103 protein-coding genes, 2 tRNA genes and 1 pseudogene (1 of these 106 running past the window's edge) are annotated in these 113,312 nt (G+C 74.7%); 64 read left to right on the top strand and 42 right to left on the bottom strand.

All coding sequences use genetic code 11. The annotated features are described in order from the left end of the window. The 7 genes in view from ACFPK1_RS24995 to ACFPK1_RS24965 are tightly spaced (at most 27 nt apart) and all read right to left on the bottom strand, a layout consistent with a single transcriptional unit that may run on beyond the window. On the bottom strand, positions 1 to 15 hold the 5' end (the start) of the coding sequence (locus ACFPK1_RS24995) for an MbtH family protein (RefSeq protein WP_378023660.1). Its footprint begins 240 nt before the window's first position; the window shows 15 of its 255 coding nt (coding positions 1-15); the start codon lies at positions 13 to 15; its stop codon lies beyond the left edge, outside the window. A 4-nt stretch (positions 16 to 19) separates the two neighbouring features. Next, on the bottom strand, positions 20 to 256 hold the full coding sequence (locus tag ACFPK1_RS24990; RefSeq protein WP_274282539.1) for a phosphopantetheine-binding protein: 237 nt from the start codon (positions 254 to 256) through the stop codon (positions 20 to 22). Between the two features lie 25 nt (positions 257 to 281). Beyond that, positions 282 to 1,124: an ABC transporter ATP-binding protein gene (locus tag ACFPK1_RS24985; RefSeq protein WP_378023659.1), complete on the bottom strand. Its 843-nt coding sequence runs from the start codon at positions 1,122 to 1,124 to the stop codon at positions 282 to 284. 3 nt (positions 1,125 to 1,127) lie between these two features. Continuing rightward, on the bottom strand, positions 1,128 to 2,189 hold the full coding sequence (locus ACFPK1_RS24980; RefSeq protein ID WP_378023658.1) for a FecCD family ABC transporter permease: 1,062 nt from the start codon (positions 2,187 to 2,189) through the stop codon (positions 1,128 to 1,130). Continuing rightward, complete coding sequence (locus ACFPK1_RS24975; RefSeq protein WP_378023657.1) at positions 2,186 to 3,235, bottom strand: FecCD family ABC transporter permease; 1,050 nt, start codon at positions 3,233 to 3,235, stop codon at positions 2,186 to 2,188. Before ACFPK1_RS24975 ends, ACFPK1_RS24980 begins: the two co-directional genes overlap by 4 nt. Continuing rightward, positions 3,232 to 4,170 carry a methionyl-tRNA formyltransferase gene (locus ACFPK1_RS24970; RefSeq protein WP_378023656.1) on the bottom strand — a complete coding sequence of 313 codons (939 nt, stop codon included), beginning with the start codon at positions 4,168 to 4,170 and terminating at the stop codon, positions 3,232 to 3,234. The genes ACFPK1_RS24975 and ACFPK1_RS24970 overlap by 4 nt, the downstream gene beginning before the upstream one ends. A 27-nt stretch (positions 4,171 to 4,197) precedes the next feature. Next, positions 4,198 to 5,175: an ABC transporter substrate-binding protein gene (locus ACFPK1_RS24965; RefSeq protein WP_378023655.1), complete on the bottom strand. Its 978-nt coding sequence runs from the start codon at positions 5,173 to 5,175 to the stop codon at positions 4,198 to 4,200. 278 nt (positions 5,176 to 5,453) lie between these two features. On the opposite strand from ACFPK1_RS24965, the gene ACFPK1_RS24960 reads away from it, so the two are divergent. Continuing rightward, positions 5,454 to 12,473 carry an amino acid adenylation domain-containing protein gene (locus tag ACFPK1_RS24960; RefSeq protein ID WP_465252229.1) on the top strand — a complete coding sequence of 2,340 codons (7,020 nt, stop codon included), beginning with the start codon at positions 5,454 to 5,456 and terminating at the stop codon, positions 12,471 to 12,473. A gap of 4 nt (positions 12,474 to 12,477) precedes the next feature. Here the strand turns inward: ACFPK1_RS24960 and ACFPK1_RS24955 are convergent, their stop codons facing one another. Further along, positions 12,478 to 13,389 carry a siderophore-interacting protein gene (locus tag ACFPK1_RS24955; protein WP_378023654.1) on the bottom strand — a complete coding sequence of 304 codons (912 nt, stop codon included), beginning with the start codon at positions 13,387 to 13,389 and terminating at the stop codon, positions 12,478 to 12,480. Positions 13,390 to 13,446: 57 nt separating this feature from the next. Here ACFPK1_RS24955 and ACFPK1_RS24950 point away from each other — a divergent pair, with 57 nt between their 5' ends. After that, entirely contained in the window at positions 13,447 to 14,883 is a 1,437-nt protein-coding gene (locus tag ACFPK1_RS24950) for a DHA2 family efflux MFS transporter permease subunit (RefSeq protein ID WP_378023653.1), read from the top strand. Here the strand turns inward: ACFPK1_RS24950 and ACFPK1_RS24945 are convergent, their stop codons facing one another. Continuing rightward, positions 14,884 to 15,051 carry a hypothetical protein gene (locus tag ACFPK1_RS24945; protein WP_337700702.1) on the bottom strand — a complete coding sequence of 56 codons (168 nt, stop codon included), beginning with the start codon at positions 15,049 to 15,051 and terminating at the stop codon, positions 14,884 to 14,886. Positions 15,052 to 15,311: 260 nt separating this feature from the next. Here ACFPK1_RS24945 and ACFPK1_RS24940 point away from each other — a divergent pair, with 260 nt between their 5' ends. Beyond that, positions 15,312 to 16,094, top strand: a complete 783-nt coding sequence (locus ACFPK1_RS24940; protein WP_378023652.1) for an electron transfer flavoprotein subunit beta/FixA family protein — start codon at positions 15,312 to 15,314, stop codon at positions 16,092 to 16,094. Positions 16,095 to 16,121: 27 nt separating this feature from the next. Next, a complete protein-coding gene (locus ACFPK1_RS24935; protein ID WP_378023651.1) occupies positions 16,122 to 17,081 on the top strand; it encodes an electron transfer flavoprotein subunit alpha/FixB family protein in 960 nt (319 codons plus the stop codon). Positions 17,082 to 17,154: 73 nt separating this feature from the next. Here ACFPK1_RS24935 and ACFPK1_RS24930 read toward each other — a convergent pair whose 3' ends face one another. Beyond that, positions 17,155 to 18,402, bottom strand: a complete 1,248-nt coding sequence (locus tag ACFPK1_RS24930) for a cytochrome P450 (RefSeq protein ID WP_378023650.1) — start codon at positions 18,400 to 18,402, stop codon at positions 17,155 to 17,157. 144 nt (positions 18,403 to 18,546) lie between these two features. Between ACFPK1_RS24930 and ACFPK1_RS24925 the strand changes: the two genes are divergently transcribed. From ACFPK1_RS24925 to ACFPK1_RS24910, 4 genes are all read left to right on the top strand, one after another. Beyond that, positions 18,547 to 19,734, top strand: coding sequence for a cysteine desulfurase family protein (locus ACFPK1_RS24925; protein ID WP_378023649.1), 1,188 nt, complete (start codon positions 18,547 to 18,549; stop codon positions 19,732 to 19,734). A 73-nt stretch (positions 19,735 to 19,807) separates the two neighbouring features. Further along, positions 19,808 to 20,875: a tRNA 2-thiouridine(34) synthase MnmA gene (mnmA, locus tag ACFPK1_RS24920; RefSeq protein ID WP_378023648.1), complete on the top strand. Its 1,068-nt coding sequence runs from the start codon at positions 19,808 to 19,810 to the stop codon at positions 20,873 to 20,875. 54 nt (positions 20,876 to 20,929) lie between these two features. Continuing rightward, complete coding sequence (locus ACFPK1_RS24915) at positions 20,930 to 21,385, top strand: hypothetical protein (RefSeq protein WP_378023647.1); 456 nt, start codon at positions 20,930 to 20,932, stop codon at positions 21,383 to 21,385. A 10-nt stretch (positions 21,386 to 21,395) separates the two neighbouring features. Next, a complete protein-coding gene (locus ACFPK1_RS24910; RefSeq protein WP_378023646.1) occupies positions 21,396 to 21,752 on the top strand; it encodes a PRC-barrel domain-containing protein in 357 nt (118 codons plus the stop codon). Between the two features lies 1 nt (position 21,753). On the opposite strand, the gene ACFPK1_RS24905 is transcribed toward ACFPK1_RS24910, so the two are convergent. From ACFPK1_RS24905 to ACFPK1_RS24890, 4 genes are read right to left on the bottom strand one after another with little or no spacing between them, the layout of a single operon-like run. Next, positions 21,754 to 22,647 (bottom strand): cyclase family protein, encoded by an 894-nt coding sequence (locus ACFPK1_RS24905; protein ID WP_378023645.1) that lies wholly within the window; start codon positions 22,645 to 22,647, stop codon positions 21,754 to 21,756. Beyond that, positions 22,644 to 25,067, bottom strand: a complete 2,424-nt coding sequence (locus ACFPK1_RS24900; RefSeq protein ID WP_378023644.1) for a xanthine dehydrogenase family protein molybdopterin-binding subunit — start codon at positions 25,065 to 25,067, stop codon at positions 22,644 to 22,646. The genes ACFPK1_RS24905 and ACFPK1_RS24900 overlap by 4 nt, the downstream gene beginning before the upstream one ends. Then, on the bottom strand, positions 25,064 to 25,573 hold the full coding sequence (locus tag ACFPK1_RS24895) for a (2Fe-2S)-binding protein (protein WP_378023643.1): 510 nt from the start codon (positions 25,571 to 25,573) through the stop codon (positions 25,064 to 25,066). Before ACFPK1_RS24895 ends, ACFPK1_RS24900 begins: the two co-directional genes overlap by 4 nt. Beyond that, positions 25,563 to 26,465: an FAD binding domain-containing protein gene (locus tag ACFPK1_RS24890; protein WP_378023642.1), complete on the bottom strand. Its 903-nt coding sequence runs from the start codon at positions 26,463 to 26,465 to the stop codon at positions 25,563 to 25,565. Before ACFPK1_RS24890 ends, ACFPK1_RS24895 begins: the two co-directional genes overlap by 11 nt. A 292-nt stretch (positions 26,466 to 26,757) precedes the next feature. Here ACFPK1_RS24890 and kce point away from each other — a divergent pair, with 292 nt between their 5' ends. Both kce and ACFPK1_RS24880 read left to right on the top strand, forming a co-directional pair. Next, the gene (gene kce, locus ACFPK1_RS24885) at positions 26,758 to 27,690 is read left to right on the top strand and encodes a 3,5-dioxohexanoate:acetyl-CoA acetone transferase (protein WP_378023641.1); all 933 of its coding nucleotides are present in this window, start codon (positions 26,758 to 26,760) and stop codon (positions 27,688 to 27,690) included. A gap of 16 nt (positions 27,691 to 27,706) precedes the next feature. After that, entirely contained in the window at positions 27,707 to 28,795 is a 1,089-nt protein-coding gene (locus tag ACFPK1_RS24880) for a LacI family DNA-binding transcriptional regulator (RefSeq protein WP_378023640.1), read from the top strand. Here the strand turns inward: ACFPK1_RS24880 and ACFPK1_RS24875 are convergent. Continuing rightward, complete coding sequence (locus ACFPK1_RS24875) at positions 28,755 to 30,413, bottom strand: helix-turn-helix domain-containing protein (RefSeq protein ID WP_378023639.1); 1,659 nt, start codon at positions 30,411 to 30,413, stop codon at positions 28,755 to 28,757. The genes ACFPK1_RS24880 and ACFPK1_RS24875 overlap by 41 nt on opposite strands. A gap of 123 nt (positions 30,414 to 30,536) precedes the next feature. Here ACFPK1_RS24875 and ACFPK1_RS24870 point away from each other — a divergent pair, with 123 nt between their 5' ends. From ACFPK1_RS24870 to ACFPK1_RS24855, 4 genes are read left to right on the top strand one after another with little or no spacing between them, the layout of a single operon-like run. Continuing rightward, positions 30,537 to 32,573 carry a hydantoinase/oxoprolinase family protein gene (locus ACFPK1_RS24870; RefSeq protein WP_378023638.1) on the top strand — a complete coding sequence of 679 codons (2,037 nt, stop codon included), beginning with the start codon at positions 30,537 to 30,539 and terminating at the stop codon, positions 32,571 to 32,573. Beyond that, positions 32,570 to 34,558, top strand: coding sequence for a hydantoinase B/oxoprolinase family protein (locus ACFPK1_RS24865; protein WP_378023637.1), 1,989 nt, complete (start codon positions 32,570 to 32,572; stop codon positions 34,556 to 34,558). The genes ACFPK1_RS24870 and ACFPK1_RS24865 overlap by 4 nt, the downstream gene beginning before the upstream one ends. Further along, a complete protein-coding gene (locus ACFPK1_RS24860; RefSeq protein WP_378023636.1) occupies positions 34,555 to 34,788 on the top strand; it encodes a hypothetical protein in 234 nt (77 codons plus the stop codon). Before ACFPK1_RS24865 ends, ACFPK1_RS24860 begins: the two co-directional genes overlap by 4 nt. A 10-nt stretch (positions 34,789 to 34,798) precedes the next feature. Beyond that, entirely contained in the window at positions 34,799 to 35,584 is a 786-nt protein-coding gene (locus ACFPK1_RS24855) for an enoyl-CoA hydratase/isomerase family protein (RefSeq protein WP_378023635.1), read from the top strand. 22 nt (positions 35,585 to 35,606) lie between these two features. Here ACFPK1_RS24855 and ACFPK1_RS24850 read toward each other — a convergent pair whose 3' ends face one another. Genes ACFPK1_RS24850 through ACFPK1_RS24830 form a run of 5 tightly spaced genes read right to left on the bottom strand, consistent with a single transcriptional unit; the run spans position 35,607 to position 42,446 of the window. Then, complete coding sequence (locus tag ACFPK1_RS24850) at positions 35,607 to 36,794, bottom strand: 2Fe-2S iron-sulfur cluster-binding protein (protein WP_378023634.1); 1,188 nt, start codon at positions 36,792 to 36,794, stop codon at positions 35,607 to 35,609. After that, positions 36,791 to 37,633 (bottom strand): FAD binding domain-containing protein, encoded by an 843-nt coding sequence (locus ACFPK1_RS24845; RefSeq protein WP_378023633.1) that lies wholly within the window; start codon positions 37,631 to 37,633, stop codon positions 36,791 to 36,793. The genes ACFPK1_RS24850 and ACFPK1_RS24845 overlap by 4 nt, the downstream gene beginning before the upstream one ends. A gap of 7 nt (positions 37,634 to 37,640) precedes the next feature. Beyond that, complete coding sequence (locus tag ACFPK1_RS24840) at positions 37,641 to 38,420, bottom strand: enoyl-CoA hydratase/isomerase family protein (RefSeq protein ID WP_378023632.1); 780 nt, start codon at positions 38,418 to 38,420, stop codon at positions 37,641 to 37,643. A 58-nt stretch (positions 38,421 to 38,478) separates the two neighbouring features. After that, a complete protein-coding gene (locus ACFPK1_RS24835) occupies positions 38,479 to 40,848 on the bottom strand; it encodes a xanthine dehydrogenase family protein molybdopterin-binding subunit (protein WP_378023631.1) in 2,370 nt (789 codons plus the stop codon). Further along, complete coding sequence (locus ACFPK1_RS24830) at positions 40,845 to 42,446, bottom strand: class I adenylate-forming enzyme family protein (protein ID WP_378023630.1); 1,602 nt, start codon at positions 42,444 to 42,446, stop codon at positions 40,845 to 40,847. Before ACFPK1_RS24830 ends, ACFPK1_RS24835 begins: the two co-directional genes overlap by 4 nt. A 97-nt stretch (positions 42,447 to 42,543) precedes the next feature. Here ACFPK1_RS24830 and ACFPK1_RS24825 point away from each other — a divergent pair, with 97 nt between their 5' ends. Both ACFPK1_RS24825 and ACFPK1_RS24820 read left to right on the top strand, forming a co-directional pair. Further along, complete coding sequence (locus tag ACFPK1_RS24825; protein WP_378023629.1) at positions 42,544 to 43,089, top strand: PadR family transcriptional regulator; 546 nt, start codon at positions 42,544 to 42,546, stop codon at positions 43,087 to 43,089. After that, on the top strand, positions 43,086 to 43,376 hold the full coding sequence (locus ACFPK1_RS24820) for a hypothetical protein (RefSeq protein WP_378023628.1): 291 nt from the start codon (positions 43,086 to 43,088) through the stop codon (positions 43,374 to 43,376). The genes ACFPK1_RS24825 and ACFPK1_RS24820 overlap by 4 nt, the downstream gene beginning before the upstream one ends. Here the strand turns inward: ACFPK1_RS24820 and ykgO are convergent. From ykgO to rpmG, 5 genes are read right to left on the bottom strand one after another with little or no spacing between them, the layout of a single operon-like run. Next, positions 43,367 to 43,489 carry a type B 50S ribosomal protein L36 gene (ykgO, locus tag ACFPK1_RS24815; protein ID WP_378023703.1) on the bottom strand — a complete coding sequence of 41 codons (123 nt, stop codon included), beginning with the start codon at positions 43,487 to 43,489 and terminating at the stop codon, positions 43,367 to 43,369. The genes ACFPK1_RS24820 and ykgO overlap by 10 nt on opposite strands. Before the next feature lie 11 nt (positions 43,490 to 43,500). Next, positions 43,501 to 43,806, bottom strand: coding sequence for a 30S ribosomal protein S14 (gene rpsN, locus ACFPK1_RS24810; RefSeq protein WP_378023627.1), 306 nt, complete (start codon positions 43,804 to 43,806; stop codon positions 43,501 to 43,503). A 1-nt stretch (position 43,807) separates the two neighbouring features. Beyond that, complete coding sequence (gene rpmB, locus ACFPK1_RS24805) at positions 43,808 to 44,050, bottom strand: 50S ribosomal protein L28 (protein ID WP_378023626.1); 243 nt, start codon at positions 44,048 to 44,050, stop codon at positions 43,808 to 43,810. Next, the gene (gene rpsR / locus ACFPK1_RS24800; RefSeq protein WP_378023625.1) at positions 44,047 to 44,283 is read right to left on the bottom strand and encodes a 30S ribosomal protein S18; all 237 of its coding nucleotides are present in this window, start codon (positions 44,281 to 44,283) and stop codon (positions 44,047 to 44,049) included. The genes rpmB and rpsR overlap by 4 nt, the downstream gene beginning before the upstream one ends. Then, a complete protein-coding gene (gene rpmG, locus ACFPK1_RS24795) occupies positions 44,280 to 44,444 on the bottom strand; it encodes a 50S ribosomal protein L33 (protein WP_337712131.1) in 165 nt (54 codons plus the stop codon). Before rpmG ends, rpsR begins: the two co-directional genes overlap by 4 nt. Before the next feature lie 59 nt (positions 44,445 to 44,503). Here rpmG and mrf point away from each other — a divergent pair, with 59 nt between their 5' ends. From mrf to ACFPK1_RS24780, 3 genes are all read left to right on the top strand, one after another. After that, positions 44,504 to 45,781 (top strand): ribosome hibernation factor-recruiting GTPase MRF, encoded by a 1,278-nt coding sequence (mrf, locus tag ACFPK1_RS24790; RefSeq protein WP_378023624.1) that lies wholly within the window; start codon positions 44,504 to 44,506, stop codon positions 45,779 to 45,781. Then, positions 45,778 to 46,137, top strand: a complete 360-nt coding sequence (locus ACFPK1_RS24785; RefSeq protein ID WP_378023623.1) for a hypothetical protein — start codon at positions 45,778 to 45,780, stop codon at positions 46,135 to 46,137. The genes mrf and ACFPK1_RS24785 overlap by 4 nt, the downstream gene beginning before the upstream one ends. 77 nt (positions 46,138 to 46,214) lie before the next feature. Next, positions 46,215 to 47,081, top strand: coding sequence for an EamA family transporter (locus ACFPK1_RS24780; protein ID WP_378023622.1), 867 nt, complete (start codon positions 46,215 to 46,217; stop codon positions 47,079 to 47,081). Here the strand turns inward: ACFPK1_RS24780 and ACFPK1_RS24775 are convergent. Next, positions 47,064 to 47,924, bottom strand: coding sequence for a 3-methyladenine DNA glycosylase (locus ACFPK1_RS24775; RefSeq protein ID WP_378023621.1), 861 nt, complete (start codon positions 47,922 to 47,924; stop codon positions 47,064 to 47,066). The two genes, ACFPK1_RS24780 and ACFPK1_RS24775, sit on opposite strands and share 18 nt — an antisense overlap. A gap of 140 nt (positions 47,925 to 48,064) precedes the next feature. Between ACFPK1_RS24775 and ACFPK1_RS24770 the strand changes: the two genes are divergently transcribed. The 7 genes from ACFPK1_RS24770 (at position 48,065) to ACFPK1_RS24740 (ending at position 56,651) form a co-directional block, all read left to right on the top strand. Continuing rightward, entirely contained in the window at positions 48,065 to 48,844 is a 780-nt protein-coding gene (locus ACFPK1_RS24770) for an ArsR/SmtB family transcription factor (protein ID WP_378023620.1), read from the top strand. Between the two features lie 164 nt (positions 48,845 to 49,008). Next, on the top strand, positions 49,009 to 50,082 hold the full coding sequence (locus tag ACFPK1_RS24765; RefSeq protein WP_378023619.1) for a uroporphyrinogen decarboxylase/cobalamine-independent methonine synthase family protein: 1,074 nt from the start codon (positions 49,009 to 49,011) through the stop codon (positions 50,080 to 50,082). A 23-nt stretch (positions 50,083 to 50,105) separates the two neighbouring features. Beyond that, the gene (locus ACFPK1_RS24760; protein WP_378023618.1) at positions 50,106 to 51,053 is read left to right on the top strand and encodes an NAD(P)-dependent oxidoreductase; all 948 of its coding nucleotides are present in this window, start codon (positions 50,106 to 50,108) and stop codon (positions 51,051 to 51,053) included. 514 nt (positions 51,054 to 51,567) lie between these two features. Continuing rightward, positions 51,568 to 51,897: a hypothetical protein gene (locus ACFPK1_RS24755; RefSeq protein ID WP_378023617.1), complete on the top strand. Its 330-nt coding sequence runs from the start codon at positions 51,568 to 51,570 to the stop codon at positions 51,895 to 51,897. A gap of 10 nt (positions 51,898 to 51,907) precedes the next feature. Next, positions 51,908 to 54,058, top strand: a complete 2,151-nt coding sequence (gene ligA / locus ACFPK1_RS24750) for an NAD-dependent DNA ligase LigA (protein WP_378023616.1) — start codon at positions 51,908 to 51,910, stop codon at positions 54,056 to 54,058. 197 nt (positions 54,059 to 54,255) lie between these two features. Beyond that, entirely contained in the window at positions 54,256 to 55,071 is an 816-nt protein-coding gene (locus tag ACFPK1_RS24745; protein WP_378023615.1) for a 3-keto-5-aminohexanoate cleavage protein, read from the top strand. A gap of 182 nt (positions 55,072 to 55,253) precedes the next feature. Continuing rightward, positions 55,254 to 56,651: an FAD-binding oxidoreductase gene (locus ACFPK1_RS24740; RefSeq protein ID WP_378023614.1), complete on the top strand. Its 1,398-nt coding sequence runs from the start codon at positions 55,254 to 55,256 to the stop codon at positions 56,649 to 56,651. Between the two features lie 5 nt (positions 56,652 to 56,656). Here the strand turns inward: ACFPK1_RS24740 and ACFPK1_RS24735 are convergent, their stop codons facing one another. Next, complete coding sequence (locus ACFPK1_RS24735; RefSeq protein WP_378023613.1) at positions 56,657 to 57,316, bottom strand: ACT domain-containing protein; 660 nt, start codon at positions 57,314 to 57,316, stop codon at positions 56,657 to 56,659. A gap of 277 nt (positions 57,317 to 57,593) precedes the next feature. On the opposite strand from ACFPK1_RS24735, the gene gatC reads away from it, so the two are divergent. From gatC to ACFPK1_RS24715, 4 genes are all read left to right on the top strand, one after another. Continuing rightward, positions 57,594 to 57,890: an Asp-tRNA(Asn)/Glu-tRNA(Gln) amidotransferase subunit GatC gene (gene gatC / locus ACFPK1_RS24730; RefSeq protein WP_378023612.1), complete on the top strand. Its 297-nt coding sequence runs from the start codon at positions 57,594 to 57,596 to the stop codon at positions 57,888 to 57,890. After that, positions 57,887 to 59,410 carry an Asp-tRNA(Asn)/Glu-tRNA(Gln) amidotransferase subunit GatA gene (gene gatA, locus ACFPK1_RS24725; RefSeq protein ID WP_378023611.1) on the top strand — a complete coding sequence of 508 codons (1,524 nt, stop codon included), beginning with the start codon at positions 57,887 to 57,889 and terminating at the stop codon, positions 59,408 to 59,410. The genes gatC and gatA overlap by 4 nt, the downstream gene beginning before the upstream one ends. Then, a complete protein-coding gene (gatB, locus tag ACFPK1_RS24720; protein WP_378023610.1) occupies positions 59,407 to 60,915 on the top strand; it encodes an Asp-tRNA(Asn)/Glu-tRNA(Gln) amidotransferase subunit GatB in 1,509 nt (502 codons plus the stop codon). The genes gatA and gatB overlap by 4 nt, the downstream gene beginning before the upstream one ends. Positions 60,916 to 61,088: 173 nt before the next feature. Next, the gene (locus tag ACFPK1_RS24715) at positions 61,089 to 61,598 is read left to right on the top strand and encodes a hypothetical protein (RefSeq protein WP_378023609.1); all 510 of its coding nucleotides are present in this window, start codon (positions 61,089 to 61,091) and stop codon (positions 61,596 to 61,598) included. A 95-nt stretch (positions 61,599 to 61,693) separates the two neighbouring features. Here ACFPK1_RS24715 and ACFPK1_RS24710 read toward each other — a convergent pair whose 3' ends face one another. Beyond that, positions 61,694 to 62,869, bottom strand: a complete 1,176-nt coding sequence (locus tag ACFPK1_RS24710) for a PQQ-dependent sugar dehydrogenase (protein WP_378023608.1) — start codon at positions 62,867 to 62,869, stop codon at positions 61,694 to 61,696. Between the two features lie 66 nt (positions 62,870 to 62,935). On the opposite strand from ACFPK1_RS24710, the gene ACFPK1_RS24705 reads away from it, so the two are divergent. The 3 genes from ACFPK1_RS24705 to ACFPK1_RS24695 all read left to right on the top strand — a co-directional run bounded on the left by ACFPK1_RS24705 (position 62,936) and on the right by ACFPK1_RS24695 (position 64,687). Next, positions 62,936 to 63,865: a 2-hydroxyacid dehydrogenase gene (locus tag ACFPK1_RS24705; protein WP_378023607.1), complete on the top strand. Its 930-nt coding sequence runs from the start codon at positions 62,936 to 62,938 to the stop codon at positions 63,863 to 63,865. Between the two features lie 93 nt (positions 63,866 to 63,958). Further along, positions 63,959 to 64,141, top strand: a complete 183-nt coding sequence (locus tag ACFPK1_RS24700; RefSeq protein ID WP_378023606.1) for a hypothetical protein — start codon at positions 63,959 to 63,961, stop codon at positions 64,139 to 64,141. Positions 64,142 to 64,156: 15 nt separating this feature from the next. After that, entirely contained in the window at positions 64,157 to 64,687 is a 531-nt protein-coding gene (locus tag ACFPK1_RS24695; protein ID WP_378023605.1) for a hypothetical protein, read from the top strand. Here ACFPK1_RS24695 and ilvD read toward each other — a convergent pair. Together ilvD and ACFPK1_RS24685 are read right to left on the bottom strand one after the other, a co-directional pair. Beyond that, positions 64,684 to 66,525, bottom strand: a complete 1,842-nt coding sequence (ilvD, locus tag ACFPK1_RS24690; protein WP_378023604.1) for a dihydroxy-acid dehydratase — start codon at positions 66,523 to 66,525, stop codon at positions 64,684 to 64,686. The genes ACFPK1_RS24695 and ilvD overlap by 4 nt on opposite strands. A gap of 45 nt (positions 66,526 to 66,570) precedes the next feature. Next, positions 66,571 to 67,149, bottom strand: a complete 579-nt coding sequence (locus ACFPK1_RS24685; RefSeq protein ID WP_378023603.1) for a PH domain-containing protein — start codon at positions 67,147 to 67,149, stop codon at positions 66,571 to 66,573. Positions 67,150 to 67,388: 239 nt separating this feature from the next. Between ACFPK1_RS24685 and ACFPK1_RS24680 the strand changes: the two genes are divergently transcribed. The 8 genes from ACFPK1_RS24680 to lysS all read left to right on the top strand — a co-directional run bounded on the left by ACFPK1_RS24680 (position 67,389) and on the right by lysS (position 77,491). Continuing rightward, positions 67,389 to 69,332, top strand: a complete 1,944-nt coding sequence (locus ACFPK1_RS24680; protein WP_378023602.1) for an acetolactate synthase large subunit — start codon at positions 67,389 to 67,391, stop codon at positions 69,330 to 69,332. Next, entirely contained in the window at positions 69,329 to 69,835 is a 507-nt protein-coding gene (gene ilvN, locus ACFPK1_RS24675) for an acetolactate synthase small subunit (protein WP_274282451.1), read from the top strand. Before ACFPK1_RS24680 ends, ilvN begins: the two co-directional genes overlap by 4 nt. A gap of 43 nt (positions 69,836 to 69,878) precedes the next feature. Beyond that, entirely contained in the window at positions 69,879 to 70,901 is a 1,023-nt protein-coding gene (gene ilvC, locus ACFPK1_RS24670; protein WP_378023601.1) for a ketol-acid reductoisomerase, read from the top strand. A 254-nt stretch (positions 70,902 to 71,155) separates the two neighbouring features. Beyond that, a complete protein-coding gene (gene serA, locus ACFPK1_RS24665; protein ID WP_378023702.1) occupies positions 71,156 to 72,718 on the top strand; it encodes a phosphoglycerate dehydrogenase in 1,563 nt (520 codons plus the stop codon). Positions 72,719 to 72,932: 214 nt separating this feature from the next. Further along, positions 72,933 to 73,979, top strand: coding sequence for a 3-isopropylmalate dehydrogenase (locus tag ACFPK1_RS24660; RefSeq protein ID WP_378023600.1), 1,047 nt, complete (start codon positions 72,933 to 72,935; stop codon positions 73,977 to 73,979). 74 nt (positions 73,980 to 74,053) lie between these two features. After that, positions 74,054 to 74,989: a hypothetical protein gene (locus ACFPK1_RS24655; RefSeq protein ID WP_378023599.1), complete on the top strand. Its 936-nt coding sequence runs from the start codon at positions 74,054 to 74,056 to the stop codon at positions 74,987 to 74,989. 11 nt (positions 74,990 to 75,000) lie between these two features. After that, positions 75,001 to 75,801 carry a fumarylacetoacetate hydrolase family protein gene (locus ACFPK1_RS24650; RefSeq protein WP_378023598.1) on the top strand — a complete coding sequence of 267 codons (801 nt, stop codon included), beginning with the start codon at positions 75,001 to 75,003 and terminating at the stop codon, positions 75,799 to 75,801. Positions 75,802 to 75,832: 31 nt separating this feature from the next. Continuing rightward, complete coding sequence (lysS, locus tag ACFPK1_RS24645) at positions 75,833 to 77,491, top strand: lysine--tRNA ligase (protein ID WP_378023597.1); 1,659 nt, start codon at positions 75,833 to 75,835, stop codon at positions 77,489 to 77,491. Between the two features lie 9 nt (positions 77,492 to 77,500). Here the strand turns inward: lysS and ACFPK1_RS24640 are convergent, their stop codons facing one another. Genes ACFPK1_RS24640 through ACFPK1_RS24630 form a run of 3 tightly spaced genes read right to left on the bottom strand, consistent with a single transcriptional unit; the run spans position 77,501 to position 79,726 of the window. Continuing rightward, the gene (locus ACFPK1_RS24640; RefSeq protein ID WP_378023596.1) at positions 77,501 to 78,250 is read right to left on the bottom strand and encodes an AIM24 family protein; all 750 of its coding nucleotides are present in this window, start codon (positions 78,248 to 78,250) and stop codon (positions 77,501 to 77,503) included. A gap of 13 nt (positions 78,251 to 78,263) precedes the next feature. Next, positions 78,264 to 79,052 (bottom strand): class F sortase, encoded by a 789-nt coding sequence (locus tag ACFPK1_RS24635; protein WP_378023595.1) that lies wholly within the window; start codon positions 79,050 to 79,052, stop codon positions 78,264 to 78,266. After that, the gene (locus ACFPK1_RS24630; protein WP_378023594.1) at positions 79,040 to 79,726 is read right to left on the bottom strand and encodes a DUF4397 domain-containing protein; all 687 of its coding nucleotides are present in this window, start codon (positions 79,724 to 79,726) and stop codon (positions 79,040 to 79,042) included. The genes ACFPK1_RS24635 and ACFPK1_RS24630 overlap by 13 nt, the downstream gene beginning before the upstream one ends. A 197-nt stretch (positions 79,727 to 79,923) precedes the next feature. Between ACFPK1_RS24630 and ACFPK1_RS24625 the strand changes: the two genes are divergently transcribed. The 9 genes and pseudogenes from ACFPK1_RS24625 to ACFPK1_RS24585 all read left to right on the top strand — a co-directional run bounded on the left by ACFPK1_RS24625 (position 79,924) and on the right by ACFPK1_RS24585 (position 88,346). Then, complete coding sequence (locus ACFPK1_RS24625; RefSeq protein WP_378023593.1) at positions 79,924 to 81,099, top strand: CaiB/BaiF CoA transferase family protein; 1,176 nt, start codon at positions 79,924 to 79,926, stop codon at positions 81,097 to 81,099. 47 nt (positions 81,100 to 81,146) lie between these two features. Beyond that, positions 81,147 to 82,460: an MFS transporter gene (locus ACFPK1_RS24620; RefSeq protein ID WP_378023592.1), complete on the top strand. Its 1,314-nt coding sequence runs from the start codon at positions 81,147 to 81,149 to the stop codon at positions 82,458 to 82,460. A 60-nt stretch (positions 82,461 to 82,520) separates the two neighbouring features. Then, positions 82,521 to 82,958 carry a Rieske (2Fe-2S) protein gene (locus ACFPK1_RS24615; RefSeq protein WP_378023591.1) on the top strand — a complete coding sequence of 146 codons (438 nt, stop codon included), beginning with the start codon at positions 82,521 to 82,523 and terminating at the stop codon, positions 82,956 to 82,958. Next, on the top strand, positions 82,955 to 84,055 hold the full coding sequence (locus tag ACFPK1_RS24610; protein WP_378023590.1) for an amidohydrolase family protein: 1,101 nt from the start codon (positions 82,955 to 82,957) through the stop codon (positions 84,053 to 84,055). Before ACFPK1_RS24615 ends, ACFPK1_RS24610 begins: the two co-directional genes overlap by 4 nt. Beyond that, on the top strand, positions 84,052 to 85,119 hold the full coding sequence (locus ACFPK1_RS24605) for an amidohydrolase family protein (protein WP_378023589.1): 1,068 nt from the start codon (positions 84,052 to 84,054) through the stop codon (positions 85,117 to 85,119). The genes ACFPK1_RS24610 and ACFPK1_RS24605 overlap by 4 nt, the downstream gene beginning before the upstream one ends. Beyond that, positions 85,116 to 85,949: an alpha/beta fold hydrolase gene (locus ACFPK1_RS24600; protein WP_378023588.1), complete on the top strand. Its 834-nt coding sequence runs from the start codon at positions 85,116 to 85,118 to the stop codon at positions 85,947 to 85,949. The genes ACFPK1_RS24605 and ACFPK1_RS24600 overlap by 4 nt, the downstream gene beginning before the upstream one ends. A 61-nt stretch (positions 85,950 to 86,010) precedes the next feature. Continuing rightward, entirely contained in the window at positions 86,011 to 87,003 is a 993-nt protein-coding gene (locus ACFPK1_RS24595) for a LysR family transcriptional regulator (RefSeq protein WP_378023587.1), read from the top strand. Positions 87,004 to 87,124: 121 nt separating this feature from the next. Next, positions 87,125 to 87,883, top strand: a pseudogene (locus ACFPK1_RS24590) (ABC transporter substrate-binding protein); the annotation flags it as partial. Between the two features lie 70 nt (positions 87,884 to 87,953). Continuing rightward, complete coding sequence (locus ACFPK1_RS24585; protein WP_378023701.1) at positions 87,954 to 88,346, top strand: ABC transporter permease; 393 nt, start codon at positions 87,954 to 87,956, stop codon at positions 88,344 to 88,346. Between the two features lies 1 nt (position 88,347). Here the strand turns inward: ACFPK1_RS24585 and ACFPK1_RS24580 are convergent, their stop codons facing one another. The 4 genes from ACFPK1_RS24580 to ileS form a co-directional block, all read right to left on the bottom strand. Then, a complete protein-coding gene (locus ACFPK1_RS24580; protein ID WP_378023586.1) occupies positions 88,348 to 89,142 on the bottom strand; it encodes a class I SAM-dependent methyltransferase in 795 nt (264 codons plus the stop codon). An 18-nt stretch (positions 89,143 to 89,160) separates the two neighbouring features. Further along, positions 89,161 to 90,882, bottom strand: a complete 1,722-nt coding sequence (locus tag ACFPK1_RS24575) for a LamG-like jellyroll fold domain-containing protein (RefSeq protein WP_378023585.1) — start codon at positions 90,880 to 90,882, stop codon at positions 89,161 to 89,163. A gap of 127 nt (positions 90,883 to 91,009) precedes the next feature. Beyond that, positions 91,010 to 91,672, bottom strand: a complete 663-nt coding sequence (locus tag ACFPK1_RS24570; RefSeq protein ID WP_378023584.1) for a hypothetical protein — start codon at positions 91,670 to 91,672, stop codon at positions 91,010 to 91,012. A gap of 148 nt (positions 91,673 to 91,820) precedes the next feature. Then, positions 91,821 to 94,976, bottom strand: a complete 3,156-nt coding sequence (gene ileS / locus ACFPK1_RS24565) for an isoleucine--tRNA ligase (RefSeq protein WP_378023583.1) — start codon at positions 94,974 to 94,976, stop codon at positions 91,821 to 91,823. A gap of 177 nt (positions 94,977 to 95,153) precedes the next feature. On the opposite strand from ileS, the gene ACFPK1_RS24560 reads away from it, so the two are divergent. The 3 genes from ACFPK1_RS24560 (at position 95,154) to ACFPK1_RS24550 (ending at position 96,204) form a co-directional block, all read left to right on the top strand. Continuing rightward, positions 95,154 to 95,225: transfer RNA gene (locus ACFPK1_RS24560), tRNA-Gln, on the top strand. A 48-nt stretch (positions 95,226 to 95,273) separates the two neighbouring features. Continuing rightward, positions 95,274 to 95,346: transfer RNA gene (locus ACFPK1_RS24555), tRNA-Glu, on the top strand. Positions 95,347 to 95,406: 60 nt separating this feature from the next. Continuing rightward, positions 95,407 to 96,204, top strand: a complete 798-nt coding sequence (locus tag ACFPK1_RS24550; RefSeq protein ID WP_378023582.1) for an alpha/beta fold hydrolase — start codon at positions 95,407 to 95,409, stop codon at positions 96,202 to 96,204. A gap of 33 nt (positions 96,205 to 96,237) precedes the next feature. Here the strand turns inward: ACFPK1_RS24550 and ACFPK1_RS24545 are convergent, their stop codons facing one another. Further along, positions 96,238 to 97,185: an EamA family transporter gene (locus ACFPK1_RS24545; RefSeq protein WP_378023581.1), complete on the bottom strand. Its 948-nt coding sequence runs from the start codon at positions 97,183 to 97,185 to the stop codon at positions 96,238 to 96,240. Positions 97,186 to 97,323: 138 nt separating this feature from the next. Between ACFPK1_RS24545 and ACFPK1_RS24540 the strand changes: the two genes are divergently transcribed. Continuing rightward, complete coding sequence (locus ACFPK1_RS24540) at positions 97,324 to 98,529, top strand: cytochrome P450 (RefSeq protein WP_378023580.1); 1,206 nt, start codon at positions 97,324 to 97,326, stop codon at positions 98,527 to 98,529. Here the strand turns inward: ACFPK1_RS24540 and ACFPK1_RS24535 are convergent. After that, positions 98,472 to 99,437, bottom strand: coding sequence for a LysR family transcriptional regulator (locus ACFPK1_RS24535; protein WP_378023579.1), 966 nt, complete (start codon positions 99,435 to 99,437; stop codon positions 98,472 to 98,474). The genes ACFPK1_RS24540 and ACFPK1_RS24535 overlap by 58 nt on opposite strands. A 100-nt stretch (positions 99,438 to 99,537) precedes the next feature. On the opposite strand from ACFPK1_RS24535, the gene ACFPK1_RS24530 reads away from it, so the two are divergent. The 8 genes from ACFPK1_RS24530 to ACFPK1_RS24495 are packed head-to-tail and all read left to right on the top strand — an operon-like array spanning position 99,538 to position 107,637. Beyond that, positions 99,538 to 100,680: an LLM class flavin-dependent oxidoreductase gene (locus ACFPK1_RS24530; RefSeq protein ID WP_378023578.1), complete on the top strand. Its 1,143-nt coding sequence runs from the start codon at positions 99,538 to 99,540 to the stop codon at positions 100,678 to 100,680. After that, the gene (locus ACFPK1_RS24525) at positions 100,677 to 101,525 is read left to right on the top strand and encodes a fumarylacetoacetate hydrolase family protein (protein ID WP_378023577.1); all 849 of its coding nucleotides are present in this window, start codon (positions 100,677 to 100,679) and stop codon (positions 101,523 to 101,525) included. Before ACFPK1_RS24530 ends, ACFPK1_RS24525 begins: the two co-directional genes overlap by 4 nt. Further along, entirely contained in the window at positions 101,522 to 102,448 is a 927-nt protein-coding gene (locus ACFPK1_RS24520; RefSeq protein ID WP_378023576.1) for an ornithine cyclodeaminase family protein, read from the top strand. The genes ACFPK1_RS24525 and ACFPK1_RS24520 overlap by 4 nt, the downstream gene beginning before the upstream one ends. Then, positions 102,445 to 103,380, top strand: a complete 936-nt coding sequence (gene dapA / locus ACFPK1_RS24515) for a 4-hydroxy-tetrahydrodipicolinate synthase (RefSeq protein WP_378023575.1) — start codon at positions 102,445 to 102,447, stop codon at positions 103,378 to 103,380. The genes ACFPK1_RS24520 and dapA overlap by 4 nt, the downstream gene beginning before the upstream one ends. Further along, positions 103,380 to 104,681: an MFS transporter gene (locus ACFPK1_RS24510; protein ID WP_378023574.1), complete on the top strand. Its 1,302-nt coding sequence runs from the start codon at positions 103,380 to 103,382 to the stop codon at positions 104,679 to 104,681. The genes dapA and ACFPK1_RS24510 overlap by 1 nt, the downstream gene beginning before the upstream one ends. Next, positions 104,678 to 105,832, top strand: coding sequence for a cupin domain-containing protein (locus ACFPK1_RS24505; RefSeq protein ID WP_378023573.1), 1,155 nt, complete (start codon positions 104,678 to 104,680; stop codon positions 105,830 to 105,832). Before ACFPK1_RS24510 ends, ACFPK1_RS24505 begins: the two co-directional genes overlap by 4 nt. Next, entirely contained in the window at positions 105,829 to 106,983 is a 1,155-nt protein-coding gene (locus tag ACFPK1_RS24500) for a cytochrome P450 (protein WP_378023572.1), read from the top strand. Before ACFPK1_RS24505 ends, ACFPK1_RS24500 begins: the two co-directional genes overlap by 4 nt. A 24-nt stretch (positions 106,984 to 107,007) precedes the next feature. Next, positions 107,008 to 107,637, top strand: coding sequence for a trimeric intracellular cation channel family protein (locus ACFPK1_RS24495; RefSeq protein WP_378023571.1), 630 nt, complete (start codon positions 107,008 to 107,010; stop codon positions 107,635 to 107,637). 15 nt (positions 107,638 to 107,652) lie between these two features. Here the strand turns inward: ACFPK1_RS24495 and ACFPK1_RS24490 are convergent, their stop codons facing one another. Further along, positions 107,653 to 109,242: a DUF1996 domain-containing protein gene (locus tag ACFPK1_RS24490; protein ID WP_378023570.1), complete on the bottom strand. Its 1,590-nt coding sequence runs from the start codon at positions 109,240 to 109,242 to the stop codon at positions 107,653 to 107,655. A gap of 262 nt (positions 109,243 to 109,504) precedes the next feature. Continuing rightward, positions 109,505 to 109,795 carry a hypothetical protein gene (locus ACFPK1_RS24485; RefSeq protein ID WP_378023569.1) on the bottom strand — a complete coding sequence of 97 codons (291 nt, stop codon included), beginning with the start codon at positions 109,793 to 109,795 and terminating at the stop codon, positions 109,505 to 109,507. A gap of 78 nt (positions 109,796 to 109,873) precedes the next feature. Here ACFPK1_RS24485 and ACFPK1_RS24480 point away from each other — a divergent pair, with 78 nt between their 5' ends. After that, positions 109,874 to 110,236 (top strand): ArsR/SmtB family transcription factor, encoded by a 363-nt coding sequence (locus tag ACFPK1_RS24480; RefSeq protein WP_378023568.1) that lies wholly within the window; start codon positions 109,874 to 109,876, stop codon positions 110,234 to 110,236. A gap of 2 nt (positions 110,237 to 110,238) precedes the next feature. Continuing rightward, positions 110,239 to 112,173, top strand: coding sequence for a heavy metal translocating P-type ATPase (locus tag ACFPK1_RS24475; RefSeq protein ID WP_378023700.1), 1,935 nt, complete (start codon positions 110,239 to 110,241; stop codon positions 112,171 to 112,173). 657 nt (positions 112,174 to 112,830) lie between these two features. Here the strand turns inward: ACFPK1_RS24475 and ACFPK1_RS24470 are convergent. After that, positions 112,831 to 113,312 (bottom strand): DJ-1/PfpI family protein (locus tag ACFPK1_RS24470; RefSeq protein ID WP_378023567.1); only part of this gene is annotated, 482 nt, incomplete at its 5' end.

Raw genomic sequence — 113,312 nt, 5'->3', positions numbered from 1 at the left:
GAACGGATTGGGCATCGGGTCACGCTCCGTTGAACAAGCGGCTCCAGGCCGCGACGGTGGGTTCCTCGGCGAGGTCGACGAAGCCGATCTCGGAGCCGGTCTCGGCGCGCCACTGCTCGACGAGGCTCATGAGCCGGATCGAGTCGAGGCCGAGGTCCATGAGGTCGTCGTCGTCGCCGACGTCCTCGGGCGCCTCGCCGAGGGCCGCCGCGATGTCGGCCCGGAGCCGGTCGCGATCGAGGATCACTGCCGCCATGGCTGGTCCTTCCGCCGGATGCTGATCAAGGGAGTGTCGGGTCGGGTGCGAGGGGCTCGTGCTCGCCGACGGCCACCTCCGAGCGCCGCCGGCGCCGGCGCGCCGGCACGCACATCGGCGTGTGCTCCTCGGGGTCGGCGACGATGCGGACGTCGAGCCCGAACACGGCCCGCACCATCTCCGCGTCGACGACGTCGGCGGGCGGGCCCTGCGCGTGGATGCGCCCGCGGTGCATGGCGACCAGGTGGTCGGCGTACCGGCAGGCCTGGTTGAGGTCGTGCAGCACCATGACGACCGTGCGGCCCTGCTCGCGGTTGAGGTCGGCGAGCAGGTCGAGCACTTCGACCTGGTGGGCCATGTCGAGGAACGTCGTGGGCTCGTCGAGCAGCAGGGTCCCGGTGTCCTGTGCCAGCGCCATCGCGATCCACGCCCGCTGGCGCTGACCGCCCGAGAGCTGGTCGAGCGCGCGGCGCCGCAGCCCGACGGTGTCGGTGACCTCGAGGGCCCACTCGATGTGCTCCTGGTCGTCGCGGGAGAACTGCTGCAGCCACGACTGGTGCGGGTAGCGGCCCCGGGCGACGAGGTCCTCGACGGTCAGCCCCTCCGGGGCCGCCGGCGACTGCGGCAGCAGGCCGAGGCGCCGGGCGACCTCGCGGGTGCCGAGCTTCGCGAGCTCGGTCCCGTCGAGCAGCACCGCGCCCGAGCGGGGCGCGAGCAGGCGCGCCAGCCCGCGCAGCAGCGTCGACTTGCCGCACGCGTTGGCGCCGACGATCGCGGTGATGGCGCCCGGGGGCAGCTCGAGGGAGAGGTCGGCGACGACCGGGTCGCCGCCGTAGCCCAGGGTGAGCTCGCGAGCGTGCAGGCTCATGCGTCAGCCTCCTCGGACCGGACGGTTGGCGCGGTGGAGCAGGTAGAGGAAGAAGGGCGCGCCGACGACGGCGGTGACCGTCCCGACGGGCAGCTCGACGGGGGCGAGGACGACCCGGGCGACGAGGTCGCAGACCATCACCAGCACGCCGCCGACCAGGGCGGCCGCGGGGAGCACCGCGGCCCCGGTGAGCCCGGTCAGCCGCCGCGCGATGTGCGGGGCGATGAACGCGACGAACCCGATCGGCCCGGCGGCGGCCACCGCGAACGCCGCCAGCGCCGCGGCCACGACCACCAGGGCGAGGCGGGCCCGTGACACGTCCACCCCGAGCGCGACCGACGACTCCTCGCCCAGCGACAGGGCGTCCAGCGCGCGGGTGAGGGCGGCGGTGGCCGGGAAGAGCACGACCAGCCCCGCGACCAGCGGCCAGAACTCCTCCCACGTGACGCCGTTGAGGCTGCCGACGAGCCACACCGCGGCGCGCTGCACGTCGATGAGCTCGCCCACCACCAGCAGGTACGACGTCCCGGCGGCGAACGCGGCGGCCAGGGCGATGCCGACCAGGACCAGCCGGTACGGCGAGAGCCCGCCGCGCCAGGCCAGCGCGTAGACCAGCGTCGCCGAGGCGACCGCGCCGGCGAAGGCCCCGACGGGCAGCAGGGCCGGCGGGGCGCCGAGGATGAGCACGGCGACCCCGGTGAGGCTCGCGCCCCCGGTGACGCCGATGACGTCCGGCGCCGCGAGGGGGTTGCGCACCAGCGTCTGGAAGATCAGCCCGGACACCCCGAGCGCCATCCCGCAGCCCAGCCCCACCAGGGCGCGCGGCAGGCGCAGCCCGACGATGATGAACTCGTCGGTGCGCGTGCCGGCACCGACCAGCGTGGCGGCGACGTCGCGCAACGGGATGGGGAACTCGCCGACGCTCACCGACAGCGCGGTCGCGACGATGCCGATCACCACGGCGCCGCCGCACACCACGAGCAGGCGCACGTCGAGGCGCCGCGAGAACGAGCGGGTGCGCACCGGCACGCGCCGCGACGTCGTGCGCTCCACCGACCGGGTCACAACTGCACCAACCTGCCCCGGCGCACCAGCCAGACGAACACCGGCGCGCCGATGACGGCCATGACGATCCCGACCTGCAGCTCGCCCGGCGACACGAGCACGCGGCCGATGACGTCGGCGACCAGCAGCAGGATCGGGCCCATGAGCAGCGAGTAGGGCACGATCCAGCGGTAGTCCGGCCCGACGAGCGCCCGGGCGGCGTGCGGCACGACGAGGCCGACGAACCCGATCGGGCCGGCCACCGCGACGGCGCCGCCCGCGCAGCAGATCACGGCGAGCGCGGCCAGCGCGCGCGAGAGCGCCACCCGCTGGCCCAGCGAGCGCGCCACGTCCTCGCCGAGCGCCAGCGCGTTGAGCGCCCGCGTGGACCACAGGGCGAGCAGCAGGCCCACGAGGATGAAGGGCTGCGCGCCGGCGAGCGTCCCCAGGTCGCGCCCGGCGAGCGAGCCGACGATCCAGAACCGGAACGCGTCGAGGGTGCCGGAGTCCAGCAGCGCCAGCGCCGAGGTCAGCGCGGTGAGCAGGGCGGCGACCGCCGCGCCCGCCAGGGCCAGGGTCACCGGGCTCGCGGCCGCCCGCCCGGAGGCGCCGAGCGTGTAGACCACCACGGCGGCCACCCCCGCGCCGAGCAGGGCGAACCACGTGTACCCGGACACGCTCGTGATGCCCAGGACGTAGATCGCGGTGACGACGGCGAACGCCGCCCCGGCCTCGATGCCGAGGATGCCCGGGTCGGCGAGCGGGTTGCGGGTGACGCCCTGGATGACGGTGCCCGCCGCGCCCAGGGCCGCGCCGACCGCGATCCCGATCAGCGTGCGGGGGAGCCGCAGCTCGCGGACGGCGACGTGGGCGTCCGTGCCGGCGTCGTCGGTGAACGCGGAGATCACCTGCGCGGGCGAGACCGGCAGCGCGCCCACCGCGAGCGACAGCAGCACCGCCACGGCGAGCAGCGCCACCCCGGCCACCAGGCCCGCCGTGCGGGCGGTCCCGGTGGCCAGGGGAGGGGCGCTGCGCTCGTCCGCAGCGGGAGCCGCCGCCGTGGTCATTCGAGGTAGTCCCCCATGCGGCGGAAGTAGTCGCCGGCGACGTGCTCGGTCCCGTCCTCGTCCAGCACGCGCTGCAGCACCAGGCCGTGCTGCCCGCCCCGCCACGCCTCGGGCCCGGCGACGACGATCACGCCGCGGCCCTCGCGGGCGAACACCCGCCCGTGCGTGCCGCCGGCCTTCTCCCGCGACACCGACGCCTCGAGCACGCGCAGCCGCCGGCCGTCGTGCCGGCACCAGGCGTTCGGGTACGGCCCGGTCTGCGCGCGCACGAGGTTGACGAGGTCCCGCGCCGACCGGTCCCAGTGGATCCTGTTGTCCGGGTCCGCGCGCTTGTGGAAGAAGGACGCGTGCTCCGGGTCCTGGCGCAGCCAGTCGTGCGGCCCGTGCTCGATGCGGTCGAAGGCCTCGAGCGAGAGCGGGCCGAACAGCTCCACGGTGCGGTGGAACAGGTCCTCGGTGGTGTCGGTCGGCGTCACCGGCACCGTGCGCTGGGTGATGATGTCGCCGCGGTCGAGGTCGGCGTCCATCCAGTGCGCGGTGATGCCGACCTGGCTCTCACCGTTGATCAGCGCCCAGTTCAGCGGGGAGAAGCCGGCGTACTTCGGCAGCAGCGAGTCGTGGGTGTTGACGGTGCCGCGGGCCGGCGCCGAGAACACCTCCGGGCTGATCCAGGTCCGCCAGTTGCAGGCCAGCCCGATCTCCGCGCCCGACTCCCGGATCACCTCCACGAGCTCGGCGTCGACGGCCTTCTCGCGGTAGACGACGGGGATGTCGTGCGCCCGGGCGAGGTCGCCCATCGACTCCTCGAAGATCGCGGGCGCCCACTCGCCCTCCTCGGGGTGGCTGACGGTCAGCACCACCTCGTGCCGCGACGCCAGCAGCGCGGCGAGCAGCCGCGCCCCCCACTTCTGGTAACCGAACAGGACGACGCGCATCGGGCTCCTCCGGGTGGCGAGCGGGGCTCAGCGGAACTGGGTCGCGAAGGCGTCGAGCGTGCTCATCGCCCCCTGGTAGTCCGGGCGGAAGCTGGTGGAGGGCACCTCGTAGACCTGGCCGCTGCTGAACGCGGGCAGCCGCGCGTACACCGGGTTCGCCGCCACCTGCGCGAGCGGCTGGGTGCCGATCGGGACGTAGACGGCGGTGGGGGCGTCGGCCACGCGCGGCAGCAGCTCCGGGCTGACCTCGAACGAGTCCCCGGTGCCGAACAGCGGCGGGTTGTTCGCCTTGGTGATGACGTCGTCGGGCGTGAAGCCGAGATCGCGGGCGATCGCGGGCAGCGCCGCGGTCGGCGTGATCACGTAGGACTTGCCGTCGCGGGACTGGTAGAGGAACACCGTGGGCTGCGGGGGCACGCGCAGCGCGCCCCGGACCTGCGCGGCCCGGTCCTGGTAGGCCTGCAGGAGGCCCGGCACGCGGTCGGAGCGCCCGACGACGTCGGCGATCCGCGTGAGCTGGTCCTGCCACTGCGTGAAGGCGGGGAGCAGGACCGTCGGCGCGATCTGCTGCAGCTGCGGGTAGGCGTTCGCGGCCTGCGCGGCGGTGAAGCCCTGCCCGCCGCCGATGATGAGGTCGGGGCGGGCCGCGGCGACCTGCTCGATCGACAGGCCGGCGCCCTCGCTGGCGAGCCGCTGGGTGCCCTGCTGCTGGGCCCGGGCCGACCAGCTGGGCGGGAAGCCGGACGCGTCGTTCTGCACGCCCAGCACGCGGGGGTCGGCCGCGACGACCGGCGCCTCGAGGGTGAACAGGTCACCCGCGAGCCCGCCCGAGAGCACCGCGATCCGCTGCGGCGCCGCGGGGACCTGCACGGGCCCGCGCTCGGACTCGACGGTGCGCGTCCCACCACCGCCACCCCCGCCGCTGGACTCGTCGCCGCCGGAGCAGCCGGCCAGCACCAGCAGGGCCGCCAGGCCCGCGAGCAGCGCCCGCAGGGTGGGCCCCATTCCGGTCGTCGATCCTCGGACGGCCGGCGCGTCCTCGGTCGCAGGACTGCCCACAGGGCCCACGGGTCCTCCCTCTCCTCGTCGACCCGACGGGGCCGGATGCGCGCACGTTCGCCCGGGGAGGTTAGGACAGGCTTGCATCACAACACCAGCCGGGTGATCGCCCGACGTGGTGAGGTCGACACTCGCCGTGACTCGGACGACGGTGCGTGCCGCTTGCGCGGGGCGCCCCGGAATGGTGGGTTAGGCATGCCTAACCAGGGGGTCGGGAGGACGTGTTGAGCACTGCTGTCCGGGCACAGGCCCCACGGACCGAGCTGCTGGAGCTGACCGGCGCCCAGCTCGGGATCTGGAACGCGCAGTGGCTCGAGCCGGACTCGCCGCACTACCTCGTCGGCGACGTCGTCGAGATCGACGGCCACGACACCCTCGACGTGGAGGCGCTCGCCGAGGCCGTCCGGCGCACGCTCGACGAGGCCGAGACGCTGCACCTGCGGTTCCACGACACCCCGGACGGGCCGCGCCAGACGCTGACCGGGGAGCCCGTGGCGCCGCCCGAGGTCGTCGACCTGCGCGCCGAGACCGACCCCGTCGCGGCCGCGCACGCCACGGTGGCCGCCATCCGGACCCGGGCCGCCGAGGCCTGCCGCGGGCTGGTGGACCGCCGGCTGGACAGCCAGACGCTGCTGCGCCTCACCGACCGCGCGGTGTGGTGGGTGCAGCTCTACCACCACGTGATCATCGACGGCTACTCCGCCGCGATGATGGCCCGGCGCGCGGGCGCGCACTACACCGCGCTGGTCCGCGGCACCGAGGCGCCCGCGCCCGCGTTCGGCGCGATCGCCGACCTCGTCGCCGCCGACCAGGAGTACCGGGCGGGCGAGCGCTTCGAGCGCGACCGGGCCTACTGGCGCGACCGGCTCACCCCGCTGCCCGAGCCCGCCGGCGCCACCCGCACCGTGTCCGGGGCCCCGGAGCGCACCGTCGCGGCCGCCGTCGTCGTCCCGCCGGACACCGTCGCGCGTCTCACGGCCGTCGGGGAGCGGTCGGCGAGCACCTGGGCGGACGTCCTCATCGCCTGCTTCGCCGCCTTCCTGCACCGCGCGCACGGCGAGTCCGACGTCGTCATCGGCATGCCGCTGATGTGCCGCGCCGGCAGGGCCGCGCTGCGCACGCCGGCGATGGCGGTGAACCTGCTGCCGCTGCGCGTGACGGTGCACGGCGACGACCGCCTCGATGCGCTGAGCGCCCGCGTCGCCGAGCGGATGAAGGAGATGCGCTCCCACCAGCGGTTCCGGGGCGCCGACCTGCCGCGCGAGCTGGGCGTGCCCGGCCTCGGCGGCATGCTGCTCGGCGGGATCAACCTCAAGGCCTTCGACTACACGATCGACTTCGCGGGCTCGACCGGCGTCATGCGCAACGTCGCCGGCGGCCCGCCGCAGGACTACGAGCTGACCGCGACGCCCACCCCGGACGGCGGGCTGACGCTGGGCTTCGAGGTCGACGACCGGCTCACCGACCAGCGCGGCGTCGAGTGGCGCGCGCGGTCGCTGCTGCGGGTGGTCGACGCGCTGACCGCGGACGCGGCGCCGCCGGTCGGCGCGGTCGACCTGGTCACCGCGCAGGAGCGGGACCGGCTGCTGGCCGACGGGGCGGGGCCGCCGGCGGGCCCGGTCGACGACGTGGCGACCGTGATCGACCGCCTCGCCGACCTCGGCGACCGCACCGCCCTGGTCGGCGGCGCCGAGCGGCTCACCGCCGTCGAGCTCGCGGGCCGGGTGCAGCGCACCGCGCGGGCCCTGCGGGCGCGGGGGATCGGCACCGACGACGTGGTGGCCGTCGCCCTGCCGCGCTCGGTCGACCTCGTCGTCACCCTGCTCGCCGTGCTCGACGCCGGCGCCGCCTACCTGCCGCTGGATCCGGCGCACCCCACCGCGCGGCTGCGCGAGCTGATCGACGACGCGCGCCCGGCGCTGGTGGTGGCGACGGGGTCTCTGGTCGGAGCAGCGCTCGAGGCGGCGGTCGACGTCGACGACCTGCGCGCCGCGGCGGAGGTCCGGCCCGCCGGTCCGCTCGCGGACCGGTCGCTCGCCCCCGAGCGCCTCGCCTACGTCATCCACACCTCCGGCTCGACGGGCCGGCCGAAGGGCGTGCTCGTGCGCGCCGGGGGCCTCTCCGGCCTGCTGGCGCACCACACGGCGACGGCCCCCGAGCTCGCCGGCCGCGGGGTCCTGCGCGTCGCGCACACCTACTCGTTCGCCTTCGACGCCTCGGTCGACCAGCTGCTCTGGCTGCTCCACGGCCACGAGCTGCACCTCTACGACGCCGACCTGACCCGCGACGCCGAGGAGCTGCTCGCGACCTTCGGCGCCGACGGCATCGACGTGGTGGACACGACCCCGTCGATGGCGACGCAGCTGATCGAGGCGGGCCTGCTCACCGGCCCCCACCCGCCGGCGCTGCTGATCCTCGGCGGCGAGGCCGCCCCGCCCGCGCTGTGGCAGCGCGTCGTCGAGTCCGGCGTGCCCGCGCGCAACGTCTACGGACCCACCGAGGCCACCGTCGACGCCACGGCCGCGCCGCTGACCCCCGGCGTCCCGACGATCGGGACCCCGCTGCCCGGCACCCGGGTGTACCTGCTCGACGTCGCCCTGCAGCCCGTGCCGCACGGCGCCGTGGGCGAGCTCTACCTCGCCGGCCCGCACCTGGCGCGCGGCTACCTGGGCCACCCGGGCACCACGGCCGAGCGCTTCCTCGCCGACCCCTACGGAGCGCCCGGCGAGCGGATGTACCGCACGGGCGACCTGGCCCGCTGGGTGCCGGGGCGCGGTCTGGACTACCTGGGCCGCGGCGACGGCCAGATCAAGATCCGGGGCTACCGGATCGAGATCGGCGAGGTCGAGGGCCGGCTCGCGGACCTGCCCGGGGTGCGCGCGGCGGCCGCGGTGGTCCGCGCCGACACCGGACGCCCGCAGCTGGTCGGCTATGTGGTCGGCGGTGTGACGCCCGACGAGGTCCGGCGCGCGCTGGCCGCCCGGGTGCCCGAGCACATGGTGCCCTCGTCGGTGGTGGTGCTCGACGAGCTGCCCACCACCACCAGCGGCAAGCTCGACCGCCGCGCGCTCCCGGCGCCGCCCGCCGCCCGCTCCGGGCGTGCTCCGGAGACGCCCGAGGAGCGGGCGCTCGCCGCCGTCCTCGCCGACGTCCTGGGGCTCGAGCGCGCGGGCGTGGACGACGACTTCGTCGGGCTCGGCGGCGACAGCATCACCGCGATCGCGGTCTGCTCGCGGCTGCGCGCGCACGGTCTCGAGCTGCGCCCGCGCGAGCTGCTCGCGGCGCCGGACCTCGCGTCGCTGGCGAGCCTCGCGCGGCGCAGCACGCAGGACGAGGCGCTCCCGGACCCCGACGTCGACCCCGCCGTCGACCCGGCCGGCGTCGACTTCGACGGCCCGATCCGCGAGGCCCTCCCGGCGACGGCGCTGCAGGCCGGGCTGACCGTGCACAGCCTCGCCCGCGAGGACGCCGACGCCGAGGTCTACCTGGTGCAGGGCGTCCACCACCTCACCGGCGCGATCGACCCGGCGCGCCTGCAGGCGGCCGCCGCCGAGCTCCTGCGGCGCAGCTCCGCGCTGCGCAGCGCCCTGACCACCGCCGCCACCGGCGAGGTCGTGCAGGTCGTGCCGGAGGAGGTGGAGCCCGGCTGGTCCCACGTCGACCTGTCGGCGAGCGCCGACCCGCAGCAGGCCGTCGCCACCGCGGCCCGCGCCGAGATGGACCGGCCCTGGCACCCGGCCCGCCCGCCGCTGATCCGGTTCGTCCTGCTCACCCTCGGCGCCGCCGACCACCGGCTGGTGATCACCAACCACCACGCGCTGCTCGACGGCTGGTCGATGCCGCTGGTGTGCCGCACGCTGTTCGCGATCTACGACGAGCTCGGCGGCGGCACCCCGGCGCCCGCCCCGGCCCCGGTCACCGACTACCTGCGCTGGCTCGCCCGCCAGGACCGCGCCGCCTCGCTCGACGCCTGGCGCCGCCTGCTCGCCGGCGTCGACGAGGGCACGCGGCTCGCGCCCGCCGCGAAGGGCGCGGGGCTCGAGCGGCCCGCGCGCCGGCAGCTCGAGCTCGACCGCGCGCTCAGCGAGGACCTGCGGGCGTTCGCCCGCGCCCGCGGGATCACGCTGGCGACGGTCCTGCAGACGGCCTGGGGCCTGCTGCTCGAGCGCCTCACCGGGCGGGACGACGTCCTATTCGGCACCCCGGTCTCGGGGCGCTCCGGGCAGGTCGACGGCATCGAGACGATGATCGGCCAGCTCGGCAGCACCGTCGTCGTGCGCCTGACCCACCGCGACCGCGACACCGTCGACCAGGTGCTCGCGGCCATGCACGAGCAGTCGGTCGCCATGACCGACCACCACCACGTCGGGCTCGCCGAGGTCCACCGGGCGGTCGGGGTGGGGGACCTGTTCGACACGCTGTTCGTCACCGAGAACCTGCCGCGCTCGGCCCGCACCGGCGTCACGCTCGCGCCCGGTGTCCAGCTCGACGGCGTCGACACCGACGACGGCACCCACTACCCGCTGAACGTGGTGGTGCTGCCCGAGCCGCGCATCGTCATCCGCTTCGGCTACCAGCGCCACGCGTTCGACGACGACGCCGTGCGCGACATCGGCGACCGGCTGCGCACCCTGCTGCGCGACATGGTCGACCACCCGGACCGGGCGGTGTCCCGGCTGCGGCTGCTCGAGCCCGAGCAGGAGGCCCAGGTACTGGCGGCGGGCACCGAGCACGTCGCCGCCCACCGCGTGCGGGCGGGCTGCCTCGAGGAGTTCGCCGCGCAGGTGCGCCGGCGGCCCGACCAGGCCGCCGTCGAGTGCCGCGACCGCGTGCTGACCTACGCGGAGCTCGACCGCCGCGCCGACCGCCTCGCCCATGCCCTGCTCGCGCGCGGCGTGCGGCCCGAGCAGCCCGTGGCGGTGCTGCTGCGCCGCGACGTCGAGATGGTCGTCGCCGTCTTCGGGATCTTCAAGGCCGGCGCCGTGTACGTGCCGATGGACCCCGACTACCCCCGCGAGCGCCTCGAGTACATGGTCGCCGACGCGCACGCCGTCGCGGCCGTCACGACCTCCGACGTGCACGCCGACCTGCCGTTCGCGCAGGACGTCCACGTGCTGCGCCTCGACGACCCGGAGCTGCTCGAGGGGCCCGCCGGCGACCCCGTCGAGGCCCGCCGCGGCCTCACCGCCGACGCGCTGGCCTACGTCATCTACACCTCGGGCACCACGGGCCGGCCCAAGGGCGTGGCGGTGAGCCACAGCGGCTTCCCGGGGCTGGTGGCGCTGCAGGAGGACGTCGTCGGCGTGGGGGAGGAGCGCTACCTGCATTTCGCGTCGACCAGCTTCGACGTCGCGGTGTGGCAGATGATGCTGCCGCTGCTCTCGGGCGGGACCTCGGTGATCGCGCCGGAGGAGGTGCGCCTGCCCGGCCCCGAGCTGCTGGACCACATCAGCGCCCACCGGGTCACCGGGATCAACCTGCTCCCGTCGTTCCTGGCCGCGATGCCCGACGACGCACAGGTCGACCCGGACGTCTTCATGGTCGTCGGCGCCGAGCGGCTCGACCCCGCGCTGGCCCGGCGCTGGGGCGACGGGCGCCGCGCGCTGTTCAACGCCTACGGCCCGACCGAGGTCACGATCAACGCGGTGACCTGGCGCTACGACCCGGCCGAACCGGCGCTCGACACCGACGAGGGCACGCTGCCCATCGGCCGGCCGGACCCCGACGTGCGTGCCTACGTGCTGGGCACCGGGCTGCGCCCGGTCGGGATCGGCATGGTCGGCGAGCTCTACCTCGCCGGGCCCGGCCTCGCCCGCGGCTACCTCGGCCTGCCCGGCCAGACCGCCGCCGCCTTCGTCGCCGACCCGTTCGGGCCGCCCGGCGAGCGGATGTACCGCACGGGCGACCGCGTGCGATGGCGGGCCGACGGCCAGCTCGTCTACCTGGGCCGCACCGACGACCAGGTGAAGGTCCGCGGCGTGCGCATCGAGCCCGGCGAGATCGAGGCGGCGCTCGCCCGCCACCCCGCCGTGCGCGCCGGGGTCGTCGACATCCGCGAGGACCGGCTCGTCGGGTACGTCGTCCCCGTCGACGGCCCCGAGGGTGCAGGGATCGACCCCGCGGCGCTGCGCGCGGACCTCGCGGCCGTCCTGCCCGCGGCGATGGTGCCCTCCGCGCTCGTGGCCCTCGACCGCCTGCCCCTCGGGCCGAGCGGGAAGCTCGACCGCGGCGCGCTGCCCGCCCCCGAGCACGGCGCGACGCCGGCGCGGGCTCCGGGCACGCCGGCCGAGTCGGTGCTGCTGGGGGTGCTGCGCGAGGTGCTCGAGAACGACGCGATCGAGCTCGACGACGAGTTCGTCGACGTCGGCGGCGACAGCATCGTCTCGCTCGCGCTGGTGTCGCGGGCGCGGCGCCAGGGCGTCGAGCTCTCGGTGCGCGACGTCCTCGAGGGCGGCACCGTCGCCGGGATCGCGGCGCGCGCCACGGTCGGCACGCCGGACTCGGAGCAGCCCGCCCTCGACCTGCCGCGCTCCCACGTCCTGCCGCTGCGGCGGACGGGGACGGCGGCGCCGCTGTTCTGCGTGCACCCCGCCGGCGGGTTCGCGACCGTGTTCACCGGGCTCGTGCGCGAGCTGCCCGCCGACCGCCCGGTGCTCGGGCTCCAGCTGCCGTCGCTGGACGGGGCCCCGGTGGAGGCCACGACGATCGACGAGCTCGCGGCCGAGTACCTGGCGACGATCCGCGGCATCCAGCCCGCCGGCCCGTACCACCTGCTCGGTTACTCGTTCGGCGGCAACGTCGTGCACTCCCTCGCGGCGCTGCTGGCCGCGGCGGGGGAGGAGGTGGCGTTCGCCGGGATGATCGACTCCGGCCCGCTCGCCGCCGAGCGCGCCGACGGCCGGGGGCCGAGCGCCGACGTCGTCGAGCGGGAGCTGCGCGCCGCGCTGCCGCCGGGCGCGGCGCAGGACGCGCCGGAGCTGCTCGCGACCGTGCGGGCGGCGGTCGAGCGGACCGTGGCGATCCGGACCGCGTCGCACGCCCCCCGCCACGACGGGGTCCTCACCCTGTTCGCGGCCTCCCGGGGGGCCGAGGGCTCCGACGCCGAGCAGCTGGCCGCGGCGTGGCGGGACCTGGTCGGCGCCGGGCACCTCGTCGCCCACCGGGTCGAGGGCGACCACGCGGCCATGGTGTCGCCGGCGGGGTGGGCGGCGATCGGGCCGGTCGTGGCGCGGGCGCTGCGGTGAGCGGTCAGGCGTGCGCGGGCTCGTCGTCGTGGCCGTGCCCGTGACCGTGGCCGTGGGCCTCTCCGTCGCCGGGGTTGTGGTCCTCGTCGAACATCGCCAGGCCGAGCTTCCAGTACCCGGTGATGGACACGTCGGCGGGCGCGAGGCCCAGCTCGTCGCGCACCCAGCGCCGCAGCGGCTTGATCGACCCGGCCTCGCCCGCGACCCAGACGTAGACCGACTCCCCGGGCGGCACGGCGACCGCGCTCACCGCCCGCGCCAGGACGTCGCTGCGCCCCGCCGCGACGCCGTCGCGGTGCAGCCAGGTGACTGTGACGCCCGCGGGCGCGCCGAGGTCGACCTCCTCGGCGGCATCGGCGACCTCGACGAACACCCGGCCGCGCGTGTCCGGCGGCATGTTCTCCACCCAGCGCGCGATCGCGGGCAGCGCGGTGGTGTCGCCGGCGAGCAGGTAGTGGTCGTAGCGCTCCGGCACCGCGAGGCCCGCGGGCGGACCGGCGACCCACACCGGCTCGCCGGGCCCGACACGCGACGCCCACTCGGAGGCGAGGCCGCCGGGGTGCAGCACGACGTCCAGGTCGAGCTCGCCGGCGACCGGATCGTGGCGGCGCACCGTGTAGTCGCGGGTCGGCGGCATGGGCCTGGGCCAGAAGAGCATGAGGCCGTTCTGCTCGGGCACCCGCAGCCCGCCGTCGTCGTCCGGGAAGATCAGCTTGACGTGCTCGTCGACGACGCTGTGGCTCTCGAAGCCCGCGAGCTCCGGCCCGCCGAGGGTCAGGCGCAGCATCGCCGGACCGATCCGGCGCGTCCCGGTGACCTCGAGCCGGCGGATGCGGATCGGGTAGGGCACCTTGGCGCCACCCTCGCCCCGCCGGGCCTCCGCGACGCGCTCCCGGGGTCGATCCCGATCCACCATGCCCCGTCCTCTCCTCGACGATCGACTCGACCCTGCCATAGTTAGGTGACCCTTGCCTTGAGTGCTGCCACCGACCCCGGTCCGCCGACGGAGATCGACGGGCGGCTGCTGCGCACCGCCTTCGTGCTCGTGCTCGGCACCTTCATGGCGACGCTCGACGCGACGATCGTGAACGTCGGCATCGACACCCTGGCGACCGAGTTCGGGGCGTCGGTGACCGAGATCCAGTGGGTGACGACGGCCTACCTGCTCGCCGTCACCCTGGCCGTGCCCTCGTCCGGCTGGGTGGTCGACCGGTTCGGCGGGCGCCGGACCTGGATCGGCGCCGTGGTCCTGTTCCTGGCCGGGTCCCTGCTGTGCGCCCTGGCCTGGTCGACGGCGAGCCTGATCGTCTTCCGGGTGATCCAGGGCCTCGGCGGCGGGATGCTCCCGCCGGTCGGTCAGGCGCTGGTCGCGCGGGCGGCGGGCCCGCAGCGGATCGGGCGCATCATCAGCATCGTCGGCGTCGTCCCGCTGCTCTCGCCGGTGCTCGGGCCGGTCATCGGCGGGTCGATCCTCGCGGTCGCGGACTGGACCTGGCTGTTCTGGGTCAACCTGCCGATCGGCCTGGTCGCCGCCGTGCTCGCGTGGAAGTTCGTGGCGCCGAACCCGCCCGCCGCGCAGGGCACGACGTTCGACGTGCTGGGCGCCGCGCTGCTCCCGCCGGGCCTCGCGGTGCTGGTCCTCGGGCTCACCGAGCTCGGCAACGGCCGCGCGCCGACCTCCGCGCCCGTGCTCGTCGGTCTCGTCGGGGTGGCGATGCTCGCGCTCTACGTCGTGCACGCGCTGCGCACGCGCGGGGTGCCGCTGATCGACCTGCGCCTGTTCACCCGGCCGCCGTTCGGGGCGGCGGCGGCGGCGCTGATCGTGCTGGGGGCCTCGGTCTACGGCGCGATGTTCCTGCTGCCGCTGTACTTCCAGATCGGGCGCGGCCTGACCCCGTTCGCGGCCGGCCTGCTGCTCGCCCCGCAGGGCGTCGGCGCCGCGCTCGGCTCCGTGATCACCAACCGCACCATCGACCGGGTCGCGCCGCGCACGCTGGTGCTGACCGGGATCGGACTGATCGCGCTCGGCACGGTGCTGTTCACGCAGCTCGGCAGCGTGCCGCCGGAGGGGCTCATCGTCGCCTCGATGCTCGTGCGGGGGGTGGGGCTGGGCATGATCGGGGCGCCGGTGATGAGCCTCGTCTACTCGTCGATGCCGCACGCGCAGCTGCCGCGCGCCTCGAGCGCGCTCAACCTGCTCAACACCCTCGGCGGCTCGGTGGGGACCGCGGTGCTCGCGGTGATCCTGCAGACCCGGCTCGACGCCCGCGCCCCGCTCGGCGAGCCGGGGATCGCGCTGGCCTTCGCCGACACGTTCTGGTGGACGCTCGGCTTCTGCCTCGTCGCGGTGGCCGGGGCGACGAGGTTGCCCCGCCGCGCGCCGGCGGCGGAGCAGGCCACGTCGGGCTGACTAGTGGTGGCCGCCCTGGCCGCCGCCCTTGCCGCGGAACTTGTTCAGGGCGTCCTGCGCCTTCTGGCGGTTCTTCGGGTCCTGCGCGTAGCGCTTGGCCTGGTCGGTGTACTTGCGTCCCTGCGGGCTCTTCAGGAACTCACTGATCTTCGAGAACAGACCGGGCACGACGACTCCCTGGTGCGGCGGGGTGGGCTGTCCACCCTGTGTCCGCCCACGATATCCCCCCTTTTCGGGCACCCACTTGTTACCGCCGAGTAAGGGCCTACACCCTACTGACGAGTAACAAGAGAGGGATACGCCACGCTGCCGCCGGGCACGAGCCGTGGGAGAGTCGGGACAGGAGGTAAGTTACCCGTCGGTACCTTACTGAGCGGTAACACCGTCCCGCCGGGACGGGTGCGAGCACAGGAGGTCGCAGAAGGCCCATGAACATCGTCGTGCTGATCAAGCAGGTGCCGGACACCTGGTCGGAGCGCACGCTCTCCGACGCCGACAAGACGCTCGACCGCGCGTCCTCCGACGCGGTGCTCGACGAGATCAACGAGCGCGCCGTCGAGGAGGCGCTCAAGATCAAGGAGGCCGGCGACGCCGAGGTCACGGTGCTCACCGTCGGCCCGGACCGCGCCACGGACGCCATCCGGAAGGCGCTGTCGATGGGCGCGGACAAGGCCGTCCACGTCAACGACGAGGCCATCCACGGGTCGGACGCCGTGACCACGGCGAAGATCCTGGCCAAGGCCATCGGCACCGTCGACGACGTGCAGCTCGTGCTGGCCGGCAACGAGGCCACCGACGGCCGCAGCGGCGCGATGGCCGGCATGCTCGGCGAGGTGCTCGGCTGGCCGTCGCTGACCCACGCCAACGCGCTGACCGTCGAGAACGGCACCGCGAGCGTGAAGCGCGAGACCGACGAGGGCACGTGCGACGTCACCGCGTCGCTCCCCGCCGTCGTGAGCGTCGGCGAGAAGATCAACGAGCCGCGCTACCCCTCGTTCAAGGGGATCATGGCCGCGAAGAAGAAGCCGGTGAGCGCGATCGGCATCGCCGACCTCGGCCTCGACGCCGGCGAGGTCGGTCTGGCCGGCTCGCTGGTGCAGGTCGACTCCTTCGCCCCGCGGCCCCCGAAGTCGGGCGGCCAGAAGGTCGAGGACGAGGGCGACGGCGGCGCGAAGATCGCCGAGTTCCTCGTCGGCCAGAAGCTCATCTGATCACCCCCGACACGAAGAGGAGAACCCATGGCTGAGGTCCTGGTCCTCGTCGACCACGTCGACGGGGAGATCAAGAAGAACACCTACGAGATGCTCACGGCGGCCCGCCGCCTGGGCGAGCCGTCGGCCGTCGTCGTCGGCACGCCGGGCACCGCGGCGAAGCTCGCCGAGGGCCTCGCGGCCCACGGCGCGGAGAAGATCTACGTCGCCGAGTCCGACGACGCCGTGAACTACCTGTCGACCCCGCAGGTCGACGCGCTGGCCACGCTGGTCGAGCGGGTCTCCCCGCCGGCCGTGCTGATCCCGGCGGGTGCCGACGGCCGCGAGGTCGCCGGCCGCCTGGCCGTGCGCACCAACTCCGGCTGGCTCAACGACCTCGTCGATGTCGACGGCCAGCGCGAGGGCACCCACTCGATCTTCGGTGGCGCCTTCACCGTGCAGTCCCGCGCGACCACCGACACCGCGGTGATCTCGTGGCGCTCCGGCTCCCTCGAGATCGAGGAGCAGGCCGGCGCCGGGACGCAGGAGAACCTCGACGTCCCGGCGATCGACGAGTCGAAGTCGGCCAAGGTGTCCAACCGCGCGCCGATCGTCGGCGGCGACCGCCCGGAGCTCACCGAGGCCAACGTCGTCGTCGCCGGCGGCCGCGGCGTCGGCTCGGCGGAGAACTTCAACGTCGTCGAGACCCTCGCGGACTCGCTGCACGCCGCGGTCGGCGCCTCGCGCGCCGCCGTCGACTCCGGCTACTACCCCAACCAGTTCCAGGTGGGGCAGACCGGCAAGACGGTGTCGCCGCAGCTCTACATCGCGCTCGGCATCTCCGGCGCGATCCAGCACCGCGCCGGCATGCAGACCTCGAAGACGATCGTCGCGGTCAACAAGGACCCCGAGGCCCCGATCTTCGAGATCGCCGACTTCGGTGTCGTGGGCGACCTCTTCTCCATCAGCCCGCAGCTGTCGGAAGAGGTCCAGAAGCGCAGCTCGTAGGCGCGCCTGCTGTCCTGACCGAAGGGCCCCCTCGCTCGACCGGTTCGAGCGAGGGGGCCCTTCGCTCACATCCCTAACGGCGCGGCGTGAACGTCAGCGGGAGGTGGGTCAGCGCCCAGGTCGTGCCGATCTCCTCGACGACGGCCGCCGGGTCCTCGACGGCGATGTCGTCCATCGCCGCGAGCACCTCGGAGACGGCGACCTTCAGCTCGGCGCGCGCCATGTGCATCCCCACGCACAGGTGGGGCCCGAAGCCGTAGGCCATGTGCCGGTTGGGGCGCCGGTCGATGTCGAGCTCGCCGGGCCGGTCGAAGGTCCGCGGGTCGTGGTCGGCGCCCGCCCAGTTGAGGTAGACGCGCTCGCCGGCGCGCAGCAGCTGCCCGCCGATCTCGGTGTCGGCGAGCACGGTGCGCGTGTGCGAGCGGGTCGGCGTGGCGAGGCGCATGAGCTCCTCGAGGGCGTCGGGGATGCGCTCGGGGACGCGGCGCAGCTCCTCCTGGAGCTCCGGGTGCTCGGCGAGCAGCAGGAGCACGAAGCTCATCGAGCTGGCCGTCGTCTCGAAGCCCGCGGGCAGCAGGATCACGCAGTAGTCGAGGATCTCCTCCTCGGTGAGGGGACGCCCGTCGACGGTCGCGGTGGTCAGCGCGGTGACGAGGTCGTCGGCGGGCTCGCGCCGCTTGGCCGCGGCGAGGCCGGTGAAGTACGTGTAGATCTCGTCGGCCTGGTCGCCGCCCTCGGCGCGCCCGCGGACCAGCGCGACGGCGAGGTCGGCGAGGCGCTCGCGGTCGGGGCCGGGGACCCCGAGGGCGTCCATCAGCGCGTGCGCGGTCATCGGGTTGCACAGCTCGCCGAACACCTCGCAGCGGCCGCGGTCGACGAAGCGGTCGATGAGGTCGCGGGCGATCGTGCGGTAGGCAGGCTCCTTGTCGGCCTGCACCGACCGCGACAGCAGCGGGGCGATGATCTGCTTGTACTGCCGGTGCAGCGGCGGGTCGGACTCCATCGGGATCATCGGGCGCGCGTTGCCGAAGTGCTGGAGCAGCACCGGGAACGCCGAGAAGGCGGAATCCTCCCGGCGGTGCAGTTCCTGCAGCTCGGCGTAGCCCGAGACGGTCCAGATGCCGTCGCCGAACCCGTCGGTCCACGTCACCGGGCACTGCCGGGCCATCGCCCCCGCGACCCGCACGTACCGGCCGCGGGTGAGGGTCTCCGACAGCGGGTCGAAGTGGTTCCGGAGGTGCTCGGCGTCGTCGTGGGCGCCGGCGGGGCACCGCGGCGCCCAGTAGCCGGCCGTCCCGTCGTCGGCTGTCTCGTCGCTCACGTCTCGCGTCATGCGACCTCCGGCGCCGGGCGGGCGTGACCGGCCGCGACGCTAGTGCGCCCGGCGCTCGATGACCACGGCGTGCCGCGTCCGTACCGATCGGGGGAGACCGGCGGTGCACGAGGGGATTACGCTGGCCGGTCGATGACCTACCTCGACCACGCGGCGACCACGCCGATGCTGCCGGAGGCGGCGGCCACCCTGACCGAGGCGCTCTCGCGCGTCGGCAATGCGTCGTCGCTGCACTCGGCGGGGCGGCGGGCGCGGCGCGCGGTCGAGGAGTCCCGCGAGACGATCGCCGAGGCCGTCGGCGCGCTGCCGTCGGAGGTCGTGCTGGCGACCGGCGGCACCGAGGCCGACAACCTCGCGCTCAAGGGCCTGTACTGGGCCCGGCGGGCCGCCGACCCGCGCCGCACCCGCGTCGTCGTCTCCGCCGCCGAGCACCACGCCGTCCTGGACGCGGGCGAGTGGCTCGCCGAGCACGAGGGCGCGGTCCTCGACCTCCTGCCGGTCGACGCGCAGGGGCGCGCGGACCCCGCGTCGCTGAAGGCGCTGCTCGCCGACCACGGCGACGAGGTCGCCGTCGTCAGCGTCATGTGGGCCAACAACGAGGTCGGCACGGTCAACGACATCGCGGCGCTGGCCGAGGTCGCGCACGCCAGCGGGGTGCCGCTGCACACCGATGCCGTGCAGGCCGTCGGCGCGGTGCCGGTCGACTTCGCCGCCAGCGGCGTCGACGCCCTCTCGCTGACCGGGCACAAGCTCGGCGGCCCCGTCGGCGTCGGCGCGCTGCTGCTGCGCCGCGACACGGCGTGCACGCCCCTGCTGCACGGGGGCGGGCAGGAGCGCGACGTGCGCTCGGGGACCCTCGACGTCCCCGGCACCATGAGCCTCGCGACCGCGGTGCGCGCCGCCGTCGCCGACGTCGAGCGGCGCCGGGCGACGATGACGACCCTGCGCGACGACCTCGTCGCCCGCGTCGTGGCCGAGGTGCCGGACGCGCAGCTCAACGGCGTGCCCCTCGACCGGCCCGGCGAGCGCCTGCCCGGCAACGCGCACCTGTCGTTCCCGGGCTGCGAGGGCGACAGCCTGCTGATGCTGCTCGACGCCCGGGGCATCGAGTGCTCCACCGGCTCGGCGTGCACCGCCGGCGTCGCCCGCCCCAGCCACGTCCTGCTCGCCATGGGCCTCGACGAGGACCTCGCGCGCGGCTCGCTGCGCTTCTCCCTGGGCCACAACTCCACGGCCGCCGACGTGGACGCCGTCGTCGAGGCGATCGGCCCCGTCGTCGAGCGCGCGCGCCGGGCCGGGGACGCGCTGGCGCGGTCATGAGGTGCGCTGACGCGCTCGTGAGCACTTCTGAGTGCCAGAGCACTCAGAAGTGCTCACGTGCGCGGAGCGCACCGTGAAGGTCCTCGCCGCGATGAGCGGCGGTGTCGACTCGGCGGTGGCGGCCGCGCGGCTGCGCGACGCCGGGCACGAGGTCACCGGTGTGCACCTCGCGCTCTCGGCGAAGCCGGCGACGATGCGCGAGGGCGCCCGCGGCTGCTGCTCGGTGGAGGACTCCCGCGACGCCCGGCGCTGCGCGGACGTCCTCGACATCCCGTTCTACGTCTGGGACATGGCCGCGCGGTTCCGCGACGACGTCGTCGAGCCGTTCGTCGCCGAGTACGCCGCGGGCCGCACGCCCAACCCGTGCCTACGGTGCAACGAGAAGATCAAGTTCACCGCGGTGCTGGAGCGCGCGCGGGCGCTGGGCTTCGACGCCGTGGGCACGGGGCACTACGCGCGCCTGGACGACGACGGCGTCCTGCGCCGGGCCGCCGACCCCGACAAGGACCAGTCCTACGTCCTCGGCGTCCTGCGCCCCGACCAGCTCGCCGGCGCGCTCTTCCCGCTGGGCGACAGCCCGAAGACCGAGGTGCGCGCCGAGGCCGCCGAGCGCGGGCTCGTGGTCGCGGAGAAGCCCGACAGCCACGACATCTGCTTCATCCCCTCCGGCGACACCCGCGGCTTCCTCGCCGAGCGGATCGGCGAGGCGCCCGGCGAGATGGTGGCCCCGGGCGGCGAGGTCGTCGGCCACCACCGCGGCGTCCACGACTTCACCGTCGGCCAGCGCCACGGGCTCGGCATCTCCCGCCCCGCGCCCGACGGCCGCCCGCGCTACGTGCTCGGCCTCGAGCCGGTGAGCCGCACGGTGCGCGTCGGGCCGGCCGAGGACCTCGACGTCACGTCGCTGCACGCCACCGACCCGGTGTGGCTGGCGGAGCCGCCGACCACGTGCGTCGTGCAGGTCCGCGCCCACGGCGGGCTCGCGGACGCGACGGTGCGCCTCGACGCGGACGGCGTCGACGTCACCCTCGACGCGCCGCTGCGCGGTGTCGCGCCCGGTCAGGCGGTGGTGTTCTACCGCCCCGAGGACGGCGGCGACGTCGTGCTCGGCAGCGCGACCATCACGTCCACCCGCCGCTGACGCTCCTTCGGTGATCCTCTTCGGTATCACCTCAGGAGTAGAATCGGGCGCAGGATGACGACGAACTGCATCGGGTGCGGCCGCGAGATCCCCGCGGAGCGCGCCGAGCTGGGATACACCTACTGCACGGCCCCGGCCTGCCAGGCGCGGTACCGCCAGGGCCCGACGGTCACCGCGGTGGCCGTCAACAAGAGCGGCGACGCCTTCCGTGTCGCCGCCCCCGACGAGATCGCCGCCCGTGCGGCGGCGGGGGAGCTCGCGCCGAAGAACACCGGTCTGGGCACCCAGCACGTCGACACCCCGCGGGTGCCGGCGCCGCGGCGCGCCCCCCGACGTGCCGCGCGGCCGGTGACGCCCGCCTGGACCCCCGCCCAGGAGAACATCGTCCGGCTCTACGCCGACATGGGCCTCTCGCCCCGGCAGATCGCCGAGCGCGCCCGGCAGAACACGCCGCGGCTCGCCGTCACCGAGGCGCTCGCGGTCCGCATCCTCTCGGCACCGCGCCGCTAACCTCCGAGCCATGGGCTTCGAGGCGGAGAACATCCGCGACTGGCAGGGCAAGTCCGTCGTCGACCCCGCCGGCGGCAAGATCGGCACGCTCGAGGCGATCTACGTCGACACCGTCACCGACGAGCCGGCCTTCGCCACGGTGACCGTCGGCATCGTCGGCCGCCGGCGCCTGGCGTTCGTGCCGCTGGCCGGCGCGACGGTCGCGCCCGACCACCTGCGGGTCACCGTCGCCAAGGACCTCGCCAAGCAGGCCCCGTCGATCGACACCGACGGGGAGCTCGCCGCCGAGGACGAGCCGGCGGTGTTCGAGCACTACGGCCTCGCCGCGTCCTCGCCCGGCGCGGCCCGCCGGCTCGCGCGCCGGTGAGTCAGACGATCGCGACCGGGTCCAGCATCGAGCCCGTCGCCCCGTGGATCTTCAGGGGCAGCGCGACGAAGAGGAACTCGTACGCCCCGGCCCGGGCGAGCTCCTCCAGGTAGATGGACTCAAACAGGTAGATCGCGTGCTCGATCAGCAGCAGGCTGTGGACCGGCTGCGGGTTGGCGGGGTCGCCGTAGTCCGGCGGCGGCTGGACCTCGAAGGTCTCGGTGTCGCTGCCCGCGGCCACGACCCCGCGCTCGAGCAGCCACCGGGCGGCCGACAGGTCGGGGCCGGCGGTGGCGTGGCGGGTCATCGCCTCGGTGTCGGGCCAGTGCCCGAGGTAGCCGGTGCGGATGAGCACGACGTCCCCGGCCCGCACGTCGACGCCCTGGTGCGCCGCGACCGCGGCCATCTCGTCGGCGTCCACCACCGACGACCGCGGCAGGGCGTCGACCCCGCGGAAGCCCGGGACGTCGAGCAGGACGCCGCGGGAGACGAACGGCGGCAGCTTCGAGGCGTCGCCGTGGCGCGGGCCGCTGTCGCCGAGGTGCTCGCGCGGGTTGCCGCCGCCGTACCAGTGGTCGTCGTCGCCGATCGTGACGTGGGCCAGCGCGTCGACGTGGGCGCCGCTGTGCGAGGTCGCGCTGAGCAGCTCGGCCATGTAGCCGTAGCCGACGCCGTTGCGCGGGCCCCACGGCTGGGCGCCCTCGGCGCGCAGCCCGCCCGGGGTGCGCGCCATGCTCACCCGGAACGGCGGGTGGGCGCCGAACAGCGGCATGTCGGTGAACCGCGGCACCGCCAGCGAGAAGACCTCGCCGCGCGTGGGCAGCGCCAGCGCGGCGAGGATCTCGTCGGGGCGGCGGAAGGCCGCCGGCCCGCGCTCCGGGTCGACCGCCGTCACCGGTTCCCCTGCGCGTCGGCGATCATGCCGACCACGCGCTCGGGGGTCATGGGCAGCTCGTCCACCCACACCCCGAGCGGGCGCAGGGCGTCGTCCACGGCGCTCGCGATCGCCGTCGGGGCGACGAGGCGGCCGCCCTCCCCGGCGCCCTTCACGCCGTAGGTGGTGAACGGCGAGGGCGTCTCGAGGTGCTCGAGCACGATCTCGGGGACCTCGTGCATGCTCGGCAGCAGGTACTCCCGGAACGTCGGGGTCTCCAGCGCCCCGTCCGTCGCGCCGTAGCCGTACTCCTCCATCAGCGCCGCGCCGATGCCCTGCACGATGCCGCCGACGACCTGCCCCTCGACCAGGGCGGGGTTCATCACGGTGCCGCAGTCGTTGACGACGTAGTAGGCGCGCAGCGTCACCTCGCCGGTCTCCGGGTCGACCTCGACGATCGGGATGTGGCAGGCGTGCGAGACCATCGGGTAGAAGGCGCCGAGGTCGCTGCGGTCGGCCGTGGGCGGCGTGAAGTACGGGTGGTCGTAGGTGTACACCGCCACCAGCCCGCTGCTCTCGGCCTCGTCGGTGCCGTCGTGGAAGAGGTGGGCCTTCATCCCGACCTCGGCCATCGTCATCGACGTGCCCGGCGCCCCCTTCGCGCGGAAGACGCCGTCGACGCACTCGACGTCCTCGGGGTCCATCTCCATGGCGCTCGCCGCGACCCGGATCATCTTGTCCTTGACCGTGCGCGCGGCGCCGCGGGTCGCGCCCGAGAGCATGATCGTGACCCGGCTGCCGCCGGGACCGGCCGAGATCGCGCCGATGGTGGAGTCGGCGTAGGCGACCGAGACCGCGGACGGGTCGATCCCGAACTCCTCGGCCACGACCTGGCTGACCACGGTCTCGGGGCTGTTGCCCCACAGCGGGCAGCCGATCGTGGCGCGGACGCCGCCCATGGCGTCGACGTCGATCTTGCAGCTCTCCGGGGTGCTGGTGGCCGGCAGCGGCGGCTCGTCGTAGAGGAACCACCACTCCGAGGCGTTGTAGCCCGAGCGCTCCTGGCAGCTCGCGAGGCCGATGCCGAGGTAGCGGCCCTCGGCGCGCAGCCGCTCCTGCTCGTCGCGCCACCGGTCGAGCCCGGCGATCTCGAGCGCGCGGTCGAGGACGGCCTCGTAGTCGCCGCTGTCGTAGACGTTGCCCGTCGGGATCTTGTACGGGAACTGGTCGGGCTGGATGAAGTTGCGCCGGCGCAGCTCGACGCGGTCGATGCCCATCTCCAGGGCGGCCTTGTCGACCAGGCGCTCCAGGATGAAGTTGCCCGGGTCGGCGCCCGCGCCGCGGAAGAAGCCCTGCTGGACCTTGTTGGTCAGCACGCACGAGACGTCGTAGCGCAGGCTGCCGATCCGGTAGGGGCCGACGGGCTGGGCCACCGCGTTGCCGTGCTGGCCGTGCGCGAACTGGAAGTACGCGCCGTAGTCGTCGATGATCCGCAGGACGAGGCCGAGCATCTCGCCGTCCTCGGCCAGCGCGAGCTCCGCGTCGTAGATCCGGTCGCAGCCGACGTTGTCGTTCGCCGCGACGTTGTCGGGGCGGTCCTCGAGGTACTGGACGGGCCGGCCGCAGGCCTTGCTCAGCGCCCCGGTGATCGAGACGACCTTGGTGATCAGGTGCTTGCTGCCGAAGCTGCCGCCGACCGTGCACGGGATCATGCGCAGGCGGTTGGTCGGGACCCGCAGGATCCCGGCGAACGCCCAGGGCAGGAAGTTGATGAAGTTGCTGTTCGACCACATCGTCATCGACTCGCTGAACGGGTCCCAGGACGCCACCGCCCCGGCCGTCTCGATGGGGTGGGCGCCCATCCGGTGCCACCGCGCGCTCGAGCGCACGATCGTGTGCGCGCGGGCCAGGTCGCCGTCCACGTCGCCCCAGTCGAGGCTGCGGTGGAAGACGACGTTCGAGTCGAGCGTCTCGTGCACCCGCGTCGCCGCCGGGTCCATCGCCGCGACCGGGTCGACCAGGGCGGGCAGGACCTCGTACTCGACGCGGATGCGCGCGCACGCGTCCTCGGCGATGTAGCGGTCGGTGGCGGCCACGGCGGCGACGGCCTCGCCCGGGAACCGCACGCGGTCGACGGCGATCGCGCGCTGCTCCACCGGCTCGGCGCAGAACGCCGGCATCGGGTCGACGATCTCGGCGGCCCTCGCGCCGGTGAGCACCACGACCACGCCGGGCAGCGCCTCCGCCTCCGAGGTGTCGATCGAGACGATCCGGGCGTGGGCGTGCGGGCTGCGCAGGACCGCGCCGTGCAGCATCCCGGGCAGGACGACGTCGCCGATGAACCCGGCCCGGCCGGTCAGGAGCTTCGGGTCCTCCTTGCGCGCGACGCTCTGCCCCACCCAGCGGCGGGTCTCCGTGTCGGGCCGCTCGACGATGCTCATGCCCGCACCCCGCTCTGCTCGCTCTTCTCGTCGGCCATCAGGCGCCCGGCCGCGCGCACCGAGCGCACGATGTTCTGGTAGCCGGTGCAGCGGCACAGGTTGCCGCCGAGCGCCTCCTCGACGTCCTCGCGCCCGGGTTCGGGGACGCGTTCGAGCAGCTCGCAGGCGCCCATGAGCATCCCGGGGGTGCAGAAGCCGCACTGCAGGCCGTGCTCCTGGGTGAACGCCCGCTGGATCGGGTGCAGCGTGCCGTCGGCCCCGGCCAGCGACTCGACCGTGCGCACCGACGCGCCGTCGAGCTGCGCGGCGAAGACCAGGCAGGAGCGGGTCGCGACGTCGTCGACGAGCACCGTGCACGCTCCGCAGACGCCCTGCTCGCACCCCAGGTGCGTGCCCGGCAGGGCCAGGTCGCCCCGGAGGAGGTCGGCCAGCAGGGTGCGTGGCTCGGTGAGGAGGTCGTGGCGGGTGCCGTTGACGGTGATCCGGATACGGACCTTATCGGGCATCGGTCGTCTCCTTCGGCGAGGTCGCACGGGCGAAGGCGGTGCGCAGGGCGCGGGCGGTGAGCACGCGCGCGAGGTGGCGGCGGAAGTCGGCCGAGCCGTGGCAGCTCGGGATGGGCTCCAGGCCGTCGCCGGCACGGGCCGCGGCCTCGGTGAACGCCGACGGGTCGTCGGCGCCGACGACCGCGGACTCGACGGCGGTGACGCGGACGGGCCGCTGGTCGGCGCCGCAGAGCGCGACCCGCGCCTGCGCGACCCGGCCGTCGTCACCGAGGCCGAGCACCGCGGCGGCCCCGCACACCGGCAGGTCGCCGTGGCGGCGGGTGAGCTCGACGAAGGCGCTGCCGCTCCGGCCGGCCGCGACGGGCACCTCGATCCCCACCACCATCTCGTCGGGCGCGAGCGAGGTGCGGAACGGGCCGGTGAAGAAGTCGTCCGCGGCCACGGTGCGCTCGGCGGCGCGGCTGCGGACCTTGACCAGGCCGTCGAGCGCGAGCAGGGCGGCCGGGAGCTCGGCGGACGGGTCGGCGAACGCGACGCTGCCGACGACCGTGCCGCGGGCGCGCACCGGCGCGTGGGCGACGTGCGCGCCGGCCTCGGCCAGCAGCGGGGCGTGGCGGGCGACCTCGCCGGAGAGCTCGCTGGTGCGCTGCCGGACCGTGGCCCCCAGACGCAGGGTGGACGACCCGTTGTCGCTGGTCACGCCCAGCGAGTCCAGCCCGCGCAGCCGGTTGATGTCGACGACGACGGACGGGCTCACCTGACGGGCGTTCATCATCCGCACGAGGCTCTGGCCGCCGGCCAGCACCCGCGCGTCGTCGCCGTGCTCGGCGAGGAGGTCGAGGGCCTCGTCGAGCTCCCGTGGTGCCGCGTACTCGAACGGCGCAGGCTTCATGGGCACCTCCGGGTGCTGGTCGTGCTCGACCGGCGCCCCGGCGGGCGGGTCGTGGACGGGGGCCGGCGGGGTGGTGGCGTGGTGCCGGCAGCTCGGACCGCAGGGTGTGCCCCAGGTCACACCGGCATCGATGTTGGCCGGTGGTTTCGGACTTAAGCAACGTTAAGCGACCCGCGGCGTCCGAATGGCCCTCACCGCTGCGACGGCCAGGCTTAACGTTGCTTAACGGTCACGGGCGGCCGGACGCTCACGTGCGCCCCTCTCCCGCGACTCGACGTCGAAGGCGGTCGCCATGCCCGCAGCGCGGAAAGTGATCATCACCTGTGCCGTGACCGGCGCGATCCACACGCCGTCGATGTCGAAGTACCTCCCGGTGTCGCCGGGGGAGATCGCCGAGGCGGCCCTGGGCGCCGCGGAGGCGGGCGCCGCGATCATCCACCTGCACGCCCGCGACCCCCGGGACGGGCGCCCGTCCCAGGACCCGGCGCACTTCGTGTCGATCCTCGACGAGCTCAAGCGCCACACCGACGCGGTCGTCAACCTCACCACCGGCGGCTCGCCCCACATGACGGTGGCCGAGCGCATGCGCCCGGCCCGCGAGTTCGTGCCCGAGCTCGCCTCGCTGAACATGGGCTCGATGAACCTCGGCCTCTACCCGATGCTGGGCCGGTTCACCGAGTTCGAGCACGCGTGGGAGCGCGAGCACCTGGAGAAGAGCCGGGACCTCGTCTTCAAGAACACCTTCGCCGACATCGAGACCGTCCTCGAGATCGGGCGGGAGGGCGGCACCCGCTTCGAGTTCGAGTGCTACGACACCTCGCACCTGTACAACCTCGCGCACTTCCGGGACCGGGGGCTGACGCAGGGCCCGCTGTTCGTCCAGACCGTGATGGGGCTGCTCGGCGGGATCGGGCCCCACCCCGAGGACCTCATGCACCTGCGCCGCACCGCGAACCGCCTGTTCGCCGAAGGGCACGAGTGGTCGGTCCTGGGTGCCGGCCGCCACCAGATGCCGCTGGCCGCGATCGGCGCCGCGGCGGGCTCGCACGTGCGCGTCGGGCTCGAGGACTCGCTGTGGATCGGCCCGGGCCGGCTCGCGGAGGGCAACGCCGAGCAGGTCACGAACGTCCGGGACATCCTCGACGGCCTCGGTCTCGAGATCGCCACGCCCGACGAGGCCCGGGCCGTCCTGGGCCTGAAGGGTCGTGACGCCGTCGGCTTCTGACGGCAGTGTGTGGGGCGTGACCGGTGACACACGGCCCCGCGCGGGCGTCCGCGCGCTGCGCGTGTCGGCGGCCGAGGTCGCCCGCCGCGCCGGGGTGTCGGCGGCGACGGTCTCCTACGCCCTGAACGGCAAGCCCGGCGTCTCCGCCGAGATGCGGGCCCGGGTGCTCGCGACCGCGGCCGAGCTCGGGCACCCCCTCGACCGCTACGAGCGGGCGCACGAGCCCGAGCCCTCCCGGGTGCTCGGGCTGGTCCTCACCGACATCAGCAACCCGTTCTACTCCGAGTTCTCGGCCGGGACGATCGACATCGCCCGCGCCCAGGGCTACGAGGTCTTCGTCGCCCACACCCAGGAGAGCTCGCCGACGCTGGACACCGTGGTCCGCACGATGATCGCCCGCCGGGTGGACGGGGTGGTGCTGACCTCGCTGCACACCGACGACGGCGACGCCATCCGCCTGCTGCGCCGCGCCGAGATGCCGTTCGTGCAGGTGAGCCGCCGGATCCCGGGGCTGCGGGCCGACTTCATCGGCGTGGACGAGACGGCGCTCTCGGCCGACGTCCTGCGCCACCTGCTGGGCCACGGATACACCGACCTCGCGATCGTCACCGGCACCCAGAGCTCGTCGTCCTCGGCGGAGCGGGCGCGGACGTTCGTCGCCACGGCCGCCGAGCTCGGCGTGCCGCTGCCCGCCCACCGGCGGTTCATCGCCTTCCTCAACGCCGAGGGCGGGCGGCGGGTCGCGCAGCACCTCATCGACGCCGACGACGTCCCGCGCGCCATCGCGTGCGGGTCCGACGCCATCGCCTCCGGGGTCATCGGGACGCTGCGCGAGCACGACCTGCGGGTGCCCGACGACGTCGCCGTCACCGGCATCGACGGTGTCTTCCCCGGCGCCTCGATGCTGGCCGAGCTCACCACCGTCGTCCTCTCGCGGCGCCTCATGGCCCAGGCCGCGGTGGAGCAGCTCATCCGGCGCATCGACGGGCGCGGGGGCGGCGCGCTGACCGAGACCGTGCCCCACACCCTGCGCATCGGCACCAGCTGCGGCTGCCCCCGCGCGGTCACGGCCGGGCCGCGCAGGCCTGGACGGCGCGCACCATGAGCGCGACCTGCAGCTCGAACAGGCCCTCCTGGCGGCGGGGGTCGGTGCCGGCGAGCTCGGCGACGCGGCGCAGGCGGTAGCTGATCGTGTGCGGGTGCACGTGCAGCGCGCGGGCGGTGTCGGCCGTGGCGCACCCGCGGCGCACCCACTCCCGCAGCGTGGCGACGAGGTCGGTGCCCCGGGTGCGGTCGTGCTCCTCGAGCGCGCCGAGGCGATGGGCGGCGAGCCGACGCAGGCCGTCGGGGGTGCCGGTCTCGAGCAGGAGCACGGCGACGCCGAGGTCGTCGAGGTCGAGCACGCCGGTGGTCCCGGCCTCGGCGGCCAGCGCGTGGGCCGTGCGCACCACCCGCCAGGCCGGCGGGTAGCCGTCGGTCGCCGTCACCGTCGGACCGATCACCACCGGGCCGGCGGCCCCGGCCAACGCCGCCGCGAGCCGGCCCCGGTCGGCCTCCGGGACCAGGACGGCCAGGGCGCCCTCGTGCTCGCCGACCAGCGGCGACCCGCCGAGCAAGGCCGCGGGCGCGGTGCCGGGCGGGGCCAGCACGACGGTGTGCGGGCGGCGCAGGTCGTGGTGCAGGGCGTCGGAGCGGTCGAGCAGGCTGCGCTCGTCGCCGGTGCCGCTGACCAGCTCCACCGCCAGGTCGCGGGTGAGCCGCAGCTCGGTCTCGACGGCCCGGCGGCGCTTGAGCAGCTCCAGGGCCAGGAGCAGCGAGAAGCGCTCGATCACCGACCGGTCGGCCCACCCGTCGCGGCGCGCCACCCACAGGCGCGCGGCGAGCTCGTCGGCGACGGCGATCGGCACCACCCAGGCGCACACCGAGGAGCCCAGCGGCGCCCGCACCACCGTCCGGTCGTCGTCCACCGCGGCCAGCGCCCGGCGCAGCGCCCGGGTCCGCGTCACCGGGGGCACCCCGGGCACCTCGGGGCCCGCCCGCCCCAGCGGCGAGCCCTCCGGGGTCTCCAGGGTCACCGACGCGTCGAGGGCGCCGGCGAGGGCGTCGAGGACGCCGTCGAGCCCGGCGTCGTCGAGCAGCAGGCGCAGCAGCGCGCGGTCCTGCTGCTCGGCGCGCTCCAGCCGGCGGATGGTGGCATGCTCGGCGGCGCGCAGCTCGGCGGTGCGCAGGACGGTGCCGGCGTACTGGGCCATCAGCTCGGCGGCGGCGAGCTCGTCGGCCGCGAGGTCGCGCACGTGGCCGGTGTAGCCGACGAGCACGCCGGCCAGCTCCCGGCCGTCGGCGCCGCCCAGCGGCACGGCGAGCAGGGAGCGGATGCCCTCGGCCAGGGCGAGCTCGCGCCACGGCCAGGTGGCCTCGGTGGCGGCCACGTCGCGCAGCACGACCGTGCGCCGCTCGCGGACGGCCCGGGCGGCGGGCAGGTCCGACTCGCGCCCGCTGGGGTGCACCAGCAGCGGTGCTTGCGCCTCGAGGTCGCGGCGGTAGCGCTCGGTCAGCGCGTGCCCGGCGGTCAGCACGAGGCGCTCGCCGGTGTCGTCGAGCAGCATCACCGAGCACGAGTCGGTGCGCGCGAGCGTGCAGGTGTGCCGGGCGATCCGGGCGAGCAGGGCCTCGCGGGGCTCGTCGGCGTTGAGCGCGCGCAGGATGTCCGCGGCCGCCGTCATCCACTCCGCGTGCGTCGCCGGCACAACCAGCCCCCGTCCCCGTTGGTCAGGGAGCCATAGCGTAGCCGCGCGCCCCGGACGACCCTGTGTCCCGGGTCACTCGACGACGGAGGGGGCGCCCTGGTGTACCGGGTCGGGATCGACGTCGGGGGCACGTTCACCGACTGCGTGGCGGTGGACGAGGTCACCGGCGCGGTGACGACCGGCAAGGTGCCCACCACCCCCCACGACCAGTCCGAGGGGTTCCTCGCCGGGATCGCCGCGCTCGGGATCCCGATGGCGGAGATCTCGCTGGTGCTGCACGGCTGCACGGTCGGGCTCAACGCCGTGCTCACCCGCACCGGCGCGACCATCGGGGTGATCACCACCGAGGGGTTCCGTGACGTCCTGGCGATGGGCCGGGGCCAGCGCCCCAGCGGCGACCAGTTCAACCCGCGCTGGCAGCGGGCGTTCGGCGACGCCCGCGAGCCGTTCTGCCCGCGCTGGCTGCGCCGCACGGTGCCCGGGCGGATCGACCGCACCGGGCGCGAGGTCGTCGCGCTGGACGAGGAGGCGCTGGCCGACGAGGTCCGGTTCCTCGTCGGGCGCGGGGTCGAGGCGATCCTGGTCTGCTTCCTCAACGCCTACGCCGACGACAAGCACGAGCGGCGCGCGGCCTCGATCGCCGCCGAGCTGGCCGACGTGCCGGTCTGGACCTCGACCGGCGTGCACCCGTGCTTCAAGGAGTACCCGCGCTTCTCGACCGCCGTGGTCAACACCTACGTCGGGCCGCCGGTGCAGCGCTACCTCGACCGCGCCGAGCGCCGCCTCGCCGAGGCCGGCTACACCGGCCCGCTCATGGTGATGCAGTCCAACGGCGGCGTGCTCCCGGTGGGCACCGCGCGGGAGCGCCCGGCGTACACGCTGCAGTCCGGGCCGACCGGCGGCGTCACCGGCGCCCAGCGCGGCGGGCGGCGCCTCGGGACCCCGGACCTCATCACGCTCGACATCGGCGGGACCAGCGCGGACTGCGCGGTCGTGGTCGACGGCGAGCCCGTCGTGACCACCGAGCTCGAGATCGAGCACGACGTGATCATCGCGCTGCCGGCGATGGCCGTGCACTCCATCGGCGCGGGCGGCGGCTCGCTGGCCTGGGTCGACCGGCGCGGGGCCCTGCGGGTCGGGCCGCGCAGCGCGGGCGCGGTCCCCGGCCCGGCCTGCTACGGGCGCGGCGGCACCGAGCCGACGGTGACCGACGCGCTGGCCGTGCTGGGGATCCTCGACCCGGCGCGGTTCCTGGGCGGGGCCTCGACCTTCGACACCGGCGCGGCGCGCGCGGCGTTCACGCCGATCGCCCGGGCCACGGGCCTGACCACCGAGGACGCCGCCCGGGCCGTCCTGGACATCGCGACCGCGGCGATGGTCGAGGCGGCGCGCGAGGTGTCGGTCTACAACGGCATCGACCCGCGCCGCTTCGCGCTCTACGTCTACGGCTCGGCGGGCCCGGTGTTCGGCGCGCGGATCGGGCGGGCGCTGGGCAGCGAGTCGGTCGTCGTCCCCCCTCAGCCCGGGGAGCTCAGTGCCTACGGGCTCGCGCTCGCCGACCTGCGCCTCGACGTCGGCGAGCCGGTCGTGCGGGCGCTGGGCATGCTCGCGCCCGACGAGCTGGAGGCGGCCTACACGCGCCTGCGCGACGACGCCGACAGGACCCTGGGCGAACGCGACATCAGCTACACCCGCTGGCTCGACGGCCGCTACCAGGGCCAGACCTGGGAGACCAACGGCGTCCCGGTGCCCGAGCGGCCCCTCGACGACGCCGCCGTCGACGAGCTGCGCACCAACTTCGACGCCACCCACCGCCGCACCTGGGGCTACGCCGTCCCGCGCGCGGACGTGAAGGCGACGATGGCCCGGGTCACCGCGACCGTCGAGCTCGGGACGCCCGACGCGCCGGCCCCGACCGTGCCCGGACCGGACGGCGCGCCGGGCCGCGCGCGGGTGCACCTCGACGGGCGGTGGCAGGAGGTCCCGGTGGTGGCGCGCGAGGGGCTCGCGGTCGGGGCGCGGGTCGAGGGCCCGGCGCTGGTCGTGCAGCCGACGGCGACGACGGTGCTGGAGGCGGGCGACCGGCTGACCGTCGACGGGACCGGACACATGATCATCACGTGGGAGACGGCATGAGCGACCAGGTCGCGCGCGAGATCATCCGCAGCGCGTTCTTCGCGACCGTGCGCCAGGCCGGCCGGATCATCCTGCGGTCGAGCTTCTCGCCGATCATCCGCGACGCCTTCGACTTCTGCGTCACGCTCATCGGCCCCGAAGACCTCGAGCGCGGCCTCGCGCACGACGTCGTCGCGATGAACGAGAGCCTCGCGCACTTCTCGGGCGTGATGCCGTTCATGGTCCGCAATCTGCTCTGGGAGTACGGCGTCGAGAACCTGCGCCCCGGCGACCTGCTCGCGATGAACAACCCGTTCAAGGGCGGCAACCACGTCTACGACAACGGGTTCTACAAGCCCGTCTTCGTCGGCGACCGGCTCATCGGCGGGGTGGCGGTGAAGGCGCACCTCATGGACATGGGCGGGGTCACCGCGGGCGGCTACTCGACGCGCAAGCGGTCGCTGTTCGAGGAGGGCGTCGTCATCGCGGGCGTGCCCGTCTACAAGGACGACCGGCCGTGGACGCCGGGCTTCAACCTGTACTTCGACAACTCCCGGCTGCCCGACAACATGATCGCCGACCTGCAGGCCATGCACAGTGCCTGCACGTTCGCCGAGGAACGGCTGCACGCCCTCGTGGAGACCCACGGCGTCGACACCGTGCACGACGCGATGGCCTACACGCTCGACTACGCCGACCGCTCGATGCGCGAGGGCCTGCGCGCGCTGCCCGACGGCGACTTCGTCGGCGAGGACGGCATCGACGCCGACGCGTTCCACGACGAGCCGTACGTGGTGCGCGCGACGGTCCGCAAGCGCGGCGACGAGGTCGAGGTCGACTTCTCGGGCTCGACGCGGGAGGCGGCGTCGTCGGTGAACTGCTCGGTGTTCGACGCCGCGAACGGCGTCTACACCGCGCTGAAGTTCCTCTGCGACCCGCACAACCCGAACAACGCCGGGGCGTTCCGAGCCATCACGGTGGTCGCGCCGGAGGGCACGTTCATCACCGCGCGGCCGCCGGCGGCGACGACGATGTACTTCGACGCGGCCGAGGCGGTGTTCAACGCCGTCACCAAGGCGATCATCTCCGGCGCGCCGCCCGGGTCCGGCTTCGGCGGGCACTACGGGTCGAACATGGGCCTGCTGATGACCGGCAGCACCGCGGCCGCGCCGTCCGGGCCCCGGCGCAGCGCGGGCGACGGCGTCGCGGAGCGCCTCGCCGCGGCGACCCAGTCGATCCCGGTCGTGCTGGAGGACGGCGCGGGGTCGGGGCGGAGGCTCTTCGTCGCGCCGATGCTGGCGCTCGGGGGCTTCGGGGCGTCCGCGGAGGGCGACGGCGAGGACTTCGTGTCGATGAGCCAGCAGAACCTCATGGACATGTCGATCGAGTCGATCGAGGAGGACCACCCGATCGTCGTGCTGCGCAAGGAGTACGTCGCCGACACCGCGGGGCCGGGCGCGCACCGCGGCGGGGCGGGCGTGGTCTACGACCGGATGGTGGTCGGGGAGGCCGACGTCTACCCGATGCTCCTGCACCTGCGGATCCTGCCGTGGGGCGCCGACGGCGGGGGCGCCGGTCGGCCCGGCGGCGCCTGGATCGGGGAGCCGGACGGGGGTCCCGCGGCCGCGCGATGGCTGCGCTCGGCCGACGAGGACCTCCGCCCGCTGGGCGGGTACTTCGCGGACTCCGGGGCGGCCGCCGCGCCGCACGAGGGGCGGTGGCACGCGGGGAACGCCGACATCGCCGCCGCGCCGGGGACGCTCCTGCGCGTGCGCACGCCGGGGGCCGGGGGCTGGGGAGCCGCGTCCACCCGTGACCCGGAGGCGGTCCTGCGCGACGTCCGCGACGGCTTCGTGACGCTCGACGGCGCCCGGGTCGACTACGGCGTGGTGATCCTGGGCGACCCCGACGAGGGTCCCGACGAGCTGACCGTGGACCGCGAGGCGACGGAGGCGCTGCGGGGAGACGCAGCGCAGCGGAGCTCGACCAGGGAGAACGGCTCATGACGATGGTGTTCGGGCGGCCCGAGGAGCCGGAGCTCACCGTCACGCGGACCGACCTCGACGAGACGTGCCCGGCGTGCGGGGGCACGGCGGTGCAGGGCTACCCGCTGCTCGAGGTGACCGGCTGGTGCCTCGTCGCGCGGTGCGCCGACTGCCTGCACGTGCTGCGCCGCGAACCCAGCCCGACGCCGTTCGGGTTCAGCTACGTGCCCTACAGCGCCCACCTCCGGTGATGATGGGCCGGTGGCGATCCGTGTGGAGACCGATCCCGCCGACCCGCGGGTGGCGGTGCTGACCATCGACCGGCCGGAGGCGCGCAACGCGCTGGATCCCGAGCACCAGGAGGCGCTCGGGGCGGCGGTCGCGGCGTTCGAGGCGTCCGACGAGCAGCTCGTCGCCGTGCTCACCGGGGCGGGGGAGACGACGTTCTCCGCGGGCGCCGACCTCAAGCGGCTGATCCCGCCGTACCGCGACCGCGTCCGGGCGGGCGAGGACGTCCCGTGGAACTTCGGCGGGTTCACCGCCGTGGACCGGGCGAAGCCGCTGATCGCCGCGGTCAACGGGCACGCGCTGGCCGGCGGGCTGGAGATGGCGCTGGCCTGCGACGTCCGGCTGTGCTCGCCGAACGCGACGTTCGGGCTCGCCGAGACGAAATGGGCGATCATCCCCGGCGCCGGCGGGACCGTGCGGCTGCCGCGCGCCGTGCCGCTGGGGCTGGCGATGGAGATGATCCTGTCCGGCGAGCCCGTCGACGCCGCCGAGGCGCACCGGGCGGGGCTGGTGAACCGGGTGGTGGCGCTGCCGGACCTGGTCCCGACGGCCCTGGCGCTCGCGCGGTCGATCGCCGACCGGGGCCCGCTCGCGGTCCGCGAGGCGCGGGGGCGGGTGCTGGACGGGCTGGGCCTGGAGCACGACGAGGCGATGGCCCGCGAGCACGAGGCGTTCCTGCGGGTGATGCGCACCGACGACGCCCTGGAGGGGCCGGCCGCCTTCGCCGAGAAGCGCGCACCGCGCTACCGGGGGCGCTGAGGCGCGGGGGTGCCGCGGTGGGTTACTGGCTGGTATCCCTCGCTGGGCGAGCGATACGAGCCAGTAACCGGCCGAGCCGGGCGCGCAGGGCGCCGAGGGCGAGGCGGAGCGGGCTGGTCCGCGTGGTGGGCGCCTCGCCGGTGCGGGCGGCCTCGTCGACGGCGTCCGCGAACTGCTCGAACAGCCGCCGCGACACGTCGCCGGCCAGCGCCCGGCCGAACTGGGCGACGCGGCCGGTGAGGTGCACGTCGGCGTCGGCGGTGAGGGTGGTGCCGCCGGGGTCGGCGGGGTCGGCCGCCAGCCGGATGACCGCGTGGGTGCTCGAACCGCCACGGTCGGCGCCCTGGGCGAGCACGCGCATCCGGCGGGTGGTGTCGTCGCGGTCGGCGATGTGCGCGAGGCCCTCGAAGCGCAGGGACACCGGTCCGAGGGCGACGACGGCGCGCCCGCGGTAGCGGTCGTCGCCGAGGTCCTCGGTCATCTCCGCGCCGGGCAGGCAGGCGACGAGGCGCGCCGGATCCGAGAGCACCGCCCAGACGTCGTCCACGGGGGACGACAACGCACGGCGCACGTCGACGGTGATCGTCGGCGGACCCGCGGGAACCGCGATCTCTTCGGGCGACTGCGTGGCGTGACGGACACTCAGTGTCTGCGACGCCACGCCGCTGACACTCCCGAGGCGGCCCACCAGCGCGGGAGGCACGGCGGCGCGGGGTGGGGGGACGCCGTCGGGGTGCGCGCGGGCGACGTCGGCGACGGCGGCGAGGATCCCGCGGTAGCCGGTGCAGCGGCACAGCACGCCCGACATGTCCTCGGGCAGCGACTCCTCGGTGTAGGTGCCGCCGGCGAGCAGGTCGTAGGCGCTCATCAGCATCCCCGGCGTGCAGAAGCCGCACTGCAGACCGTGGTGGTGGGAGATCGCCTGCTGCAGCGGGTGCTGGTCGTCGGCGCCGCCGAGCCCCTCGACCGTGGTCAGCGCGGCGCCCTCGCACTGCACGGCGAACAGCAGGCACGCGCGCACCGCCTCGCCGTCGAGCAGCACCGTGCACATCCCGCAGACGCCGTGCTCGCAGCCGACGTGGGTGCCGGTGAGCCCGAGGTGGTCGCGCAGGACGTCGGAGAGCGTGGTGCGCGGGGAGACGGCGACCGTCACCGCCCGCCCGTTGACGGTCAGGGCCACCTCGACCGTGCCGTCGGCCTCGACCCTCATGCCGTCACCTCCTGCGATGCGTCCCGGTGTGCGCGGGCGAGCTCCCGCGCGGCGAGCACGCCCAGCAGGCGGGCGCGGTAGCCGCGCGAGCCGTGGGCGTCGCCGTCGGTGTCGACGACCTCGTGGGCCAGGGCGTCGGTGACCGGGCGCAGCCCGGCCTCGGTGGGGTCGGTGATCGAGACGTCGCGGACCACGGGCCGGTCGGACACCCCGAACGCCGCCAGCACGGCCTCGTCGCCGCGCACCCGCACCGCCACCCCGGCCAGCGCGAAGTCGCCGTGCCGGCGAGCGATCTCGGCGAACCCGAAGCCCTCGCCGTCGGCCGCCACCGGGAAGCGCACGCCGGTGACCAGCTCGTCCGGCCCCGCCGCGGTCGTCATCGCTCCCGTGACGAAGTCGCGTGCCGGCACGACCCGCTCGCCGCCGGGGCCGCGGAGCACCACCGACGCCCCGAGGCACGCGGCGACCGCGGGCAGCTCGGCGGCCGGGTCGGCGTGCGCGAGGCTGCCGCACACCGTGCCGCGGCTGCGCAGCTCCCGGTGCCCGACGAAGGGCATCGCGCGCCGGATCAGGGGGACCGACGCGACCTCCGCCGACCGCTCGACCGTCCGCTGGCGCACGGCGGCGCCGACGTGCAGCTGCCCGTCCTCGATCACCAGCGAGTCCAGCCCCGGCAGCCGCGTGATGTCCACCAGCGTGCCCGGCCGGCCCAGGCGCATCGCGAGCACGGGCACCAGCGACTGGCCGCCGGCGAGCACCTTGGCGTCGCCGCCGGCGAGGACGTCCACGGCCTCGTCGACCGAGTCCGGGCGGCAGTAGGCGAACGGTGCGGCCTTCATCGCCGGCTCACCGCCCCGTGAACGACGGCGCCCGCTTCTCGCCGAACGCCGCGACGCCCTCGGCGAAGTCGTGGCTCGAGCGCAGCATGGCGTAGGCCTTGCGCTCCAGCTCGATCCCCGAGTACAGCGGGGCGTCGATGCCGCGGTCGAGCACCTCCTTCGCGGCGCGCAGGGCGAGCGGGGAGAAGCCGAGCATCTTGGTCACCAGGGCCTCGGTGGCCTTGTCCAGCGCTTCGCGGTCGGGGTGCAGCTCGGCGACCACGCCCCAGTCGGCGGCCTCCTGACCGGTGATCCGCTTCGCGGTCATGATGTGGTGCTTGGCGCGCGAGAGCCCGATCAAGCGCGCCAGGCGCTGCGTGCCGCCCGAGCCCGGGATCATGCCGAGGTTCATCTCGGGCAGGGCGAAGCGGCTGCGCTCGGTGGCCAGGCGGATGTCGCAGGACAGCACCAGCTCGAGGCCGACGCCGAAGGCGTAGCCGTCGACGGCGACGATCACCGGCTTGGGGCTGCGGGCCGGCGCGGTGACGTTGTGGCCGAGGTCGGTGAAGTCGATCGGGTCGACCTCCATGAACCCGGCGATGTCGCCGCCCGAGGAGAAGTGCTCGCCGTCGGAGCGGATCACGACGACCTGGACGTCCGGGTCGCGGTCGATCTCGGCGAAGCGCTCGGCCATCAGCTGGCGCATCTCCCAGGTGATCACCGTGTAGGGCCCGTGGGACAGCGTCACGTCCGCGACGCGCCCGTCGTGCGAGCGGTCGAGCCGGACCTCGCCACCGGTCAGTGCCATGGGAACCCTTCGTCGTCGGTATGTGAGCGAAATTCCCGGCTATAGCCGGGAATTTCGCTCACATGAGGAGGTCGTGGATCACGGAGCCGTGCAGGGGCAGGGAGTCGATCGGGACGCCGGCCGGTGCCAGGGCGTCGGCGACGGCGTTGGCGTAGGCGACGGGCAGGCTCATCGAGCTGCCCTCGCCGCACCCCTTGGCGCCGAGCGGTGTGAGCGGCGACGGCGACGACACGTGGTCGGAGACCAGGTCGAACGCGGTCTCGGCGCTGGTGGGACAGAGGTAGTCGAGGAACGTCGCCGAGGTCGGCTGGCCCGCCGGGGAGTAGCGGAACTCCTTGTAGGCCGCGCCGCCCAGCCCGTGCACGAGTGCCCCGAGCACCTGCCCCTCGATGAGCACCGGGTCGAGCACCGTGCCGGCGTCGTGGACGGTCGCCACCCGGTCCAGCGTCACCACCAGCGTGTCCGGGTCGATGCGCACCCCGACCATCTCGGCGACGAAGCCGTAGCAGAGCGAGGAGTTGATCCGGTCCTCCGCGGTGGCCGCGACGGCCTCGGGCGGCACGAACTCGCCCTCGGTCGCCAGCCGGGCCGGGGCGCCCGCCGGCAGCGCGCCCGGGTCCCAGTGCACGACCCCGGCCGCGTGCCGGAACAGGCACTCCCGGCCCGAGACCGGGTCCCGGACGCTCCCGTCCGCCAGCTCCAGCCCGGCGGCGTCCGCGCCCAGCAGCACCGACGCCCCCGCGCGCACCGTCTCGGCCAGCCGGTCGACCGCCGCCACCACCGCGCTCGTCACCAGCGGCGCGAAGCGCGACGAGTAGCTCCCCGAGGTCACCGTCCACGGCGTCGAGGCGGTGTCCATGTCGACCACCACGCGCACCTGCTCCACGGGCAGCCCCAGCCGGTCCGCCGCCACCCGGCGCGCCACCGTCGCGTGCCCCTGCCCCTGCGGCACCGAGCCCAGCAGCACCGTCACCACGCCCTGCAGGTCCACCGACGCGCGCACGATCTCGGTCGACCCCGACTTGTCGCGGCCCGGCTTGCGCTCCGCCGCGGGCGTCGCCAGCCCGACGTAGCCGATGTTGGTGCCCGACGGGTCGACGACCAGGGCCAGCCCGACCCCGTAGTACGCGCCCTCGGCCCGCGCCGCCGCCTGGCGGGCGCGCAGCTCGTCGTACCCGCCCTTGGCCAGCAGCAGGTCCAGGGCGGCGGGGTAGTCGCCGGAGTCGTAGAGCCCGCCGGTCGGGGTGCGGTGCGGGAACGAGCGCACGAGGTTGCGACGGCGCACCTCGGCCACGTCGAGCCCGGCGCGCGCGGCGACGGCGTCCACGAGCCGTTCGAGCCCGAAGTAGAGCTGCTGGCCGCCGAAGCCCCGGTTCAGTCCGGTCGGCGCGCGGTTGGTGACGACGGCGCGGGCGCGGATCGCGACCGCGGGCACGTCGTAGGCGCCGGTGATGTTGCCGAAGCAGCGGTAGAGCGTGCTCGGCTCGGGCGGGCGCAGGTAGGCGCCGACGTCGTCGACGAGGTCGACGCGCAGGGCCTCGACCGCCCCGTCCTGCGACACGGCGGCCTCGAACCCCATCGCCCGCCCTGCCCCCGACGAGCTCGCCAGCAGGTGCTCGACGCGGTCCTCGGTCCAGCGCACCGGGCGCCCGGCGTGCTTCGAGGCCAGCGCCATCAGCACGACGTAGGGGTAGATGCCCGACTTGATCCCGAAGCTGCCGCCGATGTCGGCGGGCACGTGCAGCCGGAACCGCGACACCGGCACGCCCAGCGCGCCCGCGGCCACCGGGACCATCGTGAACGGGCCGTGGAAGTTCGCCCACACCTCGACGTCCTCGACGCCCCAGTGCGCCACCACCCCGTAGCACTCCATCGGCACCGACGAGTAGCGCGGGAACGTGTACTCGCCGCGCACGACGTGGTCGGCCCGGGCGAACGCCTCGTCGACCGGGCCGAACGCGAAGCTGCGGTCGGTGGCGACGTTCGTGCCGGCCTCCGGGTGCAGCAGGACCGCCCCGGGCTCCAGCGCCGCGCGGGTGTCGACGACGACGTCCAGCGGCTCGTAGTCGACCTCGACGAGCTCGGCGGCGTCCTCGGCGACGTAGCGGTCGCCCGCGACGACCACGGCGACGGGCTCGCCGACGTAGCGCGCGACGTCGACCGCCGAGGGCAGGTAGGGCATCGGCGTGGAGGTGGAGAGCGGGAACGGGCGCACGGCCGCGCGCACCTCGTCCGGGCCGATCACCGCGGCGACGCCGGGGTGGGCGCGGGCGCGCTCGAGGTCGACGCCGCGGATCCGAGCGTGCGGGTGCGGGCTGCGCACGACGGCGGCGACGAGCGTGCCGGGCAGCGGGTCGAGGTCGTCGACGAAGCGCCCGGCGCCGGCCACGAGCGCCGCGTCCTCGTCGCGCGACGGGGTCCAGGTCACCGTGCCGCCCGATCTGACCGAGGGGCACCTTCGCTCGATCTATCCGAGCGAAGGTGCCCTTCGCTCGGGATCCCGGCGCCCGTGTCCGCGAGTGCGGTGTAGTCGCCGCCGACGAGCACCCGGCGCAGCGTCTTGCCGACCGCGGAGCGCGGCACCGCGTCGACCGCGATCACGCGCTTCGGGCGCCGCAGCGAGGGGAGCGTCTCGCGCGCCCAGGCGTCCGCGGCCACGACGGCGTCGTCGGGGCCGACGCCGGCGGCGGGCACCACGAACGCGGTCACGGCCTGTCCCCAGCGCTCGTCGGGCAGCCCCACCACGACCACGTCGGCGACCGCCGGGCACCGCACGAGCGCGGCCTCGATCTCGTCGGGGTACACGTTCTCGCCGCCCGTGTTGATCATGTCGTCGACGCGGCCGGCCACCCAGAGGTCGCCGTCGTCGTCGGCCACCGCGAGGTCGCCGGTGAAGTACCAGCCGTCCCGCACGGCCTTCGCGGTCGCGTCCGGGCGCAGCCAGTAGCCGGCGAACGCCTCGGGGCTCGCCATCGACACCGCCACCTGGCCCTGCTCACCGGGCGCGACCTGGTCGTCGGGACCCGCGCCGGGGGAGGGGTCGACGAGCCGCACCCGGCTGAACACCCCCGCGCGCCCCGCGCAGCCCGGCTTCGCCGCGACGTCCGGGCCGATCGTGAACGTGTAGATCTCGGTCGAGCCGAAGTGGTTGACGAACGCCTCCGGCGCCACGGCGTCGACCAGGCGCTCGGCCAGCGCCGGCGCCATCGGCGCGCCGGCGTAGGCGAGCCGGCGCACCCCGACGAGCGCGGCGGGGTCGGCCTCGCGCAGCAGCGACCAGTACATCGTCGGCACGAGGTAGAGCGACGTGACCCGCTCGCGCGCGATCAGCTCGGCGGCCTCCGCGGCGTCGAAGCGCGCCTGGGGCACCCACGTCCCGCCCGCGACGATCGTGCCGAGCAGGGTGCGCACGCCCATGGTGTGGAACAGCGGCATCACCCCGAGCACGACGTCGCCGGGGCGCCCGCCGGTCTGCACGAGGTGCGCGACGGCCGCGGCGTGCTCGGCGCGGTGGGTGCGCGGCACGCCCTTGGGCCGGCCCGTGGTGCCCGACGTGTAGAGCATGACGCTGATGTCGTCGGCGGTCGGCGGGTCGGACGGCGCGGAATCGGGCTGGCGGAGGGCCTGGCGCTCGACCTGCTCGAGGTCGAGGTGCGCGACCGGGCGGATGCGCTCGTCGCCCAGGGCCGCCGCGGTCGCCTCCCCGGTCGCGGGCTCGCTGACGACCAGCGCGGGCGCGGCGTCGGCGAGGCAGTGCGCGAGCTCGGGCGGCCCGAAGCGCGGGGAGAGCGGGGTGGCCACGGCGCCGATCCGCTGGGCGGCGAGGTGCAGCGACGCCGCCGGCTCGCCGCCGTGCAGCACGAGGGCGACGCGGTCGCCGCGACGGACCCCGAGCGCGAGCAGGGCGTGGGCCAGGCGGGCGGTGCGGGCGTCCCACTCGGCGTAGGTCATCGGGCGCGGGCCGCCGACGGCACGCCGCGTCGGGAAGCGCTCGACCGCCCACGCCCAGACCGTCGCCAGATCCACGGGACCCCGCCTCCTGATCATGCTCCGACGCATACCATCTGTTTCGGACGGTATGGGACGTATCGCGGGGTGGCAAGGGTCGGTACGCTCCGTGGTCGTGGCCGACCGGCTCTCCCCGACCTCCTACGTCGTGCTCGGCACGATCGCGCTGCGCGGACCGTCGACGTCGTACGACCTCAAGCGGGCGGTCGGGCGCTCCATCGGCTACTTCTGGCACTTCCCGCACGCGCAGCTGTACTCGGAGCCGCAGCGCCTGGCCGAGCTCGGGCTGCTGGAGGCGGAGACCGAGGAGGAGGGCCGGCGCCGGCGGACCTACCGGCTCACCGACCAGGGGCTCGGCGAGCTCAAGGCCTGGCTCGCCGAGCCGACGCCCGAGCACTTCCAGATGCGCGACATCGCCGAGCTCAAGCTGTTCTTCAACGAGGTCGGCGAGCAGGGCGACGTCGCGCGGCTCGCCCGCGAGCAGGTGGCCGCGCACCGCGAGCGGATCGCGGTCTACGAGGACATGCAGGCCCGCTACGCCGACCTCGACGCCGTCGCCAAGCGCATGATCACCCTGCGCCTGGGGCTGGAGATGGAGCACGCCGCGCTGCGGTTCTGGTCGGCGCTGCTCGACGAGGTGACCGAGGAGGAGTCCGCGTGACCGCACGCGACGACGACCTCGTGGCCGGCGAGCCGCGCCGGGTGCTGCGCCGGGCGCTCGCGCACCTGTCCACGCAACGGCGCGACGACGGCTCGCTCGAGCTGCTGGGCGAGGTGCCGCCCGAGCTCGTCGACCCCCTCGTGCGGGCCATGCAGCGGGTCGCCGACGAGCTCGTCGCCGACGACGAACGCCGGGGCGAGGTGCCCCGCAGCGGCGGGCGGCTGCACGCCGACGCCTTCGTCGCCCTGCTGCTGCGGGTCACCGACACGCCACCTGATCAGGCCTGACGGGCCTTCCAGCGCGGGTTCCGCTTGTTGATCACCAGGACCTTGCCGTGCCGGCGCACGACGCTCGATCCCGGCTTCTGCTTCAGGGCCTTCAGCGAGGCGCGGACCTTCATCGGTGCTCCCTTCACCAGCTGCTCTTCCGCACGCCCGGCAGGTAGCCGGCGTGCACGTACTCGCGCAGCCGCACCCGCGAGAGCCCGAACGCGCGCAGGTGGCCCCGCGGGCGCCCGTCGACGGCGTCGCGGTTGCGGACGCGCGTCGCGCTGGCGTCCCGCGGCTGGGCGCGCAGCTCGCGCTGCGCCGCCGCACGGGCGTCCTCGGAGGTGGCGGGGTGCTTGATCAGCGCGGTCAGCTCGGCGCGGCGGGCGGCGTACCGGGCGACGGTCTCCCGCCGGCGGTCGTTCGCGGCGATCTTCGACGTCTTCGCCATCTCAGATCCTCTCCCCGGCGGCGCGCAGGCGGGCCACGACGGCATCGACGCCGTCGCGGTCCACGACCTTGATCCCCTTGGCGGACAGCCGCAGCCGGACGTACCGGCCGAGGCTCGGCGCCCAGTAGCGGCGGTCCTGCACGTTGACCCCGAACCGGCGCGGGGTGCGGACGTGCGAGTGCGAGACGTTCCGCCCGACGCCGGGGGAGCGTCCGGTGACCTGGCAGCGTCGCCCCATCGTCATCCCTTCCCCGGGCTGGAGGAGTACGGCAGCAGCGCCATCTCGCGCGCGGTCCTGATCGCCGTCGCGACCCGGCGCTGCTGCTGTCCGGTCAGCCCGGTGACGCGCCGCGACCGGATCTTCCCGCGATCGGAGACGAAGGTGCGCAGCACCGACACGTCCGACCAGTCGACGGTCTCGACGTCGCGCAGCGGGTTCGGCTTGCGGCGCCGGGGCGGGCGCGGGGCGCGGCTCATCGCTCCTCGCGGAAGTCGACGTGACGCCCCACGCGGGCGTCATACTTGCGCAGCACGAGGCGGTCGGGGTCGTTGCGGCGGTTCTTGCGGGTCACGTAGGTCGTGCCGGTCCCGGCGGTCGAGCGCAGCTTGACGATCGGGCGGATGTCGTTGCGGGCCATGCTTCCCCTCGTTGTTGAGAATGATTATCGTTCACAGTAACGCCATCGAAGGGAGCGCTATGCCCGAGGGTCCGGAGACCGGACTGACGCTGGTGTGCGGCGCCGACCGCGCCACCGCGGCCGCCACGGCGGCGTCACTGCGGGGGCGGCACGGGGTGCTCGTCGCCCACGACCTGCGCGGACTGGGCGAGGGCGTCGTGCACCGGCGGGTGGTCGACGACGACGGCGCGGCCGACACGGTGCTCGAGCTCGCGCACGGCTGTGTGGCCTGCACGCTGCGGGAGGACCTGCTGCCCCTGCTGCTGCGCCTGGCCCGCGACCCGGCGGTGCGGCACGTCGTCCTGCTGCTCGACCCGGGCATGGAGCCCGAGGCGGCGGCGGAGGCGCTGCACACACTCGTGCCCGAGGGCGCCGACGGTCCCGTCACCGGGGTGCTCGCGCTGCGCGGCGTCGTCGGTGTGATCGACGCGGAGACCTGGCTCGACGACGCGGGCAGCGACGACGCGCTCGTCGAGCGCGGCCTCGGGCTCACCGCGGACGACGAGCGCACCGTCGCACAGATGGTGGTGGCGCAGGCCGAGTTCGCCGACGTCCTCGTCGTCGCCGGGCGCTGCGCGACCCCCTGGGACCGCGTGCGCCTCGAGGCCGTCCTCGACCGCCTCGCCCCGCGCGCGGAGCGCCTCACGGTGGCCGACCCGCCCGGGGGCGCGCCGGAGATCGCGGTCGAGCTGGGCGCGGACGTCGTCACCCGGCTCGCCGGCCTCGGGCCCGACGCGCGCCGCGGCGTCCCCGAGGACGCCCACGCGCCGCTGCTGCGGGGCCAGCCCCCGCTGTCGCGCGACGCCGGGGTCTCGCTGCTGCACGTCGGGCACCGCCGGCCGTTCCACCCCGAGCGCCTGCACGCCGCGGTCGACGTGCTGCTGCACGGCACGATCCGGGCGCGCGGGCGGGTGTGGGTCGCCTCGCAGCCCGAGCACGTGCTGTGGCTCGAGTCCGCGGGCGGTGCCCTGCAGGTCGGGTTCGCCGGCACGTGGCTCGCGGCCGGTGCCGACGAGTGGGACGAGGTCGGCGACGAGCGCCGCGCGGCCGCGGCGCTGCGGTGGGACGACCGGTTCGGCGACCGCGAGCAGCAGCTCGTGGTGCTCGTCCACGACGCCGACCCGGCCGGGATCGTCGAGGCGCTGGACGCGGCCCTGCTCACCGACGCCGAGCTCGCCCGCGGGGAGGCGGCGTGGCGCCGGTTCCCCGACCCGTTCGAGCAGCGGCACGTCGACCCGTGCGACGACCTGCCCGGCACGGGTGTCGAGTCGTCGGGCCGGCGCGAGGGGGAGCGGTGACCGGCACCGTCGGCTTCACCGCCGTCTACTGCGGCACCGCGGCCTGCCCGCACCACCAGCGCCCCGCCCCCGGGCGCGAGGAGGTCGGCGAGGCGCTGCGCGGCACCGTCCGCCGGTGCCCGCACGGCGTGCTCGTCAGCGCCCCGTGCCTGACGACCTCCGCGTGCGGGCAGGGCACCGCGCCCCACGGCGCCGGGGCGCTCGTGCTCGTCCAGCCCTGCGACCACGACCGGGCGCCCACCGGCCCCGCCGTCGTCGCCGGCCCGCTGCACGAGGCCGCCGACGTCGACGACCTGTGCGCCTGGCTCGCCGGCGGCGTCGAGCACCCGCCGCCGGGACATCTGCGCGCCGGCTGACGGACTCGATGGGCCAGCTCCCCTATCGGCGTGCTCCCCTTGACCGCTCCGTGACCTGCCGTGACAGCGTCTCCGGCGTGACGGAGGTGCGCTCCCCGGCGACCCGCACGCGGCTCGACGCGGTGGTGATGGTGCTGGTCGGCCAGTTCTCCGTGCAGTTCGGGGCCACCGCGGCCACGGGGCTGTTCGCGCGCGTCGGCCCGGTCGGCGCGGTGTCGCTGCGGCTGGCGTTCGCGGCGCTGGTGCTGCTGGTGGTCTGCCGGCCGCGGGTCCGGCGTCTCGGGCGGCGCGACTGGGCGAGCGTCGTCGTCTTCGGCGTGGCGCTCGCGGGCATGAACACGCTGATCTACGAGGCGATCGCGCGCATCCCGCTCGGTGCCGCCGTGACGCTCGAGGTGCTCGGCCCGCTCGTGCTCTCGGTCGCCGCGTCGCGCCGGGCGTCGAGCTGGCTGTGGGCGGGGCTCGCGCTCGCCGGGGTGGCGCTGCTCGGCCGCGCGGGCCTGACCGGGCTGACGCTGACCGGCGCGCTGTTCGCGCTGGGCGCGGCGACGATGTGGGCGGCGTACATCCTCGCGTCCCGGCACGCCGGCGGGCGCTTCGAGCGACTCGACGGCCTGGCGCTGGCGATGACCGTCGGCGCGGTGCTCACGGTCCCGTTCGGCGTGGTGTCGGGCGGCGCGGCGATGGTCGACCCCGTCGTGCTCGGGTGGGGGTTCGCGGTGGCGCTGCTGTCGTCGCTCGTGCCCTACAGCCTGGAGCTGCTCGCGCTGCGCCGGATGCCGACCTCGACCTTCTCGGTGCTGATGAGCCTCGCGCCGGCGATCGCCGCGACCGCCGGCTTCGTCGTGCTCGGCCAGGAGGTCACCGTGGTCTCGGCACTCGCGATCGCGCTGGTGGTCGCGGCGAGCATCGGGGCGGTGCGGACCTCACGCCCTCTCGAGTGAGCCGAGCGTCGCCAGGAGCCGTTCCCGTAGGTCGGCGCCGCGCTCCGCGAATCCTCGCTGGGCGTCGGCGTAGGCGGCCTTGCCCTCGGCGGTCTCGATGCGCACCGGCGCGTAGCCGAGGTCGGCGAGGTCGTAGGGCGAGGCGCGCATGTCGAGCACCCGGATGTCGTGGGCCAGCGCGAACGTGTCCAGCAGCAGCTCGCCGGGCACGAGCGGCCCGAGCTTGTCCGCCCACTTGTAGAGATCCATGCCCGCGTGCAGGCAGCCGGGCTGTTCGAGCTCGGCCTGGCGGGCGCGGGTCGGCGTGACGGTGTTGCGGGGCGCGGCGGCGTCGGTGAAGAACCGGTAGGCGTCGAAGTGCGAGCAGCGGATGCGGTGGGACTCGACGACCTCGTCGGTGCCGGCGGCCCCGAGGCGCAGGGGCACGGGGTGGCGGGTGTCGTCGTCGCGGTAGACCATCGCCCACTCGTGCAGCCCGAAGCAGCCGAGCTGGGCGGGGCGCCGCGCGGTGGCCCGGAGCAGGCCGGCGACGAAGGTGACGGTCGCGTCCCGCTCGGTGCGCAGGCTCGCGTGGTCGACGCGGACGCCGTGCTCGTCGCGGACGTAGTGGCGCCAGCCCGCGCGCTCGTCGGCGCCCTCGAGGAGGACCCCGGCACCGGGGTGCCAGCGCCGCAACCGGCTGGGGCGGGTGGGGTAGTAGGTGTAGAGGAAGTCCTCGACGGGGTGCGCCTCGCCGCGGGCCTTGCGCGCCCGGTGCCCGGCGGTCAGCGCGTCCGCGCGCTCGGCGTGCGCCGCGGCCCGCGCGCGCCACACCTCGCTCGCCAGCACCTCCACCCGGCCCATGCTGCCAGCGCGCGGGATGTGTCAGCGGTGGGCCATCGCAGACGTTGAGTGTCCGTAGCGCCACACGCTCGAACGGGTGAGGAGCACGCCGTTCGACGATTCGGCGCACGCCGCAGCGTCGCGCTCCTACCGTCGGGGCCATGGCACCGGAGACCGTCGGGGGCGACGTCGACATGGCCGCCGTGGGCGAGCTGCTCGCCGACCGCGCCCGCTGCCGCATGCTGCTGGCGCTCGCCGACGGCCGCGCGCTGCCGGCCAGCATCCTGGCGTCCGAGGCCGGCGTCGCCCCGTCCACGGCGAGCGGGCACCTGGGCCGGCTGACCGAGCGGGGGCTCACCGAGGTCGTCGCGACCGGCCGCTACCGCTACTACCGCCTCGCCGGGCCGGACGTCGCGCGGCTGGTCGAGGTGCTCGGCCGGATCGCACCGGCCCGCCCGGTCCGGTCGCTGCGCGAGGGCACGCGGGCGCACGCGCTGCGGCTGGCGCGGCGCTGCTACGACCACCTCGCCGGGCGTCTCGGCGTCGCCGTCACCGACGCGCTGCGCGACCGCGGCTGGATCGCCGGCTCCGACGGGAGCGTCGACCCCACCGAGCGCCACGGCCACCAACTGCCCGGCTACGTCGCCGAGGACGGGGCGTACCACCTCACCGACGCGGGCCGGGCCGGCTTCGCCGGCCTCGGGGTGCGCGTGCCGGACGGACTGGCCGCCGTGCGGTGCTGCGTCGACTGGACCGAGCAGCGCCACCACCTCTCGGGCCCGCTGGCCGCGGCGCTGCTCGCGCGGTTCGACGCGGACGGCTGGCTGCGCCCGTCGCCCGGGCACCGCGCGCTGAGGGTGACCGACGCGGGCGTCGCCGGGCTCGCCGACCGCCTCGGCGTGGGCTGGCCGCCGCCCGCGGTGGGCCTCTCGCGGGCCTGACCGGGGGATCACGAGCACGTGGTGCACGTCCGCCGGCGCGCCGGGGTCGATGAGGTGCTCGTGATCACGAGCTGCCCGCCCCCTCGCCCGTCAATCGACCGAAGGTGCCCCTCGCTCGGAACCCCGCGGCGCGCCCCCCGACCTCCCCGGTGGATCCTGGTCCCGTGAGCGAGACGAGCGCGTCGGTGGATCCGGAAGCCCGCGAGCCCCAGCCCGGCGACCGGGCCACGGGGCTCGGATCGTGGCCCGGCACCGACGGGCGCGAGGCCGCCCGCACGATCGTCGGCGAGGTGCCCGGGCTCCCGTACGTGCCCGAGCTGCCCGCACGCGGGGCCGGCGCCGACATGATCGGGCGCACCGCCGCGCTGCTCGTCGACATCGCCGTCGAGGTGTGGCCGTCGGGCTGGCGCGTGGCGCGCCGCCCGGGCGGGGAGCACCGGCGCGCCGAGGAGCTGCTCGCCCGCGACGTGGACGCGCTCGACGAGGCCCTGGGGGAGGTGGGAGCCCAGCCGCCGGCGGTGAAGTGCCAGGTCGCGGGCCCGTGGACGCTCGCCGCCGGGGTCGAGCTGCGGTCGGGGCACCGCGTGCTCACCGACCGCGGGGCGCTCGCGGAGTTCGCCGCCAGCCTCGGCGAGGGCCTGCGCACCCACGTCGCCGAGCTGGCCCGGCGCACCGGGGCGCCCGTCGTCGTCCAGATCGACGAGCCGACGCTGCCCGCCGTGCTCGAGGGCTCGCTGCGGACCCCCTCGGGCTACGGCACGGTCGGCGCGGTCCCCGGTGCCGACGCCCGCGCGCTCCTCGAGCAGACCGTCCGGGCCGCCCGCGACGCCGGCGCCGCGAGCGTCGCCGTCCACTGCTGCCACCCCACCCCGCCGCTCGCGCTGATCGGGGCGACGCGCCCCGACGCCGTCGCCGTCGACCTCACCGCGCTCGGCGGCGCGGACGCACCCAAGGACGTCCTCGACGCCCTCGGCGAGCTCTGGGAGGCGGGCACCGAACTCTGGCTCGGCGTCGTCCCCTCGACCGATCCGACGACGAAGCCGGAGCTCCGCACGCTCGCCCAACCGGCCCTCGACCTCGCCGACCGCCTCGGCTTCGACCGCGCCCGCCTCGCCGACCGCGCCGTCGTCACCCCGACCTGCGGCCTCGCCGGCGCGAGCCCGGGGTGGGCGCGGCGGGCGACCGGCACGAGCGTCGAGCTGGCCCGCGCCTTCGCCGACCCGCCGGAGGGCTGGTGACGCCCCGGTGATCCGATAGGAGCGTGCGGATCGGACTGGTGGGCGGTGGGTTCGCCGCCCTGCGCGGGGCCCTCGAGACGGCGTTCGACGCGGTCGGCTGGACCGGTGTCGAGATCCTCGACATGCCCGTCGAGGTCCCGGACGGCGGCCTGCCGCACGTCGACGTCCTCTGCCCGATGGGCAGCACGATCTCGGGCGCGCTCATGGACGCCACGACGCCGCGCATGATCCAGCAGTTCGGCGTCGGGCTGTCCGGGGTCGACCTCGACGCGGCCGCCGCGCGGGGCCTCCCGGTCGACAACGTCTCGGGGGCCGAGTCCGGCAACGCGGTCGCCGTCGCCGAGGTCGCCCTGCTCCACCTGCTCGCCCTGCTGCGCCGCTTCGAGGAGGCCCGGGCCAACGTCGGGAAGAGCGTGGTGGGCGCGCCCTCCGGGCGGACCCTCGCCGGACGCACCGTCGGCGTGCTCGGCGTCGGCGACATCGGCGCCGAGGTGATCGTGCGCCTGCGGGCCTTCGGCGCCGAGCCGGTCGGGATCGGGCGCCGCCCGCGGGTCGAGACGCCGCGGGCCGCCGAGCTGCTCGACGACGCCCACTACCACCGCGCCGACGACCTGCCCGCCGCGCTGGCCCGCTGCGACGACCTCGTCGTGGCCTGCCCGCTGACCCCGGAGACGCGCGGGATCGTCGGCACCGCCGCGCTCGACGCCCTGCGCCCCGGCGGCCACGTCGTCAACGTCGCCCGCGGCGGGGTCGTCGACAAGGACGCCCTGCTCGCCGCCCTGCGCGACGGGCGGCTCGCCGGGGCCGGGCTCGACGTCACCTGGGTCGAGCCGATCGAGGTCGACGACCCGCTGCTGGCCGAGAACGTCGCGGTCACCCCGCACGTCGGCGGCGTCACCGAGACCTCCTACGCCGGCATCGCGCGGGGCTTCGTCGCGTCGGTGGAGCGCCACCTCGGTCGACACGGCTAGTCACCGCCGAAGCGTCGAGGCCAAGAATCCCCTCCCCGAACGGCCGATCACGAGTACTCTCCGTGTGCACCACGGTGGATGCTTCCCGGGGAGGCGACCATGCCCCGATCGTTGGCGCTCCCCGGCGCGGTCTGCGCGCTCGCCTGGGTCGCCGCCCTGCCCGTGGCGGTCACGGCCGTCGCCCGCCGCGACCTCGCCCTCGACAGCCCGCGCGGCGCGTGGCACGCGGTGCTGGTCGTGTCCCTGCTCGCGGTCGCGGCCCTCGCCGTCGTCGCGGCCGTCCGGCGCGACCCGCGTCCGGGACCGCGGCTGGTGCTCGCCGGCGTCGTGTGCGGGATCGCGTGGGGCGCCGCCCTGCGGGGCTTCATGGCCGCGGTGGCCGGACCGGAGTCGGTCGTCTCCTGGCTCGGCACGTTCGGCTTCATCCTGCTCACCAGCGCGGTCGTCGGCGGGATGCTCGGGTACGCCGAGCACCGCCGCCGCCAGGGCCGCCCGGGCCGCCGCCTGACCCCTCGTGCCCCTGATCTTCGCCATCGACCCGTCCGCGCTGCTGCTCGTGCTGCCGGCGATGGCGGGCGGGTGGGCGCTCGCCGGGCGGGGGACGCCGCGCCGACGCCGGTGGGCGTGGTCGGCCACGGTCGTCCCGGTCGTGGCCTTCCTCGTCATCGTGGCGCTGCTCGGCGACCTCCGCGAGCTCCTGCGCCCGGAGGGCCTCGTCGCGACCGTCCTGCTGTTCTCCTGCTTCGCCGTGCTCACGCTCGCGTGCTCGATCCCGTTCCGCGCCGCACCGCCGCCGGGCCCCGACACGGTCGAGTCACGGTTCACTGTCGGGGTGCGCGGCTAATCTCGGGCCCGTGACCAGCACGGAACACACCGACGTGCCCACCGACGCGGCACAGCGCCACCGCGAGCTGTCCGAGGTCGTGGCCGACCACCAGTTCCGCTACTACGTGCTCGACGCCCCGATCGTCACCGACGGCGAGTTCGACGAGCTGTTCGGCGAGCTGCAGCGCCTCGAGGAGGAGCACCCGTCGCTGGTCACGCCGGCGTCGCCGACGCAGCGGGTCGGGGGCGGGTTCTCCACCGACTTCGTCGCGGTCGACCACCTCGAGCGCATGCTCTCGCTCGACAACGCGTTCGCGCCCGAGGAGCTGCGCGAGTGGGTGCTGCGCGTGCAGCGCGAGCTCGACTTCCCCACCGAGGAGCTGCTCTACCTCTGCGAGCTCAAGATCGACGGGCTCGCGGTGAACCTGCTCTACGAGAACGGCCACCTCACGCGCGCGCTCACCCGCGGCGACGGCCGCACGGGCGAGGACATCACGCTCAACATGCGCACGCTCGCCGACGTGCCCACCGAGCTGACGGGCACCGACGAGTTCCCGGTGCCCGAGCTCATGGAGGTCCGCGGCGAGGTGTTCTTCCGTCTCGCCGACTTCGAGGAGCTCAACGCCGGGCTCGTCGCGGCGGGCAAGCAGCCGTTCGCCAACCCGCGCAACTCCGCGGCGGGCTCGCTGCGCCAGAAGGACCCGCGGGTGACGGCCACGCGCCCGCTGCGGCTGATCTGCCACGGGCTGGGCCGGCGCCGCGGCTTCACCCCCGAGCGCCAGTCCCAGGCCTACGACGCCCTGGCCGCCTGGGGCCTGCCGGTGTCGACGCACACGCGCGTGCTCCACGGCGTCGACGCGGTGATCGACCACGTGCGCTACTGGGGTGAGCACCGCCACGACGCCGAGCACGAGATCGACGGCGTGGTCGTCAAGGTCGACGACGTCGCGCTGCAGCGCCGACTGGGTTCGACGTCGCGGGCGCCGCGGTGGGCGATCGCCTACAAGTACCCGCCCGAGCAGGCCACCACGACGCTGCGCAACATCAGCGTCAACGTCGGGCGCACCGGGCGCGTCACCCCGTTCGCCGAGATGGACCCGGTGCTCGTCGCGGGCTCGACGGTCTCGCTCGCGACGCTGCACAACGCCGGCGAGGTCGAGCGCAAGGGCGTGCTCATCGGCGACCGGGTGATCATCCGCAAGGCCGGTGACGTCATCCCCGAGGTGCTCGGGCCGGTGGTCGAGGCGCGCACCGGCGACGAGCACGCGTTCGTCATGCCCACCCACTGCCCCGAGTGCGGCACCGAGCTGCGCCAGATGCGCGAGGGCGACAAGGACCTGCGCTGCCCCAACGCCCGGTCCTGCCCCGCGCAGCTGCGGGAGCGCCTGTTCCACGTCGCGGGCCGGGGCGCGTTCGACATCGAGGTGCTCGGCTACGAGGCCGCCACCGCGCTGCTCGACGCCGGGGTGGTGGCCGACGAGGGCGACGTCTTCCGGCTCACCGAGGACGACCTCATCCAGGTCGACCTCTTCCGCACCAAGGCGGGCAACGTCTCGGCCAACGGGCGCAAGCTGCTCACCAACCTCGACACCGCCAAGCAGCGCCCGCTGTGGAAGGTGCTCGTCGGGCTCTCGATCCGCCACGTCGGGCCGACGGCCGCCCAGGCGCTGGCGCGCCACTTCCGGTCGGTCGACGCCATCGACGCGGCCGGCGAGGAGGAGCTGGCGGCGGTCGACGGGGTCGGGCCCACCATCGCGCACGCGGTGCGGGAGTGGTTCTCGGTCGACTGGCACCGCGAGGTCGTCGAGAAGTGGCGCTCGGCGGGGGTGGTGCTCGCCGAGGAGGCCGACGAGTCGGTGCCCCGCACCCTCGAGGGCCTGTCGATCGTCGTCACCGGCTCGCTCCCGACGTTCTCCCGCGACGAGGCGAAGGAGGCCATCCTCGCCCGCGGCGGGCGCGCGGCGGGCTCGGTGTCCAAGAAGACGGCGTTCCTCGTCGTGGGTGACGAGCCGGGCTCGAAGTACGACAAGGCGGTGGCGGCGAAGGTCCCGATCCTCGACGAGGACGGCTTCCGCGTGCTGCTCGCCGACGGCCCCGAGGCGGCCCGGGCGGCGGCCGTCGATCCGGCCGCCGAGTCCGCCGCGGACCCCGCCGCGGACTCCTCGACCGGGGAGAGCTGACCCGCGCTCTGCCGTCCTCCCGGCTCGTCAGGCAGACTCACACCGTCGGGTGACGACGCCTGCGTCCGTCCGGGTGGCATCGCGGCGGGTTTCCCGACGCCGTCGGCTCGGCGTTGCCCTCGCCGTCGGCAGCGTCGAAGCTGGGTACCCCCGGTCCGGAGCCGGCTGAGGGTCGCGCGAGAGGGGAGGACACCGCGGTGCTGCAGTGCTGCCCCAACGGTGCCCGACCCGCCGACGTGTACCCGGCGGTGCCGATGAGCCCGCGCCACCTCGCCCGCGACGCCCGTGCCGTGGCCCTCCTGGGTGTCGAGAGCCTCCACGTGCACCCCCGCGACCGGGACGGTCAGGAGAGCCTCGACCCGCGCGTGATCGGCACGGTCGTCGACGCGATCCGGCGCGAGGCCCCGGAGATGGAGATCGGCGTCACGACGGCCCGCTGGGTCGAGCCGGACCCCCTGAAGCGCACCGAGATCATCGGGCAGTGGGGGCGCCTGCCCAAGCACGCCCGCCCCGACGTGGCGTCGGTCAACGTCCACGAGCGGGGCTGGCAGCGCGTGTGCGCGGCGCTCGACGCGGTCGACATCGGCGTCGAGCTCGGCGTGTGGACCACCGGCGACGCCGTGCAGCTCAAGCAGGCCGGCCTGCCGCGCGGCACCGTGCGGGTGCTCGCCGAGGTCACCGTCACCGACCCGGACACCGCGGTCGCCGAGGCCGTGCGCATCCTCAAGGCCCTCGGGCCGGTACCCGCGCCGGTGCTGCTGCACGGCGAGGAGGCGGGCGCCTGGCCCGTGCTCGAGTACGCCAAGCGCAACAACCTCGACACCCGCATCGGCTTCGAGGACACCCTCAAGGGCCCCGACGGCACCTGGCTCGCGACCGGCAACGAGGAGCTCGTGCGCTACGCGCTGGGCCACGACGTCGGCGGGCGCTACGAGCGGCGCCGCAACGGGGTCCGGGGCGGCCTGCGGTCCTCGGGGTTCTGGCCCGGGTCGCGCGCCGAGCACCGACGCTGAGGGTCCGCCCGCTCACAGTGCGCTGTTCGTGACGCGAATTGCGTGCGATCTCTCACGTGGTGTCACCGAATAGCTCTTCAATCTATCGATTGCACCTCACCGCGACTCTTTCAGAGCAGCGCGCGAATACGCACGGTCGCCCTACCCTGGTGTGCTCCTGTCGGCGCGAGCGGAGCACGATCATGACACAGGTCATTTCCCGATTCGACGATCTGCGGACGGCGCTCGCGGGCACCGTCGTCACCCCGGACGACCCGGGGTACGACGAGGCCCGCGAAGTGTGGAACGGCGAGATCGACCGGAGACCGGCCGTCATCGCCTACTGCGAGAGCGCCGAGGACGTCGCCCGCGCGGTCACGTTCGCTCGAGAGTCCTCACTGGAGATCTCGGTGCGCAGCGGCGGTGCCCATTCCGGAGCCGGGATGGGCGTCGGCGACGCCGGGATCGTCATCGACCTCGGTCGCATCAACGACGTCGTGGTCGACCCCGTCGCCCGCCGCGCGGTGGCCGGCGGCGGGGCGTTGTTGCGCGACGTCGACGCGGCGACCCAGGCCCACGGGCTCGCGGTGCCGATGGGGGAGATCGGCCACACCGGGCTCGGCGGCATCGCGACCGGTGGCGGGATGGGCTGGCTGACACGCGTGCACGGACTGACCTGCGACAACGTCGTCGCGGCACAGATCGTCACCGCGGACGGACGGATCCTGCGCGCGGCGCCGGACGAGAACCCCGACCTGTTCTGGGCGATCCGTGGCGGCGGCGGCAACTTCGGGGTGGTCACGTCGTTCGAGCTCGCCCTGCACGAGGTGGGACCCCAGATCGAGCTCGGCCTGCTGTTCTACGCGATGGACGACGCGGCGGCCGCCCTGCGCGTCGCCCGCGACGTCATCACCGATCTGCCGCCCGACGTCACCTTCCAGGTGGTCGCCCTGAACGCGCCGCCGGAACCGTTCGTGCCCCCGGAGCACCATGGAAAGCTCGGCTTCGCACTGGTCGTCGTGGGGTTCGGCGCCGAAATGGGCCACCGGGCCGTCGTCGACCGGGTTCGCGGCGCGCTGCCCCCGCCGTTGTTCGAGTTGGTCACGCCGATGCCGTACACGGCACTGCAGCAGATGTTCGACGAGGCGTTCGCGTGGGGTTCCTACGTCTACGTCAAAGCCCTGTATCTCGAGAACTTCACCGACGACGCCATCGACGTGATCGTCTCGCGGACCGCCGAGACGGCCTCGGGGAGGTCATCGGTGCACTTCTACGTGCTGAGTGGTGGGTACTGCGACATGACGGACGACGCGACGGCGTTCAGCGGCGGGCGCACCCCGCGGCTCGGTGTGTTCCTCGTCGGACTGGCGTCGGACGCGGCGGTCCTCGCCGGGGAGCGCGCCTGGGTCCGCGGCTTCTTCGACGCGATCGCACCCCATGCGCTGGGGAAGGGCGCCTACGTCAACGAGCTGATGCCCGACGACGTCCACCGCCTGCCGGCGTCCTACGGCGCCAAGTTCGGGCGGCTGCAGCAGATCAAGGCCGCCTACGACCCGGAGAACGTGTTCCACCGCAACGCGAACATCCTCCCGGCGTCCTGACGTGGTCAGCCGGTGATCGTCGCGACGATCCCGGCGAGGTGCGACAGGCGGGCGAGCTCGGAGGGCCGGAAGGCCGGTCCACCGGGCCGGCCGACGACGACGGCGCGCTCCGGACGGCCCAGGGGCGCGGCGGCGAGCTCGGTGTCGAGGGCGGTCCAGGCGTCGGGCACCGTCTGGCCCGCGTCCGGGTCGAGCACCGTCGCCTTGCTCAGCGGCAGCCAGGGGAGCTCGGCGGCCTCGGTCTCCGGGGCCGCCGCGCTCGAGGCGACGCGGCGCACGCGCCGGCCCTCGCCGGTGGTCTCGGTGATCAGCGCCCAGGCCGAGCGGAACAGGCGCGGGACGCCCTCGGCGAGCCGCGTCAGCCCCTCCTCGGGGTGGGCGGTGATGGCCTCGACGAGCTCCAGCTCGCGGGTGGTGTCCAGGGCGCCGGCGAACGGGCGCACCGACTCGACCACGACGCCGTCGACGGCCTCCGCGGCGGTGATGAGCACGTCGGGGAGCCGGGAGCTGGGCATGTCGACGACGAGGTCGTCCACCGCCGATCCGCCCCCGCGCTCGACGACGTCGACGGAGAGGATGTCCGCCCCCTCGGCCCCGAGGGCGGACGCGAGCGCCCCGAGCGTGCCCGGACGATCCGGCAGCACCACGCGCAGCAGGTAGGTCACGGCCCTCCTCGACTCGGGACTCCCGACGGCACGGCGTGCTCTCGCGGCGGGGCCGTGGGTTCGACCCGCTCGCCGCCGGGCGGCGCCACGCCGGGCGCCCGTCGTGGACCCGCCGACGGGACCGGCGCATCTTCGCAGGAGCACCCCTGTCCGGGCGAGGATTGATCAGGCACGACCGCCGGAAACCTCGTCGGCGCCGGTCCTAGACTGGGTGTTCGCACTCGGGAGTCGCAGTGACGCGCCTGGTCCCGAGGACTGTGCACGACCCCGGAGGGACATGTCCGACATCACCCGCGACGACGTCGCCCACCTCGCCCGCCTGGCCCGGCTCGCCGTCTCCGACGCCGAGCTGGACATGTTCTCGGGACAGATCGACGCGATCGTCGACACGGTCTCCCGGGTCGGCGAGATCCCCGACGACGTCCCCCCGACCGCTCAGGTCGTGCCGCAGACCAACGTGCTGCGACCCGACGTGCACGAGCCGTCCCTGCGCCGCGACGTCGCGCTGGCCGAGGCCCCGGCCGCCGAAGAGGGGCGCTTCCGCGTGCCGCGGATCCTCGGGGAGGAACTGTGAACGAGCTGATCTCGCTCGACGCCGCGGAGCTCGCGCGGCGCATCCACGCCCGCGAGGTGTCGTCGGTCGACGTCACCCGGGCGCACCTCGAGCGCATCGAGGCCGTCGACGGCCCGGCCGAGAGCGGCGTGCACGCGTTCCTGCACCTCGACGCCGACGGCGCGCTCGCCGCGGCCGAGGCCGCCGACCGCGCCATCGCCGACGGCACGCCCGCGTCCCCGCTGGCCGGGGTGCCGATCGCGCTCAAGGACAACCTGACCACCACCGACATGCCCACCACCGCCGCCTCGCGCATCCTCGAGGGCTGGCGGCCGCCGTACGACGCGACGGTCGTGGCCCGGCTGCGCGCCGCGGGCCTGGTGCCGCTGGGCAAGACGAACCTCGACGAGTTCGCCATGGGCAGCTCGACGGAGAACTCGGCGTTCGGGCCCAGCCGCAACCCGTGGGACCTCACGCGCATCCCCGGCGGCTCCGGCGGCGGGTCGTCGTCGGCGGTCGCCGCCGGCGAGACCCCGCTCGCGCTCGGCTCGGACACCGGCGGCTCGATCCGCCAGCCCGGCGCGGTCACCGGCACCGTCGGCGTCAAGCCGACCTACGGCACGGTCTCGCGCTACGGGCTCATCGCGTTCTCGTCGTCGCTCGACCAGATCGGGCCCTGCGCGCGCTCGGTGCTCGACGCCGCCCTGCTGCACGAGGTCATCGGCGGGCAGGACAAGAACGACCAGACCTCGGTCAGCGCGCCGCTGCCGCCCGTGGTCGAGGCCGCGCAGGCCGGGGCCCGCGGCGACCTGTCCGGGGTGCGCGTCGGCGTCGTCACCGAGTTCTCCGGCGAGGGCTACCAGCCCGGCGTGCTCGGGGCGTTCACCGACGCCGTCCGGGTGCTGGGCGAGCTGGGCGCCGAGGTCGTCGAGGTCTCGTGCCCGTCGTTCGGCTACGCGCTGCCGGCGTACTACCTCATCGCGCCGAGCGAGGCCTCGAGCAACCTCGCGCGCTTCGACGCCATGCGCTACGGCCTGCGGGTCGGCGACGACGGCGAGCACGCGGCCGACGAGGTCATGTCGCTGACACGCGAGGCGGGCTTTGGCGCCGAGGTCAAGCGCCGCATCATGATCGGGACGCACGCCCTCTCCGCGGGGTCGTACGACGCGCTCTACGGCAAGGCCCAGAAGGCCCGCACGCTGATCGTCCGCGACTTCACCGCCGCGTTCGAGACGTGCGACGTGCTGATCTCGCCGACGACGCCCACCACGGCGTTCCCGATCGGCGAGCGCGCCGACGACCCGCTGGCGATGTACCTCGCCGACCTCTGCACGATCCCGTCGAACCTGGCCGGCAACGCCGCGCTCTCGGTGCCGTGCGGCCTGTCCGCGGACGACGGGCTGCCCGTCGGCCTGCAGATCATGGCCCCGGCGCTCGCCGACGACCGTGCCTACCGGGTGGCCGCCGCCTACGAGGTCGCCCGCGGCCCGGGCGCCGGCCCCCGCATCCCCGAACTGCGTGCCCTGGAGACCTCGCGATGACGGCCACGATCGACGCCGCCCCGTACACCGTCGAGGAGGTCTGCGAGCGCTTCGACCCCGTGATGGGGCTCGAGGTGCACGTGGAGCTCAACACCGCGACCAAGATGTTCTGCGGCTGCGCCAACGCGTTCGGCGCCGAGCCCAACACGAACATCTGCCCGGTCTGCCTCGGCCTGCCCGGCGCGCTGCCGCGGCTCAACGGCACCGCCGTCGAGTCCGCCGTCAAGATCGGGCTGGCGCTGAACTGCCAGGTGCGGGAGCGCTCCGGCTTCGCCCGGAAGAACTACTTCTACCCGGACATGCCGAAGAACTTCCAGATCTCCCAGTACGAGGACCCGATCGTCTTCGACGGGTACCTCGACGTGCCGCTCGACGACGGCACCACGTGGCGCGTGGAGATCGAGCGCGCGCACATGGAGGAGGACACCGGCAAGTCCCTGCACATCGGCGGGGCCACCGGGCGCATCCACGGCGCGGACCACTCGCTGCTCGACTACAACCGCGCCGGCGTGCCGCTCATCGAGATCGTCACCAGGCCGATCGTCGGGGCCGGGGTGCGCGCGCCCGAGGTCGCGCGGGCCTACGTGACGGCGCTGCGTGACGTCCTGCGCGGGCTCGGCGTCTCCGACGTGCGCATGGACCAGGGCTCGATGCGCTGCGACGCCAACGTGTCGCTCAAGCCGAAGGGCACGAGCGAGTTCGGCACCCGCACCGAGACGAAGAACGTCAACTCGCTGCGCTCGGTGGAGCGCGCGGTGCGCTACGAGATGGGCCGCCACGCCGGCGTCCTGCTCTCGGGGGGCACCGTCACCCAGGAGACCCGGCACTTCGACGAGCAGTCCGGGACGACGTCGGCGGGCCGGCCGAAGGAGACCTTCGCCGACTACCGCTTCTTCCCCGAGCCCGACCTCCCGCCGCTGGAGCCGTCGCGCGCGTGGGTGGAGACGCTGCGCGCCGGCCTGCCCGAGCGGCCGTGGGAGCGCCGGGCGCGCATCCAGACCGAGTGGGGCCTGTCCGACGAGGAGCTGCGCGACCTGGTCAACGCCGAGGCGCTCGACCTGGTCGCCGACACCGTCGACGCCGGCGCGCCGCCCGAGGCGGCCCGCTCCTGGTGGGTGTCCTACCTCGCGCAGCAGGCCAACACCGCCGGGGTCACGCTCCCGGAACTCGCGATCACGCCCGCGCAGGTCGCGCGCGTGGTGGCGCTGGTGGCCGAGGGCACGCTGACCAACAAGCTGGCGCGCCAGGTCGTCGACGGGGTGCTGGCCGGCGAGGGCGAGCCCGACGAGGTCGTGGCCGGGCGGGGGCTCGCGGTGGTCAGCGACGAGAGCGCGCTGACGACCGCGGTCGACGAGGCGCTCGCCGCCCAGCCCGACATCGCCGAGAAGATCCGCGCCGGCAAGACCAAGGCCGCGGGCGCGATCGTCGGCGCCGTGATGAAGGCCACCCGCGGCCAGGCGGACGCCGCCCGCGTGCAGGAACTGGTGCTGGAGCGCTGCCGCTAGGTGCCGCAGCGAAGATCTGGATCATGTTTTTCGTGATCTAGCCGTAACCCGGACGGGATCCCTCCGTTGGGTGATTCAGGGAGCAGCGTGTAGCGGCTTCTTGACCGGGCGTCACAGCGTGCCCTCGCTCGGTCGTATCCCCCGACGCCACACGAAGTACTGGAGGGTCCCGAATGGGTGCACACAGTGCCCGGCAGACCAGCACGGTCGGCAAGGTCGCCGGCCGCGGCGCGCTCACCGCTGCCGCTGCGCTCGCGCTGACGGGCGGCACCGCCTCGTTCGCGTTCGCCGACGAGCCCGCGAACTTCGACAACACGTCGTCCACGCTGCAGGACGTCGCGCAGAGCAACGCCGAGGGCCTCGCGGAGCTCCCCGAGACCGACGCGCCCACCACGTTCAAGGGTGCCGAGGAGTTCGTCGGCGGCCACGTGTCGGCGGGCCAGCACGACGTCAGCCGCATCACCTCGGCGGTCACCTCCGACGTGCAGACGGCCGCCAACGCCCACGGCGTCCCGGTCGGCAGCCAGGCCACCGACACCGAGCAGGAGATCTCCGGCGCCGTCTCCGAGGCCTCGGGCAAGATCCACGACGCCACCGGCGCCGGCGCGCTGAAGCTCGACGAGGCGGCCTCGCAGGGCTCGAGCGTCCTGTCGTTCGGCGGCAGCGACAGCGACGACGACTGACCTCCTCGCCTGGTCCGCTCCCCAGACCGGGCGAGCCCACGGCCCCGTTGCCCCGCACTCCGACGCGGGGGAGCGGGGCCGTGGTGCGTCCGGAGCTAGTCGGCCCCGCTCGCCCCGCCCGACGGGGGCCGGATGCGCACGACGCGGTCGTCGGTCGGCGTCACGGGCCCGCCGCCGCCCTTGTTGGCCGTCGTGAACCAGATGAGCCCGTCGGAGGCGACGTCCGTGCCGGTGATGCGCCCGTACGTGCCCGCGAGCACGGCCTGCGGGGTCCCGACGAACGAGCCCTGCGGCGTGGGGCGCAGCACGAACATCGCGCTCGAGCCCTCCAGGCCGACGACGAGCGTGCCCGGCAGCGCCGCGCACCCCGCGACGCCCGGGCGGTCGGGCCACGTCCACGCGGGTGAGGTCGCCGCGTTCGCGCCCGGCGCCTCCCCGGGCCGCACGGCGAGCAGGACGTCGCGCGGTCCCGCCTGGTCGGTCACCCAGCTGACGCCGGTGGCGGGGTCGGCGCACACGTCGCCCGGCGCGTGCAGCCCGCTGCCCACGATCGGCGAGGACGGGTCCGGCGTGCCGGGCGCGGGCCGGCCGAACGGGTCGATGCGCAGGAGCTTGCCCGCCAGCGAGGTGGGGGAGGTCGCCGCGGCCCGGTCGCCGCCGTCCCCGGTGGCCACGAGCAGCGTGCCGTCGGGCTCGACGCCGACCGCGCCGCTGTTGCCCGACGGCCCGCTCGGGATGCCGCCGAGCACGGTCTTGGGGACGTCGCCGGGCGCGACGCGCATGACCGCGTTGCCGCCGCCGGTGGTGGCGTAGGCGTACACGAGCTGGTCCTCGGCGTAGCTGGGGGAGAGCGCGATGCTGGTGAGCCCGCCGTCGCCGGTCGCGGTCACCGGCACCGTCGCCACCGTCTCCGGCTCCTCGTCGGGCGCCACGCGCAGGATCCGCCCGGTGGTGCGTTCCGCGACCAGCGCGGCCGCCCCGCCGGGCAGCGTGACGACGGCCGACAGCGGGGCGAGGCAGGTGGCGACCACCTGCGGGTCCGGGTCGACGCACGGCGGGGGCGTCGAGGGCGGGCCGGAGTTCGGCGCCGGCGTGGGCTCGCCGGTCTCGGGCAGCTGCGGCTGCGGGGCGCGCTCGGCGCCGAGGTCCGGGCGCTCGCGCCACGGCTGCTGCCCGGCGTCGGGGAACTGCGCGCAGCCGGCCAGCAGCGCGGCCAGCACGGCCAGCAGGACCGCCGCCCGCCGGGAGACGCAGCGCCGCGGACCGATCACGGATGGACACCCTAGGCGCCGCCGTCTCTGCCGGCCGTGAGACGGGTGGACTACCGTCCGCGAACCGTGAGCACCGAACCCGTGACCGTCCTCGTCCCGCACGCCGAGGGCGAGGCCGCGCTCGCCGACATCGACGGGCTCGAGCTCGTCCGCTACGACGAGCAGGCCGAGGAGCTGCCCGAGGCCGCGCAGCGCGCCGCCGTGCTCATCCCCGGCTTCCTCGCCACGACCGACGCGCTGAAGCTGGTGGAACGCTGCCCGGCGCTGCGCCTGGTGCAGCTGCTCTCGGCCGGCGCGGAGATGTGGGTGGGCCGCCTGCCCGAGGGCGTGCAGCTCTCGGACTGCCAGGGCGCGCACGGCGGCGTCACCGCCGAGTGGGTGCTCGCCACGACCCTCGCCGTCCTGCGGGAGATCCCCCCGTTCGTGCGGGCCCAGGACGAGGCCCGCTGGGACCAGCACATCACCGACACGCTCACCGGGAAGCGCGTGCTGCTCGTCGGCGCGGGCGACCTCGCCGAGCAGACCGCCCGCCGCCTCGAGACCTTCGACGTCGCCGCGATCACGCGCGTCGGGCGCCGCGCCCGCGACGGGGTGCACGCCACCTCCGAGCTGCCCGACCTCCTGGGCGACCACGACGTCGTCGTGCTCCTCGTCCCGCTGACCGACGAGACGCGCGGGCTCGTGGACGCCGCGTTCCTCGCCGCGATGCCCGACGGCGCGCTGCTGGTCAACGCCGCGCGGGGCCCGGTGGTGGACACCGACGCCCTGCTCGCCGAGCTGCGCGCGGAGCGCCTGCGCGCGGCGATCGACGTCGTCGACCCCGAGCCGCTGCCCGCTGACCACCCGCTGTGGTCGGCGCCCAACCTGCTCATCACCCCGCACGTCGGCGGCAGCGTCCCCGGCCACCTCGACCGCGCCTACCGCGTCGTGCACGACCAGCTCGCGGCCGTCGCGCGCGGCGAGGACCCGCCGAACCTCGTCATCAACGGGTACTGAGACGACTAACTTGCCAGACAACACGCAAGTATGTAGAAAGGGTGCAGCGCCCACGCACCCCTGACGTGGACGACGTCGAGAGTGGAGTGGGCGATGACAGCCTGGACGACCGTCAGCACGGGTGCCGGCGAGGAGATCGTGTCCGTGCAGGTCGAGGACGGCGACCCGTTCGCCGTGATGGCGATGGGCCGGCACACTGCGGTGCTCACGCGCGACGAGTGCCGCCGGATCGCCGACGCCCTGCGCGCCGCGTCCCGGCGGGACGCGCCGCGCTGACGTAGCGTCCGGCGCGTGACCCGCCCGATCGACGTCGGCGACCTGGTCGGGGCGTTCTTCGGGACGCTCTTCGTGGTCCTCAACGCCGGCCTGCTCGGGGCGGTGGGGCACACGGTCGCCGCGGTGCTGGCGCTGGCGTGCGCCGCGACCGTCGTCGCCGCGTTCGTCCGTCGCCGCCGCGCCGCGGGCAGCAGCGGGATGTTCCCCCTGACCCGCTCCTACCGGGTGATCCTCGCGGTCGAGGTGGTGGCGCTGTTCGGCGGGACGGCGGTGCTCGGCCGGATCGCGCCCCAGCTCTCCGTGCCGTGGGTGGTGCTCGTCGTCGGCGTGCACTTCCTCGCGCTCGCCCGCTGGTGGCTCGTCGGCGCGCGCCCGTTCGGCGTGCTGGGCGCCGTCCTCACGCTGATCGCCCTGGTCGGGGGCGTGGTCGGCGTCGTGGGCGGCCCGGCGTCGGCGCCGGTCGCGGCGTTCGTCGCCGGCGTCGGCGCGGGGGTCGTCATGCTCGGCGGGACGACCCCCCGCGCCGTGCGCGCGCTGCGGATCTAGACCGAGCGCACCGCGCCCGTCGCCCCGGAGGTGACGAGCTTCGCGTAGGCGCGCAGGGCGCTGGTGAGCTGCCGGTTCCGCTCGACGGCGGGCTGCCACGGGCGCTCGGAGGCGTCCATCTTGGCGCGGCGCTCGGCGAGCACGTCGTCGTCGACGAGCAGCTCGATGCGGCGGCGGTCGACGTCGAGGAGGATCTCGTCGCCGTCCTGGACCAGCCCGATCGCCCCGCCCGCGGCGGCCTCGGGGGAGACGTGCCCGACCGAGATGCCGCTCGAGCCGCCCGAGAACCGGCCGTCGGTGACCAGCGCGCACACCGCGCCGAGGCCCGCGCCCTTGAGGAACGCGGTGGGGTGCAGCATCTCCTGCATCCCCGGGCCGCCGGCCGGTCCCTCGTAGCGCACGACGATCACGTCGCCGGGCTGGACCTGCTTGCCGAGGATGATCGAGACGGCCTCCTCCTGGGACTCCACCACGCGGGCGGGTCCGCGGAAGTGCCGCCCGTCCTCGGGCAGGCCGGCGCTCTTGATGACGGCGCCGTCGGGGGAGAGGTTGCCGGTGAGCACCGCGAGCCCGCCGTCGGCCGAGAACGCGTGCTCGACGTCGTGGATGACGCCGTCCGTGCCGTCGGTGTCGAGCGAGGACCAGCGGTTGGTCGTCGAGAACGGCTCGACCGTGCGCACCCCGCCGGGCGCGGCGTGGAAGAGCTCGACGGCCTCGTCGGACGGCGAGCCGCCGCGGATGTCCCAGGTCCCGAGCCAGTCGGCGAGCGACGGCGCGTGGACCGCGTGCACGTCGCGGTGCAGCAGCCCGGCGCGGTCGAGCTCGCCGAGGATCGCCGGGATGCCGCCGGCGCGGTGCACGTCCTCCATGTGGTGGCTGGAGTTCGGCGCGACCTTCGACACGCACGGGACCCGCCGGCTGACCGCGTCGATGTCGGCGAGCGTGAAGCCCAGGTCGGCCTCGTGCGCGGCGGCGAGGATGTGCAGGACCGTGTTGGTCGAGCCGCCCATGGCGACGTCGAGCGCCATCGCGTTCTCGAAGGCGTGCTTGCTCGCGACGTGGCGCGGCAGCACGGAGTCGTCGTCCTGCTCGTAGTACCGGCGGGCGAGGTCGACGACGGTGCGCCCGGCGTCGAGGAAGAGCTGCTTGCGCGCGGCGTGCGTGGCGAGCGTCGAGCCGTTGCCGGGCAGCGAGAGCCCGAGGGCCTCGGTGAGGCAGTTCATCGAGTTCGCGGTGAACATGCCCGAGCACGACCCGCAGGTCGGGCACGCGGAGCGCTCGACCTCGGTGAGCCCGTCGTCGCTGACCTGCGTCGACGCCGACGCGGAGATCGCGGTGATGAGGTCGGTGGGCGCCTGCGCGACGCCGTCGACGACGACGGCCTTGCCGGCCTCCATCGGCCCGCCGGACACGAACACCGTCGGGACGTTCAGCCGCAGCGCGGCGTTGAGCATGCCCGGGGTGATCTTGTCGCAGTTCGAGATGCACACCAGCGCGTCGACGGCGTGGCCCTGGACCATGTGCTCGACGGCGTCGGCGATCACCTCGCGCGACGGCAGCGAGTGCAGCATCCCGCCGTGGCCCATCGCGATGCCGTCGTCGACGGCGATCGTGTGGAACTCCCGCGCGATCCCGCCGGCCTCGCGCACGGCGCCCGCGACGAGCTCGCCCAGCTCCTTGAGGTGCACGTGCCCGGGCACGAACTGCGTGTAGGAGTTGGCGATCGCGACGAGCGGCTTGCCGAAGTCGGAGTCGGTGAGGCCGGTGGCGCGCCAGAGGGCGCGAGCCCCGGCGGCGTTGCGGCCCTGGGTGGTGACGCGTGAGCGCAGCGGCGGCACGGGTGACCTCGCAGGAAGGTGATCAGTGGTGGACCACCGGCGAGGTTACGCCCGGCTCTCGCCGTCCTCGCTGGTCGCCTCGGTACCCGGCTCCTCGGCACCCTCGGCGCCCGTCTCCTCCGTCTGCCGCTCGCGCAGCCGCGCGATCCGCATCCGGGTGGCCTCGAGCTCGCGCTGGTGCTCGCGCGCCGCGGCGACCTCGTCGGGGGTCGGCATGTCGATCCGCCCCTCGCTGGCCTCCGCGACGCGGCCGAGGTCGCGGGGCCGCACGCCCACCAGCGGCACCTCACCCCCGTCGCTGCGCACCGCGCGCACCCAGCCCCGCTCGGCGACCCGCAGCGTCGCCAGGTCGTCCCACGCCACCCGGGTCGCGCCGAGGATCGACAGCACCCGCAGCGCCGACCCGTCGACGACCGTGCGCGTGCGCAGCAGCCACCAGGCCGGGACCAGCGGGAGGAGGAACAGCAGGAACCACGCGCCGCCCTGGAACGCGATGGGGGACAGGCCGATGACGACGAACCCCACGGCGACCAGCGCCACCAGCGGCACCGGCCGGAACGTCGCCGGCCTCGCCGACCCCGCCGACCCCGTCGTCGCGCTCTCGGTCGCCTGCTCGCTCGTCACACCTCACGATGCTGCCAGCCACCCCGGTTTGACGCCGTCCAGACGGGCCACCTACTCTCGTCGCCGTGATCCAGCGGCGAATTCTCGTAGTCCCGGGGCGCGTCAGCGCCTGACGGGCCGTGCCGCCCGCCGCGAGAACCTGCTGACGCGCCTGCCCTCCCCGCCTCGAGGCGGTGGGGGCTTTTTCATGTTCGGCCCCAGTTCCGTATCCGGATCGACCCACCGAGGTGGACCACCCGATGACCACAGCCAGACCGGCGCCCCCCGGCACCACGGGTCCGGCCGCGAACGGCGCCGAGACCCGGCGCCCGTCCCCGCGGACCGGTGCGCCCTCCGAGCAGCAGGACACCCACCTGCAGGCTCCCGTGCAGCAGGACGCGACCCGTCCCACGCACGTCGACCCGTCCCCGGCCACCGGCGCCCAGTCGCTGGTGCGCTCGCTCGAGGCCGTCGGCTGTGACGTCGTCTTCGGCATCCCGGGCGGGGCGATCCTCCCGGCGTACGACCCGCTCTTCGATTCCCGTCTCGTGCGGCACGTCCTCGTGCGCCACGAGCAGGGCGCGGGCCACGCGGCCACCGGCTACGCCCAGGCCACCGGCCGGGTCGGGGTCTGCATCGCGACCTCGGGCCCGGGGGCGACGAACCTCGTCACCCCGCTCGCGGACGCGATGCTCGACTCGGTGCCGATCGTGGCGATCACCGGCCAGGTCGGCCGCAAGCTCATCGGCACGGACGCGTTCCAGGAAGCCGACATCTGCGGCATCACGATGCCGATCACCAAGCACAACATGCTGGTCACCGACCCGGCGGACATCCCGCGCGCGATCGCGGAGGCGTTCCACATCGCGGCCAGCGGCCGTCCGGGTCCGGTCCTGGTCGACCTACCCAAGGACGTGCTGCAGGCCCAGACCACGTTCAGCTGGCCGGTCGAGACCCGGCTGCCCGGCTACCGGCCGACCACCCGGCCGCACAGCAAGCAGATCCGGGAGGCCGCCCGCCTGATCGGCGAGGCGCGCCGTCCCGTCCTCTACGTCGGCGGCGGTGTGATCAAGGCCGAGGCCTCCACCGAGCTCCTCGACCTCGCCGACGAGACCGGCGCGCCCGTGGTCACCACCCTCATGGCCCGCGGCGCCTTCCCCGACGGCCACCGCCAGAACCTGGGGATGCCGGGCATGCACGGGACGGTCGCCGCCGTCGCCGCGATGCAGAAGGCCGACCTGCTGATCGCCCTCGGCACGCGCTTCGACGACCGCGTCACCGGCGACCTGTCGACGTTCGCCCCCGAGGCGAAGGTCGTGCACGCCGACGTCGACCCCGCGGAGATCGGCAAGAACCGCGTCGCGGACGTGCCGATCGTGGGCGACGCCCGCGAGGTCATCACGGAGCTGACCGCGGCGCTGCGCAACGCCGCCGACGGCGGCCGCGACGCCCGCGCCGAGCGGCTCCTGCCCTGGTGGGACCAGCTCGAGCGGTGGCGCCAGACGTTCCCGCTCGGGTACGACGACCCGGCCGACGGGACGCTGTCGCCCGAGTACGTCATCGAGCGGATCGGGGCCATCGCGGGCCCGGACGCGATCTACTCGGCGGGCGTGGGCCAGCACCAGATGTGGGCCGCGCAGTTCATCCGCTACGAGAAGCCGCGCACCTGGCTCAACTCCGGCGGCGCCGGGACGATGGGCTACGGCGTGCCCGCCGCGATGGGCGCGAAGGTCGGCATGCCCGACACCACGGTGTGGTGCATCGACGGCGACGGCTGCTTCCAGATGACCAACCAGGAGCTCGCGACCTGCGCGATCGAGGGCATCCCGATCAAGGTGGCGGTCATCAACAACGGCAACCTCGGCATGGTCCGCCAGTGGCAGACCCTGTTCTACGAGGAGCGCTACTCGAACACCGAGCTCGGCACGCACAAGCACCGCGTGCCCGACTTCGTGCTGCTCGCCCAGGCGCTCGGCTGCGAGGGGCTGCGCTGCGAGTCGAAGGACGACGTCGACCGCGTCATCGCGCAGGCCATGGCCATCGACGACCGCCCCGTCGTCATCGACTTCACCGTCGGCGCCGACGCGCAGGTCTGGCCGATGGTCGCCGCCGGCACCGGCAACGACCAGATCATGGCGGCGCGCGACATCCGCCCGCTGTTCGACGACCCGGAAGCGGGCGGAGCGGACGAGGTGCCCGCATGACCACCACCCACACCCTCTCGGTGCTCGTCGAGGACAAGCCCGGTGTGCTCGCGCGCATCTCGGGACTGTTCTCCCGGCGCGGCTACAACATCCAGTCGCTGGCCGTGGGCCCCACCGAGGAGGAGGGGATCTCGCGCATGACCATCTGCGTGACGGTCGACGACTTCCCCCTCGAGCAGGTCACCAAGCAGCTCAACAAGCTCGTCCACGTCATCAAGATCGTGGAGCTGGAGCCGGCGACGTCGGTCCAGCGCGAGCTCGTGATGATGAAGATCCGGGCCGACGCGAGCGTGCGGTCGCAGGTGCTCGAGGTGACGCAGATGTTCCGCGCCAAGGTCGTCGACGTGTCGCCCGAGGCGGTCACCGTCGAGGCCACCGGCACCGAGGACAAGCTCAACGCGCTGCGTCGCATGCTGGAGCCCTACGGGCTCCGCGAGATCGTGCAGTCCGGCATGGTCGCGCTGGCCCGTGGGCCGCGCTCGATCGCCGCGCACCACCGCTAGATTCGTCTCCCGTACCGCCCCCGGAAGGAAGTAGTCCCGCATCATGAGTGCCCCGACCACCGGCAACGCCGAGGTCTTCTACGACGACGACGCCGACCTCTCGATCATCCAGGGGCGCAAGGTCGCCGTCATCGGCTACGGCAGCCAGGGCCACGCCCACGCGCTCTCCCTGCGCGACTCGGGCGTCGACGTGCGGGTCGGCCTGCCGGAGAGCTCGAAGAGCCGCGCCGGCGCCCAGGAGGAGGGGCTGCGCGTCGTCACGCCGGCCGAGGCCTCCGCCGAGGCCGACGTGATCATGATCCTGGCGCCGGACACGAAGCAGCGCACGATCTACGCCGACGACATCGCGCCGAACCTCGAGTCGGGCAACGCGATCTTCTTCGGGCACGGCTTCAACATCCGCTACGACCTGATCCAGCCGCCCAAGGACGTCGACGTCGCCATGGTCGCGCCCAAGGGCCCGGGCCACCTCGTGCGTCGCCAGTTCGTCGACGGCAAGGGCGTGCCGTGCCTCATCGCGGTCGAGCAGGACGCGACCGGCGGCGCCCAGGCGCTCGCGCTCTCCTACGCCGCGGCCATCGGCGGCGCCCGCGCCGGCGTCATCAAGACGACGTTCACCGAGGAGACCGAGACCGACCTCTTCGGCGAGCAGGCCGTGCTCTGCGGCGGCACCTCGGCGCTGGTCCAGGCCGGGTTCGAGACCCTGGTCGAGGCCGGCTATCAGCCCGAGATCGCCTACTTCGAGTGCCTCCACGAGCTCAAGCTGATCGTGGACCTCATGTACGAGAACGGCATCTGGGGCCAGCGCTACTCGATCAGCGACACCGCCGAGTACGGCGACCTCACCCGCGGCCCGCGCATCGTCAACAACGCGGTCAAGGAGGAGATGCGCAAGATCCTGGGCGAGATCCAGGACGGCACCTTCGCCCGCGAGTGGGTCGCCGAGGACGACAACGGCCGCCCGAACTTCCAGAAGCTCGAGGACGAGGGCAAGGCCCACCAGATCGAGCAGGTCGGCGCCAAGCTCCGTGGCCTCATGCCGTGGATGGCGCGCCCGACCAGCTGAGTCGCCGTCAGTGCCGGAGCGAACGGGTATCTCGCTGCTTCTACGCGCGCGAAGTCCCCGTTCGCTCCGGCGTGCCCGGCCTGTGAATCGGTTCACGACGGGTCGGTAAGGTCGCCGTGAGTGCGGGACGATCCCCCGCGAGCACGTCGGCGTGTGAGACATCGGTAGGTGCAGGGCTCGTCGGCGTGGACCGACCGCCGACCCCTCGGGAGCGATCACACGTGACCACCGCCGCCAGCTTGCCCGTCGTCCTGATGGCCGAGAAGCTCGCGCCGTCGACGCTGGAGGTGTTCGGCGACGAGGTCGAGATCCGGACCGTCGACGGCACCGACCGTCCCGCGCTGCTCGAGGCCGTCGCCGACGCCGACGCGCTGCTCGTGCGCTCCGCGACCCAGGTCGACGCCGAGGTCTTCGCCGCCGCCAAGCGGTTGAAGATCGTGGGCCGCGCTGGTGTCGGGCTCGACAACGTCGAGGTCCCCGCGGCGACCGCCCAGGGCGTCATGGTCGTCAACGCGCCGACGTCGAACATCGTCTCCGCCGCCGAGCACGCCCTCGCGCTGCTGCTGGCCACCGCCCGCCACATCCCGCAGGCCGACGCGAGCCTGCGCGGCGGCAAGTGGGAGCGCAGCAAGCTCTCCGGTGTCGAGATCCAGGGCAAGACGGTCGGCGTCATCGGCCTGGGCAAGATCGGTCAGCTGTTCGCGGCGCGCATCGCGTCGTTCGGCACGCACGTCATCGCCTACGACCCCTACCTGCCGCAGGCGCGCGCCACGCAGCTGGGCATCGAGCTCGTGGAGCTCGACGAGCTGCTCGCGCGCGCCGACATGATGACGATCCACCTGCCGAAGACGCCGGAGACCCAGGGCCTCATCGGCAAGGAGGCGCTGGCCAAGACCAAGCCGGGCGTCATCATCGTCAACGCCGCGCGCGGCGGGCTCGTCGACGAGGACGCGCTGGCCGAGGCCGTGCGCTCCGGGCACGTCGCGGGCGCCGGCATCGACGTCTACGTCACCGAGCCGACCACCTCGAGCCCGCTCTTCGAGCTCCCGCAGGTGACGGTGACGCCGCACCTCGGTGCCTCCACCGCCGAGGCGCAGGACCGCGCCGGCACCGACGTCGCCCACTCCGTGCTCGCCGGCCTGCGCGGCGACTTCGTCCCGGACGCCGTGAACGTCTCCGGCGGCGCGGTCGGCGAGGAGGTCCGCCCCTGGCTGGGGATCACCCAGAAGCTGGGCACGCTGCTCTCCGACCTGGTCGGGGCGCCGAGCGAGCTGCAGGTCCAGGTGCGCGGCGAGCTCGCCCACGAGGACGTCTCGGTGCTCTCGCTGGCCGCGCTGCGCGGGGTGTTCGGCGAGGTCGTCGACGAGCCGGTCACCTTCGTCAACGCCCCGGCCCTGGCCGCGGAGCGCGGGGTCACCGCCACCGTCGAGACGGCCACCGAGAGCCCGAACCACCGCAGCATGGTCACCCTGCGGGCCGTGCGCGACGACGGCGAGGCCGTCACCGTCTCCGGCACGCTCACCGGCGCCGACGAGGTCGAGAAGCTCGTCGAGATCAACGGCCGCAGCTTCGACCTGCGCGCCGAGGGCCACGTGCTGCTCTTCGAGTACTCCGACCGCCCGGGCGCGATGGGCACCGTCGGCACCATGCTCGGCGAGTCGAGCGTCAACATCGAGGCCGCGCAGCTCTCGCAGCAGCGCGACCGCGCCTCGTCGATCATGCTGCTGCGCGTCGACCAGGCGGTCGCGCCCGAGGTGCTCGAGCCGATCGGCCGGGCGCTCGACGCGCGGACGACCCGGCTCATCTCGTTCGGCTGAGCCGATCGGCGTGCACCTGAGCCGCTGATCTTGTTGCGCCCGGCGGGGGAGTGGCCCCGATGTCAAACCCCGCCGGGCGCTGCAACCCCGTCGGACACCGCGTTACCACGATCCGGCGATCCGGTTCCGTGATCGACCGATACGCCTAGTAGTCTCCCCGGGTCGGCCCCGGTCACCCCGTCGCGGGGCGACCCGCTCGTGGAGGTTGGTAGGGATGCGACTCGCGGTGGTGCCCGGCGACGGCATCGGTCCCGAGGTCGTCGGCGAGGCGCTCAAGGTGCTGGACGAGGTCGCCCCGTCGGTGGAGACCACCCAGTACGACCTCGGAGCGGCGCGCTGGCACTCCACGGGCGAGCTGCTGCCCGAATCGGTGCTCTCGGAGCTGCGCGAGCACGACGCGATCCTGCTCGGGGCGGTCGGCGACCCGTCGGTGCCCAGCGGGATCCTCGAGCGCGGGCTGCTGCTGCGCCTGCGCTTCGAGCTCGACCACCACGTCAACCTGCGCCCCGCCCGGCTCTACCCGGGCGTGCGCGGGCCGCTGGCCGGCAACGCCGAGATCGACCTCGTCGTCGTCCGCGAGGGCACCGAGGGGCCGTACGCCGGCAACGGCGGCCTGCTGCGCAAGGACACGCCGCAGGAGATCGCCACCGAGGTCAGCGTCAACACGGCGTTCGGCGTCGAGCGGGTCGTGCGCGACGCGTTCACCCGGGCGGCCGCGCGCCCCCGGCGCAAGCTGACGCTGGTGCACAAGACCAACGTGCTGACCCACGCCGGGTCGCTGTGGTCGCGTGTGGTCGAGGAGGTCTCGCTCGAGCACCCGGACGTCTCGGTCGACTACCAGCACGTCGACTCGACGACGATCCACCTGATCACCGACCCGTCGCGCTACGACGTGATCGTCACCGACAACCTGTTCGGCGACATCCTCACCGACCTCGCGGCGGCCGTCACCGGCGGCATCGGCCTCGCGGCCTCGGGCAACCTCGACGTCTCGCGCGCCAACCCGAGCATGTTCGAGCCGGTGCACGGCTCCGCGCCCGACATCGCCGGCAAGGGCATCGCCGACCCCACCGCGGCGATCCTGTCGGTGGCCCTGCTGCTCGACCACCTGGGTGAGCCCGAGCTCGCCCGCCGCGTCGAGGCGGCCGTGGCGTTCGACCTCGCGACCCGCGACCACGCGAACCCGGGCGGCACCCACGCCGTCGGCGACCGCCTCGCGGCCCTCGTCTCCTCCGCCGCGGGCACCCGCACCCCGGCCTGACGGTTGCACCGTCCCGGTGCGAGCCATGCGGCTTTCCTGGCGTGTGACGCCAGGATCGCCACAGGCTCGCTGACGTGACACGCCGGGCCGATCTCGTCGTCGCCGCGGTCGAGCTGATCGGCGGGGTCGGCATCGCGCTGTACTTCGTCGTCCTCGGTGTGACCGCCGACGGCGCGGACCGCACGGTGTTCGATCGCGCGTTCCCGTTCGTCCTGGCCGCGCTCGGCCTCGGGGTGCTGGGCACGATGGCGTGGCGCAGCGTGCGACGGGCCCGGGCGACCCCGGCACGAACGCAAGATCGTGGGGCCTTTCCTGACGTTGAACGCCAGCGTGGCCGCCAGGCTGGAGCTCCCCGGACCACGCCCACGGCGACGCCCACGGCGACGCCCGCGCCCCCGCCGGTCGCGGTGCCGGAGCTGTCGGCGGAGGGGCGGGCGGAGACGACGCGGTTGCTGCGGGTGCTCGGCGAGGCCGGGGTGCTCGCGCGCACCCCGGACGTCGACGCGATCGCCGAGGCCGTCGCCGACGCCGGCGAGCCGCCGACCGCCGGGTCGGTGCTCGGCGCGATCGGGGAGGCCGACTTCTGGCACCCCGGGTTCGACCCCGAGCCCCACCTCGCGCACCTCGCCTTCCACGACGGTCACACCGAGCAGTTCGTCGACACCCTGCGCGATCAGGTCGACGACCTCGCGCGCCTCCTGGGGAACGAGCCGGCCGTCCACCTCGAGCACGCCGCGATCGGCGACGACGGACGGCACCACCTGCGCCTGCGCCTCGGCGACGAGGTCCGGGAGGTCGAGTACCCCGGGCACCCCACGTACCTGAGCACCGTCCTCCACGCCGCGGTCGCCCGCGCGGCGCCCGGCCGTCTCGCGTGGCTGTGGGTCGACCAGGGGGTCTGGATCGCCACGCCCACCGTCGACGTCGACCGCCTCAACGCCGAGCTCGGCGCCCCTGACCACGAGCGCTGGACGTGGGTCCACGAGGAGGAACCGGTCGCCGCGGGATAGGGTCGGCGGCCGTGCGCCTCGCCCGGATCGCCCACGCCGACGGAGTCTCGTTCGCCGCGCTGCAGTCGCCGACCACGGCGGGCGGGGAGCCCGGGGCCGGGGACGTGTGCGCCGAGATCGCCGAGCACCCCTTCGGCGACCCGACCTTCACCGGCCGGACGTGGCCGCTCGCCGACGTCCGGGTGCTCGCGCCGATCCTGCCCACCAAGGTCGTCTGCATCGGCAAGAACTACGCCGCGCACGTCGACGAGATGGGCGGCGAGGCCCCGCCGGCCCCGCTGATCTTCATGAAGCCCTCGACCAGCGTCATCGGGCCCGGCCTGCCGATCCTGCTGCCGCCGGACTCGCAGCGCGTCGACTACGAGGGCGAGCTCGCCGTCGTCATCGGGATGCCGTGCCGCGACGTCCCCGAGGCCCGCGCGCGCGACGTCGTCCTCGGCTACACCGTCGCCAACGACGTCACGGCCCGCGACCTGCAGCAGGCCGACGGGCAGTGGACGCGCGCCAAGGGCTTCGACTCGTTCTGCCCGCTGGGGCCGTGGATCGAGACGACGGTCGACCCGTCGGACCTCGCGGTCCGCACCGAGCTGGACGGCGAGGTCCGCCAGGACTCGCGCACCCACCTGCTGCTGCACCCGGTCGACGAGCTCATCGCCTACATCTCGCGGGTGATGACGCTGCTGCCCGGCGACGTGATCCTCACCGGCACCCCGGCCGGCGTCGGCCCGATGGCGGCGGGCCAGCAGGTCAGCGTCACCGTCGAGGGCATCGGCACGCTCACCAACCCGGTCCAGGCGCGCGAGCGCTCGTAGACTGGCCCGGACCGAACTCCTGAAGGGGCACGTGCAGGTGGTGGAGACGGCCGGGGCACCGGAGCCGGACTGGGTGTCGACGATGGCCGACGAGGTCGTCGAGCGGGCCGGGCCGGGCACGAGGATCGTCTGCGCCTCGGGGCTGTCCCCGTCGGGCCCGATCCACCTGGGCAACCTGCGCGAGGTCATGACCCCGCACCTCGTCGCCGACGAGATCCGCCGCCGCGGCCACGACTGCGAGCACCTCGTCTCGTGGGACGACTACGACCGCTTCCGCCGCGTGCCCGCCGGGGTGGACCCGGCGTGGGAAGAGCACATCGGCAAGCCGCTCTCCGAGGTCCCGGCCCCGTTCGGCAGCCCGTTCGCGAACTGGGCCGAGCACTTCAAGGCGCCGATGATCGCCGCGCTGGCCGACCTCGGCGTGCCCTTCCGCGGCATCAGCCAGACCGGGATGTACACCTCGGGCGCCTACCGCGACCAGGTCCTGCTGGCCATGCGCGAGCGCGCGCGGATCGACGGCATCCTCGGCCGGTTCCGGACGAAGAAGAAGGGCGCCCCCGAGAACGACGACGAGGACGGCGCAGGCCAGGACGGGGCCGGGGGCCGGGAGTACTACCCCTTCAAGCCCTACTGCGGGGGCTGCGGGCGCGACGACACCACGATCACCGCCTACGACGACGACTCCACTGAGATGACCTACACGTGCGCGTGCGGGTTCACCGAGACGGTGCCGCTGCGCGAGTTCACCCGCGGCAAGCTCGTGTGGAAGGTCGACTGGCCGATGCGCTGGGCCTACGAGGGCGTGCACTTCGAGCCCTCGGGGGTCGACCACTCCTCGCCCGGGTCGTCGTACCAGGTCGGCGGGCTGATCGTCGACGAGGTGTTCGGCGGCCGGCAGCCGATCGGGCCGATGTACGCGTTCGTCGGGATCACCGGGCAGGCGAAGATGTCCAGCTCGCGCGGCTCGGTGCCGACGCCGGGCGACGCCCTGGAGATCCTCGAGGTGCCCGTCCTGCGCTGGCAGTTCGCGCGCCGCCGGCCCAACCAGGCCATCAAGGTCGCGTTCGACCAGGAGATCCACCGCCTCTACGACGAGTGGGACGCCCTCGAGCGCAAGGTCGCCGCGGGCACCGCGGGCGGCATCGAGACCACCGGCCACGTCCGCGCGGTGACCACCGCCGAGCGCGAGCTGACCCGGACCCCCGAGCCGGTGGCGTACCGGACGCTGGCGTCGGTCGTCGACGTCACCGCGGGCGACCCCGCCCAGCTCGAGCGCATCCTCGCTGGCCTGGGCGCGACGCCCGAGGGGGCCCGGCCGCGCCTCGACCGCGCCACCGCGTGGGTCGAGACCTACATGCCCGACGAGGCCCACACCCGCCTGCGCGAGGAGCCCGACACCGCGCTGCTCGCCTCGCTCGGCGACCAGGAGTCCGAGGCCGTCGCCATGCTGCGCGACCACCTCACCGACGACTGGTCGCTCGACGGCCTGACGACGCTGGTCTACGGCGTGCCCAAGAAGCAGGCCGGCCTGCCGCTGGACGTCAAGCCGACCGACGAGCTCAAGGCCGCCCAGCGCCGCTTCTTCGTGGTCGTCTACCAGCTGCTCGTGGGCGCCGACACCGGCCCGCGCCTGCCCACGCTGCTGCTGGCCGCCGGCCCCGAGCGCGTGCGCCACCTGCTCGGGGGCTGACCCCGCGCGTCAGCGCAGGAAGCTGCCCAGCACCCCGCCGACACCGCTCTGGCCGGCCTGCTCGCCGCCGCCCTGGCCGCCGACGCCGCCGACCGGCACCTCCTCGGAGGGCTGGACGATGACGAAGCCGTGGCCGCCGAAGGTCATCGTGAACGCCTCGCCGGTGGTGCGCCCGAACAGCGTGCCGAGCCCGATCTGGTCGGCGCGGTGCACCCCGACCTGCAGCCCGGCCGACCACGCGACGGCGGCCTGCGGGTCGGCGAAGGTCGGCTGGTCGACGTTGAGGACGACCGGCGTGCCCTTGCACGTGATCGCGAGGCGCCCACGGCCGGAGAACACGCAGTTGAACAGGCCCGCGCCCGACATCGTCCCGGCGCCCGAGACCATCTGGATGTCGTAGGAGAGCGTCGGCTCGAAGGCCAGCACGTTCTTGCCGTTGATCGACAGCGCGTCGTGCGGGCCCTCGAGGTCGATGAGGTGGACGTCCTGGGCCGCGTCGGCCAGGAAGACGTCCCCGCGGCCGCTGACCTTCATCAGCGGCACGCCCTCGCCGGTGAGCTGCTTCTTGAGAAAGCCGCCGATCCCGCCCGAGCCCAGCGCCTCGAAGCGGACGTCGCCCTGGAAGGCGACCATCGACCCCTGCCGGGCGAGGCACTCGCCGGCGAGCTCGACCTTGAGCATCTTCGAGTTCTGCAGGCGCAGGCCCGGCTGGGCCGACTCCTGCTCCTGGTTCTCCGGGGCGAAGAGGTTGCTGCGCACGCCCGGGAGTGTGTCAGCGCGGCGAGGCGAAGACGACGACGTTGTCGACGTACGAGCGGGTGGCGGGGTCGAACGGCCCGCCGCAGGTGACCAGGCGCAGCGCGGGGCCGGCGGTCGGGCCGTAGACGCGGTCGGTCGGGAAGGTGTCCTTGCCGAACTGCTCGACCGAGTCGACGACGAAGTGCGCCACCGTGCCGTCGCTGCGCGGGACGTCGACGGTGTCGCCGGCGCGCAGCTCGCGCAGCCGCGAGAACACCCCGGGGCCCTGCCACGAGTCGACGTGCCCGACGACGACGGCGGGCCCGGCCTGCCCGGGTACCGAGCCCTCGGTGAACCAGCCGACGTCCTGGGGGCCGGCGGGCACCTGGAGGGTGCCGCCCCGGCGCTCGACGCCGAGGTCGCTGAGGTGCCCCGCGGCGACACCGGCCGCGGGCACCGACAGGCCGGTCGGGCGCAGCGCCGTGCGGGACGAGACCGGCGGCGCGACGACGGGCATCGGGGCCGCCGCCGGGGCGGCGAACGGCGCCGACGCCCCGGCGAGCCCGCCGTAGCCCGCGGGCACGCCGCCGCTGGGGGTCCGGCGCGGCGCGGGCGTCGGGGCGGTGGTCGTCGGGGACGGCGTCGCCGTGGGCGCCGGACCGGTGGTGGCCGGCGGGCTCGACGGCGGCCCGGCGCTCGACGTCGGGGTGGGACCCGCCGTCGTGGTGGGGTCGGCGGGAGCGGACGGCGATGCGGCGCCGTCGGGCACCGCGGTGACCGCGAGCGCGCCCTGCGGGTCGCGGGTGACGATCACGGAGCCCACCGACGACTCCCGACGGGCAGCGTGACCTGCGTCGACTGCCCCGAGCTGGTGGTGACGTCCATCGTCCAGGTCCGCGCGTCGACGGTGGCGTAGTCCGAGGCGGCGCCGTAGAAGACGTCGTCGGCGAGCGGGCCGCCGCCGCGGGCGGTGACGTCGACGGCGCCCACCCCGGCGGCCGCGGAGATCACGCGCACGAGCGCCGAGCCGGCCGGGGGCGCGGTCGTCCGGTCGCTGAGGAGCTCCGCCTGCGGCGCGGCGTTCGGGCCGACGTCGACGAACGCGGCGGTCTGCGCGGAGCCCGCGGTGACGGCGACGCTCGCGGTGAGCGCGGGCGCGGTGGTGGCGGCGGCGCCGGCGGGGCGCGCCTGCAGCGTGTAGACGCCCGGCGCGGCCGGGAGGTAGTCGGTGAGCCCGCGGTACGACACGCTCCCGGCGACCTTGGTCAGGGGCAGCCCCGGCCCCTCGGCGTACATGTCCACCGCACCGGTCGAGGGCGAGAGGTGCGCGACGCGCAGCAGGCCCTGCCCGGTCGGCGCCGACTGCGACGAGGGTGCGACGGCCAGCGACACCACCCCGGCCTGGGCCAGCACGCCCGTCCCGCCGATCGCGAGCGCCGTCGTGGTGAGCGCGAGTGCGGCCGTCCCCGCCCGCCGACCGACCAGCGGTCCGACCACCCGCCCGACCGTCCGCCCCATCCGTGACCCCGTCCGTGGTCGCATCCGCCGTCCCCTGCTGCTCGCCGTGCCCGATCTCCGCCCCGCCCCCGATGCGTTCGACCGAACGGGGGGATGTGGTTCGCATGATCGAGACGACGTCGCTCACAACGAGCGGTACCGCGCGGGGATGCGACGGGACGGGCACGATCAGCGGCATGCCCGACTCCCCGGCTCTCCCGCTCGACGGTGTCCTGGTCGTGGCCTGCGAGCAGGCGGTCGCCGCGCCGCTGGCCACGCGCCACCTCGCCGACCTCGGCGCCCGCGTCATCAAGGTCGAGCGGCCGGGGCGCGGGGACTTCGCGCGCGACTACGACACGGTGGTCGGCGGGCTGTCCAGCCACTTCGTCTGGCTCAACCGCGGCAAGGAGAGCGTGACGCTCGACCTCAAGGACCCGGACGCGCTCGCGGACCTGCGGCGGATCCTGGCGCACGCCGACGTGTTCGTGCAGAACTTCGCGCCCGGGGCCGCGGAGCGCCTCGGGCTCGGCGCCGAGGAACTGCGCCGGGTGCACCCGCGGCTCGTGCACTGCAGCATCTCGGGTTACGGCTCGGCCGGCCCGTACCGCGACGCCAAGGCCTACGACCTGCTCATCCAGGCCGAGGCCGGGCTGGTGACGATGACCGGGACGCCCGAGCACCCCGCGAAGGCGGGCATCCCCGCGGCCGACATCGGCGCCGGGATGTACGCGTTCTCGGGGATCCTCGCCGCGCTCTACGAGCGGGAGCGCACGGGGGAGGGGACGGCGCTCGAGGTCAGCCTCTTCGACTCCCTGAGCGAATGGATGGGCTTCCCGCTGACCTACGCCGCCGGCGCCGGCCGCGCCCCGCAGCGGGCGGGCACCTCGCACCCCGCGATCGCCCCGTACGGGACGTTCACCGCGGGCGACGGCACCGAGGTCGTCCTCGCGATCCAGAACGAGCGCGAGTGGGCGCGGTTCTGCGCGGAGGTCCTGGGCGACGAGGCGGTGGCCACCGACGAGCGCTTCGCCACCGGCTCGGCGCGCGTCGAGCACCGCGCCGACCTGCACGCGGTCATCGACGGGGTGCTGGGCGGGCTCGACGGCGAGGAGGCGGTCGCCCGGCTGGTGCGCGCCCACATCGCCCACGCCCGCCGGCGCGACCTCGTCGGCGACGAGGGCGTGCTCACCCACCCCCAGCACCTCGCCCGCGACCGGTGGCGCACCGTCCGGTCCCCGGGCGGCGAGGTGCCCGCCCTCGTCCCGCCGATCGGGCTCGGCAGCGGGGGGACCGGGCGCCCGCTGCGCATGGGCCCGATCCCCGACGTCGGCGAGCACACCGACGCCGTGCTTTCCGAGTTCCGGAAGACCTGACGCGGCCGGGTTGTCCTCGCCGCGCCGGTGCACTTCCCTGCCACCCCATGGCCGGACCGAGCACAGCACCGTCGCGCCGGAGCATCTTCACCGCGAGCTTCGTCGGCACGTCGATCGAGTGGTACGACTACTACATCTTCGGCACCGCCGCGGCGCTGGTGTTCGGGAGCCTCTTCTTCCCGCAGTTCTCCTCGGTGGCGGGCACCCTCGCCGCGTTCGGCACCTTCGCGGTCGGCTTCATCGCCCGCCCGCTCGGCGCCGCGGTGATCGGGCACTACGGCGACCGCCTCGGCCGCAAGGCCATGCTCGTGCTCACCCTGCTGCTCACCGGCGGCGCGACGGCGCTGATCGGCCTGCTGCCGACGTACGCGGCGATCGGCATCGGCGCCCCGCTGCTGCTCGTGCTGCTGCGCCTGCTGCAGGGCTTCGGCGTCGGCGGGGAGTGGGGCGGCGCGGTGCTCATCGCCACCGAGCACGCCACCAGCCGCCAGCGCGCGGTCTACGGGAGCTTCGCGCAGTTCGGCGTCCCGATCGGCGTGCTCACCTCCAACCTCGCCTTCCTCGCGGTCGCCGGGCTGCCCGACGAGGCGTTCCGGTCGTGGGGCTGGCGCATCCCGTTCCTGCTCTCGGTGGTGCTCGTGGTGGTCGGGTTCGTCGTGCGCAGCCGCCTGCAGGACGCGCCGGAGTTCGAGGCGGTGAAGCGCAACCGGGAGACGAGCACGGTGCCCGTCGCCGAGCTGGTGCGCCGGCACCCGAAGGTGCTCGTGCTCGCGAGCCTCGCCTCGATCGCGCCGCCCGCGATCGGCTACACGGTGATCGTCTACATGCTGAGCTACGGCACCACCGTGCTCGACTACGAGCGCACCACCCTGCTCACCCTGATCATGCTGTCGACCGTCGTCTGGGTCGCGACGATCGTCGGGGCGGCGGTGCTGTCCGACCGCATCGGCTCGCGCCCCGTGTACGTCGCCGGGGCGATCACGGCGGTGCTCTGGCCGCTGCCGATGTTCGCGCTGGTCAACACGGGGTCGGCGGCTCTCGCGGGGCTGGCCTTCGCGGTGGCCGCCGTGGTCCAGGGGATCATGGCCGGCGCGCAGGGCGGGCTGTTCAGCGAGATCTTCCCGGTGCGCGTGCGCTACAGCGGCATCTCGATCGCCTACCAGGTCGGCGGCATGGTCGGCGGCGCCGTGACGCCGATCGTCGCCACCGCGCTGTTCGGCGCCACCGGGTCGTCGACGCCGATCGCGCTCTACGTCGCGGCCCTCTCGCTGCTGACGCTGCTCGCCGTGTTCGGCCTGCGCGAGGGTTCGGGGCGCACGGAGACGGTGCGCGCCGGTGCGGCGCGGCATCAGCCCAATTGATGTCGGTCATTCCCGATCGCAGTTTCTCCGTCCGCCGATGCCATTCCTACGATCGGTGACGTGCGGATTCCGGTGTCACGGCTCGACGAGTTCCCGCCGGGGGAGCGTCGCATCGTCGAGGAGGGCCGGCGGTCGATCGGCGTGTTCCGCGTCGGTGACCGCTTCTACGCCCTGAACAACCACTGCCCCCACCAGGGCGGGCCGCTCTGCCTCGGGCGCACCGCGCCGTGGGTGCGCTCGACGCGGCCCGGCGAGGTCCGCGTCGACGGCGACCACGCCCTCGTGGCGTGCCCCTGGCACGGCTGGGAGTACGACCTCGCGACCGGGCAGTCGTTCCTGGGCCCGGGCGAGGCGCCGGTCCGCACCTACGGGGTGTCGGTGGGCGCCCGCGAGATCGACAGGGAACCCGGTCCGTACGTGGTCGAGACGTACCCGGTGCACGTCGAGGACGCCTGGGTCGTGGTGGACACCGCGACCCGCGGGGAGGAATCCGCATGACGATCACCCAGACCGCCACCGCGCCGGCCGCCCGCCGGACGGCCCGCACGCTGGTCGACGCCGACATCCACCCGCACGCGCTCGCCCCGCAGATCGCGGCCCGGCTCGCGCCCGCGCACCGCCGGCGCTGGGAGATGTTCGGCAGCCGCGTGCTCGCGCCGCCGGAGATCTACCCGCGGGTGCGCAACGCCGGGTTCCGCACCGATGCCTGGCCGCCCGGCGGCTTCCCCGGCAGCGACCTCGGGATGGTCCGCAGCCAGCTGCTCGACGAGTTCGACGTCGACCACGGCATCCTCATCCCGCTGCAGGGCCACAGCTGGGGTGTCGAGGCGCCCGACTACGCGGCGGCGCTGTGCGGCGCGCTCAACTCCTGGCTGCGCGAGGAGTGGCTCGACCCCGAGCCGCGGCTGCGCAGCTCGATCGCCGTCCCGCACGAGGCGCCCGACCTGGCCGCCGCCGAGATCCGGCGCCGTGCCGACGACCCCGGGTTCGTCCAGGTGCTGCTCTCGACCGGTACCGAGCTCTCCCTCGGGCGCCGCAACTACTGGCCGATCTTCGCCGCGGCGCAGGAGGCCGGCCGCCCGATCGCCGTGCACACCGGCGGGCTCGCGCAGCACCGCTCGGCGGGCTGGCCGTCGTTCTACCTCGAGGAGCACGTCTGGAACGGCAACACCATGGCGGCGGTGCTGACGAGCTTCCTGCTCGAGGGCGTCTTCGAGGAGTTCCCGTCCCTGCAGCTCGTGCTCGTCGAGGGCGGGATCGCCTGGGCCGGGCCGCTGCTCTGGTCGCTCGACCAGGCGTGGGCGGCGCTGCGCGAGGACGTCCCGCGCCTGACGCGGCCGCCGTCGGAGATCGTGCGCGAGCGGGTCTGGTTCACCACGCAGCCGATCGAGGAGCCCGAGGACCCGCACCACCTCGAGATCGCGCTGCGCCACCTCGACATGGACGACCGCATCCTGTTCGCCTCGGACTACCCGCACTGGGACTTCGACTCGCCGCGCCACGCGCCGCGGGCGTTCCCGGCCGCCATCCGCGACACGGTGATGGGCGCGAACGCGTGCCGCCTCTACGGCCTGCCGGTCCGGGGGAGCGCGTGAGCGCCCCGGTGCTCACCGGCGCGGTCGACGCCGACGTGCACGTCGCGCCGGCGCACCTCGACGTGCTCACCGGCTACTTCGACGACTACTGGCGCGGCTACGTCGTCGACGGCGGCGTCTCGCTCTCGCCGAGCCAGGCCGGCGCCTACCCGCCCCTCGCGCCGACCAGCGCGACCCCCGAGGCGCGCGCCGCGGGCCTGCTGCCGGCCGCGGGCACCGTCGACGCCCTGCGCGACGCGCTGCTCGACCCGGCCGGGCTGGCGACGGCCGTGCTGAGCTGCACCAGCGCGTTCCCCGTCAACCGCAACCCGTACTACGAGGCGGCCCTGACCCGCGCGGTCAACGACTGGCTGCTCGAGCACTGGCTCGCCCACGACCCGCGCCTGCGCGCGAGCATCGTCGTGCCGAGCCTGGACACCGGGGCGGCCGTCGCCGAGATCGAGCGGGTCGGGGGGCACCCCGGCGTCGTCGGTGTGCTGCTCCCGGTGCGCACCGACGCGCCGTGGGGCAACGTGCGCCACCGGCCCGTCCTGCAGGCCGCCGCGGAGCACGGGCTGGTCGTCGGCCTGCACGCGTGGGGTCGCGTCGGGCACGCGGGGACCCCGTCGGGGCTGACCCACACCTACATCGAGGACTACCTCACCAACTCCCAGGTGGCCGCTCAGGCCCAGCTCACCAGCCTCGTCACCGAGGGCGCCTTCGCCGCGGTGCCCGACCTGCGGGTGACGTTCCTGGAGTGCGGCTTCTCGTGGCTGCCCGCGCTGCTGTGGCGCTTCGACAAGGACTGGAAGGGCGTGTGGCGCGAGGTGCCGTGGGTCGCCGGGCGCCCGTCGCAGATCGTCCGCGAGCACGTGCGGTTCACCACGGCCCCGGCGGCGTTGCCGGCCGACCCGGCGCGGATCCGCGAGGTGCTCGAGCTCCTCGGCGGCACCGACCCGCTGCTGTGGGCGAGCGACCACCCCCACGACCACGGCCCCGGCGGGCAGTGGCTGCTCGACGCGCTGACCGACGATGAGCGGACGGCGGTGACCCGCGACAACGCCGTCGCGTGGTACGGGCTGTGACCCTGCCGGGGTTCGCGGCCCGGGACGTCGAGACCGAGCCGGGCGTGCGGATCCGGGTGCACGAAGCGGGGTCGGGGCCGCCGGTGCTGCTGCTGCACGGGTGGCCGCAGACCTCGGCGATGTGGCACGCCGTCGCCCCCGACCTGGCCCGCGACCACACCGTCGTCGCCGCCGACCTGCGCGGCTACGGGGCGAGCACGGCCCCGCCCGGCGCGCGCTTCGACAAGCGCGCGATGGCCCGCGACCAGCTCGCGGTGATGGCCGCCCTGGGCCACGAGCGCTTCGCCGTCGTCGGCCACGACCGCGGCGCGCGCTGCGCCTACCGCCTCGCCCTCGACCACCCCGACGCCGTCACGGCGCTCGCGGTGCTCGACGTCCTGCCCACCGGCGACGTGTTCGCGGGCGTCGACGCGGCGTTCGCGCTGGCGGCCTGGCACTGGTTCTTCCTCGCCCAGCCCGGCGGTGTCCCGGAGCGGATGATCCTGGCCGACCCCGACGCGTTCTTCGCCCGGTACGTGCCCGACCCGGTCCCGCACCGCGACGCGTGGCGCCGCCCCGAGGTCGTCGCGGCCATGTGCGCCGACTACCGCGCCGCCGCGACGGTCGACGCCGCCGACGACGAGGCCGACCGCGGCCGCCGCGGGATCGGGTGCCCGACCCTGGTGCTCTGGGGTGCCTCGGGGCCGCTGGGCCGGGCGCCCGACGTGCTCGGGACCTGGCGGCGCTGGGCCCCGGCCGCGACCGGGCGTGCGCTCGACTGCGGCCACCATCCGGCCGAGGAACGGCCCGGCGAGACGTTGGACGAGCTGCGGAACCTTCTCGCCCCCTGAGCTTCTCGGACTCCGGGAACGACCGTTGACGCCGGCGGTCGGCCCACCAACAGAATCACCCATGAGCCGCCCCCGCGCGTCGCTGGCCAACCTCGACCTCAACCTCGTGGTCTTCCTGCGGGAGCTGCTCCGCGAGCGCAACGTCACCCGGGCCGCCGAGCGGATCGGGGTCACGCAGCCCGCCGCGAGCGCGGCCCTGCTGCGCCTGCGCCGCCACTTCTCCGACGAGCTGCTCGTGCGCAACGGCGCGCAGTTCGTGCTCTCCCCGCTGGCCGAGCAGCTCGCCGGGCAGGTCGAGCCGGTCTGCGAGGGGCTCGAGGCGCTGTTCGTCACCACCGGCGACTTCCGCGCCGACGACTCGCGGCGCGAGTTCACGCTGCTCATGCCCGACTACGTCGTCTGTGCCCTCGGGGAGACCCTGTCGCGCACGATGCACCGGGCCGCGCCGGGCACGCGGCTGCACGTCAAGCTGGTCAACGAGGCGCTGCCGGCCGACCCGCTGGACACCCTGCGGGTGATCGACGGGATCCTCTCGGCCCCGACGCAGGCGTTGCGCACGGCGGGGATCCGCGACCTCGAGCTCTTCCGCGACCGGTGGGTGTGCGTGCTCGACCGCGACAACCCCGCCGCGGACGGCTTCGGCCTGGCCGACCTCGAGGCGCTGCCCTGGGTCGTGCCGCACCACCCCGACGGCGGCTATCCGGCCAGCTACCCGCTGACCCCGCTCCTGGCGCGGCTCTCGCGGCGCCCGCACGTCGCCGTGCGCGTCGACAGCTACCGGGCCACGCCCTACTTCGTGGCCGGCACCGACCGGGTCGCGGTCATGCAGCGGCGCCTGGCGGCGACGTTCGCCGACCGTCCGGACCTGCGCATCGTGCCGTGCCCCGGCGACCCGCCCGAGATCGTCGAGTGCCTCTGGTGGCACCAACGGCTCGACGACGACCCGGCGCACCGGTGGCTGCGCGGCGTCATCCGGCAGGCGGCCCGGGACGCGCCCGAGATCCCGACCCCCGATCACGGAGCGATCACGGCGGCGAGCCATACACCCCGATGATGACGTCAATTCGAACTACTGATTGGCCGCCGGCGCGAAAGCGTTCGTAGTGTGATTTTCCACGCGGCCGGCGTCGGATCCATTCCGGGACGCGCCGCCACGATGCCACGAGGAGGCTCGGGTGACGACGTCGTTCCCGATCAGTTCGACGCCGGGGCTGTCGCGCCGTCGTTTCCTGCACCGGGCCGGGCTCGCCGCCGCGGTCGGGGCCGCCGCGGTCGTCGTGCCCGCCTGCTCGTCGGGGGCAGGCGGGTCCGGCGAGCGCGTCACGTTCCTCAACGTGCTGCCGCTGGAGACCCTGTCGTTCACCCCGGAGCTGGTCGCCGCCGCGGGCGGGCACTTCGCCCGCGAGGGCCTCGACGTGCAGTTCCAGACCACCCGTGGCTCGGCGCAGGCCATCCAGACGCTGATCGCGGGCAGCGCGCTGGTGTCCCGCATCGGCGACATCGAGACGATGATCGCCGTCGGCGAGCGCAACGCCCCGCTGGTGAACGTCAGCACGATGCTGCAGCAGGTCACCGTGCGGATGGTGTCCGCGGCGAGCGCGCCCATCCGCACGCCGGCCGACTTCGCCGGGAAGACGATCGGGCTCCCCTCGCAGGGCGGCACCAGCGAGACCACGCTCGACCTCGTGCTGGCCCGCGGCGGCGTCGACCCCGCGAGCGTGCAGCGCCAGGTGGTCGGGCTCGCGCCGGGCGTGTTCGACCTCGTGGCGCAGGGGCGCATCGCCGCCTACGTCGCCTCGCTCGACACCTCCGAGCAGCTGCGGCTCCAGCGCCCCGACGCGGTCGTGTTCAACCCGGCCGACGTCATCGCGAGCGGTGCCCAGCTCTACGCCACCTCGCGCCCCCAGCTGGACGACCCGCGCAGCCGCGACCTCATGACCCGCTACCTGCGCGGCATCCGCTCGGCGGTGAACGCGGTGCTCGCCGACCCCACCGGCGACGGCGATCCTGGCGTTCTTCCCGATCCTGCTCAACGTCCTGCTCGGCGTGCGCTCGGTCGACCGCGGGCACCGCGACGTCATGCGCGGGCTCGGCGCGAGCCGGTGGTCGACGTTCCGCAACCTGGAGCTGCCGAGCACGCTGCCCTACGTCTTCGCGGGCATGGAGGTCGCGATCGTCTTCTCGGTGATCGGCGCGATCGTGGGGGAGTACCTCGGCGGCAACGAGGGCCTCGGGTTCCTCGTGGTCTCGAGCCTCAACGCCCTCGACGCCCCCGCGCTGTTCGCCGTCATCGTGCTGCTCGCCGCCGTCGGCTCCGTGCTCTTCTTCGCGGTGAACCTGGCCAAGCGCCTGGTCATCCCGTGGCACGAGTCGGTGAGCGAGAAGGAGTTCGCGTGACTCAGGCGGGCTTGCGGGCGAGGTAGCCCGCCAGGTCGATCTCGGCGCGCAGCGGGAGGCCGTCGCGGACCTGCTGCTCGGCGGCGCGGACGGCGGCGTCGTGGAACGCCTCCTCGCCCACGGCCCGGATCGCCTCCCAGGCCGGGCCGGTGGAGGCGAGCGTCCGGGCGAAGGCGTGCGGGTCGGCGAACTCCCAGGCGAAGCGCGGCGACACCCGCCGGACGTCGGTGAACCCGTGGGAGGCGAGCAGCTCCTCGCCCGCGCCCGGCCGGCCCAGCGCCACCATCGCCGCCTGGTTGGCCACCGCCGGTGCCTCGGCCAGGCGGAAGGGGGAGAGGGCCCAGGCGCCGGGCGAGATCTTGATGTGCCCCCACACGGTCAGGCCGAGGCGGCCGCCGGGCGCGAGCACCCGGTGGACCTCGGCGAGGGCCTCGGGCGTGGTGCCCCAGATGCCCCGGAAGCTGGTGACGACGTCGAAGTTCCCGTCGGGCCAGGGCAGGGCGTGCATGTCGCCCACCCGCACGTCGGCGTCCGGGTTGCGGTCGCGGGCCACGGCGACCAGCCGCTCGGAGGCGTCGATGCCCGCGCACGTCGCCCCGCGCAGGGCGGCCAGCTCCAGGGCGAGCCCGGAGCCGCAGGCCACGTCGAGGAGCCGGTCGCCGGCGTCGACGCCGAGCGCGTGGTGGATCGCGACGTACTCGCGGCAGTTGCTGGGCTCCGACAGCGTCGCGAAGTCCACGGCCCGGCGGCCCCAGCCCTCGTCGACGACGGTCCAGTCGTGGGTCGTCACGGCCATGAGCTGCAGTGTCGACGCCTAGGTGCCGGAGCGGTAGAGCTGCGCGACCTGCGCGGCGGTGAGCGCGCTCGTCATCACGGCGGTGTCGTACATGCTGCCCGCCCAGGCGTAGGTCGTCGGCGCGGCCGGCCAGCCCGCGAGGTTGTCCCAGCCCAGGCGCCAGTACCCCGTGCGGGTCGTGCCGCCCTCGGCGGTGGTGGTCGTCGGGTCGGCGGCGACCGCGACGCCGTCGACGTAGAGCACCATCCCCGCGGGCGAGAGCGTCGCGACGGCGAGGTGCCACTGGTCGTCGTTGTAGGCGTTGGGGCTGGTGATCGTCCTCGTGGCGTTCGGGTAGACGCCGAAGACCAGCTGCCCCGAGTTGGTCATGTAGAGGTGCCGGTCGTAGCCGCCGCCGGTGAGCCCGGTCCGGGCGCTCCCCCAGCCGATCATCCGGCCGCCGAGGGTGGTGCTCGTCCGGAACCACCCGACCAGCGAGAAGACGTTGGTGCTCGCGATCGCGGTCGTCGCGGTGGTGGCGACATACGGTGTGAGGACCGCCGAGCCGTTGAACGTCGTCGCGCGGGCCGGGGTGTCGCGCGAGCACGGCTTGGTGGCGGCGGTGGTGAAGCCGAGCAGGCCGTTGTAGGTGCCGGTGGTCCCGCCGGTCAGCGAGCGGGCGGTCGCCAGGTTGGCCACGTTCGCGTCGTCGAGGGGCCAGGCGACGAAGGTGCTGCCGAAGCCCGCCGTCGCGCCGAGACACGTGAAGTACGGGCTCGCCGTCGTGGTGTTCGCCGCGTTGGCCACCCGCGCGGTGAAGGCCGCGGTGCTCGGCGACGCCGTCAGCGTCAGCACGAGGGCGAGCGCCGTGCCGACGACCGTCGCCCCGCCGCCCGGCCGGCTCCCGGGGGGAGCGGGCTGCGGGGCGTCCGGATCCGTGTCGCCCGGACCGGTGCCGTCGCCGAGCGGGTGGCGCCGGGCCGCGACCAGGCCGTAGACCATCGGCAGCAGCCAGAACGCGGTCATGACGATCCACAGCCACCAGGGCATGTGCACGCCGCTGGTCAGGACGTTGCCGTTCGTCTGCGGGGGCCGCGGGGTGATCAGCAGGCCGGTCTGCCCGCTGACCAGGTCGAGCTCGCCGCCGGTGTCGGCGGTGACCCGCGTCGGAAGCACGCCGGTCGAGACGAGGGTGATCTGCGCGTCGCCCCCGACCGCGGACGTCCCGAGCGTCGTCGTCCCGACGAACGGGCGCAGCCAGAGGCTGACCGCGGCGAGCAGGATCGACAGGCCGAGCACCCGCGTCGGCACCGTCCAGAACCACGGCAGCCACCGCCTCGTGGCCCACCACAGCAGGACGATCCCGGCGATGAGCGCCGGCAGGGCCCGCACGAGCCAGCCGACACCGGGCAGGACGAGGACGACGCGGCCGGTGAGGTCCGCCGCGTGGAGCGTCCACGGGTCGACCCCGCCGTTGATGTCGCCGCGCGTCTTGAGTCCCGTGCCCGTCGGACCGGGCTCGACCGCGACGATGCGGTGGGTCACCGAGCGGGCCCGTTCGGGCGCCGGCGGCGTGAACGTGAGGATGTCCCCGATGACCGGGGTGTCGGTCGGTCGTGTCAGCACCACCGAGCCCACCGGCGCGGCCGTGCCCATCGACGGCGTGGTGATGATCTGCCAGCGCCCCCCGGTGAGGTGCCAGGCCAGTGCGGCGCCGAAGACGGCCACGACGACGGCCGTGACGGCGAGGACGACGAGCACCCCCGGCACGATCGAGGTCGGTCGCCGGGGCGGGGACTGCAGGGGGAGCGGCAGCGGAAGGGGAGCCGTCACCGCGTCGGGATCGACGTCGGTGTCGGGGAGGCGTGTGCCCACTCGGTACCGGCGCTCAGCTCGTGAGGGTCCAGGTGATCGGCTGCGAGGCCGACAGCCCCTGGTAGGTGTTGCCCGCCGACTGGTCCAGGTAGACGGTGAAGGTCAGCGGGATCGCGGTACCGCCGGGCGTCGGGACCAGGGCCGCGGGGAGGTTGACGTTCGTCCCCGCCAGAGCCGAGGCGACCGTGTCGGGCTGGACCACCGTCGCGCCCGACGTGACCTTGACGTGCAGCTTGGTGCAGAAGTCGGTGGCCGAGCCGGCGCCGACAGGCGCGGTGGGCTGGGTGCAGGGACCGAAGGCCATGGTGAAGGCCGTCGCCGGCAGCGTGCCGGTGTTCCGGAAGTTCACCGTGGTGACGACGTTGTTCGTGGTCCCGGTGGCGTTCGAGGGCACCATCGTGGTGCTGCCGCCGTACTTGTTGTACGTCGCGCAGGTGGCGGAGTTGGTGCTGACGCCGCCGCCGTCGGTGCTGGTGCATGCGGCCGTGGTGCTCCCCGCCGGCCCCGTCTCCTGCAGGATCAGCGATCCCGCGGCGGCGGTGTCGTTGGTGTTGGTGATCGTCGCGACGAAGGCCGCGAACGTGTTGGTCATCGCCAGGGACATCATCAGCGCGCCGACGAGGCCGGCCGCGACGATCAGCCGGATGAACCGGCGCTGCTGGGGGGACGCGGGCATGCGGGTTCACCTTCCGAGCGATGACGACTGCTGCTCGGTGGGCGCATCCCACCGTGCGTCCTGGCCAACGGACGCACGGCGCTATGTCTTAAGCCGAATAGCCCCATGAGTGACGGAGTGTTCGGCGTGTCGCGCGCGGACGCGCCCGTCAGGCCTCCGTGGGGGTGATCGCGACGGCGAGCGCGAGGTCGTCGGAGCGGGCCGCCGCCTCACCGTTGACGGCGCCCTCGGTCATCGACACCGCGAGGACCTCCTCGGCGATCGTGCCGGCGTGCGCGCGCACCGCGTCGGCGACGTCGGCACGCTCGGCGGCCCAGGTCAGCGCGATGCGGTCGGAGACCTCGAGGCCCCGGGTCTTGCGGGCCTCCTGGACGACGCGCACGACGTCGCGGGCGAGCCCGGCGGCGCGCAGCTCATCGGTGAGCTCGGTGTCGAGCCCGACCGACAGGCCGCTCTCCGACCGGACCGCCCAGCCCTCGCGCGGCGTCTCCTCCACGACGATCTCGTCGCCGGACAGCGTGATCTCCTCGCCGTCCACGACCACCGTCAGCGCCCCGTCGACCGGGGCCGCGGTGGAGGCCTTGACGGCCTCCGCGACCACCGGGGTCTGCTTGGCGAACCGCTTGCCCAGCGCGCGGAAGTTGGGCTTCACGGTGACCTCGACGAGGTCCGAGCCGGCGGCCTCGACCCGGCCGACGTTGAGCTCCTCGGCGATCTCGGCGAGCAGGGCCCTGCCCTGGTCGTCGGAGTCGAGGGCCGCGAAGCCGGGTGCGGCGACGACGGCGCGCGACAGCGGCTGGCGCGTGCGCACCCCGCTGGCCGCGCGCGTCGAGCGGCCGAGCTCGACGATGCGCTGCACGAGCGCCATCCGCTCGGCGAGGCCGGGATCGATCGCCGCGTCGTCGAGCTCGGGCCAGTCGGCGAGGTGCACCGACTCGGGCGCCCCCTCCACGACGTCGCCCTGCAGGAGCGTCCACAGGTAGTCGGTGGCGAACGGCGTGAACGGCGCCATGAGCCGCGAGAGCGTCTCGACGCAGGTGTGCAGCGTGCTCAGGGCCGTCGGCTCGCCCGCCCAGAAGCGGCGGCGCGAGCGGCGCACGTACCAGTTCGACAGCTCGTCGACGAACCCCGAGATCGCGCGGCCGGCGCTCGAGGAGTCGAAGTCGTCGAGCGCGCGGGTGACCTCGCGGACGCAGGTGGCCAGCTCGCCCAGGACCCAGCGGTCCATGGGGTGGTCGCTGGAGACGGGCCCGCCCGACGGCGTCCACCCCGCCGCGTTGGCGTACGTGACGAGGAACGACGCGGTGTTCCAGTACGTCAGCAGGATCTTGCGGACGATCTCGCGCAGCGCCTCGTGCCCGACGCGGCGGTCGACCCACGGCGAGCCCTGGGCCAGCATCAGCCAGCGCACGGCGTCGGCGCCGTGGGAGTCGAAGAGCTCGAACGGGTCGAGCACGTTGCCCAGGTGCTTCGACATCTTGCGGCCCTGCTCGTCGAGCAGCAGGCCCAGGCACACGACGTTCTCGTAGGACGACCGGTCGAACACCAGCGTGCCCACGGCCATCAGCGAGTAGAACCAGCCGCGGGTCTGGTCGATCGCCTCGCAGATGTACTGCGCGGGGTAGGCCTGCTCGAAGTCGGCCTCGTGGTGGTGCGGCGCGCCCCACTGGGCGAAGGGCATCGCGCCCGAGTCGTACCAGACGTCGATGACGTCGGTGACGCGGCGCATCGTGCCGGTCCCGCTCGGCGCCGGGAAGGTGACGTCGTCGACGTAGGGGCGGTGCGGGTCGAGCTCGGCGAGGTCCTGGCCCACGTACTCACCGAGCTCGGCGAGCGAGCCGACGCACACCATCTCCGACGGGTCGGCGTCGTTGCGCCAGATCGGCAGCGGCGTGCCCCAGTAGCGGTTGCGCGAGAGCGCCCAGTCGACGTTGTTCTCGAGCCACCCGCCGTAGCGGCCGTGCTTGATGTGCGGCGGGTACCAGTTCGTCCGCTCGTTCTCCTCGACCAGCCGGTCGCGGATCTCGGTGGTGCGGATGAACCACGAGGGCAGCGCGTAGTAGATCAGCGGCGTGTGGCAGCGCCAGCAGTGCGGATAGGAGTGCTCGTAGGACTCCGAGCGCCACAGCACGCCCCGGGCGCGCAGCTCCTCGACCAGCGTCGGGTCGGCGCCCTTGAAGAACATCCCGCCGATGAGCGGGACGTCGGCGTGGAAGTGCCCGTCGGGCCCGATCGGGTTGACCATCTCGAGGCCCTCGGCCTTGGCCACGAGGTGGTCCTCGGCGCCGAACGCGGGGGCCATGTGCACGAGGCCGGTGCCGGCGTCGGTGGTGACGTGGTCGCCGTGCACGACGCGGTGGGCGTCCCCGAAGCGCTCGGCGTCGATGAGGTCGAGCGGGCGGCGGTAGTGGCTGCCGAGCAGGTCGGCGCCGGTGGCGCGGTCGGTGACGGTCGCGCCCTCGCCCAGCACCGACAGGAGGTCCTCGGCGACGACGAGGTCGTCACCGTCGGCGGTGATCGCGCGCACGTAGGCGATGTCGCGGGCCACGGCGACCGCGGTGTTCGACGGCAGCGTCCACGGGGTCGTCGTCCAGACCAGGAGGTCGGCGCCGGCCCAGGGCCCGTCGGTGAGCGGGAAGCGCACGTAGACCGAGGGGTCGACGTCGTCCTCGTAGCCCAGCGCCACCTCGTGGTCGGACAGCGGCGTCTCGTCGCGCGGGCAGTAGGGGGTGACGCGGTGGTCCTCGACGAGCAGGCCGTCGTCGAAGATCTTCTTGAGCGACCACCAGACGCTCTCGACGTAGCGCGGGGCCATCGTCAGGTAGGCCTCGTCGAGATCGACCCAGTAGCCCATGCGCTCGGTCATCGCGGCGAACGCCGAGACGTTGCGCAGCGCCGACTCCCTGCACGCCGCGTTGAACTCGGCGATGCCGTAGGTCTCGATGTCGGCCTTGCCGGTGAAGCCGAGCTCCTTCTCGACGGCGAGCTCGACGGGCAGGCCGTGGCAGTCCCAGCCGGCGCGGCGCGGGACGTGGTAGCCGCGCATCGTCTTGAACCGCGGGAAGAGGTCCTTGAACGCGCGGGCCTCGACGTGGTGGGTGCCCGGCTGGCCGTTGGCCGTCGGCGGGCCCTCGTAGAAGATCCACGGCTCGCCGTCCGCAGTGCGCTCGAGGCTGCGACGGAACACGTCGCGGTCGGCCCAGCGGGCCAGGACCTCGCGCTCGATCGCGGGCAGGTCCACGCTCGCGGGGAGGGGAGCGAACGCGGGCTTGCCCGCGGGACCGGGGGACGGCGATGAGCTCACGTCTCGATCTTCCTGGTGGTGCGGCAGCCGAACTCACCCAGGTTACCGGGGAGCGCAGGGCGGTTCTGACCTGCGGGTCCGGGCACGCTCCGGGGGGTGTCGAACCGGCGCGCGAGCATGTCCTAGACTGGTCTCCGTCATCGGGCAGGGCGTTCTCGTCACGCTCGGTGACTGCCATGGGGTATGGTGTAATTGGCAACACGGCTGATTCTGGTTCAGTTGTTCTAGGTTCGAGTCCTGGTACCCCAGCTGCGAGCGGTGGCTGAGCGTGATCTAGGCTCGGCGCCGTTCTCCTAGGGCCCCGTCGTCTAGCGGCCTAGGACGCCGCCCTCTCAAGGCGGTAGCGGGGGTTCGAATCCCCTCGGGGCTACACCACGAGCGCGGTGCACCGGTCACGGTGCACCGCGTTCGTCGTCACCGGGGGTGCACCGTGCCGACCACCTATGTGCTCGTCCACGGCGCGTTCGCCACCGCCGCCCACTGGGGTCCGGTGGCGCGCGCGCTCGCGCTGGCCGGCCACCGCGCCGTCGCCGTCGACCTGCCCGGCCACGGGCTGGACGCGCGCCCCACCGGCATGGCCGGCCTCTCGACCGCCGACGACGTGGCGGCCGTGACCGGGGTCGTGCGCGCGGCGCGGGAGCACGGCCCGGTCGTGCTCGTGGGCCACAGCCGCGGCGGGATGACGGTCACCGCGGTGGCGAACGCCGTGCCCGAGCTGCTCGCCCACGTCGTCTACGTCTCCGCGTGGTGCTGCGTGGCCGCCGGGCCGTCGACCTACCTGGCCGAGACGGGCCCGTCGGCGCTCGACCTGCTGGCGCCGAGCCTGGTCACCGCCGACCCCGCGGAGGTCGGCGAGCTGCGCGTCGACCTCCACACCACCGACCCGGTCGCCCTCGACGCCCTCCAGGACGCCCTGCTCGCCGACGGGACGCGCGCCGAGCTGCGTGCGGTCCTGGCCTCGATGGACGTCCGCGAGGCGCTCGCGATCGACGAGGACGCCGTGCGCGTCGACCCGGGCGCCTGGGGCCTGCTGCCGCACACCTACGTGCGCCTCTCGCGGGACCGGGCGCTGCTGCCGGAGCTGCAGGACCGCTTCGTCGCCGAGGCCGACGCCGCGCTGGCGCAGCCGTTCACCGTCGTCGACGTGCCCACCTCGCACGTCGGCATCCAGCTCTGGCCCGCGCGGCTGGTGGAGGTGCTGACGGGGCTCGCGCCGGCCGGCGGGTAGGTGCTCGACCCGTGTCCTGCGGGACACGGGTCCTCAGCCGGTCGTGGCGGGCGCGTCCGGCGGCTCCGCCCACCGGATCAGCGCGATCGCCGCGACGACGAGCACGCCGCCCGCGACCTGGGTGGCCGTCGGCTCCTGGGCGACGAGCCACCAGGCCCCGAGCACGGCGAAGAGCACCTCGCTCAGCCCGACGAACGACGCGAGCCGGGACCCGAGGCGCCCGACGGCGGCGATGCCCGTCAGGTAGGCCAGCGCGGTCGAGAGGGCGGCGACGAGCACCACGCCGACCCACCACGGCGCGGTCCAGCCGGCGAGGTCGATCGGGGCCGTGGTCGCCTCGAGGGGCAGCAGGCCGACCAGCCCGACGAGCACGACGACGGCGCTGCCGACGAGCGCACCGCCGGCGGTGAGCACGAGGGCGGGCGGGCCGTCGTCCCCGCCGGCGTCGGCGGACAGGCGGAAGTACGCCGCGAGGCACACCGCGGCGCCCAGCCCCCAGAGCACGCCGACGACGTCGACGTCGGCGCCGCGCCCGACGTCGAGGACGAGCCCGAGGCCGGCGATCGCGAGGGCCGCGCCGAGCAGCGTCGCGGGCCGGGGCCGGGCGGCGGTGCGCGCCCAGGTCCAGGCGAGCAGCAGGACCGGGGCGGTGTACTCGATCAGCAGCGCCACGCCGACCGAGAGGTGCCCGACCGCGCTGAAGTAGCAGACCTGGGCGCCGGCCAGCGGGACGACGCCGTACACGACGACGGGGCGCAGGTGGCGTCGCCGCAGGTAACGACCGCGCGCGGCCATCACCGCCAGCGGCACGACGAGCAGGAGCGCGGCGCCGCCGAGCCGGCCCAGCACGACCGCGAGCGGCGACCAGCCGGTGGCCAGCAGCGCGGCGGCGAACGGGCCGGCGAGGCCGAAGGAGAAGCCCGAGAGCAGCGCGATCGCGAGGCCGGGCGCGGTGCGGGCCCGTGGTCGGTCGGCGCGCACGGTCGATGATCAGAGCAGCTGGGGCGGCGCCGGGCAACCCATCACGGATCGCTGATGCCTTCCCCGTCTTTCCGGTATTGGTGCTGATGGATGGCCCGCTCCTAGCGTGGGGCGCTCCCCGCGACCGAGGAGCCACCCATGACCGCGACGACGCCGTTCGCCCTCGACGACCCCGCCTTCCTCACCGGCGACCGCCACGCCGAGTACCGCGCGATGCGCGACGAGGGTGCGGTCCTCGCCGTCGGGGACCCCGACCACCCGACGTACCTGCTCACGCGCCACGAGGACAACCAGGCCGTCCTGCGCGACACGACCGGGCGCATGCAGCCGGCGGGCCGGGACGCGCCGGCGTGGATGGCGCCGGGACCGGCGCGGCGGCGGCTGCGGGCCAACATGGTGCAGACCGACCGCCCCGTCCACACGCGGCTGCGGGGCGTGGTCGCGCCCCTGTTCACCGCGCGGCAGGTGGAGAAGCTCCGGGCGGCCGCGGCGGCGGAGGTCGCCGACGAGCTGCAGGCCCTGACGGCGGCGGGCGGGCGGTTCGACGCGGTGACCCAGCTCGCGGCGCGGGTGCCGCGCGGCGTGCTGCGGCTGCTGATCGGGATGCCCGACGAGGACTGGGAGCCCCTCCTCCGGACGCAGATCGACTTCCTCATGATCTTCTCGCCGTTCCCGCTGGACGAGGAGCGCCGGGCCCGCCTCGACGAGGTCTCGCAGTTCTACTTCGACTACTTCGACGGCCTGCTCGGCCGCGCCGCGCCGACCGACCTCGTCCGGCGCCTGCTCGACGCCGAGGAGCGGGGCGAGCTCTCCCGCGACGAGGTGCTCTCGCTCATGCACACGGTGCTCGTCGCCGGCTTCGAGACCACCCGGACCTCCATCGCCAACCTCGTCGAGCTCTTCGCGACCGTCCCGGGGCTCCTCGCCCGGGTCCGCGACGATCCCGCACTGGTCGCCCCGCTGGTCGAGGAGACCCTGCGCCTGCGGGCGCCGGTGCAGGTGATCCCCCGGATCCTCGGCCAGGAGTACGTCGCCTCCGACGGCACGACGGTCCCGGCCGGCGCGACGACCCTGTGCGGGCTCGGCGCGGCCAACCTCGACGAGCGCACCTTCGCCGCGCCGGAGCGGGTCGACCTGACGCGGCCGAACGCGTCCCGCCACCTGGCCTTCGGCGGCGGCCTGCACCACTGCGTCGGCGCGCCGCTCGCGCGGATCCAGCTGCAGGAGACGACCGCCGGGCTGGCCCGTGCCGTGACGCGCATCGAGCCGGACGGCCCGTCCGAGCGTCACCCGTCGCTGATGTTCCCGTCGCTCGCGACCCTGCCGGTGCGCGCCGGCTGCTGACGCTTGCTCGCCGCCACCTCGCGCAGGACCGCGACGGCCGCGCGCTGCAGCGGGGAGAACCAGCTGCTGTCGCGGGAGAACAGGCCGATGCCCTCGGCGAGGTCCGCGTCGCGGATCCGCACCGCGCGCAGGCGCCCGGACGCGACGTCGTCGGCGACGCAGTACCGGGGCGCGAAGCAGACCCAGTCGTTGGCCGCGACGGCCTGCTTGAGGGCCTCGGCGTGCCCGAGCCGGATGACGTAGGTCGGCGCCGGCAGGCCGCGGGCGCGCAGCCCGGCGTCCAGCACCCGCTCGATGGCGACGCCGGCGGGGACCCCGACGATCGGGAGCGCCAGGGCGTCGGCGAGGTCGATCTCGTCGCCGTCGGGCGGCCCGCCGGGGGCCGCGCAGAGCACGATCTCCTCGTCCCACAGCTTCTCGGCCTGGACGCCGGCCGGGGGCACGTCGTCGTACCAGGTGGTCACGGCGAAGTCGACCTCGCCGATCTCGACGCGGCGCATGGCGACCGCGGGCTCGCTGATCGAGATCGTGATGTCGGCGCCCGCGCGCTCGCGCCGCAGGTCGGTCATCAGCGGCGGGATGAGGTAGGTGCCGATCGCCATGCTCGTCGCGACCGAGAGCGACCCGGCCGCGCCGGCGTTGAGGTCCTCGATGTCGCGCTGCACCTGGGCGCCGCTGGCCAGGACCTCCTTGGCCCAGGCGTAGAAGCGCCGGCCCGCCTCGGTGAGCACGATCCGGCGGCCCTCCCGGACGAACAGCGGCGCCCTGACGGCCTTCTCCAGGGTGCGCAGCTGCGCCGACACCCACGGCTGCGCCACCTGGAAGCGCTCGGCCGCCCGTGTCACCCCGCCCTCGTCGACCACCGCGCAGAACATCTCGTAGCGGCGCAGCTGGTCCGAGAGACTCATAAGCGAAAGCGTATCGAATAGACGCATTACTCGTCATGGTGCTATGTGTTCCAGCTCTCTAGCGTCGAGAAGCACACCACCACGGACGAGGAGGTCTGCGATGCATCCGCTGCTGCGCAGCAACACGCTCAAGCTCGGGCTGTTCTGCACGAACGGATCGGGGGCGTCGCAGACGCTGGTGCCCGAGGCCCACGAGATGGACTGGGATCTCTCGCTGCGCACCGCCCGCGCCGCCGACCGCGCGGGGCTCGAGGCCGTCGTGCCGTTCGCGCGCTGGAAGGGCTATCCCGAGGGCCGCCCCGAGCACCGGTCCGGCCGGGTCATGGAGCCCTTCACCTGGGCCGCCGGCATCGCCGCGGCCACCGAGAACATCGGCGTGTTCGCCACGTCGCACGCGCCGACGATGCACCCGATCGTCGCCGCCAAGCAGGCGGCCACCGTCGACCACATCTCCCGCGGGCGGTTCGCGCTCAACGTGGTGGGCGGCTGGAACCGGCCGGAGCTCGAGATGTTCGGGGCCCCGATGCGCGAGCACGACGAGCGCTACGACCACCTCGCCGAGTGGCTCGAGGTGATCCGGAAGCTCTGGGCCGAGACCGAGGAGTTCGACTTCCACGGGCGGTTCTTCGACGTCGTCGGCGGTGTCTCGCAGCCCAAGCCGGTGCAGCCGACCATCCCGATCATGAACGCCGGCGGGTCGCCGCGCGGCATGCGCTTCGCCGCCGAGCACGCCGACCTGTGCTTCGTCATCGTGCAGTCCGAGCAGGAGGACGCGATCCGCGCGCAGGTCGAGGGCTACCAGCGGATGGCGCGCGCGGAGTTCGGTCGCGAGGTCCGGCTCTGGACCCACACCGTCGTCGTGCAGCGGGACACGCAGGCCGAGGCCGAGGCCTACCTGCGGCGGTTCTCCCAGGAGCTCGAGGACGTCGAGAGCGTCGACGCCTGGATGCGGCTGCAGGGCGCGAACACCCAGGTGGTGCCGCCCGGGGTGATGGCGGCGATGCGGCAGCGCTTCGCGGCGGGTGCCGGGGGCTTCCCGCTCGTCGGCACCGCCGAGACGATCGCGGAGCGCCTCGAGATGCTCAGCGCCGCGGGCATCGAGGGCGCGCTGCTGACCTGGGTCGACTACGACGCCGGGCTCGCCGACTTCACCCGCGACGTGCTGCCCCGCCTCGAGCGGGCGGGGCTGCGCGCGCCGGTCGGGACGCCCGCCGCGACGCGTGAGCCGGTGGCCGCGGGATGAGGATCGCCCGCTTCCGCACCGGCTCCTCGGCGGGCTTCGGGGTCGTGCTCGGCGACGAGGTCGCCCGCCTCGACCACCGCGTCCCGTCCTTCGAGGCCCTGCTCGCCGACCCCGTGACCCCCCGGGCCGACGACCCCCGCCTGCCCGTCGCCGACCTCGCCTGGGCGCCGCCGCTCGGCGACCACCCCAAGGTGATCTGCGTCGGCTTCAACTACGCCGCGCACGCCGCCGAGTCGACGCGCGCCCCCGACGAGCCCGCCCGCCCCACGCTGTTCGCCCGCTTCGGCGACTCGTTCGTCGGCGCCGGCACACCCGTCGTGCGGCCCGCCGGCGAGGACTCGCTCGACTGGGAGGGCGAGGCGGCCCTGGTGATCGGCCGTCCCGGCCGGCGCATCCCCGTCGCCGACGCGTGGTCGCACGTCGCGGGCGTCACCTGCGTCGCGGAGAACAGCGTGCGCGACTGGCAGCTGCACTCCACCCAGGCCACCGCGGGCAAGAACTGGCACCGGTCCGGGGCGGCCGGGCCGTGGCTGACCACGACCGACGAGGTCGGCGCGGACCCGCTGCGCGTCACCACGCGGCTGAACGGCGCGGTGGTCCAGGACGACACGACCGACCGGCTGACCTTCTCGTTCGCCGAGCTCGTCGCCTACGTCAGCACGTTCACGCCGCTGCGTCCGGGCGACCTCATCGCCACGGGGACGCCGCAGGGGATCGGGCTGCGCCAGGAGCCGCCCCGGTTCCTGCGCCCGGGCGACGAGCTGGAGGTCGAGGTCTCCGGGGTCGGCGTGCTGCGCCACGGGGTCGTGGACGAGGCCCCGGCGCTCGTGGGGGTGGGCGCGTGAGGATCTGGACCGAGGACGACGTGCGCTCCGGCCCGTCGGTGCCCGCGGTGATCGAGGCCCTGGAGGCGGTGCTCACCCACGAGGCCGACGGCAGCGCGTGGAACCTCGACAAGACGATGAGCACCTGGCCGGTCGGGTCCGGGCGCGGCAGCGCCCACGCGCTGGGCGCGGTGGACCTCACCGCCGGCCTGACGATCTTCAAGACCTGGGTGAACACGCCGGGCGGGGCGAGCGCGCTGATGACGCTGTTCGCCGCCGCCGACGGCGCCACCCTGGGCGTCGCCGAGGCCGGCGCGGCGGGGGCACTGCGGACCGCGGGCATCTCGGGGGTCGCGACGCGCCGGCTCGCCGACCCGGGCGCCGACGAGCTCGCGGTGCTCGGCGCCGGGCGCCAGGCGCTGCGCCAGGTCGAGGCCGTGGCCGCGGTCCGCCCGCTGCGCCGGGTCCGGCTGTGGAACCGCACCGCGGCCGGGGCGGAGGCGCTGGCGGCGAGGGTGCGCGACGAGCTGGGCCTGCGCGCCGACGTCGCGGCGAGCGTCGAGGACGCCACCCGCGACGCCCCGGTCGTCACCGCGGTCACCCGCGCCGACGAGCCGTTCCTGGCGGCCCGGCACCTCGCCGCCGGCGCGCACCTCAACGCCGTCGGGGCGATCCTGCCGACGCACGCCGAGCTCGCCCCCGACGTGCTCGCGGCGTCCGCGCTCACGGTCGTCGACAGCGAGCCCAACGCGCGCCGCGGGTCCCGGGAGCTGCGCGAGCACGGCGACTGGGGGAGCGTCCGCACGCTCGCCGAGGTCGTCGCCGGCAAGGTCGCCCGCCCCGCCGGCGCCCGCCTGACGGTGTTCAAAGGGATGGGCACGGGCCTGTCGGACCTGGCCGTGGCCGGGCTGCTCACCGGGTCCCTGACGGGGGTGCGGCCGTGAAGTTCCGCAGCGACCCCGCCCGGATCCGCGGCTCGATCGCCCCGGTGATCACCCCGTTCAGCGCCGACGGCGCGCTCGACCTCGACTCGCTGCGCGGGCTGGTCCGCTGGCAGCTCGCGTCGGGCGCGCACGGCGTCTCCATCGGCGGGTCGACCGGCGAGCCGTCGGCCCAGTCGGTGGCCGAGCGGATCGCGGCCATCCGGGCCGTGGCCGCGGAGGTCGACGACGCGGTGCCGTTCCTGCCCGGGACCGGCTCGGCGAAGCTCGACGAGACCCTCGAGATCACGGCCGCCGCCCGGGATGCGGGCGCCGACGCCGCCCTCGTGATCACGCCCTACTACGCGCGGCCCACCCAGGAGGCCCTGTACCGCTGGTTCGCCACGGTCGCCGGCGAGTTCCCGGACCTGCCGGTCGTGCTCTACAACGTGCCCTCCCGGACGGCGGTCGACGTCGCCCCCGAGACCGTGGCCCGGCTCTTCCGCGACCACGACAACGTCGTCGGGGTCAAGGAGACGACCAAGGACTTCGAGCACTTCTCCCGCGTGCTGCACCTGTGCGGGCGCGACCTCATGGTGTGGTCGGGCATCGAGCTGCTCGGGCTGCCGCTGCTCGCGCTCGGGGGCGCGGGCTTCATCTCGGCGGTCAGCAACCTCGCCCCCCGCGCCGTCGCCCGCATGTACGAGGCGTGGGAGGCCGGCGACCACGAGACCGCCCGGGAGCTGCACTACGGGCTGCACCCGCTGGTCGACCTGCTGTTCGTCGAGACCAACCCGGCGCCGGCCAAGTCGGTGCTGCAGGGCCAGGGCCGGATCGCCTCCGACCACGTGCGCCCGCCCCTGATCCCGCTCACCGCGCAGGCCCGCCCACGGGTCGACGCGCTGCTCGCGCAGGGTGCCGCCCTGCTCGAGCACCCGTCCCGAGAAGAGACCTGATGTCCACGTCACCCCGTCCGCGCCGGGTGGCCCTCGCCGGCCTCATCGGCACCACCATCGAGTGGTACGACTTCTTCATCTACGGCACCGCGGCCGCGCTGGTGTTCGCGCCGCAGTTCTTCCCGCAGGTGTCGCCGGTCGCGGGGACCCTCGCGGCCCTGTCGACCTTCGCGATCGGCTTCGTCGCCCGCCCCGTCGGCGGCGCGCTGATGGGCCACTTCGGCGACCGCCTCGGGCGACGCCGGATGCTCGTGGCGTCCCTGCTCGTCATGGGCGTCGGCACCCTGCTCATCGGGCTGCTGCCGACCTACGCCGCCATCGGCGTCGCCGCGCCGGTGCTGCTCGTGCTCCTGCGGTTCGTGCAGGGCGTCGGGGTCGGCGGGGAGTGGGGCGGCGCCACCCTGCTCGCCCTCGAGCACGCCCCGCCGTCGAAGCGCACGCTGTACAGCTCGCTGCCGCAGGTCGGCCTGCCGCTGGGTGTCGTGCTCGCGAGCCTGGTGTTCCTCGTCGTGCGGCTCGGCCTCGACGAGGCGGCATTCGCGGCCTGGGGCTGGCGGGTGCCGTTCCTGCTCAGCGCCGTGCTCGTCGTCTTCGGGCTGGTCCTGCGGCTGCGGCTCGACGAGAGCCCCGAGTTCGAGCGCGTCCGGGCCGAGGCCGAGGTCCGGCGCGCGCCGCTCGCCGACGTCCTGCGCGCCCCGCGCGTCCTGGTGCCCGCGGCCGGGCTCAACGTGCTGGTGTCCGGCCTCGCCAACATCCTGCTCGTCTTCACGCTGAGCTACGTGGCGGCGCGGCAGCTGGTCGGCGCGCCGACCATGCTGGCGATCACGGTGGTCACCGCGCTCGTGTGGGCCGGCGTGATCCCGCTGGCCGCGGTGTGGGCCGCCCGCCGCGGGCGGCGCCCCGTGATGCTCGCCGGCGTCGTCGCCCTGACCCTCTGGGCGTTCCCGTACTTCTGGCTGATCGACACCGGCTCGGTGCTCGCCACGCTCGTGGCCTGCGTGGTCGCCGGCGCCGGCTTCGCCGTGGCGTCCGGGCCCTACGGGGCCTACCTCGCCGAGGCGTTCCCGACGGCCGTGCGCTACAGCGGCTCGTCGGTCGCCTACGCGCTCGGCAGCGTCGTCGGCGGCGCGCTGGCGCCGATCGTCGCCACCGTCCTCTTCGCCGCGACCGGCACCGGCACGGCGATCTCCGCCTACGTGGTCGTCCTGGGGCTGGTCAGCCTCCTCGCGACCCTCGCCCTCCGCAGCCCGCACCCCGCGCCGGTCCCGGCCGACGCACCCCTCGAGAGGAAGCCCGCATGAGCCTCACCGACGCCCGCCCCGAGACCGCCACCCCCACCACCGGCACCGCGATGCGCGACGTCAGCGGCGAGCCGGCCGCCACCCCGCAGCCGTGGGCCCCGCTCAAGGTCGCGCGGGCCGAGATCGAGGCCGAGATCGAGCGCCTCGCCGCCGCGCCGCGCCCGGCCAACGGGCGCCGCGGCAGCCGGATCGTGCACCCGTCGGCGGTCGCGCCGGGCCTCGGACTCGCGCCCGGGGTGGCGGTGACGATCGAGGTGCTGAACCCGGGGGAGGAGACCGCGCCGCTGCGGGAGAACGCGCACCGGGTGGAGATCGGCATCCGCGGTCGCGGCCGCATCGAGGTCGCCGACACCGCGATCGACCTCGCCCACCTCGACGTCGCGAACCTGCCCTCGATGCAGCCGTTCCGCTTCCGCAACGACGGCACCGACGTCTGGGCCCGGCTGAGCTACTCGAACGCACCGCTGCTGGAGAAGCTCGGCGTGCACTACGCCGAGGACCTGCCGGTCAGCTGGCGCCCCTCCCCGGACGACGCCCCGGCGGCGGCGACGCAGGACAGCGAGAAGGTCGCCTACACCCGCGCGACCGCTCCGGACGTCGCCATCGGGACCCAGGGCGCGCGGCTGCGGGGCTACGAGTTCCTCGTCGACATCGAGGTCGTCGAGTCCCGCGCCCTGCACTGGCCGTGGGCCGAGGTCGCGCCGCACCTGTCCCGCGAGGCCGGCGACGGCAAGCGCACGATCATGGCGTACTACAACCCGGCGACCCAGCGGCGGCAGGGCGCCACGCACAGCTTCTTCGTCACCGCCTCGGCCATGCCGGCGGGCCGCCCGCCCCGTCCCCGCGGCCGCGGTCACCGGCACTCCTCGGTGGCCATCAACTACCACTTCGCCGGCTCCGGGGTCAGCACCGTCGACGGCGTCGACATCGCCTGGGAGGCCGGCGACCTGCTGCTCTCGGCGCCCGGCTGGCTCGAGCACGCCCACTACGAGGGCCCCGACGGCCTCGCCGTCTACACGGTCCAGGACCACCCGCTGCACATCGGCATGGAGTCGCTGGTGTGGCAGGAGAAGATGGGCGGGCCGGTGCTGGCCCTGGGCTCGGAGGCGGGGCAGACCGGGTACGTCGGACCCCGCGAGGCCGGCGCGTGACCATCGACCTGGACCCCTACGACCCGGCGCTCACGGAGCCCTCGGTCTGGGACGCCTACGCGGCGGCGCGCGCGGCCGGACCGGTCGCGCGCTCCGGGCGCCGGGGCGGGTTCTGGGTGCTCACCGGCTACGACGATGTCCGCGCGGTCCTGCGCGACCCGCAGACGTTCTCGTCGGCGTCCGGGCACCGCATCCCCACCGACGGCACCCAGCGCTCGATCCCCATCGACTACGACCCGCCGCGGCACACGGCCTACCGCCGGCTCATGGGCCCGCCGCTCTCGACGGCGCGGGTCCGGCAGATGCGGCCGTTCCTCGAGCGCACGATCGCCGACCTCGTGGGCGGGTTCGCCGCCCGCGGAAGTGGCGACTTCGTCCGCGAGGTGGCCCTGCCACTCCCGCTCGCGGTGCTCACCGAGCTCGTCGGGTTCGCGCCGGACACCGTCGACCGGTTCCGCGAGGTCACCGAGGAGGTGTGGTCGGGGCTGGGCGCCGACGGCGAGGCCGTCGACTTCGCCGGCGCCTTCCGGCGGATCTCCGAGCTCATGGCCGCGGAGCTCGACGCGCACCGGGCGCACGGCGCCGACGACTTCGTGACGACGCTGCTCAGCGCCGAGGTCGGCGAGGAGGAGCGGATCAGCATCCTCGCCACGTTCGCGGTCGCGGGGCACGAGACGACGATGAACGCGGCGAGCACGCTGGTCGCTCTGCTGCTCGAGGACCCGGCGCGGCAGGACCGGCTGCGCGCGGACCCGTCGCTGGCGCGCGGGTTCGTCGAGGAGATGCTGCGCCACCGCAGCCCGGCGCAGAACTTCGCGCGCCGCGCCACCTGCCCGGTCACCGTCGCCGGGCAGGCCGTCGAGGAGGGCGACGCCGTCCTGCTGTCGTTCGCGGCGGCCAACCGCGACCCGGCGCGCTTCGCCGACCCCGACCGCTTCGACCCCGGCCGCGACGTCAGCGGCCACCTGGGCTTCGGGTGGGGCATCCACATGTGCCCGGGCGCGGCGCTGGCGCGCGCGGAGCTGACGATCCTGCTCACCACGCTCGTCGGGCACCCGCCCCTGCGCCTGGCCGGCGAGGTGCGCTGGAGCGGGCTGCAGGGCGGCAACCACCTCGGTCCGACGACGCTGCCGGTGCGGTTCGAGGGGTGATGTCGCGGCGGCGATGATGCCCCCATGACGACGGCCGCGGTGACGGCACTGGTCCTCGACCTCGCCGGGACGTTCGCCTTCGCCCTCAACGGTGCGCTCACGGCGGTGCGGGCGGCGCGGCTGGACATCGTCGGCGTGGTGACCCTCGGCATGATCACCGCGCTGGGCGGCGGCATCGTGCGCGACATCCTGCTGGGCGCACTGCCGCCGGCGACGTTCAACGACTGGCGCTACCTGGCCGTCGCCGCGGGCGGGGGCCTGCTCGCCTTCGCCCTGAGCCGGCAGCTCGAGCGCCTCGCCACGCCGATCGAGATCTTCGACGCCCTGGGCCTGAGCCTGTTCGCCGTGACGGGCGCGGCGAAGGCGATGACGCTGGGCGCGGGGGCCGGGCAGGCGATCCTGCTCGGCGCGATCACCGCGGTGGGCGGGGGCACGATCCGCGACGTGCTGGTGCGCCGGGTGCCCACGGTGCTGTCCAGCGAGCTCTACGCCATCCCGGCGCTGCTCGGCGCGGCGGTCGTCGTCCTGGGGACGCGGGCCGGTCTGGGGCCGCTGCTCCCCGCGCTCGCGGGGGCCGGGCTGTGCCTGCTCGTCCGCCTGATCGGGCTGCGCTTCCGGCTCGACGCCCCGCACCCGCCGGGCCGTGCCGGGTGAGGTCCCGGGCGGTGCTCAGCCCTCGCGCGGGATGTTCGCGCACTGCTCGTCGTCGTTGATGCACTCCGCGCCGCGCTCGGACTGCGCCACGGTGGCGAGGTTCTCGTAGTCGGAGTGGTCGGTGCGCGGGTCGTGCTGCTCGTTCGGGAAGCTGTCGATCGAGAACGCGCGACCCGCGGGCTGGTCGTAGGTCAGCGTGATCCGCAGGGCCGGCACCGGCACCTCGTCGCTCTCGCAGTTGCCCTGCTCGTCGGGGAACGTCATGTGCGAGCGGAGGTCCTCGGTCTCGAGGTTCTCGCCGTCCCAGCAGCTCGGGTAGTCGAGCAGGCGCATCAGCCTGCCGTCGCCGCTGCAGATCGGGTACCGGTCGGTGACCCTGTCCTGGGCGTTGGAGCAGGTGTACTTCGCGTTGACGTTCTCCTGGTCCTGCGCGCCGGCCTTCGCGTTGCCCATGATGATCATCAGGTGGGCCGGCATCGCCTCCACCGGGCGGTCGCCGTGGCCGTGGAAGCTCAGCTGCGCCGAGCGGGGCCGCAGGATCGCGCCGACGTTGCCGTCGCGGCTGCCGCCGTCCTCGCCGACGTCGGGCCCGGTGCCGTTCAGGTCGCGGAGCACCGGCCAGAAGAAGGTCGACTGGTCGCCGTTGACGCAGGTCGTGGCGCCCTCCTCCAGCGACCGCTCGTCCGAGTCGGCGTCGGTGGTCCGGTTGCCGACGTAGTCGTGGACGTGCTGGGCGCCGTTCCGCTTGCCCGGCGCGGCCATGTAGTTGTCGGAGTTGTTGTGGTCGCTGACGCCGCAGTCGACGGTGTACGAGCCGCCGCTGAACACGCCGCCCTCGCCGATCCCGCTGCCGGCCTCGACCTGGCCGATGTCGACGTAGTCGTCCGCGCCGGCCGGGGCGATCTGGTCACGGCCCGGGAAGGAGTCCTCGGCGGCGGCCGCCGCCCGGTTCGTGCCCTGGACCTCGCCCACGTCCTCGGCGGGACGCGGCCGGTCCACGCGGTCGCTCCGGCGGTCCTGGTCGCCGGCGTCCTCGGCGCGCTCGGTCTCCTCGGCGCGCTCGGTCTCCTCGGCGCGCGCGGTCTCCTCGGCGCCGGTGTCCTCGGCGCCGGTGTCCTCGGCGCCGTCGTCGCCGCTCTCGGTGCGCTCGTCGGTGCCGTCGTCGTCGGTGCCGTCGTCGTCGGTGCCGTCCTCGTCGGCCCGGCCGGCGGTCCGGTCGTCCTGCCCGCCGCTCGGGGTGTCCTGGCCGTCGTCCTGGCCCTCGTCCTGGCCGGTGCCGTCCCGGGTCTCGTCACCGCCGGTGTCGTCCTCGGTGCCCTCGTCGCTGCTGTCCCCGGACTCGCCGTCGCCGGACTCCCCGTCGCCGGACTCGCCGTCGCCGGACTCGCCGTCGCCGGACTCGCCGTCGCCGGAGCCGTCCCCGTCCGAGCCGTCCGAGGACTCGCCGCCGGTCAGGGCGCTGAGCAGGCCGCCGCCACCCTCGCCGGAGTCGTCGGCCGCGGCGGAGCCGGCGACCACGACGACGCCGAAGGTGACGAGCAGGGCCGCCACGATCGCGATGAGGCGTGTCGGCAGGCTGGAGCGGTGTCGTCCGCGTCGGGGCACGGGAACCTCCTGACGGTGCCCGCGGCGTCGGGGGAGCTCGCCCGCCGGGGCAGGGGTGTCCTGCGAGGAGTCGGCGGAGCGCGGGCGGCGGGACGAGGGGGAGCGTCGCCGCCCGGCTCCGACGACGATCACGCTAGGGACACGACGATCCGGGGACCGCCTGTCTGAGAACCCGCGGCTCGCGCCGCCGCCCACCGGGCCGCCTGCCGCGGCGAACGACGTCGCGTATGCCCCGGATGTCGCAATTCGGCGACGGGGACTCTCAGGTCCCGGTCGGGCGCCCCAGCACGCGCAGCGCGACTGCGGCGAGCGCCGTGAGCAGCAGGAAGCCGCCGGCGAGCGCGAGGAAGATCCAGGAGCCGGTCAGGACCCAGACCACGAGCCACGCGACGGCGAAGGCGGACGTGGTCCACACCTGGAACACGTAGCGCCGCCGCTCCTCGGGTCGCACCCGCTTCGCGAGCCCCCGCCCGGCGGCCTCACGTCCCGCCGCGGCGGCCAGGGCGCGGCGTCGTTCCTCGGCTCGCGTCGCCGTCGTGTCGGGCTCGTCCACGCGCCCCCCTTCCCGTCCGACCGCACGCTACCGGCGTCAGCTCTGTCCGGACGTTCCAACGATCGTTAGCGTGTTGGCATGAGCGCCGACGACCAGTGCGACCTGCTCTGCCTGGACCTTCCGCACGCGGAGCACATCCGGATGTCGCTGCCCGACCTCGAGGTCCTCACGACGCGCGCCGCGCTCGGGCGGGCGCTCGCCGACCCGACGCGCCTCGCCGTGGCCGCCGCCCTGCTCACCGGCGACGAGCTGTGCGTCTGCGACATGGCGTGGGTGGTCGGCCACGCGCAGAACCTGGCGTCGCACCACCTGCGCCAGCTCCGCTCGGCGGGCCTCGTGACGTCGCGGCGTGACGGCAAGCTCGTCATGTACCGGCTCACGCCGGTCGGGCAGGAGCTCGTCCGCGCCGTGCTGGGCCCGGCGGTGGTCGAGGAGGTGTGACCGTGTCCGACGCGTGCTGCGGCCCCGACGAGGCGGTCGCCCCGTCCGTCCGCGGGTGGTGGCGGGTCCGCGAGCTGCAGTACGCGGCGGCCGCGGCGGTGCTGCTGGGGCTCGGGTGGGCGTTCCCCGAGCCGGTGGCCGACGGTCTGCACCTGCTCGCGGCGGTGGTCGGCGCGTCGAGCTTCGTGCCCGGCGCGCTGCGGGGCCTGCGGCGCGGGCGGCTCGGCGTCGGCCTGCTGATGACGATCGCGGCGGTGGGCGCGGTGGCCCTCGGCCGCTTCGAGGAGGCCGCCCTGCTCGGGGTGCTGTTCTCCACCGCCGAGGGCCTGGAGCGCCACGCGGTCGACCGCACCCGTCGGAGCCTGCGGGCGTTGCTGTCGCTCGTCCCGCGAACGGCGTCGGTGCTCCGCGAGGGCGGGGAGGAGCAGGTCGCGCCCGAGGAGCTGGTCGTCGGCGACCGCCTGCTGCTGCGACCCGGCGAGCGGGCGGCGACGGACGCGACGCTGGCCGGCGGGGCCACCATCCTCGACGTCTCGGCGATCACCGGGGAGTCGGTGCCCGTCGAGGTCGGCGAGGGCGACGGGGTGCCGGCGGGCGCGATCAACGCCGGCAGCGCGGTGGAGCTGGTCGTCGCCGCGCGGGCCGTGGACTCGTCGCTCGCGCGGATCGTGCACATGGTCGAGCAGGCCCAGGAGCGCCGCGGTGCCGGGCAGCGCCTCGCCGACCGCATCGCGCGCCCGCTGGTGCCGGCGATCCTGGTGCTCGCGGTGCTGGTGGCCGGGCTGGGGCTCGTGCTCGGCGACCCGCTGCGCTGGATCGAACGGGCCCTCGTCGTGCTGGTCGCCGCCTCGCCGTGCGCGCTGGCGATCGCGGTGCCGCTCACGGTCGTGGCGGCCGTCGGCGCCGCGAGCCGGCACGGCGTCCTGATCAAGGGGGGCGCGGCGCTGGAGGAGCTCGGCCGGGTCGACACCGTCGCGCTCGACAAGACCGGAACACTGACCCGCAACGAGCCGCGGGTCGTCGACGTCGTGGTGGGCGCCGGGTCCCGTGACGAGGTCCTCGCCCTCGCCGCGGCGCTCGAGCGCCGCAGCGAGCACCCGCTGGCCCCGGCGGTGGTGGCGGCGGGTGGCCGCGGTCCGAGCGAGGCCACCGACGTCGAGACGGTGCCGGGGCGGGGCCTGGTCGGGACCGTCGACGGGGCGCCGGTGCGGCTGGGGCGTCCCGACTGGGTCGTGCCGGGGGAGCTCGCCCCGGACGTCGCGGCCCTCGAGGGCGCCGGCGCCACCGTCGTCGTCCTGGAGCGCGACGGCGTGGTGCTGGGCGCCCTGGCGGTCCGCGACGACCTGCGCGTCGAGGCGCCCGCGGCGATGGCGTCGCTGCGTGGCCTGGGGCTGCGGACGGTGATGCTGACCGGGGACAACGTCCGCACCGCCCGCGCCCTGGCCGAGCGCGCCGGGATCGCCGACGTGCACGCCGGCCTGCTGCCGGAGGACAAGGCGTCGCTCGTGGCCCCGGGCGCGGTCGCCATGGTCGGCGACGGCGTCAACGACGCCCCGGCCCTGGCGACCGCGCGGGTGGGGGTCGCCATGGGTGCGATGGGTACCGACGTGGCGCTCGAGACCGCCGACGTGGCGCTCATGGGCGACGACCTGCGCCACCTGCCGCAGACGTTCGCCCACGCCCGCCGGGCCCGACGGATCATGCTGCAGAACATCGGCCTGTCTCTGGCGATCATCGTGGTGCTGATCCCGCTCGCCGCGCTGGGCGTGCTGGGGCTGGCGACGGTGGTGTTCGTGCACGAGCTCGCCGAGGTCCTCGTCATCGGCAACGCGCTGCGCGGCGCCCGGATCGCGGCGTTGCCGGGGGCGGCGCCGCCGGTGCCCGCCGTCGTCCCGGCGCCGGACGGGACGGGAGAGGGCGGCTGCGCCTGCTGTTGAACACGGCTTCGGCGGGGGACGACGTCAGAAGGGTGGGGTGTCGTCGGGCTCGGCGGGGTCGGCGGGGCCGGGTGGGGTGGTGCGCGGTGTGGTGGTCGCGCGCCGGAGGATCTTGCGGGGCCAGTCGGGGTCGATGCGGGTGGCGGGGTCGGGGTCGTCGTGGTTGCCGGGGCCGGCGGGCCAGATGTCCTCGGGCAGGGGTCGGGGGTGTGGGGCGGGGCGGGGTCCGGGCAGCTCGCGCAGGATCGTGGCCGCCCCGGTGGTGTGGGTGATGCCGGCGCGGGTGCGGATCCGGAAGCGGCCGCGTCGGGGCTGGGTGACCCTGCCAGTCGGCGTGGTGCTTGGCGCGGCGGTGATGCGCGCACCAGGCGCCGAGGTTGCGGTGGGCGGTGGGGCCGCCGCGGGCGTGGTCGCGGGTGTGGTCGATCTCGACGCGGTGGGCCGCGGCGGCAGCCGGGGGCGACGCAGTGGCGGTCGCGGACGCGGATCCAGCGGTCGAGTTCGGCGCGGGCCCGGCGGCGGGCGAGCTCGCGGGGGAGGTCGTCTCGGGCGGCGGGTGGCCCGGGGGTGCTGGTGGCGGCGCGGTGCTGCAGTTCGCGCAGCAGCGGGGCCGATGGGGGTGGTCGTCGGGGTGCAGGGCGGGTAACGATCCCCAGCTCAGCGGCGGGCCTCCCGGAACTGCTGCACCCGGGCCATGACGTCGTCGCCGACCTTGCTCGGGTGGCCCGCGTCGAACGGCGGCTCGGGGTCGTACTCGATGAACACCTGCGTCGCCCGGGCGGCGACGTCGTCCTCCAGGAGCGCGACGAGCCGGATGGCCATGTCGATCCCGGAGGAGACGCCCGCCGCGGTGACGATCCGCTCGGGCAGGTGCTCGACGACCCGCTGGCGCACCGGGATCGCCCCGAGCTCCTTCAGCGTGTCGGTGGCGCCCCAGTGGGTGGTCGCGGTGAGGCCGTCGAGCAGGCCGGCGGCGGCGAGCAGCAGCGTGCCGGTGCACACCGACGTCGTGGAGCCTGTCAGATGGGCTGTGTACAAGATCGTCTCTGACGAGGACGGAGTACACAGATGACCATGGCCGGCGAGCGGGATGGTGGTGAGGTTGATCCGGCGCGGGCCGCGGTCAACGACATGCTCGA

The organism is Actinomycetospora rhizophila, assembly GCF_042657905.1.
GTDB classification, from domain to species: Bacteria; Actinomycetota; Actinomycetes; order Mycobacteriales; family Pseudonocardiaceae; genus Actinomycetospora; species Actinomycetospora rhizophila.
Note: the sequence above shows the minus strand (reverse complement) of the source record. Positions and strands in the feature narration are given on the sequence as shown.

Bases quoted from the DNA above. Each gene is read 5' to 3' on its own strand.
- ACFPK1_RS24990 (WP_274282539.1), bottom strand. From the start codon at position 256: ATGGCGGCAGTGATCCTCGATCGCGACCGGCTCCGGGCCGACATCGCG.
- ACFPK1_RS24985 (WP_378023659.1), bottom strand. From the start codon at position 1,124: ATGAGCCTGCACGCTCGCGAGCTCACCCTGGGCTACGGCGGCGACCCG.
- ACFPK1_RS24975 (WP_378023657.1), bottom strand. From the start codon at position 3,235: ATGACCACGGCGGCGGCTCCCGCTGCGGACGAGCGCAGCGCCCCTCCC.
- ACFPK1_RS24970 (WP_378023656.1), bottom strand. From the start codon at position 4,170: ATGCGCGTCGTCCTGTTCGGTTACCAGAAGTGGGGGGCGCGGCTGCTC.
- ACFPK1_RS24965 (WP_378023655.1), bottom strand. From the start codon at position 5,175: ATGGGGCCCACCCTGCGGGCGCTGCTCGCGGGCCTGGCGGCCCTGCTG.
- ACFPK1_RS24955 (WP_378023654.1), bottom strand. From the start codon at position 13,389: ATGGTGGATCGGGATCGACCCCGGGAGCGCGTCGCGGAGGCCCGGCGG.
- ACFPK1_RS24940 (WP_378023652.1), top strand. From the start codon at position 15,312: ATGAACATCGTCGTGCTGATCAAGCAGGTGCCGGACACCTGGTCGGAG.
- ACFPK1_RS24935 (WP_378023651.1), top strand. From the start codon at position 16,122: ATGGCTGAGGTCCTGGTCCTCGTCGACCACGTCGACGGGGAGATCAAG.
- ACFPK1_RS24925 (WP_378023649.1), top strand. From the start codon at position 18,547: ATGACCTACCTCGACCACGCGGCGACCACGCCGATGCTGCCGGAGGCG.
- ACFPK1_RS24915 (WP_378023647.1), top strand. From the start codon at position 20,930: ATGACGACGAACTGCATCGGGTGCGGCCGCGAGATCCCCGCGGAGCGC.
- ACFPK1_RS24910 (WP_378023646.1), top strand. From the start codon at position 21,396: ATGGGCTTCGAGGCGGAGAACATCCGCGACTGGCAGGGCAAGTCCGTC.
- ACFPK1_RS24900 (WP_378023644.1), bottom strand. From the start codon at position 25,067: ATGAGCATCGTCGAGCGGCCCGACACGGAGACCCGCCGCTGGGTGGGG.
- ACFPK1_RS24895 (WP_378023643.1), bottom strand. From the start codon at position 25,573: ATGCCCGATAAGGTCCGTATCCGGATCACCGTCAACGGCACCCGCCAC.
- ACFPK1_RS24890 (WP_378023642.1), bottom strand. From the start codon at position 26,465: ATGAAGCCTGCGCCGTTCGAGTACGCGGCACCACGGGAGCTCGACGAG.
- kce (WP_378023641.1), top strand. From the start codon at position 26,758: ATGCCCGCAGCGCGGAAAGTGATCATCACCTGTGCCGTGACCGGCGCG.
- ACFPK1_RS24875 (WP_378023639.1), bottom strand. From the start codon at position 30,413: ATGACGGCGGCCGCGGACATCCTGCGCGCGCTCAACGCCGACGAGCCC.
- ACFPK1_RS24865 (WP_378023637.1), top strand. From the start codon at position 32,570: ATGAGCGACCAGGTCGCGCGCGAGATCATCCGCAGCGCGTTCTTCGCG.
- ACFPK1_RS24860 (WP_378023636.1), top strand. From the start codon at position 34,555: ATGACGATGGTGTTCGGGCGGCCCGAGGAGCCGGAGCTCACCGTCACG.
- ACFPK1_RS24850 (WP_378023634.1), bottom strand. From the start codon at position 36,794: ATGAGGGTCGAGGCCGACGGCACGGTCGAGGTGGCCCTGACCGTCAAC.
- ACFPK1_RS24845 (WP_378023633.1), bottom strand. From the start codon at position 37,633: ATGAAGGCCGCACCGTTCGCCTACTGCCGCCCGGACTCGGTCGACGAG.
- ACFPK1_RS24840 (WP_378023632.1), bottom strand. From the start codon at position 38,420: ATGGCACTGACCGGTGGCGAGGTCCGGCTCGACCGCTCGCACGACGGG.
- ykgO (WP_378023703.1), bottom strand. From the start codon at position 43,489: ATGAAGGTCCGCGCCTCGCTGAAGGCCCTGAAGCAGAAGCCGGGATCG.
- rpsN (WP_378023627.1), bottom strand. From the start codon at position 43,806: ATGGCGAAGACGTCGAAGATCGCCGCGAACGACCGCCGGCGGGAGACC.
- rpmB (WP_378023626.1), bottom strand. From the start codon at position 44,050: ATGACGATGGGGCGACGCTGCCAGGTCACCGGACGCTCCCCCGGCGTC.
- rpsR (WP_378023625.1), bottom strand. From the start codon at position 44,283: ATGAGCCGCGCCCCGCGCCCGCCCCGGCGCCGCAAGCCGAACCCGCTG.
- rpmG (WP_337712131.1), bottom strand. From the start codon at position 44,444: ATGGCCCGCAACGACATCCGCCCGATCGTCAAGCTGCGCTCGACCGCC.
- mrf (WP_378023624.1), top strand. From the start codon at position 44,504: ATGCCCGAGGGTCCGGAGACCGGACTGACGCTGGTGTGCGGCGCCGAC.
- ACFPK1_RS24775 (WP_378023621.1), bottom strand. From the start codon at position 47,924: ATGGGCCGGGTGGAGGTGCTGGCGAGCGAGGTGTGGCGCGCGCGGGCC.
- ACFPK1_RS24770 (WP_378023620.1), top strand. From the start codon at position 48,065: ATGGCACCGGAGACCGTCGGGGGCGACGTCGACATGGCCGCCGTGGGC.
- ACFPK1_RS24740 (WP_378023614.1), top strand. From the start codon at position 55,254: ATGACACAGGTCATTTCCCGATTCGACGATCTGCGGACGGCGCTCGCG.
- gatC (WP_378023612.1), top strand. From the start codon at position 57,594: ATGTCCGACATCACCCGCGACGACGTCGCCCACCTCGCCCGCCTGGCC.
- gatB (WP_378023610.1), top strand. From the start codon at position 59,407: ATGACGGCCACGATCGACGCCGCCCCGTACACCGTCGAGGAGGTCTGC.
- ACFPK1_RS24715 (WP_378023609.1), top strand. From the start codon at position 61,089: ATGGGTGCACACAGTGCCCGGCAGACCAGCACGGTCGGCAAGGTCGCC.
- ACFPK1_RS24700 (WP_378023606.1), top strand. From the start codon at position 63,959: ATGACAGCCTGGACGACCGTCAGCACGGGTGCCGGCGAGGAGATCGTG.
- ACFPK1_RS24680 (WP_378023602.1), top strand. From the start codon at position 67,389: ATGACCACAGCCAGACCGGCGCCCCCCGGCACCACGGGTCCGGCCGCG.
- ilvN (WP_274282451.1), top strand. From the start codon at position 69,329: ATGACCACCACCCACACCCTCTCGGTGCTCGTCGAGGACAAGCCCGGT.
- ilvC (WP_378023601.1), top strand. From the start codon at position 69,879: ATGAGTGCCCCGACCACCGGCAACGCCGAGGTCTTCTACGACGACGAC.
- serA (WP_378023702.1), top strand. From the start codon at position 71,156: ATGGCCGAGAAGCTCGCGCCGTCGACGCTGGAGGTGTTCGGCGACGAG.
- ACFPK1_RS24660 (WP_378023600.1), top strand. From the start codon at position 72,933: ATGCGACTCGCGGTGGTGCCCGGCGACGGCATCGGTCCCGAGGTCGTC.
- ACFPK1_RS24625 (WP_378023593.1), top strand. From the start codon at position 79,924: ATGCCCGACTCCCCGGCTCTCCCGCTCGACGGTGTCCTGGTCGTGGCC.
- ACFPK1_RS24620 (WP_378023592.1), top strand. From the start codon at position 81,147: ATGGCCGGACCGAGCACAGCACCGTCGCGCCGGAGCATCTTCACCGCG.
- ACFPK1_RS24610 (WP_378023590.1), top strand. From the start codon at position 82,955: ATGACGATCACCCAGACCGCCACCGCGCCGGCCGCCCGCCGGACGGCC.
- ACFPK1_RS24595 (WP_378023587.1), top strand. From the start codon at position 86,011: ATGAGCCGCCCCCGCGCGTCGCTGGCCAACCTCGACCTCAACCTCGTG.
- ACFPK1_RS24580 (WP_378023586.1), bottom strand. From the start codon at position 89,142: ATGGCCGTGACGACCCACGACTGGACCGTCGTCGACGAGGGCTGGGGC.
- ACFPK1_RS24570 (WP_378023584.1), bottom strand. From the start codon at position 91,672: ATGCCCGCGTCCCCCCAGCAGCGCCGGTTCATCCGGCTGATCGTCGCG.
- ACFPK1_RS24540 (WP_378023580.1), top strand. From the start codon at position 97,324: ATGACCGCGACGACGCCGTTCGCCCTCGACGACCCCGCCTTCCTCACC.
- ACFPK1_RS24535 (WP_378023579.1), bottom strand. From the start codon at position 99,437: ATGAGTCTCTCGGACCAGCTGCGCCGCTACGAGATGTTCTGCGCGGTG.
- ACFPK1_RS24530 (WP_378023578.1), top strand. From the start codon at position 99,538: ATGCATCCGCTGCTGCGCAGCAACACGCTCAAGCTCGGGCTGTTCTGC.
- ACFPK1_RS24525 (WP_378023577.1), top strand. From the start codon at position 100,677: ATGAGGATCGCCCGCTTCCGCACCGGCTCCTCGGCGGGCTTCGGGGTC.
- ACFPK1_RS24510 (WP_378023574.1), top strand. From the start codon at position 103,380: ATGTCCACGTCACCCCGTCCGCGCCGGGTGGCCCTCGCCGGCCTCATC.
- ACFPK1_RS24505 (WP_378023573.1), top strand. From the start codon at position 104,678: ATGAGCCTCACCGACGCCCGCCCCGAGACCGCCACCCCCACCACCGGC.
- ACFPK1_RS24495 (WP_378023571.1), top strand. From the start codon at position 107,008: ATGACGACGGCCGCGGTGACGGCACTGGTCCTCGACCTCGCCGGGACG.
- ACFPK1_RS24480 (WP_378023568.1), top strand. From the start codon at position 109,874: ATGAGCGCCGACGACCAGTGCGACCTGCTCTGCCTGGACCTTCCGCAC.